General features: G+C 70.1%; 126 protein-coding genes, 4 tRNA genes and 1 pseudogene (2 of these 131 only partly in view). 39 read left to right on the forward strand and 92 right to left on the reverse strand.

Going from position 1 to position 108,147, the window contains the following annotated elements; translation table 11 throughout:
* Positions 1-480 carry the 3' portion of an ester cyclase gene (locus ACF1G2_RS16555; protein WP_391798938.1) on the forward strand. It extends 234 nt beyond the left edge of the window, so only the last 480 of its 714 coding nucleotides appear in the window; the start codon falls outside the window, past its left edge; its stop codon occupies positions 478-480.
* Positions 481-639: 159 nt separating this feature from the next.
* On the opposite strand, the gene groL is transcribed toward ACF1G2_RS16555, so the two are convergent.
* Both groL and groES read right to left on the reverse strand, forming a co-directional pair.
* Positions 640-2,268 carry a chaperonin GroEL gene (gene groL, locus ACF1G2_RS16560; protein ID WP_391798939.1) on the reverse strand — a complete coding sequence of 543 codons (1,629 nt, stop codon included), beginning with the start codon at positions 2,266-2,268 and terminating at the stop codon, positions 640-642.
* A gap of 117 nt (positions 2,269-2,385) precedes the next feature.
* Positions 2,386-2,694 carry a co-chaperone GroES gene (gene groES, locus ACF1G2_RS16565; protein ID WP_057584642.1) on the reverse strand — a complete coding sequence of 103 codons (309 nt, stop codon included), beginning with the start codon at positions 2,692-2,694 and terminating at the stop codon, positions 2,386-2,388.
* 136 nt (positions 2,695-2,830) lie between these two features.
* Here groES and ACF1G2_RS16570 point away from each other — a divergent pair.
* Positions 2,831-3,840, forward strand: a pseudogene (locus ACF1G2_RS16570) (IS5 family transposase).
* A 16-nt stretch (positions 3,841-3,856) separates the two neighbouring features.
* Here ACF1G2_RS16570 and ACF1G2_RS16575 read toward each other — a convergent pair.
* Together ACF1G2_RS16575 and ACF1G2_RS16580 are read right to left on the reverse strand one after the other, a co-directional pair.
* Positions 3,857-4,114: a hypothetical protein gene (locus tag ACF1G2_RS16575; protein ID WP_391798940.1), complete on the reverse strand. Its 258-nt coding sequence runs from the start codon at positions 4,112-4,114 to the stop codon at positions 3,857-3,859.
* Positions 4,111-5,034, reverse strand: coding sequence for a polysaccharide deacetylase family protein (locus ACF1G2_RS16580; RefSeq protein ID WP_391798941.1), 924 nt, complete (start codon positions 5,032-5,034; stop codon positions 4,111-4,113). The genes ACF1G2_RS16575 and ACF1G2_RS16580 overlap by 4 nt, the downstream gene beginning before the upstream one ends.
* A gap of 109 nt (positions 5,035-5,143) precedes the next feature.
* Between ACF1G2_RS16580 and ACF1G2_RS16585 the strand changes: the two genes are divergently transcribed.
* Positions 5,144-6,325, forward strand: a complete 1,182-nt coding sequence (locus tag ACF1G2_RS16585) for an SAM-dependent methyltransferase (protein ID WP_391798942.1) — start codon at positions 5,144-5,146, stop codon at positions 6,323-6,325.
* A gap of 21 nt (positions 6,326-6,346) precedes the next feature.
* Here the strand turns inward: ACF1G2_RS16585 and ACF1G2_RS16590 are convergent, their stop codons facing one another.
* From ACF1G2_RS16590 to tsaB, 8 genes are all read right to left on the reverse strand, one after another.
* Positions 6,347-6,964 (reverse strand): hypothetical protein, encoded by a 618-nt coding sequence (locus tag ACF1G2_RS16590; RefSeq protein ID WP_391798943.1) that lies wholly within the window; start codon positions 6,962-6,964, stop codon positions 6,347-6,349.
* Between the two features lie 10 nt (positions 6,965-6,974).
* Complete coding sequence (locus ACF1G2_RS16595) at positions 6,975-8,240, reverse strand: RNA polymerase sigma factor (RefSeq protein ID WP_391798944.1); 1,266 nt, start codon at positions 8,238-8,240, stop codon at positions 6,975-6,977.
* Between the two features lie 33 nt (positions 8,241-8,273).
* Positions 8,274-8,630 carry a YciI family protein gene (locus tag ACF1G2_RS16600; protein ID WP_391798945.1) on the reverse strand — a complete coding sequence of 119 codons (357 nt, stop codon included), beginning with the start codon at positions 8,628-8,630 and terminating at the stop codon, positions 8,274-8,276.
* Between the two features lie 109 nt (positions 8,631-8,739).
* The gene (locus ACF1G2_RS16605) at positions 8,740-9,597 is read right to left on the reverse strand and encodes a polysaccharide deacetylase family protein (protein WP_391798946.1); all 858 of its coding nucleotides are present in this window, start codon (positions 9,595-9,597) and stop codon (positions 8,740-8,742) included.
* A gap of 36 nt (positions 9,598-9,633) precedes the next feature.
* Positions 9,634-9,888: a hypothetical protein gene (locus ACF1G2_RS16610; protein WP_352188417.1), complete on the reverse strand. Its 255-nt coding sequence runs from the start codon at positions 9,886-9,888 to the stop codon at positions 9,634-9,636.
* Complete coding sequence (gene tsaD, locus ACF1G2_RS16615; RefSeq protein WP_391798947.1) at positions 9,885-11,000, reverse strand: tRNA (adenosine(37)-N6)-threonylcarbamoyltransferase complex transferase subunit TsaD; 1,116 nt, start codon at positions 10,998-11,000, stop codon at positions 9,885-9,887. Before tsaD ends, ACF1G2_RS16610 begins: the two co-directional genes overlap by 4 nt.
* Complete coding sequence (gene rimI, locus ACF1G2_RS16620; protein WP_391799040.1) at positions 10,990-11,469, reverse strand: ribosomal protein S18-alanine N-acetyltransferase; 480 nt, start codon at positions 11,467-11,469, stop codon at positions 10,990-10,992. The genes tsaD and rimI overlap by 11 nt, the downstream gene beginning before the upstream one ends.
* A gap of 140 nt (positions 11,470-11,609) precedes the next feature.
* Positions 11,610-12,263 (reverse strand): tRNA (adenosine(37)-N6)-threonylcarbamoyltransferase complex dimerization subunit type 1 TsaB, encoded by a 654-nt coding sequence (tsaB, locus tag ACF1G2_RS16625; RefSeq protein ID WP_391798948.1) that lies wholly within the window; start codon positions 12,261-12,263, stop codon positions 11,610-11,612.
* A 134-nt stretch (positions 12,264-12,397) separates the two neighbouring features.
* Here tsaB and ACF1G2_RS16630 point away from each other — a divergent pair, with 134 nt between their 5' ends.
* Positions 12,398-12,934 carry a hypothetical protein gene (locus ACF1G2_RS16630; RefSeq protein WP_391799041.1) on the forward strand — a complete coding sequence of 179 codons (537 nt, stop codon included), beginning with the start codon at positions 12,398-12,400 and terminating at the stop codon, positions 12,932-12,934.
* Positions 12,935-13,021: 87 nt separating this feature from the next.
* Here the strand turns inward: ACF1G2_RS16630 and ACF1G2_RS16635 are convergent, their stop codons facing one another.
* From ACF1G2_RS16635 to ACF1G2_RS16675, 9 genes are all read right to left on the reverse strand, one after another.
* Entirely contained in the window at positions 13,022-13,204 is a 183-nt protein-coding gene (locus ACF1G2_RS16635; protein WP_391798949.1) for a hypothetical protein, read from the reverse strand.
* Between the two features lie 110 nt (positions 13,205-13,314).
* Complete coding sequence (gene tsaE, locus ACF1G2_RS16640; protein ID WP_391798950.1) at positions 13,315-13,806, reverse strand: tRNA (adenosine(37)-N6)-threonylcarbamoyltransferase complex ATPase subunit type 1 TsaE; 492 nt, start codon at positions 13,804-13,806, stop codon at positions 13,315-13,317.
* 10 nt (positions 13,807-13,816) lie between these two features.
* Positions 13,817-14,989 carry an alpha/beta fold hydrolase gene (locus ACF1G2_RS16645; protein ID WP_391798951.1) on the reverse strand — a complete coding sequence of 391 codons (1,173 nt, stop codon included), beginning with the start codon at positions 14,987-14,989 and terminating at the stop codon, positions 13,817-13,819.
* A 35-nt stretch (positions 14,990-15,024) separates the two neighbouring features.
* Complete coding sequence (gene alr, locus ACF1G2_RS16650) at positions 15,025-16,173, reverse strand: alanine racemase (RefSeq protein ID WP_391798952.1); 1,149 nt, start codon at positions 16,171-16,173, stop codon at positions 15,025-15,027.
* 206 nt (positions 16,174-16,379) lie between these two features.
* Entirely contained in the window at positions 16,380-17,807 is a 1,428-nt protein-coding gene (locus tag ACF1G2_RS16655) for an NAD(P)H-hydrate dehydratase (protein ID WP_391798953.1), read from the reverse strand.
* A 118-nt stretch (positions 17,808-17,925) separates the two neighbouring features.
* On the reverse strand, positions 17,926-19,350 hold the full coding sequence (locus ACF1G2_RS16660) for an MFS transporter (RefSeq protein ID WP_391798954.1): 1,425 nt from the start codon (positions 19,348-19,350) through the stop codon (positions 17,926-17,928).
* A gap of 147 nt (positions 19,351-19,497) precedes the next feature.
* Complete coding sequence (locus ACF1G2_RS16665; RefSeq protein ID WP_391798955.1) at positions 19,498-19,866, reverse strand: holo-ACP synthase; 369 nt, start codon at positions 19,864-19,866, stop codon at positions 19,498-19,500.
* Between the two features lie 4 nt (positions 19,867-19,870).
* Positions 19,871-21,718, reverse strand: coding sequence for a glutamine--fructose-6-phosphate transaminase (isomerizing) (glmS, locus tag ACF1G2_RS16670; protein ID WP_391798956.1), 1,848 nt, complete (start codon positions 21,716-21,718; stop codon positions 19,871-19,873).
* A 127-nt stretch (positions 21,719-21,845) separates the two neighbouring features.
* Positions 21,846-22,592 (reverse strand): hypothetical protein, encoded by a 747-nt coding sequence (locus tag ACF1G2_RS16675; protein WP_391798957.1) that lies wholly within the window; start codon positions 22,590-22,592, stop codon positions 21,846-21,848.
* A gap of 184 nt (positions 22,593-22,776) precedes the next feature.
* Here ACF1G2_RS16675 and coaA point away from each other — a divergent pair, with 184 nt between their 5' ends.
* Both coaA and ACF1G2_RS16685 read left to right on the forward strand, forming a co-directional pair.
* Positions 22,777-23,772, forward strand: a complete 996-nt coding sequence (gene coaA, locus ACF1G2_RS16680; protein ID WP_391798958.1) for a type I pantothenate kinase — start codon at positions 22,777-22,779, stop codon at positions 23,770-23,772.
* Between the two features lie 2 nt (positions 23,773-23,774).
* Complete coding sequence (locus ACF1G2_RS16685; protein ID WP_391798959.1) at positions 23,775-24,734, forward strand: DUF389 domain-containing protein; 960 nt, start codon at positions 23,775-23,777, stop codon at positions 24,732-24,734.
* 12 nt (positions 24,735-24,746) lie between these two features.
* Here ACF1G2_RS16685 and glmM read toward each other — a convergent pair whose 3' ends face one another.
* From glmM to ACF1G2_RS16705, 4 genes are all read right to left on the reverse strand, one after another.
* Positions 24,747-26,105 carry a phosphoglucosamine mutase gene (gene glmM, locus ACF1G2_RS16690; protein WP_391798960.1) on the reverse strand — a complete coding sequence of 453 codons (1,359 nt, stop codon included), beginning with the start codon at positions 26,103-26,105 and terminating at the stop codon, positions 24,747-24,749.
* 163 nt (positions 26,106-26,268) lie between these two features.
* Positions 26,269-26,787, reverse strand: a complete 519-nt coding sequence (gene rpsI / locus ACF1G2_RS16695; RefSeq protein ID WP_361859316.1) for a 30S ribosomal protein S9 — start codon at positions 26,785-26,787, stop codon at positions 26,269-26,271.
* Between the two features lie 43 nt (positions 26,788-26,830).
* Entirely contained in the window at positions 26,831-27,274 is a 444-nt protein-coding gene (gene rplM / locus ACF1G2_RS16700; protein ID WP_260229383.1) for a 50S ribosomal protein L13, read from the reverse strand.
* A gap of 218 nt (positions 27,275-27,492) precedes the next feature.
* The gene (locus ACF1G2_RS16705) at positions 27,493-29,115 is read right to left on the reverse strand and encodes an ABC-F family ATP-binding cassette domain-containing protein (protein WP_391798961.1); all 1,623 of its coding nucleotides are present in this window, start codon (positions 29,113-29,115) and stop codon (positions 27,493-27,495) included.
* Positions 29,116-29,171: 56 nt separating this feature from the next.
* On the opposite strand from ACF1G2_RS16705, the gene ACF1G2_RS16710 reads away from it, so the two are divergent.
* On the forward strand, positions 29,172-30,131 hold the full coding sequence (locus tag ACF1G2_RS16710) for a hypothetical protein (RefSeq protein ID WP_391798962.1): 960 nt from the start codon (positions 29,172-29,174) through the stop codon (positions 30,129-30,131).
* Between the two features lie 64 nt (positions 30,132-30,195).
* Here the strand turns inward: ACF1G2_RS16710 and truA are convergent, their stop codons facing one another.
* The 31 genes from truA to rpsJ form a co-directional block, all read right to left on the reverse strand.
* Complete coding sequence (gene truA, locus ACF1G2_RS16715) at positions 30,196-31,050, reverse strand: tRNA pseudouridine(38-40) synthase TruA (RefSeq protein ID WP_391798963.1); 855 nt, start codon at positions 31,048-31,050, stop codon at positions 30,196-30,198.
* A gap of 79 nt (positions 31,051-31,129) precedes the next feature.
* Positions 31,130-31,627 carry a 50S ribosomal protein L17 gene (rplQ, locus tag ACF1G2_RS16720; RefSeq protein WP_352188396.1) on the reverse strand — a complete coding sequence of 166 codons (498 nt, stop codon included), beginning with the start codon at positions 31,625-31,627 and terminating at the stop codon, positions 31,130-31,132.
* Positions 31,628-31,770: 143 nt separating this feature from the next.
* On the reverse strand, positions 31,771-32,793 hold the full coding sequence (locus tag ACF1G2_RS16725) for a DNA-directed RNA polymerase subunit alpha (RefSeq protein ID WP_003966937.1): 1,023 nt from the start codon (positions 32,791-32,793) through the stop codon (positions 31,771-31,773).
* Between the two features lie 149 nt (positions 32,794-32,942).
* On the reverse strand, positions 32,943-33,347 hold the full coding sequence (gene rpsK / locus ACF1G2_RS16730) for a 30S ribosomal protein S11 (protein WP_003956432.1): 405 nt from the start codon (positions 33,345-33,347) through the stop codon (positions 32,943-32,945).
* Positions 33,348-33,413: 66 nt separating this feature from the next.
* Positions 33,414-33,794, reverse strand: a complete 381-nt coding sequence (gene rpsM / locus ACF1G2_RS16735) for a 30S ribosomal protein S13 (protein ID WP_005313488.1) — start codon at positions 33,792-33,794, stop codon at positions 33,414-33,416.
* A 185-nt stretch (positions 33,795-33,979) separates the two neighbouring features.
* A complete protein-coding gene (rpmJ, locus tag ACF1G2_RS16740; protein WP_003956441.1) occupies positions 33,980-34,093 on the reverse strand; it encodes a 50S ribosomal protein L36 in 114 nt (37 codons plus the stop codon).
* A gap of 62 nt (positions 34,094-34,155) precedes the next feature.
* Positions 34,156-34,377: a translation initiation factor IF-1 gene (infA, locus tag ACF1G2_RS16745; RefSeq protein ID WP_003956442.1), complete on the reverse strand. Its 222-nt coding sequence runs from the start codon at positions 34,375-34,377 to the stop codon at positions 34,156-34,158.
* A 208-nt stretch (positions 34,378-34,585) separates the two neighbouring features.
* Complete coding sequence (map, locus tag ACF1G2_RS16750; RefSeq protein ID WP_391798964.1) at positions 34,586-35,422, reverse strand: type I methionyl aminopeptidase; 837 nt, start codon at positions 35,420-35,422, stop codon at positions 34,586-34,588.
* Between the two features lie 96 nt (positions 35,423-35,518).
* On the reverse strand, positions 35,519-36,166 hold the full coding sequence (locus tag ACF1G2_RS16755) for an adenylate kinase (RefSeq protein ID WP_391798965.1): 648 nt from the start codon (positions 36,164-36,166) through the stop codon (positions 35,519-35,521).
* A complete protein-coding gene (secY, locus tag ACF1G2_RS16760) occupies positions 36,166-37,485 on the reverse strand; it encodes a preprotein translocase subunit SecY (protein ID WP_352188393.1) in 1,320 nt (439 codons plus the stop codon). Before secY ends, ACF1G2_RS16755 begins: the two co-directional genes overlap by 1 nt.
* 213 nt (positions 37,486-37,698) lie before the next feature.
* Entirely contained in the window at positions 37,699-38,154 is a 456-nt protein-coding gene (rplO, locus tag ACF1G2_RS16765) for a 50S ribosomal protein L15 (protein WP_361445400.1), read from the reverse strand.
* Position 38,155: 1 nt separating this feature from the next.
* On the reverse strand, positions 38,156-38,338 hold the full coding sequence (rpmD, locus tag ACF1G2_RS16770) for a 50S ribosomal protein L30 (RefSeq protein ID WP_005313525.1): 183 nt from the start codon (positions 38,336-38,338) through the stop codon (positions 38,156-38,158).
* On the reverse strand, positions 38,338-38,940 hold the full coding sequence (gene rpsE / locus ACF1G2_RS16775; RefSeq protein WP_015035588.1) for a 30S ribosomal protein S5: 603 nt from the start codon (positions 38,938-38,940) through the stop codon (positions 38,338-38,340). Before rpsE ends, rpmD begins: the two co-directional genes overlap by 1 nt.
* A gap of 46 nt (positions 38,941-38,986) precedes the next feature.
* Entirely contained in the window at positions 38,987-39,370 is a 384-nt protein-coding gene (rplR, locus tag ACF1G2_RS16780) for a 50S ribosomal protein L18 (RefSeq protein ID WP_352188391.1), read from the reverse strand.
* 3 nt (positions 39,371-39,373) lie between these two features.
* Positions 39,374-39,913, reverse strand: a complete 540-nt coding sequence (rplF, locus tag ACF1G2_RS16785; protein WP_361667570.1) for a 50S ribosomal protein L6 — start codon at positions 39,911-39,913, stop codon at positions 39,374-39,376.
* A 21-nt stretch (positions 39,914-39,934) separates the two neighbouring features.
* A complete protein-coding gene (gene rpsH, locus ACF1G2_RS16790; RefSeq protein ID WP_158989430.1) occupies positions 39,935-40,333 on the reverse strand; it encodes a 30S ribosomal protein S8 in 399 nt (132 codons plus the stop codon).
* A 211-nt stretch (positions 40,334-40,544) separates the two neighbouring features.
* Positions 40,545-40,730: a type Z 30S ribosomal protein S14 gene (locus ACF1G2_RS16795; RefSeq protein ID WP_003948630.1), complete on the reverse strand. Its 186-nt coding sequence runs from the start codon at positions 40,728-40,730 to the stop codon at positions 40,545-40,547.
* 5 nt (positions 40,731-40,735) lie between these two features.
* On the reverse strand, positions 40,736-41,293 hold the full coding sequence (rplE, locus tag ACF1G2_RS16800) for a 50S ribosomal protein L5 (RefSeq protein ID WP_260229393.1): 558 nt from the start codon (positions 41,291-41,293) through the stop codon (positions 40,736-40,738).
* Positions 41,293-41,604, reverse strand: coding sequence for a 50S ribosomal protein L24 (gene rplX, locus ACF1G2_RS16805; RefSeq protein ID WP_015035583.1), 312 nt, complete (start codon positions 41,602-41,604; stop codon positions 41,293-41,295). The genes rplE and rplX overlap by 1 nt, the downstream gene beginning before the upstream one ends.
* 2 nt (positions 41,605-41,606) lie before the next feature.
* Positions 41,607-41,975, reverse strand: coding sequence for a 50S ribosomal protein L14 (rplN, locus tag ACF1G2_RS16810; RefSeq protein WP_003956455.1), 369 nt, complete (start codon positions 41,973-41,975; stop codon positions 41,607-41,609).
* A gap of 103 nt (positions 41,976-42,078) precedes the next feature.
* Entirely contained in the window at positions 42,079-42,360 is a 282-nt protein-coding gene (gene rpsQ, locus ACF1G2_RS16815) for a 30S ribosomal protein S17 (RefSeq protein WP_352188389.1), read from the reverse strand.
* Positions 42,360-42,584: a 50S ribosomal protein L29 gene (gene rpmC / locus ACF1G2_RS16820; protein ID WP_361445390.1), complete on the reverse strand. Its 225-nt coding sequence runs from the start codon at positions 42,582-42,584 to the stop codon at positions 42,360-42,362. The genes rpsQ and rpmC overlap by 1 nt, the downstream gene beginning before the upstream one ends.
* The gene (gene rplP, locus ACF1G2_RS16825; protein ID WP_015035580.1) at positions 42,584-43,003 is read right to left on the reverse strand and encodes a 50S ribosomal protein L16; all 420 of its coding nucleotides are present in this window, start codon (positions 43,001-43,003) and stop codon (positions 42,584-42,586) included. Before rplP ends, rpmC begins: the two co-directional genes overlap by 1 nt.
* 5 nt (positions 43,004-43,008) lie before the next feature.
* Positions 43,009-43,845, reverse strand: a complete 837-nt coding sequence (gene rpsC / locus ACF1G2_RS16830; RefSeq protein ID WP_260229395.1) for a 30S ribosomal protein S3 — start codon at positions 43,843-43,845, stop codon at positions 43,009-43,011.
* On the reverse strand, positions 43,845-44,192 hold the full coding sequence (gene rplV, locus ACF1G2_RS16835; RefSeq protein WP_041662774.1) for a 50S ribosomal protein L22: 348 nt from the start codon (positions 44,190-44,192) through the stop codon (positions 43,845-43,847). Before rplV ends, rpsC begins: the two co-directional genes overlap by 1 nt.
* A gap of 42 nt (positions 44,193-44,234) precedes the next feature.
* A complete protein-coding gene (gene rpsS / locus ACF1G2_RS16840; protein WP_019888752.1) occupies positions 44,235-44,516 on the reverse strand; it encodes a 30S ribosomal protein S19 in 282 nt (93 codons plus the stop codon).
* 12 nt (positions 44,517-44,528) lie between these two features.
* The gene (gene rplB, locus ACF1G2_RS16845) at positions 44,529-45,365 is read right to left on the reverse strand and encodes a 50S ribosomal protein L2 (RefSeq protein WP_046908246.1); all 837 of its coding nucleotides are present in this window, start codon (positions 45,363-45,365) and stop codon (positions 44,529-44,531) included.
* 40 nt (positions 45,366-45,405) lie between these two features.
* The gene (rplW, locus tag ACF1G2_RS16850) at positions 45,406-45,729 is read right to left on the reverse strand and encodes a 50S ribosomal protein L23 (protein WP_391798966.1); all 324 of its coding nucleotides are present in this window, start codon (positions 45,727-45,729) and stop codon (positions 45,406-45,408) included.
* Complete coding sequence (gene rplD / locus ACF1G2_RS16855; RefSeq protein WP_352188384.1) at positions 45,729-46,379, reverse strand: 50S ribosomal protein L4; 651 nt, start codon at positions 46,377-46,379, stop codon at positions 45,729-45,731. Before rplD ends, rplW begins: the two co-directional genes overlap by 1 nt.
* Positions 46,380-46,383: 4 nt before the next feature.
* On the reverse strand, positions 46,384-47,028 hold the full coding sequence (gene rplC / locus ACF1G2_RS16860) for a 50S ribosomal protein L3 (protein ID WP_260229398.1): 645 nt from the start codon (positions 47,026-47,028) through the stop codon (positions 46,384-46,386).
* Positions 47,029-47,041: 13 nt separating this feature from the next.
* Complete coding sequence (gene rpsJ, locus ACF1G2_RS16865; protein WP_003948644.1) at positions 47,042-47,350, reverse strand: 30S ribosomal protein S10; 309 nt, start codon at positions 47,348-47,350, stop codon at positions 47,042-47,044.
* Between the two features lie 486 nt (positions 47,351-47,836).
* Here rpsJ and ACF1G2_RS16870 point away from each other — a divergent pair, with 486 nt between their 5' ends.
* Positions 47,837-48,655 carry an RNA repair domain-containing protein gene (locus ACF1G2_RS16870; RefSeq protein ID WP_391798967.1) on the forward strand — a complete coding sequence of 273 codons (819 nt, stop codon included), beginning with the start codon at positions 47,837-47,839 and terminating at the stop codon, positions 48,653-48,655.
* 168 nt (positions 48,656-48,823) lie between these two features.
* Positions 48,824-50,878 (forward strand): PIG-L family deacetylase, encoded by a 2,055-nt coding sequence (locus tag ACF1G2_RS16875; RefSeq protein WP_391798968.1) that lies wholly within the window; start codon positions 48,824-48,826, stop codon positions 50,876-50,878.
* Positions 50,879-51,027: 149 nt separating this feature from the next.
* On the opposite strand, the gene tuf is transcribed toward ACF1G2_RS16875, so the two are convergent.
* The 4 genes from tuf to rpsL all read right to left on the reverse strand — a co-directional run bounded on the left by tuf (position 51,028) and on the right by rpsL (position 55,386).
* The gene (gene tuf, locus ACF1G2_RS16880) at positions 51,028-52,221 is read right to left on the reverse strand and encodes an elongation factor Tu (protein ID WP_147980746.1); all 1,194 of its coding nucleotides are present in this window, start codon (positions 52,219-52,221) and stop codon (positions 51,028-51,030) included.
* A 151-nt stretch (positions 52,222-52,372) separates the two neighbouring features.
* Positions 52,373-54,502, reverse strand: coding sequence for an elongation factor G (fusA, locus tag ACF1G2_RS16885; RefSeq protein WP_391798969.1), 2,130 nt, complete (start codon positions 54,500-54,502; stop codon positions 52,373-52,375).
* A 39-nt stretch (positions 54,503-54,541) separates the two neighbouring features.
* Complete coding sequence (rpsG, locus tag ACF1G2_RS16890) at positions 54,542-55,012, reverse strand: 30S ribosomal protein S7 (protein ID WP_003966970.1); 471 nt, start codon at positions 55,010-55,012, stop codon at positions 54,542-54,544.
* 2 nt (positions 55,013-55,014) lie between these two features.
* Positions 55,015-55,386: a 30S ribosomal protein S12 gene (rpsL, locus tag ACF1G2_RS16895; RefSeq protein WP_003948652.1), complete on the reverse strand. Its 372-nt coding sequence runs from the start codon at positions 55,384-55,386 to the stop codon at positions 55,015-55,017.
* A gap of 391 nt (positions 55,387-55,777) precedes the next feature.
* On the opposite strand from rpsL, the gene ACF1G2_RS16900 reads away from it, so the two are divergent.
* Complete coding sequence (locus ACF1G2_RS16900; protein ID WP_391798970.1) at positions 55,778-55,990, forward strand: hypothetical protein; 213 nt, start codon at positions 55,778-55,780, stop codon at positions 55,988-55,990.
* 98 nt (positions 55,991-56,088) lie between these two features.
* Here the strand turns inward: ACF1G2_RS16900 and ACF1G2_RS16905 are convergent, their stop codons facing one another.
* On the reverse strand, positions 56,089-56,538 hold the full coding sequence (locus tag ACF1G2_RS16905) for a helix-turn-helix domain-containing protein (protein ID WP_391798971.1): 450 nt from the start codon (positions 56,536-56,538) through the stop codon (positions 56,089-56,091).
* A 251-nt stretch (positions 56,539-56,789) separates the two neighbouring features.
* Between ACF1G2_RS16905 and ACF1G2_RS16910 the strand changes: the two genes are divergently transcribed.
* From ACF1G2_RS16910 to ACF1G2_RS16920, 3 genes are read left to right on the forward strand one after another with little or no spacing between them, the layout of a single operon-like run.
* Positions 56,790-57,068 (forward strand): WhiB family transcriptional regulator, encoded by a 279-nt coding sequence (locus tag ACF1G2_RS16910; RefSeq protein ID WP_391798972.1) that lies wholly within the window; start codon positions 56,790-56,792, stop codon positions 57,066-57,068.
* The gene (locus ACF1G2_RS16915; RefSeq protein ID WP_391798973.1) at positions 57,061-57,780 is read left to right on the forward strand and encodes a hypothetical protein; all 720 of its coding nucleotides are present in this window, start codon (positions 57,061-57,063) and stop codon (positions 57,778-57,780) included. Before ACF1G2_RS16910 ends, ACF1G2_RS16915 begins: the two co-directional genes overlap by 8 nt.
* On the forward strand, positions 57,774-57,986 hold the full coding sequence (locus ACF1G2_RS16920) for a hypothetical protein (protein ID WP_391798974.1): 213 nt from the start codon (positions 57,774-57,776) through the stop codon (positions 57,984-57,986). The genes ACF1G2_RS16915 and ACF1G2_RS16920 overlap by 7 nt, the downstream gene beginning before the upstream one ends.
* Positions 57,987-58,077: 91 nt before the next feature.
* Here ACF1G2_RS16920 and ACF1G2_RS16925 read toward each other — a convergent pair whose 3' ends face one another.
* Entirely contained in the window at positions 58,078-58,395 is a 318-nt protein-coding gene (locus ACF1G2_RS16925; RefSeq protein ID WP_391798975.1) for a hypothetical protein, read from the reverse strand.
* A gap of 445 nt (positions 58,396-58,840) precedes the next feature.
* Here ACF1G2_RS16925 and ACF1G2_RS16930 point away from each other — a divergent pair, with 445 nt between their 5' ends.
* The 3 genes from ACF1G2_RS16930 (at position 58,841) to ACF1G2_RS16940 (ending at position 60,480) form a co-directional block, all read left to right on the forward strand.
* Positions 58,841-59,248: a hypothetical protein gene (locus ACF1G2_RS16930; protein ID WP_391798976.1), complete on the forward strand. Its 408-nt coding sequence runs from the start codon at positions 58,841-58,843 to the stop codon at positions 59,246-59,248.
* Between the two features lie 247 nt (positions 59,249-59,495).
* Positions 59,496-60,101: a phage tail protein gene (locus ACF1G2_RS16935; RefSeq protein WP_391798977.1), complete on the forward strand. Its 606-nt coding sequence runs from the start codon at positions 59,496-59,498 to the stop codon at positions 60,099-60,101.
* Between the two features lie 88 nt (positions 60,102-60,189).
* A complete protein-coding gene (locus tag ACF1G2_RS16940; RefSeq protein WP_391798978.1) occupies positions 60,190-60,480 on the forward strand; it encodes a hypothetical protein in 291 nt (96 codons plus the stop codon).
* Here ACF1G2_RS16940 and ACF1G2_RS16945 read toward each other — a convergent pair.
* On the reverse strand, positions 60,441-60,818 hold the full coding sequence (locus tag ACF1G2_RS16945) for a hypothetical protein (RefSeq protein WP_391798979.1): 378 nt from the start codon (positions 60,816-60,818) through the stop codon (positions 60,441-60,443). The two genes, ACF1G2_RS16940 and ACF1G2_RS16945, sit on opposite strands and share 40 nt — an antisense overlap.
* Before the next feature lie 120 nt (positions 60,819-60,938).
* The gene (locus ACF1G2_RS16950; protein ID WP_391798980.1) at positions 60,939-61,832 is read right to left on the reverse strand and encodes a hypothetical protein; all 894 of its coding nucleotides are present in this window, start codon (positions 61,830-61,832) and stop codon (positions 60,939-60,941) included.
* Positions 61,833-62,181: 349 nt separating this feature from the next.
* Here ACF1G2_RS16950 and ACF1G2_RS16955 point away from each other — a divergent pair, with 349 nt between their 5' ends.
* From ACF1G2_RS16955 to ACF1G2_RS17020, 14 genes are all read left to right on the forward strand, one after another.
* Positions 62,182-62,376 carry a hypothetical protein gene (locus ACF1G2_RS16955; protein WP_391798981.1) on the forward strand — a complete coding sequence of 65 codons (195 nt, stop codon included), beginning with the start codon at positions 62,182-62,184 and terminating at the stop codon, positions 62,374-62,376.
* A 121-nt stretch (positions 62,377-62,497) separates the two neighbouring features.
* Positions 62,498-63,172 (forward strand): hypothetical protein, encoded by a 675-nt coding sequence (locus tag ACF1G2_RS16960; RefSeq protein ID WP_391798982.1) that lies wholly within the window; start codon positions 62,498-62,500, stop codon positions 63,170-63,172.
* Between the two features lie 49 nt (positions 63,173-63,221).
* A complete protein-coding gene (locus tag ACF1G2_RS16965) occupies positions 63,222-64,424 on the forward strand; it encodes a phage tail protein (protein WP_391798983.1) in 1,203 nt (400 codons plus the stop codon).
* 98 nt (positions 64,425-64,522) lie between these two features.
* A complete protein-coding gene (locus ACF1G2_RS16970; RefSeq protein ID WP_391798984.1) occupies positions 64,523-65,674 on the forward strand; it encodes a tape-measure protein in 1,152 nt (383 codons plus the stop codon).
* 30 nt (positions 65,675-65,704) lie between these two features.
* On the forward strand, positions 65,705-66,631 hold the full coding sequence (locus ACF1G2_RS16975) for a phage distal tail protein (protein ID WP_391798985.1): 927 nt from the start codon (positions 65,705-65,707) through the stop codon (positions 66,629-66,631).
* 64 nt (positions 66,632-66,695) lie between these two features.
* On the forward strand, positions 66,696-67,895 hold the full coding sequence (locus tag ACF1G2_RS16980; protein WP_391798986.1) for a hypothetical protein: 1,200 nt from the start codon (positions 66,696-66,698) through the stop codon (positions 67,893-67,895).
* 40 nt (positions 67,896-67,935) lie between these two features.
* Positions 67,936-69,120, forward strand: a complete 1,185-nt coding sequence (locus ACF1G2_RS16985; RefSeq protein WP_391798987.1) for a hypothetical protein — start codon at positions 67,936-67,938, stop codon at positions 69,118-69,120.
* Between the two features lie 47 nt (positions 69,121-69,167).
* On the forward strand, positions 69,168-70,307 hold the full coding sequence (locus tag ACF1G2_RS16990) for a hypothetical protein (RefSeq protein ID WP_391798988.1): 1,140 nt from the start codon (positions 69,168-69,170) through the stop codon (positions 70,305-70,307).
* Between the two features lie 10 nt (positions 70,308-70,317).
* Positions 70,318-71,448, forward strand: coding sequence for a hypothetical protein (locus ACF1G2_RS16995; protein WP_391798989.1), 1,131 nt, complete (start codon positions 70,318-70,320; stop codon positions 71,446-71,448).
* On the forward strand, positions 71,448-72,020 hold the full coding sequence (locus ACF1G2_RS17000) for a hypothetical protein (protein WP_391798990.1): 573 nt from the start codon (positions 71,448-71,450) through the stop codon (positions 72,018-72,020). The genes ACF1G2_RS16995 and ACF1G2_RS17000 overlap by 1 nt, the downstream gene beginning before the upstream one ends.
* A gap of 40 nt (positions 72,021-72,060) precedes the next feature.
* Positions 72,061-72,513 carry an ATP-binding protein gene (locus tag ACF1G2_RS17005; RefSeq protein ID WP_391798991.1) on the forward strand — a complete coding sequence of 151 codons (453 nt, stop codon included), beginning with the start codon at positions 72,061-72,063 and terminating at the stop codon, positions 72,511-72,513.
* 116 nt (positions 72,514-72,629) lie between these two features.
* Positions 72,630-73,541 carry a peptidoglycan-binding protein gene (locus ACF1G2_RS17010; RefSeq protein WP_391798992.1) on the forward strand — a complete coding sequence of 304 codons (912 nt, stop codon included), beginning with the start codon at positions 72,630-72,632 and terminating at the stop codon, positions 73,539-73,541.
* Between the two features lie 10 nt (positions 73,542-73,551).
* Positions 73,552-73,785, forward strand: coding sequence for a hypothetical protein (locus ACF1G2_RS17015; protein WP_391798993.1), 234 nt, complete (start codon positions 73,552-73,554; stop codon positions 73,783-73,785).
* On the forward strand, positions 73,772-74,035 hold the full coding sequence (locus ACF1G2_RS17020) for a hypothetical protein (RefSeq protein ID WP_383223063.1): 264 nt from the start codon (positions 73,772-73,774) through the stop codon (positions 74,033-74,035). The genes ACF1G2_RS17015 and ACF1G2_RS17020 overlap by 14 nt, the downstream gene beginning before the upstream one ends.
* Positions 74,036-74,119: 84 nt before the next feature.
* Here ACF1G2_RS17020 and ACF1G2_RS17025 read toward each other — a convergent pair whose 3' ends face one another.
* From ACF1G2_RS17025 to ACF1G2_RS17065, 9 genes are all read right to left on the reverse strand, one after another.
* On the reverse strand, positions 74,120-78,019 hold the full coding sequence (locus ACF1G2_RS17025; protein ID WP_391798994.1) for a DNA-directed RNA polymerase subunit beta': 3,900 nt from the start codon (positions 78,017-78,019) through the stop codon (positions 74,120-74,122).
* Between the two features lie 107 nt (positions 78,020-78,126).
* Positions 78,127-81,609 carry a DNA-directed RNA polymerase subunit beta gene (rpoB, locus tag ACF1G2_RS17030; protein ID WP_391798995.1) on the reverse strand — a complete coding sequence of 1,161 codons (3,483 nt, stop codon included), beginning with the start codon at positions 81,607-81,609 and terminating at the stop codon, positions 78,127-78,129.
* 544 nt (positions 81,610-82,153) lie between these two features.
* A complete protein-coding gene (rplL, locus tag ACF1G2_RS17035; RefSeq protein ID WP_033202007.1) occupies positions 82,154-82,537 on the reverse strand; it encodes a 50S ribosomal protein L7/L12 in 384 nt (127 codons plus the stop codon).
* Positions 82,538-82,650: 113 nt separating this feature from the next.
* Positions 82,651-83,181 (reverse strand): 50S ribosomal protein L10, encoded by a 531-nt coding sequence (gene rplJ, locus ACF1G2_RS17040; protein ID WP_362362192.1) that lies wholly within the window; start codon positions 83,179-83,181, stop codon positions 82,651-82,653.
* Positions 83,182-83,722: 541 nt separating this feature from the next.
* The gene (gene rplA, locus ACF1G2_RS17045) at positions 83,723-84,451 is read right to left on the reverse strand and encodes a 50S ribosomal protein L1 (RefSeq protein WP_331912610.1); all 729 of its coding nucleotides are present in this window, start codon (positions 84,449-84,451) and stop codon (positions 83,723-83,725) included.
* 107 nt (positions 84,452-84,558) lie between these two features.
* Positions 84,559-84,993, reverse strand: coding sequence for a 50S ribosomal protein L11 (rplK, locus tag ACF1G2_RS17050; protein WP_030318720.1), 435 nt, complete (start codon positions 84,991-84,993; stop codon positions 84,559-84,561).
* 159 nt (positions 84,994-85,152) lie between these two features.
* The gene (nusG, locus tag ACF1G2_RS17055) at positions 85,153-86,070 is read right to left on the reverse strand and encodes a transcription termination/antitermination protein NusG (protein ID WP_391798996.1); all 918 of its coding nucleotides are present in this window, start codon (positions 86,068-86,070) and stop codon (positions 85,153-85,155) included.
* A gap of 43 nt (positions 86,071-86,113) precedes the next feature.
* On the reverse strand, positions 86,114-86,401 hold the full coding sequence (gene secE, locus ACF1G2_RS17060) for a preprotein translocase subunit SecE (RefSeq protein WP_137993978.1): 288 nt from the start codon (positions 86,399-86,401) through the stop codon (positions 86,114-86,116).
* 103 nt (positions 86,402-86,504) lie between these two features.
* Positions 86,505-86,577, reverse strand: a tRNA-Trp gene (locus ACF1G2_RS17065).
* Between the two features lie 202 nt (positions 86,578-86,779).
* Between ACF1G2_RS17065 and ACF1G2_RS17070 the strand changes: the two genes are divergently transcribed.
* Both ACF1G2_RS17070 and ACF1G2_RS17075 read left to right on the forward strand, forming a co-directional pair.
* Positions 86,780-88,006, forward strand: coding sequence for a pyridoxal phosphate-dependent aminotransferase (locus tag ACF1G2_RS17070; RefSeq protein WP_391798997.1), 1,227 nt, complete (start codon positions 86,780-86,782; stop codon positions 88,004-88,006).
* Between the two features lie 123 nt (positions 88,007-88,129).
* A complete protein-coding gene (locus ACF1G2_RS17075; protein ID WP_391798998.1) occupies positions 88,130-89,212 on the forward strand; it encodes an adenosine deaminase in 1,083 nt (360 codons plus the stop codon).
* 15 nt (positions 89,213-89,227) lie between these two features.
* Here the strand turns inward: ACF1G2_RS17075 and ACF1G2_RS17080 are convergent, their stop codons facing one another.
* On the reverse strand, positions 89,228-89,827 hold the full coding sequence (locus tag ACF1G2_RS17080; RefSeq protein WP_391798999.1) for a TetR/AcrR family transcriptional regulator: 600 nt from the start codon (positions 89,825-89,827) through the stop codon (positions 89,228-89,230).
* Between the two features lie 92 nt (positions 89,828-89,919).
* Between ACF1G2_RS17080 and ACF1G2_RS17085 the strand changes: the two genes are divergently transcribed.
* Positions 89,920-90,561: an NAD(P)-dependent oxidoreductase gene (locus ACF1G2_RS17085; RefSeq protein WP_391799000.1), complete on the forward strand. Its 642-nt coding sequence runs from the start codon at positions 89,920-89,922 to the stop codon at positions 90,559-90,561.
* Positions 90,562-90,586: 25 nt separating this feature from the next.
* Here the strand turns inward: ACF1G2_RS17085 and ACF1G2_RS17090 are convergent, their stop codons facing one another.
* The 8 genes from ACF1G2_RS17090 to ACF1G2_RS17125 all read right to left on the reverse strand — a co-directional run bounded on the left by ACF1G2_RS17090 (position 90,587) and on the right by ACF1G2_RS17125 (position 94,850).
* Complete coding sequence (locus ACF1G2_RS17090; RefSeq protein ID WP_391799001.1) at positions 90,587-91,510, reverse strand: hypothetical protein; 924 nt, start codon at positions 91,508-91,510, stop codon at positions 90,587-90,589.
* Positions 91,510-92,064 (reverse strand): SigE family RNA polymerase sigma factor, encoded by a 555-nt coding sequence (locus ACF1G2_RS17095; RefSeq protein ID WP_391799002.1) that lies wholly within the window; start codon positions 92,062-92,064, stop codon positions 91,510-91,512. Before ACF1G2_RS17095 ends, ACF1G2_RS17090 begins: the two co-directional genes overlap by 1 nt.
* A gap of 92 nt (positions 92,065-92,156) precedes the next feature.
* Positions 92,157-93,215: a UDP-N-acetylmuramate dehydrogenase gene (locus ACF1G2_RS17100; protein ID WP_391799003.1), complete on the reverse strand. Its 1,059-nt coding sequence runs from the start codon at positions 93,213-93,215 to the stop codon at positions 92,157-92,159.
* Between the two features lie 225 nt (positions 93,216-93,440).
* Complete coding sequence (locus ACF1G2_RS17105; RefSeq protein WP_383168442.1) at positions 93,441-93,869, reverse strand: MaoC family dehydratase; 429 nt, start codon at positions 93,867-93,869, stop codon at positions 93,441-93,443.
* Between the two features lie 3 nt (positions 93,870-93,872).
* Positions 93,873-94,325, reverse strand: a complete 453-nt coding sequence (locus tag ACF1G2_RS17110; RefSeq protein WP_391799004.1) for a MaoC family dehydratase N-terminal domain-containing protein — start codon at positions 94,323-94,325, stop codon at positions 93,873-93,875.
* Positions 94,326-94,407: 82 nt separating this feature from the next.
* Positions 94,408-94,572, reverse strand: a complete 165-nt coding sequence (gene rpmG / locus ACF1G2_RS17115; RefSeq protein ID WP_003956487.1) for a 50S ribosomal protein L33 — start codon at positions 94,570-94,572, stop codon at positions 94,408-94,410.
* Positions 94,573-94,660: 88 nt separating this feature from the next.
* Positions 94,661-94,733 (reverse strand) — tRNA-Met (locus tag ACF1G2_RS17120).
* Between the two features lie 44 nt (positions 94,734-94,777).
* Positions 94,778-94,850 (reverse strand) — tRNA-Thr (locus ACF1G2_RS17125).
* Positions 94,851-95,101: 251 nt separating this feature from the next.
* Between ACF1G2_RS17125 and ACF1G2_RS17130 the strand changes: the two genes are divergently transcribed.
* Together ACF1G2_RS17130 and ACF1G2_RS17135 are read left to right on the forward strand one after the other, a co-directional pair.
* Positions 95,102-96,382: an amidohydrolase family protein gene (locus ACF1G2_RS17130; protein ID WP_391799005.1), complete on the forward strand. Its 1,281-nt coding sequence runs from the start codon at positions 95,102-95,104 to the stop codon at positions 96,380-96,382.
* Between the two features lie 2 nt (positions 96,383-96,384).
* Positions 96,385-97,041: an NAD(P)H-binding protein gene (locus tag ACF1G2_RS17135; RefSeq protein ID WP_391799006.1), complete on the forward strand. Its 657-nt coding sequence runs from the start codon at positions 96,385-96,387 to the stop codon at positions 97,039-97,041.
* A gap of 21 nt (positions 97,042-97,062) precedes the next feature.
* On the opposite strand, the gene ACF1G2_RS17140 is transcribed toward ACF1G2_RS17135, so the two are convergent.
* Together ACF1G2_RS17140 and ACF1G2_RS17145 are read right to left on the reverse strand one after the other, a co-directional pair.
* Entirely contained in the window at positions 97,063-97,626 is a 564-nt protein-coding gene (locus tag ACF1G2_RS17140) for a dihydrofolate reductase family protein (protein ID WP_391799007.1), read from the reverse strand.
* A gap of 126 nt (positions 97,627-97,752) precedes the next feature.
* Positions 97,753-97,834, reverse strand: a tRNA-Tyr gene (locus ACF1G2_RS17145).
* A 181-nt stretch (positions 97,835-98,015) separates the two neighbouring features.
* On the opposite strand from ACF1G2_RS17145, the gene ACF1G2_RS17150 reads away from it, so the two are divergent.
* From ACF1G2_RS17150 to ACF1G2_RS17160, 3 genes are all read left to right on the forward strand, one after another.
* Positions 98,016-98,504: a YajQ family cyclic di-GMP-binding protein gene (locus ACF1G2_RS17150; RefSeq protein WP_147980723.1), complete on the forward strand. Its 489-nt coding sequence runs from the start codon at positions 98,016-98,018 to the stop codon at positions 98,502-98,504.
* Positions 98,505-98,596: 92 nt separating this feature from the next.
* Entirely contained in the window at positions 98,597-99,091 is a 495-nt protein-coding gene (locus ACF1G2_RS17155; RefSeq protein ID WP_391799008.1) for a methylated-DNA--[protein]-cysteine S-methyltransferase, read from the forward strand.
* Positions 99,091-99,717 (forward strand): alpha-ketoglutarate-dependent dioxygenase AlkB family protein, encoded by a 627-nt coding sequence (locus ACF1G2_RS17160; protein ID WP_391799009.1) that lies wholly within the window; start codon positions 99,091-99,093, stop codon positions 99,715-99,717. The genes ACF1G2_RS17155 and ACF1G2_RS17160 overlap by 1 nt, the downstream gene beginning before the upstream one ends.
* 59 nt (positions 99,718-99,776) lie before the next feature.
* Here the strand turns inward: ACF1G2_RS17160 and ACF1G2_RS17165 are convergent, their stop codons facing one another.
* A complete protein-coding gene (locus tag ACF1G2_RS17165) occupies positions 99,777-100,046 on the reverse strand; it encodes a GlsB/YeaQ/YmgE family stress response membrane protein (protein ID WP_391799010.1) in 270 nt (89 codons plus the stop codon).
* 56 nt (positions 100,047-100,102) lie between these two features.
* Here ACF1G2_RS17165 and ACF1G2_RS17170 point away from each other — a divergent pair, with 56 nt between their 5' ends.
* Entirely contained in the window at positions 100,103-101,347 is a 1,245-nt protein-coding gene (locus ACF1G2_RS17170) for an APC family permease (protein ID WP_391799011.1), read from the forward strand.
* A 31-nt stretch (positions 101,348-101,378) separates the two neighbouring features.
* Here the strand turns inward: ACF1G2_RS17170 and ACF1G2_RS17175 are convergent, their stop codons facing one another.
* The 7 genes from ACF1G2_RS17175 to ACF1G2_RS17205 all read right to left on the reverse strand — a co-directional run.
* Positions 101,379-102,215 (reverse strand): DUF3592 domain-containing protein, encoded by an 837-nt coding sequence (locus tag ACF1G2_RS17175; RefSeq protein WP_391799012.1) that lies wholly within the window; start codon positions 102,213-102,215, stop codon positions 101,379-101,381.
* Between the two features lie 69 nt (positions 102,216-102,284).
* A complete protein-coding gene (locus ACF1G2_RS17180) occupies positions 102,285-102,680 on the reverse strand; it encodes a YccF domain-containing protein (RefSeq protein ID WP_391799013.1) in 396 nt (131 codons plus the stop codon).
* Positions 102,677-103,540 carry a zinc metalloprotease HtpX gene (htpX, locus tag ACF1G2_RS17185; RefSeq protein WP_391799014.1) on the reverse strand — a complete coding sequence of 288 codons (864 nt, stop codon included), beginning with the start codon at positions 103,538-103,540 and terminating at the stop codon, positions 102,677-102,679. Before htpX ends, ACF1G2_RS17180 begins: the two co-directional genes overlap by 4 nt.
* A gap of 184 nt (positions 103,541-103,724) precedes the next feature.
* Positions 103,725-104,177, reverse strand: a complete 453-nt coding sequence (locus tag ACF1G2_RS17190) for an MscL family protein (protein ID WP_391799015.1) — start codon at positions 104,175-104,177, stop codon at positions 103,725-103,727.
* Between the two features lie 69 nt (positions 104,178-104,246).
* Positions 104,247-105,794, reverse strand: a complete 1,548-nt coding sequence (locus ACF1G2_RS17195; protein ID WP_391799016.1) for an NADH-quinone oxidoreductase subunit N — start codon at positions 105,792-105,794, stop codon at positions 104,247-104,249.
* The gene (locus ACF1G2_RS17200; RefSeq protein WP_391799042.1) at positions 105,791-107,344 is read right to left on the reverse strand and encodes a NuoM family protein; all 1,554 of its coding nucleotides are present in this window, start codon (positions 107,342-107,344) and stop codon (positions 105,791-105,793) included. The genes ACF1G2_RS17195 and ACF1G2_RS17200 overlap by 4 nt, the downstream gene beginning before the upstream one ends.
* A 27-nt stretch (positions 107,345-107,371) precedes the next feature.
* Positions 107,372-108,147 carry the 3' portion of an NADH-quinone oxidoreductase subunit L gene (locus ACF1G2_RS17205; RefSeq protein WP_391799017.1) on the reverse strand. The gene runs 1,210 nt beyond the window's last position, so only the last 776 of its 1,986 coding nucleotides appear in the window; the start codon falls outside the window, past its right edge; it ends in the stop codon at positions 107,372-107,374.

Raw genomic sequence — 108,147 nt, forward strand, 5'->3', positions numbered from 1 at the left:
GCGCTCTGCGACGAGATGCCGACCTTCACCGACCTGGACATCGTGCGGGACATCCAGCTGTACAAGGGCAACGCCCAGCGGTTCTTCGAGCTCCTCGCCGCCGACGGCGAGCTTCCGCCACTCGACGAGGTCCTCGCGGAGGGCTACCACGACCACGATCCGACCAACGAGCAGGACACCATCGGCATGGACGCGATCCGGCGCCAGGTGGAGATGTGGCGGGGCGCGTTCGACTTCGACTTCACCGTCAACGACCAGATCGCCGAGGGCGACCGGGTGTGCACGCGGTGGACCTGGGTGGGGACGCACAAGGGCGACTTCATGGGGCTCATGCCCACCACGGCCCGCACGAAGGTCTCGATGTCCGGCACGACCATCCACCAGTTCAGGAAGGACGGCAAGATCGCGGAAGGCTGGTGGCAGTACGACCTGCTCGGCCTCATGGAGCAGCTCGGCGCCGTGGAGGCCTCGGAGGCGTAGGCCCGGCGGCGGACCCCCGGGCGGTCGGACCCCCGGACCCGGGCGGCGGACCCCAGGGCGGTCGGGCGGTCGGGAGCCGGACGGCAGGCCCGGAAGGCACCGAGGTCCGGCGCCCCCGCGAGGGGTGGCACCGGACCTCGGTGGTCGCTTACGCGCGCGTCAGTGCGAGTGGCCGTGACCGTGGCCGTGGCCCGCGTCCGCCGGCTCCTCTTCCTTCTTCTCCACCACGAGGGTCTCGGTGGTGAGGAGGAGGGAGGCGATCGAGGCGGCGTTCTCCAGCGCGGAGCGCGTCACCTTCACCGGGTCGATGACGCCGGCCTTGACCAGGTCGCCGTACTCGCCGGTCGCGGCGTTGAAGCCGTTGCCCTTGTCCAGCTCCGCCACCTTCGAGGTGATGACGTAGCCCTCGAGGCCGGCGTTCTCGGCGATCCAGCGCAGCGGCTCGACAGCGGCGCGGCGGACGACCGCGACACCCGTGGCCTCGTCGCCGGTCTTGCCGAGGTTGCCCTCCAGGACCTTGACGGCGTGGACCAGGGCGGAGCCACCACCGGAGACGATGCCCTCCTCGACCGCGGCGCGGGTCGCGGAGATGGCGTCCTCCAGACGGTGCTTCTTCTCCTTCAGCTCCACCTCGGTGGCGGCGCCGACCTTGATCACGCACACGCCGCCGGCCAGCTTCGCGAGGCGCTCCTGGAGCTTCTCGCGGTCCCAGTCGGAGTCGGTGGACTCGATCTCGGCCTTGATCTGGTTGACGCGGCCCGCGACGTCCTCGGAGTTGCCGCCACCGTCGACGATGGTGGTGTCGTCCTTGGTGATGGTCACGCGGCGGGCGGTGCCCAGCACGTCCAGACCGGCCTGGTCGAGCTTGAGGCCGACCTCCTCGGCGATGACGGTGGCACCGGTGAGGGTGGCCATGTCGCCGAGCATCGCCTTGCGGCGGTCGCCGAAGCCGGGAGCCTTGACGGCCACGGCGTTGAAGGTGCCACGGATCTTGTTGACGACCAGGGTCGACAGGGCCTCGCCCTCGACGTCCTCGGCGATGATCAGCAGCGGCTTGGAGGAGCCGGCCTGGATGACCTTCTCGAGGAGCGGCAGGAGGTCCTGGATCGAGGAGATCTTGCCCTGGTGGATCAGGATGTACGGGTCGTCGAGGACGGCCTCCATACGCTCCTGGTCGGTCACCATGTACGGGGACAGGTAACCCTTGTCGAAGGCCATGCCCTCGGTGAAGTCGAGCTCCAGACCGAAGGTGTTGGACTCCTCGACGGTGATGACACCGTCCTTGCCGACCTTGTCCATCGCCTCGGCGATGAGCTCGCCGACCTGCTGGTCCTGCGCGGAGAGCGCGGCCACGGCGGCGATGTCCGACTTGTCCTCGATCGGACGGGCGGTCGCGAGCAGCTCGTCGGAGACGGCCTTGACCGCGGCGTCGATGCCCTTCTTCAGGGCGGCCGGGGAGGCACCGGCGGCGACGTTCTTCAGGCCCTCGCGGACCAGCGCCTGGGCGAGCACGGTGGCGGTGGTGGTGCCGTCACCCGCGATGTCGTTGGTCTTGGTCGCCACCTCCTTCACCAGCTGGGCGCCGAGGTTCTCGTACGGGTCCTCGATCTCGACCTCGCGGGCGATCGTGACACCGTCGTTGGTGATGGTGGGAGCGCCGAACTTCTTGTCGATGACGACATTGCGACCCTTGGGGCCGATCGTCACCTTCACGGTGTCGGCAAGCTTGTTGACGCCGCGCTCAAGGGCGCGACGGGCGTCCTCGTCGAACTTCAGGATCTTCGCCATGGGAGCGATTCAGCCCTCTCGGATGTCGAAAAACTGGTGAAACCGAACTGCGCCCCGGACGCCCGGTGCGGGGTCAGGGGCGCAGCTCAAAGCATGTGCTTCAGGTACTTCGGTGAATTACTTCTCGATGATCGCGAGCACGTCGCGCGCCGAGAGGACGAGGAACTCCTCGCCGTTGTACTTCACCTCGGTGCCGCCGTACTTGCTGTACAGCACGACATCGCCGACCTTGACGTCGAGCGGCAGGCGCTCGCCGTTCTCGAAGCGGCCCGGACCGACGGCGAGGACAGCACCCTCCTGGGGCTTCTCCTTCGCGGTGTCCGGGATGACCAGGCCAGAGGCGGTGGTCTGCTCGGCGTCGAGCGGCTGGACCACAATGCGGTCCTCGAGCGGCTTGATGGCAACCTTGGAGCTGGTGGTCGTCACGATCCGACCTCCCCCTTCGGAGATCTCACGGGGCTAACTGTCTGAGGTGGCGACCAGGTGGATCCGTCGTCGCGGGTGCCGGACCTGCCCGTCGCTGTGTTGGCACTCTCCAGTGGGGAGTGCCAGAGCCGAGACTATGACTGCGATTAGCACTCGGTCAAGCGGAGTGCCAATTCAGTGCGGCGTGGCGATTCGGTCCCGGTACGGGAAACGGCGTGACGGACCGGTTGGTTCCGCACACAAGTACGGTGCGGCGACGCGACACCCCCTAGGCGATGTCTTCAAACGATCTTGCCTGGTGGATCATGGTGGGGTGATTCGTCGCCATGAGCTGTCTGATGCCGAGTGGGAGTTCGTCCGGCCGTTGCTGCCCGAGTCGTTGCGGGGGCGGAAGCGGCTGGACGACCGCAGGGTCCTGAACGGGATCGTGTGGAAGTTCCGGACCGGGACGGCCTGGCGGGATGTGCCCGAGCGATACGGCCCATGGGCCACGCTGCATACCCGTTTGCGCAGGTGGGCGTTGGACGGAACGTTCGACCGGATGCTCCGGGCCGCCCAGGCCAAAGCCGATGCTGCCGGCGACGTCGAATGGCTCGTCGCGGTCGACTCGACCGTCGTGCGCGCTCACCAGCACGCGGCCGGGGCCCGAAAAGGGGGCTTCGCAATCCGGCACTCGGCAGGTCCAGAGGCGGGCTGACCAGCAAGATCCACCTGGCCTGCGACGGCCGGGGTCGCCCTCTCGCCTTCGTCGTCACCGGCGGCAACACCAACGACTGCACCCAATTCACCGCCGTGATGGAAGCCATCCGAGTGCCTCGGATCGGCCCCGGACGGCCCCGCGTCCGGCCTGATCACGTCCTGGGCGACAAGGGCTACAGCTCGAAGGCGATCCGCACCTGGCTCCGCCGCCACGGCATTCCGCACACGATCCCGGAGCGGGCCGACCAGGCCCGCAACCGGGCCCGACGCGGCAGCCACGGAGGCCGCCCGCCGGCCTTCGACCGCGAGGCATACAAACACCGCAACGTCGTGGAACGGTGCTTCAACCGTCTCAAGCAATGGCGAGGGATCGCCACCCGATACAACAAGACCGCCCAGTCCTACGAAGCAGCCGTCACCCTCGCCTCACTCCTGATGTGGGCCTGACATTTGACGACAGAACCTAGGGGCGGAGCACCCCCCGGCCGGCCGGACGGCCTCCGTCGTCGAGCCGGCCTCCGTCGTCGAGCCGGCCCAGCCCGTGGAGGACGCGGGCCGCCGTCTTCGAGAGCGCTCCGCCCCCGGCCCCCGCCTCCCCGACCCGTACGGCCGCCTTCCGGCCCAGGCGCTCGATCGGGTCCACGGACGAGGCGCACCCCGTCATCCCCGTGAGCGCGCCGGCCAGCACCAGACCCGCCGCGAGCCGGCGCGCGCGTCTCACACGTAGTCCTCGAGCTTCGCGACCGCGTACCCCTTGGCCGTGATCGTCTTCATCACGCGGCGGACCATGTCGGCCATCGAGCCCTTCCAGTCCCCCTTGCCCCTGAAGTGCGTGAGGACGATGTCACCGGGGTGCAGGTCCCGGTCCCACTCGCGCCACTCCATCCGGTCCGGGAACGCCTCCGAGGCCCAGAGCGGGACCGCCTTCACCCCGCACGTCTTCGCCGCGCGCAGCGTGTCCTCGTTGTAGTTGCCGTACGGCGGGCGGAAGAGCGGGGGCCGCTTGCCGAACTCCTCCTCGATGACGTCCTGCATCCCGCAGATCTCCCGCTTCTGCGCCGTGTACGAAAGTCCGGGCAGGTAGCGGTGGTTGAGGGTGTGGTTGTGCAGGGAGACACCGGAGTCCCGCATCTTCCTGAAGTACCCGTAGTCGTCCTTGACGACGTAGTCGCTGAGGAAGGCGCTGTAGGGGATCTGCAGCTCGCTCATCATCCGCAGCAGCTCGGGGTCCTTCTCCGCGCCGTCGTCGATCGTCAGAAAGACGACCTTCTGCTTGGTCGGCACGGTGGTGAAGACCGGCGGCAGCCCCTCGCCGTCGGTCTCGAAGCCCTTGCGCGTGGTGATCTTCGGCTTCACCGCGGGCGGGGCGGGGGCCTCCAGAGGTGGGCGTTCGAGGCCCCACTTCTTGGCGGCGAGCACCCGGGCGGCACGCCGCTCGCGGACCTTCTCGACGTACGAGTCGAGCGCGGCGGCCGCGCCCTGGCCCTGCTGCTGGCCGGCGGCGGGAGGCGCGGGGGCCTTGCGTCCGCTCTCGGCTCCCCCCTCCTCGCCGGACGGGCCCGCACAGGCGGATCCGAGCGCGGCGACGACCAGCGCCGCACCCATCGACCGGCGAAGACGCAGCGCCCGCTTCGTTCGCATCTGTTCTTTTTGTCTTACTAGCTGCATGGCGCCGCATCCTGTCAGCGCCGAGACTCCCAGGGGCGCCGACACCGCCGCCCGGCGCCCACCATCCCCCGGCTGGCCCACAATGGGACGGGTGACCGACCTCGCCGCCTTCACCGCCCTGCTCTCCCCGGAGGGCCAGACGCTGCTCGCCGCCCTGCGCGACTACGACCCGGCCCGGGAACTCGCCGTCGCCTCCCGGCTGCGCCGCGAGCACCCCGCAGAGCTGGTCTCGGCGGCGCTCGGACAGGCCCGGCTGCGTCAGCGCGCGGTGGCCAAGTTCGGCGCCGAGGACGCGTACCGGATGTACTTCACCCCCAACGGCGTCGAGCAGTCGACGCGGGCGACGGTCGGGGCGTACCGCGCGGAGCGGCTCCGCGGGCTTGGGGTGCGCGGCGTGGCCGACCTGTGCGGCGGGATCGGCGGGGACGCCCTCGCGTTCGCCCGGGCCGGGATCGCCGTCCTGGCCGTGGACCGCGACCCGCTGACGGCCGAGGTCGCCCGCGCCAACGCCGACGCGCTCGGACTCGCCGACCTGATCGAGGTGCGGTGCGCGGACGTGACCGAGATCGACACGAGCCCGTACGACGCCGTCTTCGTGGACCCCGCGCGGCGCGGCGGACGGGGCAGGATCTTCGACCCCGAGGCGTACTCGCCGCCGCTCTCCTGGGCCGTCGAGGCCGCCCGTACGGCCCCGCACGCGGCGCTGAAGATCGCCCCCGGCATCCCGCACGAGGCGGTGCCGGAGGAGGCCGAGGCCGAGTGGATCTCGGACGGCGGGGACGTGAAGGAGGCCGTGCTGTGGTTCGGCACCTCCCCCGGCACCCGCCGCGCCACGCTCCTCCCCTCCGGCGCGAGCCTGACCGGCCGTGGCCTGCCCGATCCGGCGGTCCGGCCGGTCGGCCGCTACCTCTACGAGCCGGACGGCGCGGTCATCCGCGCGCATCTGGTCGCCGAGGTGGCCGAGGAGCTGGGCGGCGGCCTGATCGACGAGACGATCGCGTACATCACGGCGGACGCCCTCGCCCCCACGCCGTACGCCACGGCGTACGAGATCACCGACGAACTGCCCTTCAACCTCAAGAAGCTGAAGGCGCTGCTGAGGGAGCGGGAGGTCGGCACGCTGACGGTGAAGAAGCGCGGCTCGGCGGTCGAACCCGAGGAGATCCGCCGCCGGGTCAAGCCGAAGGGCCCGAACGCCGCCACCGTCGTCCTGACCCGGGTCGCGGGAGCCCCCACGATGCTGATCGGCCACCCGGCGGCGTAGGGCGTGTTTCGCCCCGGCGCGCTACGCCGCGAGCCGGACCGCCAGCCGGTAGTGCCCGACCGCCTTCACGACACCGGTCAGGCCGCTGACCCAGAGCCCGAGCCCCGCGCCCACGAAGTACACGACCTCGCCGTGGCCTCCGCTGCCCGGGCCGGTCGCCTCCGCCGGCACGGCCAGCGAGATCCACAGGCCGAGGCCGCACAGCGCGACGGAGACAAGCAGCCAGACCACGCTCAGCACGGGCTCCCGCAGCCGTGCGTCGGACGCGCGGTCCCCGTCCAGGGCGGCCCACTGGACCAGCCGTTCCCGCGCCAGGCGGTCGCGGCGGACGCCCCGGGCGAGGAAGAAGACGGCGGGGACCACGGCGCCGAGTCCGAGGGCCACGAAGAAGAAGGCGAACAGGCCCGAGAACGGGTCGAGGGACTCGTCCAGCATGATGAACCCGGCGCCGCAGATCCCCCAGCCGAGCTGGAGGGTCGCCACCCACAGCAGAAAGACCGACAGCCGTGCCCCGCCCAGCAGATGGCGGTTGAGCTCGGCCATCGCCCGCGCCCGGTCGGCCAGTCGGGCCGCACGGTCGGGCCAGCTCCGTATCTCGGCGGGCGGCGGAGGCGGGGGCAGGGGTGCGCGTGGGGACATGCGGCCGAGACTACCGAGCCTCCGGCGCGCCCCGTCCGGCCGCCCGTTCCGCCCGCTCCCGCAGCAGCTCCCGCTCCCGTTCGTTACGGGTCAGCGAGGCCGCCCGCTCGAACTCCGCCCGCGCCTCGTCCGACCGCCCGAGCCGTTCCAGCAGGTCTCCGCGGACGCTCGGCAGCAAGTGGTATCCCGCCAGGGCCCGTTCCTCCGCCAGTTCGTCGACGAGGGCGAGACCGGCCTCCGGGCCCTCGGCCATCGAGACGGCGACCGCGCGGTTCAACTCGACGACCGGCGAGGGCGCGACGACCGCGAGGCGCTCGTACAGCGCGGCGATCGTCCGCCAGTCCGTCTCCTCGTAGGCCGGCGCCTTCGCGTGGCAGGCGGCGATCGTGGCCTGGAGGGCGTAGGGACCGTAGGCGCCGCACTCGCCGGCCCGCCCGAGCGCCTCGAAGCCGCGCAGGATCAGCCGCCGGTCCCAGCGGCCGCGGTTCTGGTCGGCGAGGAGGACCGGTCGCCCGTCCGGTCCGGTCCTGGCCGCGGCCCGCGAGGCCTGGATCTCCAACAGGGCCGCCAGACCGTGGACTTCGCCCTCCTTCGGCATCAGTCCCGCGAGCACCCTGGCCAGCCGCAGCGCGTCCTCGCACAGCGCCGGCCGCAGCAGGTCGTCGCCCGCCGTCGCCGCGTACCCCTCGTTGAAGACGAGGTAGATGACGTCCAGGACGGAGCCGAGCCGGGCCGCCCGCTCCTCCCCGTACGGCACCTCGAACTCCACGCCCGCCGTCGCCAGCGTCCGCTTCGCCCGCACGATCCGCTGCGCGACCGTCGCCTCCGGCACGAGGAAGGCGCGGGCGATCTCGTCCGTGCGCAGCCCGCCGACCAGCCGCAGGGTCAGGGCGGTCCGCGCCTCGGCGGAGAGCACCGGGTGGCAGGCGGTGAAGACCAGCCGCAGCAGGTCGTCGTCGATGTCGCCGGGCCCGGACGGCTCGGGGTCGTGGGACTCCTCGGTCAGCTCCCGCCCGACCTCGGCCAGCTTGCGCGCGTACGTCTCCCGGCGCCGCACGAGGTCGACGGCACGGTTCTTGGCCGCGGCCGTCAGCCAGGCCGCGGGCCGGTCGGGGACGCCCGTCCGCGGCCACTGTTCGAGTGCGGCCACGAAGGCGTCCTGGGCGATCTCCTCGGCGATGCCGACGTCACGGACGATCCGCGCGACGGCGGCGATGATCCGCGGCGACTCCATCCGGAAGACGGTCTCGACGGCGCCGGGGGCGGGTGCGGTCATGGGTCAACCATGGCACCACCCGCCCCGGCCGCGTCACATCTCCTCGATCTCGCGCACCTCGCACGTCACCTTCCACTGCGGCGGGTGGACCTCCAGGAACCGCTTCGACCACTCGACGGCCTCGGCCAGGTCCCGGCACTGGCTGATCGAGTAGCCGCCGACGACCTCCTTGGTCTCGGTGAACGGTCCGTCGGTGTAGGAGATCTTCCCGCCCTCCCACACGACGCGCCTGCCCTCCTTGGTCGGCCTGAGCCCGGCGGTCTCCAGCATCACCCCGGCCTTGGTGATCTCCTCGAAGAGCGCGCCCATGCGCTCGTCGAAGCCCGGGTCGGCGTCCTCCATCTCGAAGGCGCCCTCTTCGATGCGGACCATCGTCAGATAGCGGGGCATGGTCGTTCTCCTTGCGTGGCGGGCGGGGCCGTTCCCCGCCTCTCACTCATACGTCGAACGGGCCCGCCCCGCATCGACACGAGGTGGAGAAAACTTTTGGGACGTACTCCTAGACGTAATCCTCCAGGCGGGCGACCGTGAAGCCCTGCTCCTGGATGTGGCGGAGCATGTTGGCCGTCATACGCGTCATCGACGTGCCCTTGAGCTCGGCCGGGCCGCGGAAGTGGGCCAGGATGATGTCGCCGGGGTGCAGCTTCCCGTCCGCGCGCTGGTACTGCATGTTCTTGATCTGCATCGCCTCGCGCCACAGCACGATCGCGTCGACGCCGCACGAGCCCGCTGCCGCGCGGGTGTCCTCGTTCCAGTTGCCGTACGGCGGACGGAAGAGCCGCGGCTTCGCGCCGTACTCCTTGGCCAGCTTCCTCTGCTGGCCGCATATCTCCCGGCTCTGGGCGTCCCGGCCGAGGGTGCGCAGGTTCGGGTGGGTCAGGGTGTGGTTGGCGACGCCGTGGCCGAGGTCGCCCAGGCGGGCGAAGTACGCGTAGTCGGCGCGTATCGCGGAGTCGGTGAGGAACATCGTCACCGGGACCTTGAGCTCCCGCATCATCGTCACGAACTCCGGGTCCTTCTCGGCCCCGTCGTCGATCGTGATGAAGACGATCCTGTCCTTCGTCGGTATCTCGCTGATGACGGGGACGGGACCGCCCGGGCTCCGCTTGACCGGCTTGACCCGGGGCGGCGCGGGCGGGGCGGCGAAGGGCTTCAGACCCCACTTCCGGTACGCGGCCGCGGTCTCGGCGGCCCGGTCGGGAGCCGGAGCCCCGGTCGGGGCGGAGGCGGTCGTCGGCGCGGACGGTCTCGGGCCGGCGGTCTCCGCCCCCGCCGAGCCGCCGCAGCCCGTCACGAGGAGCGCGGCGGCGGTCAGCGCCGCCCAGGTCACGATCTTCTTGTCCACGCCGTATTTCACGCCGTGGATGATGGCGAACGCGGCCGGGAGGTTGCCTCAGTCGACGGACTCGAAGCGCCAGCGGTGCACCGGCCTGGTGATGAGGTCCGCCGCGGGCTCCGGCAGCTCGGGCAGCTCGGCGTCCGGCGCCGGGGCGTCCCACCAGGTCAGCACGAGGACGCGGTCCTGCGGGGCCCGGAACGTCTCGCGCCGGAGCGGCTCGTACGGAAGCTCCCGCGACCGCGCCCACTCCAGGAGTTCGGCGCCCCGGCCCTGGACGGCCCGGGCCTCCCACATGAGCGTGAGGATCACGGGTACAGGTTCTCCTTGCTCATCTCGTGCACGTGGTCGTGGTCGTGGGTGTGGTCGTGGCCGTCCGCGCCCGGCACGTGCGGGTCCGTCACCGGGAGCGAGGAGTCCGCCGACAGCTCCAGGTCGGAGGCCGGCCGGTTCCGGGCCACCATCTCCGCGCCCAGGGCCGCGACCATCGCGCCGTTGTCCGTGCACAGCCCGGGCCGCGGCACCCGCAGCCTGATCCCGGCCCGCTCGCACCGCTCCTGGGCCAGCGCCCGCAGCCGCGAGTTGGCCGCGACGCCGCCGCCGATCATCAGGTGGTCGACGCCCTCGTCCTTGCAGGCGCGTACGGCCTTCCGGGTGAGCACGTCGACGACGGCCTCCTGGAAGGACGCGGCCACGTCCCGTACCGGCACCTCCTCGCCCGCCGCGCGCTTGGCCTCGATCCAGCGGGCGACCGCCGTCTTGAGGCCGGAGAAGGAGAAGTCGTACGCCGGGTCCTTCGAGCCGCTCAGCCCACGCGGGAAGGCGATCGCGTTCGGGTCGCCCTCGCGCGCGAGCCGGTCGATGACCGGGCCGCCGGGGAAGCCGAGGTCGAGGACGCGCGCGATCTTGTCGAAGGCCTCGCCGGCCGCGTCGTCGATGGTCTGGCCCATCGGCCGGACGTCGGCGGTGATGTCGGGGGCGAGCAGCAGCGAGGAGTGCCCGCCGGAGACGAGGAGCGCCATCGTGGGCTCGGGCAGCGGGCCGTGCTCCAGCTGGTCGACGCAGATGTGCGAGGCCAGGTGGTTCACGCCGTACAGCGGCTTGCCCAGCGCGTACGCGTACGCCTTGGCCGCCGAGACGCCGACGAGCAGCGCTCCCGCGAGACCGGGTCCCGCCGTCACGGCGATGCCGTCGAGGTCGCGGGCGGACACCCCGGCGTCCTTCAGGGCTCGCTCGATGGTCGGGACCATCGCCTCGAGGTGGGCGCGGGAGGCGATCTCGGGCACGACGCCGCCGAAGCGGGCGTGGGTGTCGACGCTGGAGGCGACGGCGTCGGCGAGCAGCGTCGTGCCCCGGACGATGCCGACCCCGGTCTCGTCGCAGGAGGTCTCGATACCGAGTACGAGCGGTTCGTCAGCAGCCATCGGAATCAGTTCCAGTTTCGGTCTCAGTTGCTTGAACGGTCAGTCGCATCACCAGCGCGTCGACGTTGCCCGGCTGGTAGTAGCCGCGCCGGAAGCCGATGGGCTCGAAGCCGAAGCGCTCGTACAGCTTCTGGGCCCGGGTGTTGTCCACCCGCACCTCCAGGAGCACCTCTTCGCACTCGAACGCGGTGGCGTGGTGGAGCAGGTCGGTGAGCAGCCGCGCCCCGAGCCCGGTGCCCCACTGGTCGCGGGCGACGGCGATCGTCTGGACGTCGCCGAGGCCGCCGGCGGCGGCCAGCCCCGCGTAGCCGACGATCCGCCCGCCGGCCTCCGCCACGACATAGCGGCGGGTGGCGCGCGGACCACGGGCGTGGGCCAGCTCGGACCAGAACATCCCCTCGGACCAGGCGTCCTCGGGGAACAGCTCGTGTTCGAGCACGAGCACGGGCTCCAGGTCCCACCAGCGCATCTCGCGCAGCGCCGCGGCTCCGGACGCGGACGGTCCGGCAGGCTGCCCGGCGGGCGCTCCGGACCCCACGGAGTGTCCGGCGGGTTCCCCGGACCCCATGGGCTGTCCCACGGGCTGTCCGGCGGCGGGCTGTCCGGCGGTCACTTGGGCGTGACCACCTTGTAGTTCTTCGGCACCTGGGCGTCGGGGCGGCGCAGGTACATCGGCAGCGGGTCGAGGAAGTCGGCGCCCGCCGCGAGCCGCTCCGCCGCGAGCGCGGCCAGCGCGACCGCCGACTGGTGCTCGGGGTCGCGGGCGTCCGGGAAGACCTCGGGGTAGAGCCGCGCCCCGGCGCCGACGACCGGCAGCCCGGCGACCTGCTCGGCGATCTCGGCGGGCCGGTCGACGGCCGCGTCGGTGACGCGCGTACGGGCGTTCTCGTACCGCGCCCAGTAGACCTCCTTGCGGCGCGCGTCCGTCGCGACGACGAACGGCTCCTCGATCCCTGCGGCGTACGCGAGCCCGTCCAGGGTGCAGAGCCCGTGCACGGGCACGCCGAGGACGGAGGCGAAGGTCGAGGCGGTGACGAGACCGACGCGCAGGCCGGTGTACGGCCCCGGTCCGACGCCGACCACCAGGCCGGTGACCGCGTCGAGCTTCAGCCCGGCCTCGTTCAGGACCCGGTCGACGGCGGGCAGCAGCAGCTCCCCGTGGCGGCGGGCGTCGACCTGCCGCGACTCGGCGACGACGGATTCGCCGTCGTGGAGGGCGACGGTGACGGCGGGCGTGGCGGTATCCATGGCGAGCAAGAGCACGCAAACAGCCTACGGCTCCCGCCGGGCCCGCACGGCGCCCCGTCCCGGTAGCCCGCGACTGCTACCGTCACGACCGATACGTACGTACGAAAGAAAAGGTGGGCGGCAGGGTGGCACGGAGCAGCTCGGGATTCGTGGCCGGGCTCACGGCGGCGGCGATCGCCGCGGTCGCCTTCCTCGCCTACCAGGCGTCGGCGAACGCGCCCGCCGACGTCTCGGCCAAGCCGAGGACCACCGCGGCCCCTTCCTCCGCCCCGACCGGTGGACCGCAGAAGCCCGTCAAGGACCCGCTCGCCGTGCCGGCGAACTCGGGCACCGGGACGCGCGTCGTGTACGCGCTGGGCGAGCGGCGGGTGTGGCTGGTGGACGCGAAGGGCCAGGCCACGCAGACCTTCTCGGTCATGCCGAGCACGGTCCACCCGGCGCCGGGGTCGTACAAGGTGACCTCGCGCTCGGGCGCCGTGACGGGCTCGGACGGCGTGCAGATCGAGCACGTGGTGCGTTTCGCGAGCGTGCAGGACGTGTCGGTCGGCTTCAGCGCGGCGGTCGACGGCTCGCTCCCGACGCCCGACCCGTCGCGGAAGACGGGCGGCATCCGCATGAAGCGCGCGGACGGCAACGCGATGTGGACGTTCGCGTCGATCGGCGCGAAGGTCGTGGTCGTCGCGTAGGAACGCGACGACCCGGAGGTCCGCCGGCAGGTACGGGCCGACGGGACGACCCGTCCCCCGCCGGCCCCGCGCCTTCACTCGTACGGGCTACGCCGCCTCGCGCTCGACGTCCCGCTCGACGGTGTCCGGGCGGACGTGCTCCGGGCGGACGCCCTCCGGACCGTCGGACTCTCTCGGCGGGGTCGACACCACGTTCGCCGCGGCACAGGACGCCAGCAGCTCACTCATCGAGATCCGCGCCTCCGCGCTCTCGCGCTCTGGCGTCGCCATGCATGCCTCCCGTAGGTTAGGTACACCTAACCAGCTCGTGCATCCATGTCACCACGGCTCGTGCGCTCGCCGCAACATCTTCCCGACACCTTGTCGGAACCTACGTACGTTCAGCTCAGCGCGAGGTTCTCGTCCGCCCACCGCGCGCCGATCCCACGCAGCGCGACCGTGCGCCGGTCGTCGTCCGTGTCGCCCACCACGCGGTGGATGAGGACGTGGAGCCGGTCGTCGGTGAGGTCCTCGACCTTGCCGTCGCCCCACTCCACGACGACCACCGACTCGGGCAGCGAGACGTCCAGGTCGAGGTCCTCCATCTCGTCGAGTCCGCCGCCGAGGCGGTACGCGTCGACGTGGACCAGGGCCGGACCGCCGACCAGCGACGGATGGACGCGGGCGATGACGAAGGTCGGGGAGGTGACGGCGCCGCGCACGCCGAGGCCCTCGCCCAGGCCGCGGGTCAGCGTCGTCTTTCCGGCGCCGAGCTCGCCGGTGAGCATCACGAGGTCGCCCGGGCGCAGCAGCTTCGCCAGACGACGGCCGATCTCCTGCATCTCCTCCGGGGAGTCGATGTCGAGGGTGGCAGCGGAGTGCGGTTCTTCCATACGGCCCAACCTAACTGCTGCCGGCGCCCGCTCCGGCCGCGGTCGCGGGCACCGCTCCCACCTTCGCCAACAGGTCCGCGAGCCGGTCCGTCACCGCCTCGGGGTGCTCCAGCATCACCAGGTGCCCGGCATCGGGCACGATGACCAGCTCGGCGTCCGGCAGCAGATCGGCGATCGCCTCGGTGTGCGAGCTGGGGGTGACCAGGTCGCGGTCGCCGGCGAGTGCGAGCACGGGCACGTCGAGGAAGGCCGTGAGCGCCGCCGCCTTGTCGTGCTCGGCGAAGGCCGGGTAGAACTCCGCCACCACATCGATCGGGGTGGACTCGATCATCCGCTCGGCGAACCGGGCGACGGCCGGGTCCACGTCCCGGGACGAGAAGGAGTACTTCTTGATCAGCCCGGCGAACAGGTCGGCGGTGGCCCTTCGGCCCCGTTCGACGAGTTCCGCCTGGGCGCCGAGCGCCTTCAGGACGCCCGGGAGGACCCGCCGCACCGCGTTGACCCCGGCCGTGGGCAGCCCGTAGTTCACCTCGCCCAGCCTCCCCGCCGACGTACCGACGAAGGCGACGCCGACGACCCGCTCGCGGACGAGGTCGGGGTAGCGGTCGGCGAGGGCCATGATCGTCATGCCGCCCATGGAGTGCCCGACCAGGACCAGCGGTCCCTCGGGCGCGGCGGCGTCGATGACGGCCTTGAGGTCCCGGCCGAGCTGGTCGATGGCGACCGGCACGCCGTCCGGCCCGGACTGGGCGACGCCCCGGCCGGAGCGGCCGTGGCTGCGCTGGTCCCAGTAGACGGTACGGACGAGGCCGCGCAGGGCGTCCCGCTGGAAGTGCCAGGAGTCCTGGCCGAGGCAGTAGCCGTGGCTGAAGACCACGGTGACGGGCGCGGGCGCCTTGCGGCCGAAGAGTCTGCGGCGGCGCGGCGCCGGCGCGTCCGACTCGACGACGTCGGTCTCGTAGTACAGCTCGGTGCCGTCGTCGGCGACCGCCTTGCCGGGGGTGCCGCGCAGGGAGCCGTAGGGCGCGGACGTGTCGAGGGCGAGCCTCGCCTTCTGCCGCATGCCGCGTCCGACCGTGAGCCGCTCCACGGCGACCCCGGCCGCCGCCCCGGCGGCGAGGACGCCTATCGCGGCACCGGCGAGACCGGCACGCCGCCAGTTGTCGGTGCTGGACTCGCTCACTGCCGCTCCTGTTCGGTCGGTGACTGCCCGTTCGCTCAGCCGTTCACATAGACGCGCGGGACGCGCGCGCCGATGCGGGTGACGATCTCGTACGCGATGGTGTCGGCGGCCTCGGCCCAGTCCTGGGCCGTCGGCTCGCCGTGGTCGCCGGGGCCGAAGAGCACGGCCTCGGTGCCGGGCTCGACGGTGTCGCCGTCGAGGTCCACCACGAACTGGTCCATGGCGACCCGTCCGGCGACCCGGCGCACCCGGCCGCCGACCAGGACGGGACCACGGCCGGAGGCGTGGCGCGGGATGCCGTCGGCGTACCCGACGGGCACGAGCCCGAGCCGGGTCTCGCGCTCGGTGACGTAGTGGTGTCCGTAGCTGACGCCGTGGCCGGCCGGGACCTGCTTCACGAGCGCGACGCTCGCCTTGAGCGTCATCACCGGCCGCAGCCCGAAGTCGGCGGGGGTGCCGAGTTCGGGGCTGGGCGAGACGCCGTACATGGCGATGCCGGGCCGGACCAGGTCGAAGTGGGTCTCGGGGAGGGTGAGGGTCGCCGGGGAGTTGGCGATGTGCCGGACCTCGGGCCGGACTCCGGCCTTCTCGGCGTAGTCGAGCATGGTGCGGAAGACGTCGAGCTGGGAGGCGATGGAGGGGTGGCCCGGCTCGTCGGCGCACGCGAAGTGCGACCAGAGCCCGGTGACGGTGACGTGTCCGTCCTTCTCCGCCTTGAGCGCCTCGCCGACGAGTTCGGGCCAGTCGGCGGGCTGGCAGCCGTTGCGCCCCAGGCCGGTGTCGGCCTTGAGCTGGATACGGGCCCGCCGCCCGGTCTCCCGCGCCGCCTCGGCGACCTCGCGCAGTGCCCACATGCCGCTGACGGTCATGTCGAGACCGGCTTCGATGCCTTCGGCCCAGGGGTCGCCCGGGGTCCAGAGCCAGCACAGGACCGGGACGTCCGTGATCCCGGCGGCGCGCAGGGCGAGCGCCTCGTGCGGAGTGGCGGTACCGAGCCAGGCGGCACCGGCGTCGAGCGCGGCACGGGCGCAGCGGACGGCGCCGTGTCCGTACGCGTCGGCCTTGACCACGGCCATGACCTGGGCGTGGGGCGCGACACGGGCACGCAGCGTGCGGACGTTCGCACGCAGCGCACCGAGGTCGATCTCGGCGCGGGCTCTGCGGGGCGGCGGTGTCTCAGTCATCGCGCCCAGTCTCTCAGGTGTCGGCCCCCGCACCGCTTTCCCGGGCTGTCGCCCCGGTCACCCTCACGCGTCGGGCCGTACGCGTTCGCCGGCCGACGGGCGGTCGGCGCGTACGGGCTGCGCGGCCACGGCCGGCCCTGGGGCCCCGGCCGACCGTCGCACCGGCCCACCGGCCCACCGGCCCACCGGCCCACCGGCCCACCGGCCTACGCCACCACGTCCCGCCACGCCGTCGGCAGGGCCTCGGCCACGTCGGACGCCGCGATCGGGGCGCCGGCCGACGCGCGACGGGCCGCCAGGCCGTGGAGGTACGCGGCCACCGAGGCCGCGTCCCGGGCGCGCAGGCCCGCCGCGAGCAGCGAACCGGCGAGACCGGACAGCACGTCACCGCTGCCCGCCGTCGCCAGCCACGACGTGCCCGTCGGATTCACACGTACCGGACCGGAGCCCTCCGCCACCAGTGTCGTCGACCCTTTCAGCAGCACCGTCGCGCCGAAGCGGGCCGCCAACTCCCTTACGGCCCCGAGCCGTTCCGCCTCCACCGACTCCCGCGAGGCGCCCAGCAGCGCCGCCGCCTCCCCCGCGTGCGGGGTGAGCAGGGTGGGCGCCGTGCGCGCCCGTACCGCCTCCGCGTCCAGCTCGCGCAGCCCGTCCGCGTCGACCAGGACCGGCACGTCCGAGGCCAGGACGTCCGCGACCCCCTGCCCGTCGCCGAGGCCCGGTCCGACGACCCACGCCTGCACCCGCCCCGCCCTCCGCGGCGGCCCCGTGTGCACCAGCGTCTCCGGATGACGGGCGATCACCGCGTCCGCGGCCGGCCCCACGTACCGCACCGCGCCCGCACCGCCCCGCAGCGCGCCGGTCACGGCGAGCACCGCGGCGCCCGGGTAGCGGGCGGAGCCCGCGACGACGCCCACCACACCCCGCCGGTACTTGTCGCTCTCCGCGCCCGGCACCGGCAACAGCCCGGCCACGTCATCGTGTTGCAGCGCCTCGACGTCCGGCACGGACGGCAGGCTCTCCGCGAGGCCGATGTCCACGAGCCGCAGCGCCCCCGCGTACTCGCGCGCCGGGTCGATCAGCAGCCCCGGCTTGTACGCCCCGAACGTCACCGTCGCGTCCGCCCGCAGCGCCTCCCCCGCGACCTGCCCGGAGTCCGCGTCCACCCCGCTCGGCAGATCGACGGCGACCACGGCCGCGTCCGAGCCGCGCGCCGCCCGGGCGATCGGGACCGCGTCCGGCCGCAGGCCGCCCTGCCCGCCGATCCCGGTGATCCCGTCGAGGACGAGGTCGGCCACGGCGAGCGCCTCGAACGGGTCCTCCGCCACCCGCCCCCCGGCCGCGAGCAGGGCGGCGAGACCGCCCTCGTGGGCCCGCGAGCCGAGCAGTACGGCCGTCACCCCCGCCCCGCGCCGGGCGAGCCGCACCCCCGCGTACAGCGCGTCGCCCCCGTTGTCCCCGCTGCCGACGAGCAGGACGACCCTCGCTCCGTACACATGACCCTGGCCGAGCAGCGAGAAGCAGGCGGCGGCGAGCCCCGCCGCCGCCCGTTGCATCAGCGCCCCCTCGGGCAGCGTCGCCATCAGCTCGGCCTCGGCGGCCCGTACGGTCTCCACGCGGTAAGCGGTACGCATGCCCCGCAGTCTGCCGCACCTGCCAAGCGCCCGCCCGGAGGCAGGGGTTGACGCCGACCGCCGAGCCGGTCTCCACGCCGTCCGTGCGCCGCCCGTCGGCGCCGGCCGTACCGGTGCTTCAGGCGTCCCGCTGCGCAGACGGCCCGGTGGCGCGGACCAGGCGGAGCAGGAGCACTCCCCCGAGCAGGGCGAGGACGGCTGCCGCGCGGAGTACCGACTCGATGGCCGGGCCGTCGGAGGCCGCGCGCGACGCCGAACCGCTGAGGGCCTCGAGGACGCTCGAGGCCACGGCGACGGCCAGCGCACCGAGCAGGACCAGGGACGTGAGGACGAAGCCGGACGCGGCGGCGAGCCGTGTCTCCGGTACGTACGACTGGGTGGCGACGTTCGTCAGGGCCCAGCCGAGGCCGAGACCGGCGCCGACCACCGCGAAGACCACCAGGTACAGGCCGAGCGGCGTCGACCAGGTCAGGGCGAGAAGCGAGGTGCCGCTGAGGAACATGGCGACGGTCATCAGCGCCTCGGGCCGCCATCGGCGGGCCAGGTGGCCGGAGAAGTAGCTGGCCGTACCCGCACCGACCGAGAGCGCGAGGAAGATCAGCCCGGCGGTGAAGGGGGAGAGGCCCCGTGCCTGCTGGAGGTAGAGCGCCGAGAAGACGGCCACCAGGCAGTAGACGACGTTGGACAGCGATCCGGCCAGGGTGAGGGTGACGAACGGGCCGTTCCGCAGCAGGCCGAGGTCGAGCAGCGGTTCCGCGCTGCGCCGCTCGATCCGGATGAAGAGGGCCAGCAGCGCGGCTCCGGAGAGGAGACAGCCCCAGGTGGCAGGGGCCGCCCAGCCCCACAGGGCTCCCTGGTCCACACCGAGCATGAACAGCGTCAGTCCTGCCGCGACCGTGACCGCGCCACGCAGGTCGAGGCGCCCTGAGGCGTGGCTGTCGCGGGTCTCCGGGACGTGGCGGAGTATCAGGAACACGGCGGCGGCGCAGATCGGAACGTTCAGGTAGAACACGGCACGCCAGCTGACGTGTTCGGCGAGCGTGCCGCCGACGAACGGTCCCAGGGCGGTGCCCACGGCGCTGAAGGCGAGCACGGTCCCGACCGCCCGGCCCTGCCGGTCGTCCCTGAAGTAGGCCGTCACGACGGCGACGGCGACCGGGAAGATGAAGGCGGCGGTCACCCCCTGCACCACGCGGCCGGCGACGAGCCATCCGGAGGTCGGCGCGAGGGCGCAGAGGACGGAGACGAGGCCGAAGCCGGCGAGTCCGCAGACGAGTGTCCTCCGGCGACCGTGGACGTCGGCCACCCGACCTCCGGTGATCATGAAGGCGCCCAGGGTGAGCATGTATCCGCTGACCAGCCACTGCAGGTCGGTGGTCGGCTCGTCGAAGTCCCGGGCGATCACGGGAAGGGTGAGGTTGAGGGCGAACCAGTCCATCTGGACGAGCAGCATGGACAGGGCGGCTGCCGCGATGACGGACCGGTCCCGGCCGGAGAAGAGGCCGTGACGGGCCGTCGCGCGATTCCGGGAAGGAGCCTTCATCCAGCACCTCGATCCGCGCTCACCTTCCCCATCGTGGCATCGCACCACGGGGACGGCGACACGGCCGGGCCGGGCCCCCGGACACCGCGGGCCCCTGCCATCGGCCGGGGCACACGGGCTCGTACACGAACCGCCCGATCGCCCGCTCTACCCCTCGGCGATCACCACCGCCGAGGCCACCCCCGCGTCATGGCTCAGCGAGACGTGCCAGTGGCGGACGCCCAGTTCCGCCGCCCGGGCCGCCACCGTGCCGCGGACGCGCAGCCGGGGCTGGCCGCTGGGCTCCAGATAGACCTCCGCGTCCGTCCAGTGCAGCCCCGCGGGCGCGCCCAGGGCCTTGGCCAACGCCTCCTTGGCGGCGAAGCGGACGGCCAGGGACGCGGGGCCCCGGCGCTCGCCGCTGGGGAGCAGCAGCTCGCCGTCGACGAAGAGGCGCTGCAACAGCCCCGGCGTCCGTTCGATCGACACGGCGAAGCGGTCGATCTCCGCCACGTCGATCCCCACCCCGATGATCATTCACTCACTCCACGGTCACAGATTTCGCCAGGTTCCGCGGCTGGTCCACCTCGTTGCCCCGTGCTGTCGCCAGCTCACAGGCGAAGACCTGCAGGGGCACGGTGGAGACCAGCGGCTGTAGCAGCGTAGGCGTTGCGGGGATGCTGATCAGATGATCGGCGTACGGTACGACGGTCTCGTCGCCCTCCTCCGCGATCACGATCGTCCGCGCCCCGCGCGCCCGGATCTCCTGGATGTTGGAGACGATCTTGTCGTGCAGGACGGAGCGCCCGCGGGGCGACGGCACGACCACCACCACCGGCAGGTCCTCCTCGATGAGCGCGATCGGGCCGTGCTTCAGCTCTCCGGCGGCGAAGCCCTCGGCGTGCATGTACGCCAGTTCCTTCAGCTTCAGCGCGCCCTCCAGGGCGACCGGGTAGCCCACGTGCCGGCCGAGGAAGAGGACGGTGTCCTTGTCGGCGAGGGAGCGGGCCAGGGCCCGTACCGGCTCCATCGTCTCCAGGACGCGCTCCACCTCGTCGGCGATCCGGGCGAGCTCACGCACGACGGCGTGGATCTCGTCGCCCCACTTCGTCCCGCGCACCTGCCCGAGGTACAGCGCGAGCAGATAGCAGGCCACCAGCTGGGTCAGAAAGGCCTTGGTGGACGCGACGGCGACTTCGGGACCGGCGTGCGTGTAGAGGACGGCGTCGGACTCGCGCGGGATGGTCGAACCGTTGGTGTTGCAGACGGCGAGCACCTTGGCGCCCTGCTCACGCGCGTGGCGCAGCGCCATGAGCGTGTCCATCGTCTCGCCCGACTGCGAGATGGCGATGACGAGCGTCCGCTGGCCGAGGATCGGATCGCGGTAGCGGAACTCGCTGGCGAGCTCCACCTCGCAGGGGATCCTGGTCCAGTGCTCGATGGCGTACTTCGCGATCATGCCGGCGTGGAAGGCGGTGCCGCACGCGATGATCACGACCTTGTCGGCCTCGCGCAGGACCGCGTCGGGGATGCGCACCTCGTCGAGCCGGAGCCGGCCGTCGCCGTCGATCCGGCCGAGCAGGGTGTCGGCGACGGCCTTCGGCTGCTCGGCGATCTCCTTGAGCATGAAGTAGTCGTAGCCGCCCTTCTCGGCGGCCGAGGCGTCCCAGTCCACGTGGTACGACCGGACGTCGGCTGCGGTGCCGGCGAAGTCGGTGACCTCGACGCCCTCGCGGGACAGCTTCACGACCTGGTCCTGGCCGAGTTCGATCGCGGCGCGGGTGTGCGCGATGAAGGCCGCGACGTCGGAGGCGAGGAAGTACTCCCCCTCGCCGACGCCCACCACGAGGGGCGAATTGCGGCGCGCGCCCACCACCACATCGGGCTCGTCCGCGTGTACGGCGACCAGGGTGAACGCCCCGTCGAGCCGCCGGCACACGAGCCGCATCGCCTCCGCCAGGTCGCCGCAGGAGGAGAACTCCTCGGCGAGGAGGTGGGCCACGACCTCGGTGTCCGTCTCGGAGGCGAGGTCGTGGCCGCGCTCCTCCAGCTCCGCGCGCAGGGCGGCGAAGTTCTCGATGATCCCGTTGTGGACGACGGCCACGCGCCCCGCGTTGTCCAGATGCGGGTGCGCGTTGGCATCGGTCGGCCCGCCGTGGGTGGCCCAGCGGGTGTGTCCGATGCCGGTGGAACCGCTCGGCAGCGGCCGGTCCACCAGCTCCTTGTCCAGGTTGACGAGCTTGCCCGCCTTCTTCGCCGCGGCCAGTCCCCCGTCGGAGAGCACCGCGACACCGGCCGAGTCGTAGCCCCGGTACTCGAGCCGCTTGAGGCCCGCGATCACCACATCAAGCGCCGACTGCCCGCCGACGTAACCCACGATTCCGCACATGTCGGCAGCCTACGACCGAACCCGCCCGGAGGCCCGGAGTCGGCCGAGCTTGGCCGCCTGCGCGTCGACGACGGCTTCAAGCGCCTCCAGGGCGTGCGCCGCGGAGGGCACCCGCCCAGGGCGGGTGTCAGCCGAGCTTGGCCGCCTGCGCGTCGATGACCGTCTTCGGCTGCTCCTTGACCTTGCCGCCGAGGCTGATGACCGAGAACGACGCCAGCGTGTTGCCCTTACGGAAGGCCACCAGCTTGCTCGTCCACTCCTCCCCCTCCACGTCCGTGGTGACGGTGAAGGCGAGCGCCTCCTCGCCGGCGGTCACGGTCTCGGGGGCGACCTTGGTGATCTTCGTCTTCTCGCCGCCGCCGATGAGCGTGAAGCCGCCCGCGCACTCCGTGCCCGCCGTCTTCAGCGAGGCCAGCGCCTCCTGGGCGCCGCCGCCACCGTACGAGCCGAGCGTCACGGACGTCACCGGCGCGCTGAGGACGCCCAGGGCATCCTCCGGCGAAGCCGTCGCCCCTTCCGTCTTCGGCATCTCGATGGCCTTGCGCTGCACGCTGGCGCCCGGCTTGCCGGTCGCGATGAAGGACATCGCCTCGGCGAGCGGCGTGCACGCGGGCTTGTCCGCGCTGACGTCACCCGGCTTCACGACGTCCCCGGCCTCGGCCTTCTGGACCTGGTAGCCCTTGAGGTCGGCCTGCTCGACGATCAGCTTCTCCAGCTCGGCCGCCGACAGCGCCTTCGCGTCGGGCGCGGCGGAAGCGGACGCGGACCCCTTGGACGCGCCCTTGCCCTTGTCCCCGCCCTCCCCACCCCCACTACAGGCGGCGAGCACCAGCGCCAGCGAGGCGGCGGAAGCGACAGCGGCAGCGGTTCTCACGGACGTACGCATCTGGATGTGACCCTCAGTTCCCTCGTGCCGCCCCATGGAGCGGCTCCCCCCGCGCAAGTCCACCCCACGCGGCAATCAGCATGATCAAGGTAGAGCAAGGGTCGGACAACAGGTTTTCCGCGTGACCGAGCCCACGGCCCACATCCGCCCCGCAGCCACGACAATGGGACCCGTGATCACTTCGCCGCCACGAAGCACCGGCTCCAAGGGCAACGGCCAGCGCCGGCCCGAGGCCACGCCCTACGTCGACCTGACCAGGGACGAGTGGAGCGCGCTGCGCGACAAGACGCCGCTGCCGCTCTCCGCCGACGAGGTCGAGCGGCTGCGGGGGCTCGGCGACGTCATCGACCTCGACGAGGTCCGGGACATCTATCTGCCGCTCTCCCGGCTGCTCAATCTGTACGTCCAGGCCACCAGCGGGCTGCGCGGCGCGCTCAACACGTTCCTCGGCGAGCGCGCCGAGCAGCGCGGCACCCCCTTCGTCATAGGGGTCGCCGGCTCCGTCGCCGTCGGCAAGTCCACCGTCGCCCGGCTCCTCCAGGCGCTGCTCGCCCGCTGGCCCGAGCACCCCCGCGTGGAGCTGGTCACCACCGACGGCTTCCTCTACCCAATGGAGGAGCTGAAGGAGCGCGGGCTCCTGTCCCGCAAGGGCTTCCCCGAGTCGTACGACCGCCGTGCCCTGACCCGGTTCGTCGCCGACATCAAGGCGGGGAAGGAGGAGGTCACCGCCCCGGTCTACTCCCACCTCATCTACGACATCGTGCCGGGCGAGCGGCTCGTGGTGCGCCGCCCCGACATCCTGATCGTCGAGGGGCTCAACGTCCTCCAGCCGGCGCTGCCCGGCAAGGACGGCCGGACGCGGGTCGGTCTCGCCGACTACTTCGACTTCTCGGTCTACGTGGACGCCCGCCCCGAGGACATCGAGCGCTGGTACCTCAACCGCTTCCGCAAGCTCCGCGAGACGGCGTTCCAGAACCCGTTCTCGTACTTCCAGCGCTACACCCAGGTCTCCGAGGAGGAGGCGCTGGAGTACGCCCGCACGATGTGGCGGACCATCAACAAGGTGAACCTGCTGGAGAACGTGGCGCCGACGCGCGGCCGGGCCACTCTCGTCGTACGCAAGGGGCCCGACCATATGGTGCAGCGACTGAGCCTCCGTAAGCTCTGACCATGCTGCATCTGCGGATCATCACCCCGCCCGCCCGCACGGACGCGGTCCTCGACCTGATCGACACGACGGTGGGCACCACCCACGTCGCGGTGCTCAAGGACGTGGCACGCGATCCCTCGGGCGACATCGTGCTGTGCGACGTGGCCCGCGAGGCGGGTGATGAACTCCTGCACGGCCTGCGCGAGTTGGGTATCGACAAGGTGGGGTCGATCGCCGTCGGGAACATCGACCTGTCGCTCTCCGACCGCGCCGACAAGGCGGAGGAGGAGGCACCCGGCGAGGCGGCGGACGCGGTGATCTGGGAGCAGCTGACGGACACCTCCCAGGAGGAGTCCACGCTCACCATCACCTACGCGGCCCTGATGATCGTGGCGACGATGATCGCGGCCTGCGGTGTGGTCCTGGACAACGCGATCCTGATCGTGGGAGCCATGGCGGTCGGTCCGGAGTTCGGCCCGCTCGCCGGTATCAGTACGGGCCTGGTGCGGCGCAGGCCGAGGGCCGTCTGGCGCTCGTCGGTCGCCCTGGTGGTCGGCTTCGCCGCCGCGATCGCCGCGACGACGGTGTTCAGCCTGGTGATGGACGGCTTCGGCCAGTTCAACGAGGGCATGCTCGACGCGGCCCGCCCGAACACCGGATTCATCTTCCAGCCCGACCCGTTCTCGTTCGTCGTGGCGCTGCTGGCGGGAGTGGCCGGAGTGGTCTCGCTGACCTCGTCGAAGGCGGGGGTGCTGGTCGGCGTGGCGATCTCGGTGACGACCGTGCCGGCCGCCGCGAACGCCGCCGTCGCCCTCAGCTACGGCGACCTGGGCCAGATGTGGGGCTCCGCCGAGCAGTTGCTGCTGAACCTCACCGGCATCATCGTCGCCGGGGTGCTCACGCTCGTCGGCTGGAAACTGCTGTGGCGCACCCAGCGGGGCCGGATGACCCGGCCGCCGGGTGCGCCAGGAGGCAAGTGACCGTCAGGCGGCCTAGCCCAGCGCCGACTTCACGGCGTCGGCCAGCCGGCCGGCCACGGACCGCGCCTGCTCGATGTCGGCGGCCTCGACCATCACGCGTACGAGCGGCTCGGTGCCCGAGGGGCGGAGCAGCACGCGACCCGTGGAGCCCAGCTCCCGCTCGGCGTCGCCGACCGCGGCGGCCAGTTCGCCGGAGGTCTTCACCCGGGACTTGTCGACGTCGGGCACGTTGATGAGGACCTGCGGCAGCCGCTCCATGACGGCGGCCAGCTCCGCGAGGGACTTGCCGGTGGCCGCTACCCGCGCCGCCAGCATCAGACCGGTGAGGGTGCCGTCGCCGGTGGTGGCGTGGTCGAGCACGATGACGTGCCCGGACTGCTCGCCGCCCAGCGCGTAGCCGTGCTCCTTCATCGACTCCAGGACGTAACGGTCGCCGACCGCCGTCTGCACCAGCTGGAGGCCTTCGCGCTCCATGGCCAGCTTGAAGCCGAGGTTGGACATCACGGTCGCGACGACGGTGTCGCCGCGCAGCGTCCCGGCCTCGCGCATGGCGAGCGCGAGCACGGCGAGGATCTGGTCGCCGTCGATCTCGTTGCCCGCCGCGTCGACGGCCAGGCAGCGGTCCGCGTCACCGTCGTGGGCGATGCCGAAGTGGGCGCCGTGCTCGACGACGGCTTCCTTGAGCAGGCCGAGGTGGGTGGAGCCGCAGCCGTCGTTGATGTTGAGGCCGTCGGGCTCCGCGCCGATGGTGACGACCTCGGCACCGGCCCGGGCGAACGCCTCGGGCGACACGCGCGCGGCCGCGCCGTGCGCCTCGTCGAGGACGACCTTGAGCCCGTCGAGGCGGTTCGGCAGTACGGCGATGAGGTGGGCGACGTACTTGTCGAAGCCCTCGTCGTAGTCACTGACCCGGCCGACGCCGGCGCCGGTCGGTCGCTCCCACGGGGCGCCGGTGCGGTGCTCCTCGTAGACGGACTCGATCCGGTCCTCCAGCTCGTCGGCGAGCTTGTGGCCGCCGCGGGCGAAGAACTTGATGCCGTTGTCGGGCATCGCGTTGTGGCTGGCGGAGAGCATCACGCCGAGGTCGGCGCCGAGCGCTCCCGTGAGGTATGCCACGGCGGGGGTGGGCAGGACGCCGACGCGCAGGACGTCGACGCCCGCGCTCGCGAGGCCCGCCACGACGGCCGCCTCCAGGAACTCTCCCGACGCACGGGGGTCACGCCCGACCACCGCGGTCGGCCGATGGCCCTCGAAGGTCCCCGCCTCGGCGAGCACGTGCGCCGCCGCGACCGACAGGCCGAGCGCGAGCTCCGCCGTCAGATCCGCGTTCGCCACACCGCGCACACCGTCCGTGCCGAAGAGTCGTCCCACAGCTGTCCTCCGAAACTGCTCCGAAAAGTGCGATCCCCTGAACGCGTGATGCCCGTTTTCGCGTCAAGCTGCCCGAAAGGGCCCAGGGGGAGGAAAAGACGTACGCCCCGGCAGCACGGGCAGTGCCGCCGGGGCGTACGTGCAAAGCAGACCGAGCAGGCGATTAACGCTTGCTGTACTGCGGGGCCTTACGGGCCTTCTTGAGACCGGCCTTCTTGCGCTCGACCGCACGGTCGTCGCGGGAGAGGAAGCCGGCCTTCTTCAGCGCCGGGCGGTTGTTCTCGACATCCGCCTCGTTCAGCGCACGGGCCACACCGAGGCGCAGGGCGCCGGCCTGGCCGGAAACGCCGCCACCCGAGATGCGGGCGATGACGTCGTAGCGGTTGTCGAGCTCGAGCACCTTGAAGGGCTCGTTGACTTCCTGCTGGTGGACCTTGTTCGGGAAGTAGTCCTCGAGCGTACGCCCGTTGATCTTCCACTTGCCGGTGCCCGGGACGATCCGGACGCGGGCGATGGCGTTCTTGCGACGACCCAGGCCGGCGGCCGGCTGCGGGTCGCCGAAGCGCGACGCCAGGGACTCCGAGGTGTACTCACCCTCGACGGGGACCTCGGACTCGAAGGTGGTGACCTCGGCGTAGGTCTCCTCGCCCTCGATGGGGTTCTCAACAGTGGTCTCGGCCACGATTCTCCTCAGATTTCTTTCGTTCTTAGGGGTGTGGCCGGAACTACTGCGCGACCTGGGTGATCTCGAACGGGACCGGCTGCTGGGCAGCGTGCGGGTGGTTCTCGCCCGCGTAGACCTTCAGCTTCGAGAGCATCTGACGGCCCAGGGTGTTCTTGGGGATCATGCCCTTGATGGCCTTCTCGACGGCCTTCTCGGGGTTCTTCTCCAGCAGCTCGTCGTAACGGACGGAGCGCAGACCACCCGGGAAGCCGGAGTGGCGGTACGCCAGCTTCTGGGTCTTCTTGTTGCCGGACAGGTGGACCTTGTCAGCGTTGATGATGATGACGAAGTCGCCCATGTCCATGTGGGGGGCGTACACCGGCTTGTGCTTGCCTCGGAGGAGGTTCGCAGCCGTGGTCGCCAGACGGCCCAGGACAACGTCCTGCGCGTCGATGATGTGCCACTGGCGAGTCACATCGCCGGGCTTGGGGCTGTACGTACGCACTTCGTAGCCTTCGCTTCTTCAGTGGATGGAGTCCAGACACACCTGAAGCGATCATGCAGCTGGGGCCTGCACTGCCGGGACACCGCCCGTATGCGAGCCACTGGTAACTGCTCCAGGGAACCTGCGTAACGGCCCTTCGTACGAGAACGACGAAGCCAATACGCATAACAAACCGCAACAGTACCCGCGCCACCCCGGAGGGGTCAAAACGCGCGACCCTACCGCGCCCGCTCCACCCGCCGCTCGTCCCAGACCGGCTCCGGCGTCTCCCGGACGACGCCGTCCGAGCCGAAGACCAGATACCGGTCGAAGGTCTTCGCGAACCAGCGGTCGTGCGTGACGGCCAGCACCGTCCCGTCGTACGACTCCAGACCGTCCTGGAGCGCCTCGGCGGACTCCAAGTCCAGGTTGTCCGTCGGCTCGTCCAGGAGCAGCGCCGTCGTGCCGGACAGCTCCAGGAGCAGGATCTGGAAGCGGGCCTGCTGGCCGCCCGAGAGCTTCTCGAAGGGCTGGTCGCCCTGTCCCTCCAGCTCGTACCGCCGCAGGACCGACATCGCCGCGCCCCGGTCCTTCGCGTGCTCCGACCAGAGGATGTCCACGAGCGAGCGGCCCAGGAGCTCCGGGTGGGCGTGGGTCTGGGCGAAGTGGCCGGGAACCACCCGCGCGCCCGTCTTCCACAGACCCGTGTGCGCCACGGACGTGTCCCCGGCCAGCAGACGCAGGAAGTGTGACTTGCCCGACCCGTTCGAGCCGAGGACGGCGACCCGCTCCCCGTAGAAGATCTCCAGCGAGAACGGCTTCATCAGACCGGTCAGCTCGAGGTTTTCGCAGGTCACGGCCCGCACGCCGGTCCGGCCGCCGCGCAGCCGCATCCGGATGTCCTGTTCGCGCGGCGGCTCCGGCGGCGGGCCGGCCTCCTCGAACTTCCTCAGCCGGGTCTGCGCCGCCGCGTACCGCGAGGCCATGTCGTGGCTGACCGACGCCGCCTGCCTCAGGTTGACCACCAGCTTCTTCAGCTGGGCGTGCTTCTCCTCCCAGCGCCGCTTCAGCTCCTCGAAGCGCGCGAAGCGGTCCCGCCGGGCGTCGTGGAAGGTCTCGAAGCCGCCACCGTGCACCCAGACGTCCGACCCGGCCGGGCCCGGCTCGACCGCGATGATCTTCTGCGCGGCCCGGGCGAGCAGCTCCCGGTCGTGGGAGATGAAGAGCACGGTCTTACGGGTCTCCCGCAGCCGCTCCTCCAGCCACCGCTTGCCGGGGACGTCCAGGTAGTTGTCCGGCTCGTCGAGGAGCAGCACCTCGTCGGTGCCGCGCAGCAGCGACTCCAGGACCAGCCGCTTCTGCTCGCCGCCACTGAGCGTGCGGACCTCGCGGAACTGCGCCTTCTCGTACGGGACGCCCAGCGCCGCCATGGTGCACATGTCCCAGACGGTCTCGGCCTCGTACCCCTGGACCTCCGCCCAGTCGCTGAGGGCCTGCGCGTACTTCATCTGCGCGGCCTCGTCGTCGACCGTCATGATCAGGTGCTCCGCCGCGTCGACCGCCCTCGCCGCCTCGCGGATCCGCGGCTGGGCGACGGAGACCAGCAGGTCACGGACCGTACGCTCGTCCCGGACCGAGCCCACGAACTGCGGCATCACACCGAGCCCGCCGCTCACGGTGACCGAGCCGCCGTGCGGCTGGAGCTCCCCGGCGATCATGCGGAGCAGTGTGGTCTTCCCGGCGCCGTTGGCCCCGACCAGGGCGACGACCGCGCCCTCCCCGACCCTGAAGGAGGCGTCCGCGAGCAGGACCCTCCCGTCGGGAAGGAAGTACTCCAGATGCGCGGCCTCGACATGTCCCATGAGGGGCATTGTCGCCGCTCGCACCGCCTGCGCCCAACCGGTTTAGGATGCGCGGCATGAGCTTTGGGGGACCCCAGTGGCCGCAGGAGCCGCAGCAGCCGTACGGGCAGCAGCCGCAGCAGCCGGGACAGCAGCAGTACGGACAGCAGTACGGGAACCAGTACGGGCCGCAGGGCCCGGGGGGACAGCCGAGCCCCTTCCCGGGCGCCTCGGAGGACGGGACGCCCGACTGGGGCGCCCTCGCCGACGCCTCCGCGGCCGGCCGGCGCCGTAAGCGCCTGCTCGTGGTCGGCGGTGGCGTGCTCGCGGCCCTCCTGGTCGGCGCGGTCGTCGCCACGGCGGTCGTGAACAGCGACAAGGGCGACGACACGGCCAAGAACGGCACCGTGACCCCGACCGGCTCGGCAGCCCCCAGCGGCTCGCCCACGCCCGACCCGACGTTCTCCTCCGTCGCACCGCCGCCCCCGCCGAACCCCAAGGACTACATCTCGGACGAGAAGAAGGACAAGGCGCCGCTGAGCGCCGAGGGCCTCTTCCCGGGCAAGAAGCTGACGGTGAGCGGCCGCGTCCACAAGAAGGGCGCGACCTCCTCGACGACCGACTGCGCGAGCGTCACGCAGGGCGGTCTGGGCGCGGTCCTGAAGAAGAACGGCTGCGACCGGGTGATCCGCGCCACGTACGTGAAGGACGGGGTGGCCATCACCGTCGGCGTCGCCGTGTTCCCCACCGAGGCGGCCGCCCTGAAGGCGAAGAACCAGGCGAGCGGCGGCATCGCGCCACTGGCCGGGGCGGGCGTCAAGGACTTCTGCCGTGCCACGGTCTGTCTGCGCCGGGCCAACTCGATCGGCCGGTACGCCTACTTCACCCAGGCCGGCTTCACCGACGGCAAGAAGGTCACCACGTCCGACAAGGGCGTCTTCCAGGCCAGCGACGACCTGGGCACCTTCGCCTTCAACCAGATCTACGCCCGCGGCAAGTCCCAGGCCTCCGCGGCGGCGGGCGCGCCCCAGGAGTGACGGCGAGGGGCGGGCACCGGACGGGCGCCCGCCCCGGGTGAAGCGGTGAGGACGTACGGCCGGATCAGCAGCAGCCGGCGCCCGGCAGGGTGCGCTTGTTCCTGGCCTCGCGGTTGCGGGCGGCCAGCAGTTCGTCGGCCGGGTAGCCGACCTCTTCGAGGGTGAGGCCGTGCGGCCTGACCACGTGCACGGCCGAATCCCGTACACCCGCCGCCAGGACCTTCGCTGGCCACTCCACCGGGCGGTGTCCGTCGCCGACGAAGAGCAGCGCGCCGACGAGCGAGCGGACCATGTTGTGGCAGAAGGCGTCCGCCTTCACGGTCGCTTCGAGGACGCCTCCGGGCCGCCTCTCCCACCGCAGCTCCTGGAGCGTACGAATGGTCGTCGCGCCCTCGCGCCTCTTGCAGTACGCGGCGAAGTCGTGCTCGCCGACGAGCCGCTCGGCGGCGGCGTTCATGGCGTCCATGTCGAGGGTCCAGTCGTGCCACAGGACATGGCCGCGCAGCAGCGGGTCGACACCGCCGGGGTCGTCCGTGACGCGGTAGGCGTAGCGGCGCCAGATGGCGGAGAAGCGCGCGTTGAACCCTGCGGGGGCCTCGGTGAGCCGCCAGACCCGCACGTCGTGGGAGAGCCGTCCGGCGAGCCGCCTGAGCAGCTTGTCCCGGTGCTCGGCCCACAGGTCGACGGGCAGATCGACGTGGGCGACCTGGCCGCGCGCGTGCACACCGGCGTCGGTGCGGCCGGCGACGGTCAGCTCGTACGTCTCCTTGGAGCGGGTGACGGTCTTCAGGGCGTCCTCGATGTCGCCCTGGACGGTCCGCCGCCCCTGGGCCTGCCTGGCCCAGCCGGAGAAGTCCCTGCCGTCGTACGACAGGTCGAGCCGTACCCGTACGAAGCCGTCCTGCACGTCGTCGCTCACGCGATCAATCCTCTCAACATCACGGGAACGGGCCCGTACCCCTAGGGGTACGGGCCCGCACACAGGATCGTCGGAACGCTTACGCGTCCTTCGACTCCTCGGCCGGGGCCTCAGCGGCGTCCTCGGCCTTGGTGTCCTCGACCTTGGCGGCCTCGTCGGCCTCCTTGACGGCGCGCTTGGCGGCGGCCTCGGCCTCGGCGACGGTCGCCTTCTTGGCGATCTCGCCCTCGACCAGCTCGATCACAGCCATCGGGGCGTTGTCGCCACGACGGTTGCCGATCTTGGTGATACGGGTGTAGCCACCCGGGCGCTCGGAGTAGCGCGGGGCGATCTCGGTGAAGAGCGTGTGGACGACGCCCTTGTCCGTGATCGTCTGCAGCACCAGGCGACGGTTGTGGATGTCGCCCTTCTTCGCCTTGGTGATCAGGCGCTCGGCGACCGGACGCAGGCGGCGGGCCTTGGCCTCGGTCGTGGTGATGCGGCCGTGCTCGAAGAGGGACTTCGCCAGGTTGGCGAGCAGCAGACGCTCGTGAGCGGCGCTGCCACCGAGGCGGGCACCCTTGGCGGGACGCGGCATGGTGTTTCTCCTTGTGATCTGCACCGGCCGTGTGAGGTACCGGTGTCAGTGTCCGAGCAGGCGGGTTACCTGTCGGAGACCCCGCGCCCCGTAAGGGGCGCGGGGAACTGCGCGGCCGGCCGAGACCGGCCCGCAGGGGTCAATCAGTACTGCTCGGTCTCGACGAACCCGGCGTCCGCGTCGTCGTCGGCGCCGAAGGCGTCGGCGGCGGCGGTCGGGTCGAATCCGGGCGGGCTGTCCTTGAGGGCCAGGCCCATGCCGGCCAGCTTCGCCTTGACCTCGTCGATCGACTTCGCACCGAAGTTGCGGATGTCGAGCAGGTCGGCCTCGGAGCGCGCCACGAGCTCACCCACGGAGTGGATGCCCTCACGCTTGAGGCAGTTGTACGAACGAACGGTGAGCTCGAGCTCCTCGATCGGCAGCGCCAGGTCGGCGGCGAGGGCGGCGTCCGTCGGGGACGGGCCCATGTCGATGCCCTCGGCGTCGATGTTGAGCTCGCGCGCCAGACCGAACAGCTCGACCAGCGTCTTGCCGGCGGACGCCATGGCGTCACGCGGCCGCATGGCCTGCTTGGTCTCGACGTCGACGATCAGCTTGTCGAAGTCGGTGCGCTGCTCGACACGGGTCGCCTCGACCTTGTACGTGACCTTGAGCACCGGCGAGTAGATGGAGTCGACCGGGATACGGCCGATCTCCTGGCCCACCTGCTTGTTCTGCACGGCGGAGACGTAGCCGCGACCGCGCTCGACGGTCAGCTCCATCTCCAGCTTGCCCTTGCCGTTGAGCGTGGCGAGCACCAGGTCGGGGTTGTGCACCTCGACACCGGCCGGCGGGGCGATGTCAGCAGCGGTGACCAGGCCGGGACCCTGCTTGCGCAGGTACATCACGACCGGCTCGTCGTGCTCCGAGGAGACGACCAGCTGCTTGATGTTCAGGATGAGGTCGGTGACGTCCTCCTTGACGCCCGGCACGGTGGTGAACTCGTGCAGGACACCGTCGATGCGGATGGACGTGACCGCCGCACCCGGGATCGAGGAGAGGAGCGTACGGCGGAGGCTGTTGCCGAGCGTGTAGCCGAAGCCCGGCTCCAGGGGCTCGATAACGAACCGCGAGCGGAACTCGTCGACGACCTCTTCGGTCAGCGAGGGACGCTGAGCGATCAGCATGGTGTGTGTTCCTTCATTCGTGGACGCCCACTATTTGACGCCCGACGGGTACTGCTCGTACTGCAAGGGTACGGGCGGCACGCCTCCGAAGAGGCGTACCGCCCAACCCTCAAACCAACCGTCGCCGGTCGTACATCGGACGCGGAGCGTCAGACGCGACGACGCTTCGGCGGACGGCAGCCGTTGTGCGGCGTGGGGGTGACGTCCTGGATCGAGCCGACCTCGAGGCCCGTGGCCTGGAGGGAGCGGATCGCGGTCTCACGGCCGGAGCCGGGACCCTTGACGAAGACGTCGACCTTGCGCATGCCGTGCTCCTGCGCGCGGCGAGCGGCCGACTCGGCGGCCATCTGCGCGGCGAACGGGGTGGACTTGCGCGAGCCCTTGAAGCCGACGTGGCCGGCGGAGGCCCAGGAGATCACGTTGCCCGAGGGGTCCGTGATCGAGACGATCGTGTTGTTGAACGTGCTCTTGATGTGCGCGTGGCCGTGAGCGACGTTCTTCTTTTCCTTGCGGCGCACCTTCTTGGCAGCGCCCTGACGACCCTTGGGGGGCATCTATAACTCCTACGGGAGGTGGTCGGTCCTACAGCGAAGACCGCTTGGTCAAGCGTCCGCTGAGGACTACTTCTTGCCCGGCTTCTTCTTACCGGCGATGGCGCGACGCGGGCCCTTACGGGTACGGGCGTTCGTGCTGGTGCGCTGACCGTGCACGGGCAGGCCACGACGGTGGCGGATGCCCTGGTAGCACTGGATCTCGATCTTGCGGCGGATGTCGCCCTGGATCTCGCGGCGGAGGTCACCCTCGGTCTGGAGGTTGGCGTCCACGTACTCGCGGATCTTGACCAGGTCCTCTTCGGCCAGGTCACGAACGCGGGTGTTCGGGTTCACGCCGGTGGAGGCGAGGATCTCCTTGGACCGGGTACGCCCGATACCGAAGACGTAGGTGAGTGCGATCTCCACACGCTTTTCGCGCGGGATGTCAACACCGGAAACGCGTGCCATTCAATGGCTCCTGTGTGTTCGGGGGTCTTCCGCAAAGCCGCTCCCGACCGCCGTATGAGGTACGAATCGGGTCCCCGGCCCCCGCCGGAGGTGCCGCCGACCCTTGCGGGCTGGGCGGGCTCTGCGTATGTACGTATTGCTTGCGTCGCGCGAAGAACTGCGGGGTGCAGGTCGGTCGGCGTGCGTCAGCCCTGGCGCTGCTTGTGGCGCAGGTTGTCGCAGATGACCATGACCCGGCCGTGACGGCGGATCACCTTGCACTTGTCGCAGATCTTCTTGACGCTCGGCTTGACCTTCATGGGATGTGAGGTTCTCCGGGTCAGTGCCACCACCCGCGGCGGAGCCGGGGTGCGGGCAAGATCTACTTGTACCGGTAGACGATCCGGCCACGCGTCAGGTCGTACGGAGAGAGCTCCACGACGACCCGGTCGTCCGGAAGGATTCGGATGTAGTGCATCCGCATCTTGCCGGAGATGTGCGCGAGGACCTTGTGACCGTTCTGGAGCTCCACCTTGAACATGGCGTTCGGGAGGGACTCGATCACGGTGCCCTCGATTTCGATGGCACCTTGCTTCTTGGCCACGCTTCGCCTTTCGAATCGGCTACCTTGATCGACTCTCGATCCGTGTGCGGGCACACGGGTACACGAGAGCCGACGCATCAGTCTACGTCAGGGCCCTGGAAAAGACGAATCCGGGAAGTCTGCCCACACGCGAAGATCCTTACGCAAGCAACCACGCCGTCCCCACGACCCCAGCGCCCAGGCGAAGGCCGGCCCCCGCCACCAGGCGCTACGCCAGCGGGTCGGGCGCTGCCACCACACCCAGCTCCGCCAGCTTCGCCTTGCCGCCGTCCGGGGACGTGAGGACCAGGGGGCCCTCCTCGGTGAGGGCGACCGAGTGCTCCCAGTGGGAGGACCAGGTGCCGTCCGTGGAGACGACCGTCCAGTCGTCCTTCAGGACCTCCGTGTGCGGCGTGCCGAGCGAGACCATCGGCTCGATCGCCAGGCAGAACCCGGGCACCAGCTTGGGGCCCTTCCCGCGCTTGCGGGAGACGTAGTTCAGCAGGTGCGGGTCCATGTGCATCTCGGTGCCGATGCCGTGGCCGCCGTAGTCCTCGACGATGCCGTACTTGCCGCCGCCCGGCTTGGGCTGGCGGCGGATGTACGTCTCGATCGCCCGGGACACGTCCACCAGCCGGTTGCCATTCTTCATCGCGGCGATGCCGGCCCACATCGACTCCTCGGTCACCCGCGAGAGCTCGATCAGCTCCGGAGCGTGGCCCGAGCCCACGAACGCCGTGTACGCCGCGTCGCCGTGCCAGCCGTCGACGATCGCGCCGGCGTCGATCGAGATGATGTCGCCGTCCTTGAGGACGGTCTTCTCGTCCGGGATGCCGTGGACCACGACCTCGTTCACCGAGGTGCAGATCGTCGCGGGGAAGCCGCCGTACCCGAGGAAGTTCGACTTCGCCCCGTGGTCCGCGATCACCTTCCGCGCGACCTCGTCCAGGTCCTTCGTCGTGGCGCCCGGCACGGCCGCCTCCCGCGTGGCCGCGTGGATGGCGGCGACGACCAGCCCCGCCTCGCGCATCTTCGCGATCTGCTCGGGGGTCTTGATCTGCACCATCGTGACGGGGGCCTTTCCTACGAGAACACGGGACAGAACAACGATACGGCCGCGGCGCCCCCGAGGGGCACCGCGGCCGTGTCGAACGAACCAGGGTTACTTCTTGAGCGCGGCCATCGCCTTCGCCGTGACCTCGTCCACCTTGCCGAGCGCCGAGATCGTCTTGACCAGGTTCTGCGCCCGGTAGTAGTCGATGATCGGCTCGGTCTGCGTGTGGTAGACCTCCAGGCGCTTGCGGACCGTCTCCTCGGAGTCGTCCGCACGCTGGTACAGCTCGCCACCGCACTCGTCGCAGACGCCCTCGGTCTTCGGCGCGTTGTACTCCACGTGGAAGACGTGCGCGCTGTCGTTGCGGCAGATGCGGCGACCCGCGATCCGCTTCACGACCTCGTCCTCGGGGACCTCCAGGTCCAGCACCGCGTCGAGCTGCATGTCCTCGGCCTTCAGGACCACGTCCAGGGCCTCGGCCTGAGCCACGTTGCGGGGGAACCCGTCCAGCAGGAAGCCGTTGGCGGCGTCCGGCTGCTCCATCCGGTCCTTGGCCATCCCGATGGTCACCTCGTCGGGCACCAGGTCGCCGGCGTCCATGAACGCCTTGGCCTTGAGACCCAGCTCCGTGCCCTGCGAGATGTTGGCTCGGAACAGGTCGCCCGTGGAGATGTGCGGAATGTCCAGGTTCTTGGCAAGGAACGCAGCCTGCGTACCCTTGCCGGCCCCGGGCGGTCCGACGAGGACGATTCGCATCAGCGGAGGAACCCTTCGTAATTGCGCTGCTGGAGCTGGCTCTCGATCTGCTTCACGGTCTCCAGCCCCACACCCACGATGATGAGGATGCTCGTCCCACCGAAGGGGAAGTTGGCATTGGCACCGCCGAAGCCTGCCAACGCCATCGTCGGCACAAGAGCGATCAGACCCAGATACAGCGAGCCCGGCCAAGTGATCCGGTTGAGCACGTAGCTCAGATACTCGGCAGTAGGTCGACCAGCCCGGATACCCGGGATGAAGCCACCATACTTCTTCATGTTGTCCGCGACTTCCTCGGGGTTGAACGAGATCGCCACGTAGAAGAAGGCGAAGAACACGATCAGGAGGAAGTACGTAGCGATGTAGTAGGGGTGGTCACCCTTGACGAAGTGGGCTTCGATCCACGTCTTCCACCCTGCGGTGGAGTTCGAGAACTGCGCGATCAAGGCCGGGATGTAGAGCAGCGACGAGGCGAAGATGACAGGAATCACACCTGCCTGGTTCACCTTGAGAGGGATATAAGTGGACGTTCCGCCGTAGGACCTGCGGCCGATCATCCGCTTCGCGTACTGCACCGGGATGCGGCGCTGGGCCTGCTCGACGAAGACGACCAGGGCCACCATCACGAAGCCGATCAGGATGACGGTGCCGAACTCGATCCAGCCCTTGGCGAGCTTGCCGCTCTCCTTGATGGCCCACAGGGCGCCCGGGAAGCCGGCGGCGATCGAGATGAACATCAGGATCGACATGCCGTTGCCGATGCCGCGGTCGGTGATGAGCTCACCGAGCCACATGACGACTGCGGTACCGGCGGTCATCGTGATGACCATGGTGGCCGTGACGAAGATCGACTGGTCGGGGACGACCTGGTTGGCCACCGTGCAGCCGCTGAAGAGCGCGCCGGTGCGTGCCGTGGCCACGAGACCGGTGCCCTGGAGGATGGCGAGCGCGATCGTCAGATAACGCGTGTACTGCGTGATCTTGGCCGTGCCCGACTGACCCTCCTTCTTGAGGGCCTCGAGGCGCGGGATCACGACGGTCAGCAGCTGCAGGATGATGCTCGCCGTGATGTACGGCATGATGCCGAGCGCGAAGATGGTGATCTGCAGCAGCGCCCCGCCGCTGAACATGTTCACCAGGCCGAACAGGGAGTTGTTGCCCTGGCTCGCCTGGTCCACACACTGCTGTACGGCCTGGTAGCTGACACCGGGGACGGGGATGTGTGCCCCGAGCCGGTACAGCACGATGATGCCGAGTGTGAAGAGCAGCTTCTTGCGCAGGTCGGGCGTCTTGAACGCCCGGGCGAACGCGGTGAGCACGGTGCCTCCTGCGACCCCCGCGCCATGCGCATGAGGTGACGGTCTTGAGGTTCGACGAATAGGTAACGGTCGTGAAATCCGTGTGGGCATACCGCACGGAGCCTAGACAGTGCACGCCACCTTACCGGCGACCATGCCCCCCTAGGAACGACCAACCGGGGATGCCCCTTTTGGGAGGCATCCCCGGTTGGATGTTCAAGCCATCGAGTCGTCTCAGACGAGCTCGGTGACGGTGCCGCCGGCGGCGGCGATCTTCTCCTTGGCGGAGCCGGAGACGGCGTCGACCGTCACCTGCAGCGCCACGGAGACCTCGCCGGCGCCGAGCACCTTGACGAGCTGGTTCTTACGAACCGCACCCTTGGCGACCAGATCGGCCACCGTGACCTCGCCACCCTGCGGGTAGAGCGCGGCCAGCTTGTCCAGGTTGACAACCTGGTACTCGGTGCGGAACGGGTTCTTGAAGCCCTTGAGCTTCGGGAGACGCATGTGGAGGGGCATCTGCCCACCCTCGAAGCGCTCCGGAACCTGGTAACGGGCCTTGGTGCCCTTCGTACCACGACCGGCCGTCTTACCCTTCGACGCCTCACCACGACCCACACGGGTCTTGGCGGTCTTGGCGCCCGGGGCGGGACGGAGGTTGTGGACCTTCAGCGGGTTGTTCTCCGCCATGTCAGTCGACCTCCTCGACCGTCACGAGGTGGCGGACGGTGTGCACCATTCCGCGGAACTCGGGGCGGTCCTCCTTGACGACCACGTCGTTCAGGCGCTTGAGCCCGAGCGAACGCAGGGTGTCGCGGTGGTTCTGCTTGCTGCCGATGTACGACTTCGTCTGCGTGATCTTGAGGCGAGCCATTACGCACCCGCTCCCGCACGCGCACGAAGCAGAGCCGCGGGGGCGACGTCCTCGAGGGGCAGACCACGGCGAGCCGCGATCTCCTCGGGGCGCTGCAGACCCTTCAGGGCCTCCACGGTCGCGTGCACGATGTTGATCGCGTTGTCGGAGCCGAGCGACTTCGACAGGATGTCGTGAACGCCGGCGCACTCGAGCACGGCACGCACCGGGCCACCGGCGATGACGCCGGTACCGGGGGAAGCCGGCTTGAGCAGGACGACGCCCGCGGCCTTCTCGCCCTGGATCGGGTGAGGGATGGTGCCCTGGATGCGCGGAACCTTGAAGAAGTTCTTCTTGGCTTCCTCGACACCCTTGGCGATGGCCGCGGGAACTTCCTTGGCCTTGCCGTAACCGACACCTACGGTGCCGTCACCGTCACCCACCACGACCAGCGCGGTGAAGGAGAAACGACGACCACCCTTGACAACCTTGGCGACGCGGTTGATCGCGACAACGCGCTCAACGTACGCGGTCTTCTCGGCGGCAGCGCCACCGTCGCGGCCCTTCCGGTCCCGCCGCTCGCCGCCACCGGCACCGCTTCCGCGGCGCTGGGGTCCAGCCATTGGATTTACCTCTCTCTGTTACGTCCGTTAGTCCCGGAACCGGGGCTTAGAACTTCAGCCCGGCTTCGCGGGCGGCGTCAGCCAGAGCGGCAATGCGCCCGGCGTACCTGTTGCCACCACGGTCGAACACGACAGCCTCGACGCCGGCGGCCTTGGCGCGCTCGGCGACGAGAGCGCCGACCTGCTTGGCCTGCGACGACTTGTCACCCTCGCCACCACGGATCGACGCGTCCAGGTTCGACGCGGACGCAAGGGTGTGGCCCTTGAGGTCGTCGATGACCTGAGCGGTGATACCGCGGTTCGAACGCGTCACGACGAGGCGCGGACGCTCCGCCGTACCCGACACGTTCTTGCGGATGCGGATGTGACGGCGGGCCTTGGCCGCACGCTTGTAAGCGTCGCCCTTGGCGATCTTCACACCGTATGCCATGGCTTACTTACCAGCCTTTCCGACCTTGCGGCGGATGACCTCGCCGGCGTACTTGACGCCCTTGGCCTTGTACGGGTCGGGCTTCCGCAGCTTGCGGATGTTCGCCGCGACCTCGCCGACCTTCTGCTTGTCGATGCCCTCGACCGAGAACTTGGTCGGCGACTCGACCTTGAAGGAGATGCCCTCGGGCGCCTCCACCAGGATCGGGTGGCTGTAGCCGAGCTGGAACTCCAGGTTGGAGCCCTTCGCGGCAACGCGGTAACCGACACCGCTGATCTCGAGCGCCTTCACGTAACCCTGGGTCACACCGGTGATCATGTTGGCCACCAGCGTGCGGGACAGGCCGTGGAGGGCCTTGTTCTGACGCTCGTCGTTCGGACGGGTGACGTTGAGAACGCCGTCCTCGCCCTTAACGATCTCGATCGGCGCGGCAACGGTGTGGGTCAGGGTGCCCTTGGAACCCTTGACCGTGACCGAGCGGCCCTCGATGGTGACGTCCACGCCGGCGGGAACCTGGATAGGCAGCTTGCCAATACGCGACATTAGCTATTCCTCCGTTCCCGACTACCAGACGTAGGCGAGGACTTCCCCACCTACGCCCTTCTTGCCTGCCTGCTGGCCGGTCAGGAGGCCGTGGGACGTGGAGATGATCGCCACGCCCAGGCCGCCGAGAACCTTCGGCAGGTTGGTGGACTTCGCGTAAACCCGGAGGCCCGGCTTCGAGATCCGCTTGATGCCCGCGATGGAGCGCTCACGGTTCGGACCGAACTTGAGCTCGAGGACGAGGTTCTTGCCGACCTCGGCGTCCTCGACCTTCCAGCCCGTGATGAAGCCCTCCTGCTGGAGGATTTCCGCGATGTGAGACTTGATCTTGCTGTGCGGCATCGACACGGAGTCGTGGTACGCCGAGTTCGCGTTACGCAGACGCGTGAGCATGTCTGCGATGGGATCAGTCATGGTCATGAATTGGCCTTCGGCCTCTCTCGCCGGGGTTTCCTGTATGCGCCATCCCTCTCCCCACACAGGGGCGGGACGGGTGCGGCGCGGGGACCTACGGCGTAGTAAGTCGTACGGGCGGCGGACGCCCAACCCTCCTAGCCTAAGCCATGGAGGGGTGGGCCTCCGCCAACCCTCTGCTTACCGAGAGACTCCGGTTATCCCGTGATTACGGGGATTACCAGGAGCTCTTGGTCACGCCCGGCAGCTCGCCACGGTGAGCCATCTCACGAAGGCACACGCGGCACAGGCCGAACTTGCGGTACACGGAGTGGGGACGACCACAGCGCTGGCAGCGCGTGTAGCCACGCACGCCGAACTTGGGCTTGCGGGCAGCCTTCGCGATGAGAGCCTTCTTCGCCATCTCGCTTACGCCTCCTTGAACGGGAAGCCGAGGTGACGGAGAAGGGCACGGCCCTCAGCGTCGTTGGTCGCCGTGGTCACCACGGTGATGTCCATACCCCGGACACGGTCGATCTTGTCCTGGTCGATCTCGTGGAACATGACCTGCTCCGTGAGACCGAAGGTGTAGTTGCCACGCCCGTCGAACTGCTTGGGGGACAGACCACGGAAGTCGCGGATGCGCGGAAGCGCGAGCGACAGGGTGCGGTCCAGGAACTCCCACATGCGGTCGCCACGGAGGGTGACGTGCGCACCGATCGGCTGACCCTCGCGCAGCTTGAACTGCGCGATGGACTTGCGGGCCTTGGTGACGGCCGGCTTCTGACCGGTGATCGTGGTGAGGTCGCGGATGGCGCCCTCGATCAGCTTGGAGTCGCGGGCGGCGTCGCCCACACCCATGTTGACCACGACCTTGACGAGGCCGGGGATCTGCATGACGTTCTCGTACGAGAACTCCTCACGCAGCTTGCCCGCGATCTCCTCGCGGTACTTCGTCTTGAGACGCGGAGTGGTGGTGGTAGCCATCAGATGTCCTCACCCGTCCGCTTGGCAACGCGGATCTTGTTGCCCTCGTCGTCGAAGCGGTAACCGACGCGCGTGACGACCTTCTTGCCGTCCTTCTCAACGACCAGCTGGACGTTGGAGACGTGGACAGGCGCCTCGGTCGTGACGATGCCACCGGCCTGCGAGGGGCCGGCCTTGGTGTGCTTCTTGACCCGGTTGACACCCTCGACCAGGACGCGGTTCTCGCGGGGGAAGGCCGTGATGACCTTGCCCTGCTTGCCCTTGTCCTTACCGGTGATGACCTGGACCAGGTCGCCCTTCTTGATCTTCATGCTTACAGCACCTCCGGCGCGAGCGAGATGATCTTCATGAACTTCTTCTCGCGCAGCTCACGGCCCACCGGGCCGAAGATACGGGTGCCGCGAGGGTCGCCGTCGTTCTTGAGAATGACAGCGGCGTTCTCGTCGAAGCGGATGTACGAGCCGTCCTGGCGGCGGCGCTCCTTGACGGTGCGAACGATGACCGCCTTGACGACGTCACCCTTCTTCACGTTGCCACCGGGGATCGCGTCCTTGACGGTGGCGACGATGACGTCACCGATGCCCGCGTAGCGGCGACCGGAACCACCGAGAACACGGATGCAAAGGATCTCCTTGGCACCAGTGTTGTCGGCGACACGCAGTCGCGACTCCTGCTGGATCACGTCTATCTCCTGATTGTCTGCCGGTTCCCGGCAGGGGCTTCCCTCGCGGGAGGCCCCTGCCGAGCCTGGCGGAACGAACTCGAAGGGTTACCCCTTCAAGTACTTACTTGGCCTTCTCGAGGATCTCGACGACGCGCCAGTGCTTCGTCGACGACAGCTTCCGGGTCTCCATCAGGAGGACGCGGTCGCCGACGCCGGCAGCGTTCTGCTCGTCGTGAGCCTTGAGCTTGTTCGTACGGCGGATGACCTTGCCGTACAGCGCGTGCTTGACGCGGTCCTCGACGGCGACGACGACGGTCTTGTCCATCTTGTCGCTGACGACCAGGCCCTCGCGGACCTTGCGAGCGTTGCGCTCGGTCTTCTCAGTCACATTGCTCTCGCTCATCAGGCGTTCTCCACCGTCTCGATGCCCAGCTCGCGCTCTCGCATCAGGGTGTAGATCCGGGCGATGTCCTTACGGACGGACTTGAGCCGACCGTGGTTCTCGAGCTGGCCCGTCGCCGCCTGGAAGCGGAGGTTGAACAGCTCTTCCTTGGCCTCGCGGAGCTTGGCGACAAGCTCCTCGTTGCCCAGCTCGCGCAGCTCGGACGCCTTGGTACCGGCGGTCATCACAGCTCACCTGCTTCGCGCTTAACGATCTTGCACTTCATCGGCAGCTTGTGGGCCGCACGGGTCAGGGCCTCGCGCGCGATCTTCTCGTTCGGGTAGGACAGCTCGAACATCACCCGACCGGGCTTGACGTTCGCGATCCACCACTCCGGCGAACCCTTACCGGAACCCATGCGGGTCTCGGCAGGCTTCTTCGTCAGCGGGCGGTCCGGGTAGATGTTGATCCAGACCTTGCCGCCACGCTTGATGTGGCGGGTCATCGCGATACGAGCCGCCTCGATCTGGCGGTTGGTCACGTACGCCGGAGTGAGGGCCTGAATGCCGTACTCGCCGAACGCAACCTGCGTACCACCCTTGGACATACCGCTGCGCTTCGGGTGGTGCTGCTTGCGGTGCTTGACCCTACGGGGGATCAGCATTTCGGTCAGGCCTCCGTTCCGGTGCTCTCAGCAGCCGGAGCGGCGGCGGGAGCGTCGGCCTTGGGGGCCTCGGCAGCCTGAGCCTGCTGCGGCTTGCGACCGCGACCGCCACGCTCGCCACCGCGACCACCGCGGCCACCGGCCGGACGGTCACCGGCGCCACGGGCCGGGCGGTTACCCGCACGGGCCGCTGCGTTCTCGGCGCGAACCTCGGCGATGTTCTTGACATCGCCCTTGTAGATCCAGACCTTCACGCCGATACGGCCGAAGGTCGTCTTGGCCTCGAAGAAGCCGTAGTCCACGTTCGCGCGGAGGGTGTGCAGGGGCACACGGCCCTCGCGGTAGAACTCCGAGCGGGACATCTCGGCGCCGCCGAGGCGACCGCCGCACTGGATCTTGATGCCCTTGGCGCCGGCCTTCATCGTGCCCTGCATGCTCTTACGCATGGCGCGACGGAAGGAGACGCGGGAGGAGAGCTGCTCGGCAACGGCCTGGGCGACCAGCTGAGCGTCCATCTCGGGGTTCTTGACCTCGAGGATGTTCAGCTGGACCTGCTTGCCCGTGAGCTTCTCGAGGTCGCCGCGGATGCGGTCGGCCTCGGCGCCACGGCGGCCGATGACGATGCCCGGACGCGCGGTGTGGATGTCCACCCGCACGCGGTCACGGGTGCGCTCGATCTCAACCTTCGAGATGCCGGCGCGCTCCATGCCGGACGTCATCATCCGACGGATGGCGACGTCTTCCTTGACGTAGTCCTTGTACAGCTTGTCGGCGTACCAACGGGACTTGAAGTCCGTGGTGATGCCGAGCCGGAACCCATGCGGGTTAACCTTCTGGCCCATTACCGGGTTCCTTCCTTGCTGCTGACGACCACGGTGATGTGGCTGGTCCGCTTACGGATCCGGTAGGCACGGCCCTGAGCACGCGGACGGAACCGCTTCAGGGTCGGGCCCTCATCCACGAACGCCTCGCTGATGTACAGCGAAGAGGCGTCACTGTGGTCGTAGTTGTGCGCGGCGTTGGCGATGGCGCTGTCCAGCACCTTGCCGACCGGCACGCTCGCGGCCTGCGGGGCGAAACGCAGGACCGCCTGAGCCTCCGTGGCATCCATGCCACGGATAAGGTCCACCACACGGCGGGCCTTCATGGGCGTAACGCGGATGTACCGCGCCTGGGCCCTGGCTTCCATGGTTGTCCTTCCAGTGTCTGTCATGGTCATTCCACCCCGCTACTAGCGGCGCTTCGACTTCCGGTCGTCCTTCACGTGACCCCGGAAGGTGCGCGTCGGCGAGAACTCGCCGAGCTTGTGGCCGACCATCGACTCGGTGACAAACACCGGAATGTGGGTCTTGCCGTTGTGCACCGCGATCGTGTGGCCGAGCATGGCCGGGATGATCATCGAGCGACGGGACCAGGTCTTGATGACGTTCTTGGTGCCGGCTTCGTTCTGGGCGTCCACCTTCTTTACGAGGTGGTCGTCGACGAAGGGCCCCTTCTTGAGACTGCGCGGCATCTAAACCCGCTCCTAGCGCTTCTTGTTCGTCTTGCGGCGGCGGACGATGTACTTGTTCGAAGCCTTCTTCGGCGAACGAGTACGACCCTCCTTCTGACCCCACGGGGAGACCGGGTGGCGACCACCGGAGGTCTTGCCCTCACCACCACCGTGCGGGTGGTCGACCGGGTTCATCGCCACACCGCGAACGGTCGGGCGAACGCCCAGCCAGCGCTTGCGGCCGGCCTTACCCCAGTTGATGTTCGACTGCTCGGCGTTGCCGACCTCACCAATGGTGGCGCGGCAGCGGGCGTCGACGAGACGGATCTCGCCGGACGGCATACGAAGGTGGGCCATCGTGCCCTCCTTCGCCAGCAGCTGCACGGAGGCACCCGCGGAACGGGCGAACTTGGCGCCACCGCCGGGACGGAGCTCGATCGCGTGGATCGTGGTACCGACCGGGATGTTGCGGAGGGCCAGGTTGTTGCCGGGCTTGATGTCGGCCGTGGGGCCGTTCTCAACCCGGTCGCCCTGCGAGAGACCGCGCGGGGCGATGATGTAGCGCTTCTCGCCGTCCGCGTAGTGGAGCAGCGCGATGCGAGCGGTGCGGTTCGGGTCGTACTCGATGTGAGCGACCTTGGCCGGCACGCCGTCCTTGTCGTGACGACGGAAGTCGATCACGCGGTAGGCGCGCTTGTGGCCACCGCCCTGGTGACGGACGGTCACACGACCGGTGTTGTTACGGCCACCCTTGCTGTGCAGAGGGCGGACCAGCGACTTCTCCGGCGTGGACCGCGTGATCTCGACGAAGTCGGCTACGGAGGAGCCACGACGGCCCGGCGTAGTCGGCTTGTACTTGCGGATTCCCATTTCTCAGTCCTCGTCCGATTCCGGACGATCCAGACCGCCCTTAGGCGGTCGGACCGCCGAAGATGTCGATACGGTTGCCCTCGGCAAGGGTCACGATGGCGCGCTTGGTGTCCTTGCGCTTGCCGAAACCGGTGCGGGTGCGCTTGCGCTTGCCCTGACGGTTGATCGTGTTGACCCCGGTGACCTTGACCGAGAAGACCGCCTCGACGGCCTGCTTGATCTGGGTCTTGTTGGCGCCGGGCGCAACGATGAACGTGTACTTGTTCTCGTCGAGCAGCGCGTAGCTCTTCTCGGAAACAACCGGCTTGACGAGGATGTCACGCGGGTCCGTGAAGGTCTTGCTGGTGATCGTGGCCTCGGACATCAGGCCTCGCTCCCTTCGTTGTCAGCGGCCTTGGGGCCAGACACGAAGGACTCGAGGGCGGCCTGGGTGAAGACCACGTCGTCGGATCGCATCACGTCGTACGTGTTCAGCTGGCCCGGCTCCAGGATGTGGACCTGGGGCAGGTTGCGGGCGGACAGCCACGCGGCCTCGTCAGAGCGCTCGACGACCAGGAGCAGGTTCTTGCGCTCCGAGATCTTGCCGAACAGCGTCTTGGCGGCCTTGGTGGAGATGCCACCCTCGACCACGCCGGAGACGACGTGGATGCGGGAGTGGGTCGCCCGGTCGGAGAGGGCACCGCGGAGGGCGGCGGCCTTCATCTTCTTGGGGGTCCGCTGCGAGTAGTCACGCGGCACGGGACCGTGCACGACGCCACCACCGGCGAACTGCGGGGCGCGGGTCGAACCCTGACGGGCGCGGCCGGTGCCCTTCTGGCGGTACGGCTTCTTGCCACCACCGCGGACCTCGCCACGCGTCTTGACCTTGTGCGTGCCCTGACGGGCGGCGGCCAGCTGCGCGACGACGACCTGGTGGATCAGCGGGATGCTGACCTTGGCCTCGAAGATCTCGGCCGGGAGCTCGACGGTCCCGGTCTTGTCGCCGGAGGGCGACAGAATGTCAATGGTGCTCATATCCTCAGGCCCCCTTGGCCGCGGTGCGGACCAGGACGAGGCCGCCGTTCGGACCAGGAACCGCACCCTTGATCAGGAGCAGGCCCTTCTCCGCGTCAACGGCGTGAACGGTCAGGTTCTGGGTGGTCACGCGCTCGTTGCCCATGCGGCCGGCCATGCGCATGCCCTTGAAGACACGGCCCGGAGTGGCGCAGCCACCGATCGAACCGGGCTTGCGGTGCACACGGTGGGCACCGTGGGAGGCCTTGCCACCACGGAAGTTGTGGCGCTTCATGACACCGGCGAAGCCCTTGCCCTTGCTCTTACCGGTGACGTCGACCTTCACGCCGGCCTCGAAGAGCTCGGCGGTGATCTCCTGGCCGAGCGTGTACTCGGAGGCGTCAGCGGTGCGGAGCTCCACAAGGTGACGGCGCGGGGTGACGTCGGCCTTGGCGAAGTGGCCCTTGAGGGGCTTGTTCACCTTGCGCGGGTCGATCTCGCCGAAGGCGATCTGGACCGACTCGTAGCCGTCGATGTCGTTCGTACGCACCTGGGTCACGACATTGGGGCCGGCCTTGACGACGGTCACCGGGACGACCCGGTTGTTCTCGTCCCAGACCTGCGTCATGCCGAGCTTCTCGCCCAGGATGCCCTTGATGTTCTTAGCCATCTCGCGCGTCACCTCAGAGCTTGATCTCGATGTCGACGCCCGCCGGCAGGTCGAGACGCATCAGCGAGTCAACCGTCTTCGGCGTGGGGTCGAGGATGTCGATGAGGCGCTTGTGCGTGCGCATCTCGAAGTGCTCGCGCGAGTCCTTGTACTTGTGCGGCGACTTGATGACGCAGTACACGTTCTTCTCAGTGGGCAGCGGCACCGGGCCCGCGACCGACGCACCAGTGCGCGTCACCGTCTCGACGATCTTCTTCGCCGAGGAGTCGATGACCTCGTGGTCGTAGGCCTTGAGCCGGATGCGGATCTTCTGTCCCGCCATGGCTACTCAGTAGTCCTGTCTCGTAGTAACGCTCTGGACTCGGGGGCTCTCATGACTCCGCCTCCGACCCACGCGGTCGGGCGTGTCGCACTCCCTCTACGCAGAAGTCCCGAAGGATTTCCCAACCAAGGGGGTGCGGTCACCATGACCGCGAGTCGGGGGCAGAACACCCACCGAGTGCCTGGTCGGTACCCCGCTGACACTTCCCGGAAGATTCCCGTACGTCCGCTCCTGAGAAGGGGCGACGAGTACTGTGGGACTCGCTTCCGGTCCTCCCGACGGGAGGCGTGCAGCATCGGCACTCAACCGAGCAACCCCGACAGTCTGCCATACGGGACACGGACCTGGCCAATCGAGCCGGAGAGAATACCCCGGACGTGACCCAAGTCAAACGCCGACCCTCCGGGCCCCGCGCAGCGCGGCTCGGACGTCCGCCGCTGCGGCCGCCTGACGACTGAGACGCCGCTGCCGGGGCAGTCGCCGGGCGTGCACACCAGTGACGAGATCTACCACCGGGTGCTGTGGGATCCCCGGTTCGATCCCGAGCGGTTCGTGATGGGCATCGCGGAGCGCGGGGCCGGTCCCGCGCGGATCGACCTGCCCGACTTCGTACCGGGAGGGGAGATCCCCTGGCACCGTGTGATCTTCTTCGAGGCGGACGGAGAGCTGGTCTGGGACCGCGCGACGGGCGTGGACCGGCTCGACGAGACCGTGGCGGCCGGGGAGCCCCCCGCCCCGCCCCGGGAGGTCCTCGCCGTGCCCTCGACGAACCGGACCGCCGTGGCCTGGGTCCCTCCCCGCCGGCTCTGGCCTGCGATCCAGCACATCCGCCGCGCCCACGACCGCCAGGTCCACCGCTGGCCGCCGCACGTCAACGTCCTCTTCGGCTTCGTCCCGGAGGCCGACTTCGAGCGGGCGGTGCCGCTGGTGGCGGAGGCGCTGAGCGGGACGCCGCCCTTCCGGGCGCGCCTGGAGGGCGTCCACTGGTTCGGCCACCGCGAGGACGCCACCGTCTGGCTCGACCCCTGCGCGGCAGGTGAAGCGCCGTGGGCCCGTCTGCGGGATGCCCTGGAGGCCCGGTTCCCCCTGTGCGGCGGGCAGGCCAGGGGCTTCACCCCACACCTCTCCCTGGGCCGCAGCCACGACCCCCACACCCTCGCCACCACGTCCGAGGCCCTCCTCGGCTCCACGACGGCCCGGGTCGCCGAACTGGTCCTGCTCTCGCGCCGCGAGGACGGCCCGATGCGGGTGCGAACGACGGTGGCACTGGGAACGGGCGAGACGAGCACGCAACGGGACGCGTGACGAAGCGGGTCCCGCGCGTACCCCCGTACGAAGTCCGCACGTCCGCGCAACCCCCGTGGGCCGAACTCCGTCTAGCCAGTCGCGGATTCGGCTCCGACCAGGCCCTCCGCCGTCACAGGGATGGTCAGGCGCCGGCGTGGACCGGTGCGGGGTGCGGGGGACGTTGCAGTGGACGACATATCCAGGGCCGGCCTCTTCGGCGTGCCGGGGCGGCGGACCGTGCTCGCGGGCGCCGCCGCCGTCGGCGCGACCGCGATCGCCGGGTGTTCCGTGCCCGCCCCGCGCCGTGGCGAGGCCGCCGCCGACCCCGCGCCCGGGGTCCCGATCGCCAGTACGCGGCGCGCACAGCTCATGCAGTTCGCCGCGCACCCGGACGACGACCTGTTCTTCATGAACCCCGACACCCAGCGGCTGCTCGACGCCGGTGTCCCGCTGGTCTCCGTCTACGTCACCGCCGGCGAGCACAAGGGCGTCAACCGGATCGACGGCATGCCCGAGGCCCGGCCGGACCGGTCCGCGTACTCCTCCTCGCGCCACCAGGGTCTGCGCCAGGCGTACGCGACGCTCCTCGGGCTCGACAGGTTCGTACCGTGGCAGAAGGGCGTCGCCACCCTCCGCGGCGGGCGCCACGCCGAGATCAACACGCTCGTGCACGGCGGACGCCGCGTCGAGCTGATCTTCATCAACCTGCCCGAGCACGCCCCACGGCGCTTCACCGCCCTGCCCGCCCTCTGGCACGACCGCGCGCTCGAACTCCGTACACACCTCTCCACCGGCTCGCCCGTCGACCGGTCCGACCCCTACGACCACGACCAGCTGGTCGACGTCCTCGTCGGGCTCCTCGACCGCTACCGGCCGACCGTCGTGCACACCCTCGACCCGGACCCCGACATCCAGGTCAGCAACGAGGCGACCCGCCGGCGCGACAGCGAGCAGCCCGGCTACTCCGACCACGGCGACCACACCGCCGCCGCCTGCTTCACCTGGGCCGCGCTGATCCGCTGGGTCGCCGAGGCGCAGAAGGGGCCGGGGGCGATACCCGCGTTCGTCGTGACCTCGTTCCGCGGCTACTACAACCGCCACTGGCCCAAGAACCTCCCCCCGCAGATCCTCGAGGAGAAGGCCGGCCACCTCTTCCAGTACGGCGGCGATCCGGGCTGGGAGTGCGGCAACCCGTCCGGCTGCGGCGACTACGGCGTGGGCGGCGGCCGGCCCCTCACCAACCACAAGGGCTGGGTCAGGTCCACGCACCACCGCTGGCAGGACGCCGGTCCCGCGATCGCCGCGCGGCCCGACGGGCGGCTGGACGCGTTCGGGGTGCTCGGACTGCGGGCCGTCCGCTGGCGGGAGACGGAGAAGGACTCGGGCCTGTGGGGCGAGCCGGAGGACCTCGGCGGCGGGCCGCTCGCGCCGGCGCTCGGCTCGGCCGCCCTGCCTGACGGGAGGACTCTGCTCTTCGGCGTGCGGTTCGCCGCGTTCGGCGGCCGCGGCGGTCCCAACAAGCGGGAGGTCGTCCTGCTGGAGCAGCGCTCCCCCGGCGGTCCGTTCCTCGCCTGGCGGGGCCTCGGCAATCCGGAGCGGAGCGACGACCGCGGCCGTCGGATCGGTGTGCCGGTGGCCGTGACCGCCCCCGACGGCCGGGTCCATCTCTTCGTACGGAACGCGGACAAGGGTGTGTCGACGCGCGTCCGCGGCGCGGACGGGTCCTGGTCCCCGTGGCGGAGGCTCCCCGGTACCGAGGAGATCCAGGACGGTCTGGACGCCGTCGTCGACTCCGAGGGAAGCGTCCACGTCCTCGCCGCCGGGCGGAAGTCCGTCCTGCACTGGGTCGACTCCGTCCCGGCCACCCCGCTCCCCCTCTCGGGCGACCCTGTCGCCGCCGTACCGTCCCGGGGCCGCGCCGGTGTCGACGTGTACTACCGAAGGCCCGCCGCCAGGCAGCTGCTCTCGCCGGGGCGGGGGAACGTGTCCTTCGACGGGTACGGCTCCGTGGCCGCGGCGGCCGACGCGCAGGGGCCGGTCCTGCTCGGCCGGGACCTGCGCGGCCGGATCCAGCTGCGTCGGGGTGACCGGCTCTTCACCCGTACGAGCGGAACGGCGGCCGTCCAGGCGGCGGCCCTGCGGCTGACCCCGGGCGGACCGGTCGCCGTCGGCCTGGGCGCGGACGCCCACCCGTGGGTGTGGCGGCCGACGGTGCGGTCCGCACTCGCGGAGAGCGAGTAGCACGGGTCACCACCGCGACGCGGAGCTCGCCACGACGGGTGGAGCCCGGCCCGGCACGACGAAAAGGGCCCCCGCCCCGCCGCGAACGGCGGGCCGGGGGCCCTTTCATGACGCTCCGTCAGGAGCGGCACAGGTCAGACGATCGACAATTACTTGTTGATCTTGACGACCTGGCCGGCGCCCACGGTCCGGCCACCCTCACGGATGGCGAACTTCAGGCCCTCCTCCATGGCGACGGGCTGGATCAGCTCGACGGTCATGGAGGTGTTGTCGCCCGGCATGACCATCTCGGTGCCCTCGGGGAGGGTCACGACGCCGGTCACGTCCGTGGTACGGAAGTAGAACTGCGGGCGGTAGTTGTTGAAGAACGGGGTGTGACGGCCACCCTCGTCCTTCGACAGGATGTAGGCCTGGGCCTCGAAGCTCGTGTGCGGCGTGACCGAACCCGGCTTGATGATGACCTGGCCGCGCTCGACATCCTCGCGCTTGATGCCACGGAGGAGCAGACCGACGTTCTCACCGGCCTGGCCCTCGTCGAGCAGCTTGCGGAACATCTCGATGCCGGTGACCGTGGTGGTGACCTTCTCGGTCTTGATACCGACGATGTCGACGGTCTCGTTGACCTTGAGGACACCACGCTCGATACGACCGGTGACGACGGTGCCACGACCGGTGATCGTGAAGACGTCCTCGATCGGCATCAGGAACGGCTTGTCGACGTCACGCTCGGGCTGCGGGATCGCCTCGTCGACGGCGGCCATCAGGTTCAGGACCGACTGGCCCCACTCCTTGTCGCCCTCGAGCGCCTTGAGCGCCGAGACCTTGACGACCGGCAGGTCGTCGCCCGGGAACTCGTACTCGGAGAGGAGCTCACGAACCTCGAGCTCGACGAGCTCCAGGATCTCCTCGTCGTCCACCATGTCGGCCTTGTTCAGGGCGACGACGATGTACGGAACGCCGACCTGGCGGGCCAGGAGCACGTGCTCCTTGGTCTGCGGCATCGGGCCGTCGGTGGCGGCGACCACGAGGATGGCGCCGTCCATCTGCGCCGCACCCGTGATCATGTTCTTGATGTAGTCCGCGTGACCGGGGCAGTCGACGTGGGCGTAGTGACGCGACTCGGTCTGGTACTCGACGTGCGCGATGGAGATGGTGATACCGCGCTGGCGCTCCTCAGGAGCCTTGTCGATCTGGTCGAAGGCCGAGGCCTCGTTCAGGTCCGGGTACGCGTCGTGCAGCACCTTGGTAATGGCGGCCGTGAGGGTCGTCTTACCGTGGTCAATGTGACCGATGGTGCCGATGTTGACGTGCGGCTTAGTCCGCTCGAACTTCGCCTTCGCCACTGGGGTCCTCCTGGAGTGGTTCTGAACGCCTTGCTTCATCGGCGCCAGGTGATCTTTGCTGGGATGCCATCCGCCGGGGCCCGATCCCTCGGGTTTCGTGGGGCGAAGCCCCGGCGACTGGTGTCAAGCCTAAAGCGTGCACTCGGGTGAGTTACTCGCCCTTGGCCTTCGCGATGATCTCCTCGGCGACGTTCCGGGGAACCTCGGCGTAGGAGTCGAACTGCATCGAGTAGCTTGCGCGACCCGAGGTCTTGCTGCGGAGGTCTCCGACGTAGCCGAACATCTCCGAGAGGGGCACGAGGCCCTTCACGACGCGAGCGCCGCTGCGCTCCTCCATGGCCTGAATCTGACCACGGCGGGAGTTGATGTCGCCGATGACCTCACCCATGTAGTCCTCGGGCGTGGTGACCTCGACGGACATCATCGGCTCGAGGATGACCGGCGAAGCCTTGCGCGCGGCCTCCTTGAAGGCCTGCGAACCGGCGATCTTGAACGCGAGTTCGGAGGAGTCGACCTCGTGGTAGCCACCGTCGAGAAGGATGACGCGGACGCCAGTCATCTCGTAGCCGGCCAGGATGCCGAACTGCATGGCCTCCTGCGCACCGGCGTCCACCGAAGGGATGTACTCCTTCGGGATGCGGCCACCGGTGACCTTGTTCACGAACTCGTACGAGGCGTCGCCGCCCTCGATGGGCTCGATCGCGATCTGCACCTTGGCGAACTGACCGGTACCACCGGTCTGCTTCTTGTGGGTGAAGTCCACGCGCTCGACGGCCTTGCGGATCGTCTCGCGGTACGCGACCTGCGGCTTGCCGACGTTCGCCTCGACCTTGAACTCGCGACGCATACGGTCGACGAGGATGTCGAGGTGAAGCTCGCCCATACCACCGATGATGGTCTGGCCGGTCTCCTCGTCCGAGTGCACCTGGAAGGAGGGGTCCTCCTCCGCGAGACGCTGGATGGCGACACCCAGCTTCTCCTGGTCACCCTTGGACTTGGGCTCGATCGCGACCTGAATGACCGGCGCCGGGAAGTCCATGGACTCCAGGATGACCGGGTTCTTCTCGTCGCACAGCGTCTCACCGGTGGTGGTCTGCTTCAGGCCCATGACGGCGACGATGTCGCCGGCGCCCACCGACTCGATCTCCTCACGCTTGTTCGCGTGCATACGGTAGATCTTGCCGATGCGCTCACGCTTGCCCTTGACGGAGTTCAGCACCGAGGTGCCGGCCTCCAGGCGACCGGAGTAGATCCGGACGAAGGTGAGCTTGCCGAGGTGCGGGTCGCTCGCGATCTTGAAGGCGAGCGCGGAGAGCGGCTCGGACTCGGAAGGCTTGCGCTTCACGACGACCTCGGCGTCCTTGACGTCGTGGCCCTCGATGGCCTCGACGTCCAGGGGCGAGGGGAGGTAGCGGACGACCGCGTCGAGCAGGGGCTGGACGCCCTTGTTCTTGAACGCGGTGCCACAGAAGACGGGGGTGATCGTCTTCTCGCCGCCACCCTTGCCGGAGGCGATGGTGATACGACGGATCGCGGCGTACAGCTGCTCCTCGGTGGGCTCCTGGCCCTCGAGGAAGAGCTCCATGATCTCTTCGTCGTTCTCCGCGACGGTCTCGACCAGCTTGCCGCGCCACTCTTCAGCGGCCTCGGTGTGCGTGGCCGGGATGTCGACGACGTCGTACATCTCGCCCTTGGTCGCTTCCGCGGACCAGACCAGAGCCTTCATGCGGACGAGGTCCACAACACCCTGGAAGTCCATCTCGGAACCGATGGGGAGCTGCATGACGATCGGGACGGCGCCGAGGCGCTCCACGATCATGTCGACACAGCGGTGGAACTCGGCACCCGTACGGTCGAGCTTGTTGACGAAGCAGATACGCGGAACGCCGTAGCGGTCCGCCTGACGCCAGACGGTCTCGGACTGGGGCTCGACACCGGCGACGCCGTCGAACACCGTCACGGCACCGTCGAGCACGCGGAGCGAACGCTCCACCTCGACGGTGAAGTCGACGTGGCCCGGGGTGTCGATGATGTTGATGGTGTGGTCGACGTCCTCGAGCGGCCAGTGGCAGGTCGTCGCGGCGGACGTGATCGTGATGCCGCGCTCCTGCTCCTGCTCCATCCAGTCCATCGTGGCAGCGCCGTCGTGGACTTCACCGATCTTGTACGAGACGCCGGTGTAGAACAGGATCCGCTCGGTGGTGGTCGTCTTGCCCGCGTCGATGTGAGCCATGATGCCGATGTTGCGCACCTTGGCAAGGTCAAGCGAAGTGGTAGCCATATCGGCTCAGTCTTCTCTCGGTCTCGATGTGGGTTGCGACTACCAGCGGTAGTGCGCGAAGGCCTTGTTGGACTCGGCCATCTTGTGCGTGTCCTCGCGCTTCTTGACCGAAGCACCGAGGCCGTTGGAGGCGTCGAGGAGCTCGTTCATGAGGCGCTCGGTCATGGTCTTCTCGCGACGGGCGCGGGAGTAACCCACGAGCCAGCGCAGAGCCAGGGTGGAGGCGCGACCGGGCTTGACCTCGATCGGCACCTGGTAGGTGGCGCCACCGACACGGCGGGACTTGACCTCGAGGGACGGCTTCACGTTCTCGAGGGCGCGCTTCAGCGTGATGACCGGGTCGTTGCCGGTCTTCTCGCGGAGGCCTTCCATGGCACCGTAGACGATGCGCTCGGCGGTGGAACGCTTGCCGTCCAGCAGGATCTTGTTGATCAGCGAGGTGACAAGAGGAGAGCTGTAGACCGGGTCGATGATGACCGGGCGCTTCGGGGCGGGGCCCTTACGAGGCATTCTTACTTCTCCTTCTTGGCGCCGTAGCGGCTGCGAGCCTGCTTACGGTTCTTGACGCCCTGCGTGTCGAGGGAACCACGGATGATCTTGTAGCGAACACCCGGCAGGTCCTTCACACGGCCACCACGCACGAGCACGATGGAGTGCTCCTGCAGGTTGTGACCCTCACCCGGGATGTAGGCCGTGACCTCGATGCCCGAGGTCAGACGCACACGCGCGACCTTACGGAGGGCCGAGTTCGGCTTCTTCGGGGTGGTCGTGAACACACGCGTGCAGACGCCGCGACGCTGAGGGGAACCCTCGAGTGCGGGCGTCTTGTTCTTCTCGACCTTGTCCTGCCGGCCCTTCCGGACCAGCTGCTGGATCGTAGGCACTACTTCTCCGGTTTCTGTGTGCCGTCGTAAAACTAACCTGGAACACCGCACCGACCCACGCGGTCGGGTGTGTCGAATACTGCGGACCTCCGCCGAGGGCGGAAAAGGCGCAGATTGCGGTGGCCGTTGATGAACTCGCCATGCGGTTGAGGACACGCACACGAGCCCAGGCACACCCCAGGCACAAGGTCTGAGCGTACCTATCGCATGGACTCCGGTCAAAACAAATGCCCACGCGTACGGGGCCGGGCCGACGTGGGAGAACGAACACCGGAACGGTCGGTACCCCGCCCGTGACGCAGAGCGCGCCACCCACGTCGAACCAGGCCCCGCCGGACGGCGCGAAGCGGCCGCGACGCCCGACCCGACGGACGGCGCGGAGGTGGTCGCGATGCCCGGCACCACGGACGGCACGGAGGGGCCGCGACGCCCGGCCGGGACCTTCGCCCAGGAGCCCGCGATCTCGACCCGACGGACGCCTCGGGCCGAGGCCACGGGCCGCCTCGTGCAAGCCACGGACCGCCTCGTGCAGCCCCGGGCTTCCGCGCGGCGCCGCTCCGGCGAGCGGCGCGCGGAGACCGGGGCGGGCCCCGCTTCGGAGTGACCCGGGCCCGGTTGGGGTGGCGGGAAGGCGCCGCGAGCCCGGACCCGGCCGGCCGGGACGGTGGGGCCCGGCGCGGCCCGAGTCGGTCGGGGCCCGGGTCAGTCCCGGGCGGCGCGGCGGGGTTCGCCCGGAGTCCGTGGCTCCGCCTCGCCCTCGCCGGGCTCCAGGAACTGGTTGACGACCTTGACGAACACACCCATCCGCTCGTCGGGGACGCCGAGCCAGCGGGCGAAGTCCTCCAGGGTGGGCTGCCAGTCTCCGGGTGGCAGCAGGTCAGCCGCCAGGGGCAGCTCGTCGGGAGTGACCCGGCCCGAGCGGATCAGCATGTCGCGGACGGAGACCCCGAGAAGCGGGGCGATCCTGCGCATGGTCTCCAGGTCGGGCATGCTCTGTCGCTGCAGCAGCCGCGTCACGGCGGCCCGGTGCACGCCGGCCTCGTCCGCGATCCGCGACTTTCCTCCGCCGCGCGGGCTGTCGATGTCGTAGCCGCGCGCTCTCATCAGGCCTTCCACCCAGCCTGCGAACTCGTCGAGCCCTTGAGTGCTCATGTGTTCCGCTCCCTCGCTCCCCACCCTCCGGGCGCCCCACTCTAGCGTGCTTGCGCGCACAGAATTACGTGCTTTTGAGCGCGCAATCGTGTCGAATCGGTGAAGGCTCACCCCGACCCGCTCCACAAATTTGTTGCGCGCTCGCACGCAACATGTAACGCTGGCTCGCCGCCGACCTCATCGGCCTCCCGAGCCCCAGGGACCTCACCGGCCCCACGGGTCGCCCGTTGGCCCGGAGACTGGAGAACACCTTGCTCCTCCCTGATTCCTCTTCCTGGCAGGCCGCCGCCGCGTGTGCCGACCTCTCCCCGGCCGTCGTCTTCGCCCGCCGCGTCCAGCAGGCGGCCCCGGCGCTCCGCGCCTGCGGGCACTGCCCCGTACGCCGCGAGTGCGAGGAGACGGTCGCCCCGGCGGAGAGCTACTTCGACGGCGTCTGCGCCGGCCGCCTGTGGCGCAACGGCCGTGCCGTACCCGAGTCGCGTACGGCGAAGGTCATGGGACCGGTCGTCGCCGGAGGCGTCCGTGGCTGAGCTCGCCGTCGAACGGATCCTCACCGACATCGCCCTGTGGACCGCCACGCTCGCCCGCCAGTTCCCCGAGCTCGCCGAAGAGCTCGCGCCCGGCCGCCGCTCCCCCACCGGTGCCCCGCCGGCCGCGCCGCCCCCTGGCCGAGACGAGCTCATCCGCGAGGAGCGCCGCGAGGCGCTGCTGCTTCAGCAGCGGCACGGCCTGGCCGTACCCGGCCACGGCGCCGCGCCGATCCGGCTGCACGTCTCCGACGCGATCCGCGACATCACCGACGGCGTGGTGGAGCTGGAGGAGGCGGTACGCGCCCGGCTCGGCCTCCCCCGCCCCGGCCGCGCGGCCGTCGTGGAGCGACTGCGGCGGACGACCGCGCTGCTCGACGAGATCGCCGCCCACCCCGACCTCGCCCGGCATGTGCGCGACGAGCTGCGCCGGATGGCACGGCGGTGCGCGCGGACGCTGGGCGACACGGAGACGGTGGTCCGGGTGTCGGGCCGCTGCCCGTGGTGCGACTCGGTGTCGCTCCGGGCGTTCCCCGACCGCCGCGCGGTGCTGTGCGTGAACCCCGCCTGCACCTGCACGGTGGAGGACTGTGGCTGCCAGGACGATCCCGCGTACCGGCACCTGTGGCCGGAGGCGGAGTGGCACGAGCTGGCCGACGCGGCCGGCTGCCGTACCGAGGAACTCGAAGCCGCGATGGAGGAGACCCCTTGCTGACGTCCCTGACCCTGCCGACACTGCCCGCCCTGATCCCCGGACCCCTCGCGGCCGAGGAGGCGGGGGTCGCGCCGGCGACCATCCGCAAGTGGGTCCAGCTGGGCCACCTGAGGGCCGCCGGCAAGGCCGGCCGGGCCCAGCTCTTCCGCCTGGAGGACGTCTTCGCGGCGGAACGAGCGGCCCGGCGCCGTCCTCGTACCGTGTGAGGGTCGTGTCTCCACCGGACGCGTGTCACGAACAGGCGTCCACGGCGGCCGACAACGGGCACACGACCTCACCCCGGAACCGGGCCGCGTCTCAGCCGACGGCGCGAAAGGCCAGCATGCTCAGGGCGACGCCGACCGCCGCCCCCAGCACCATGGCGGCGATGGTCGCCGCCCGGCCGACCCCCTCCTCGTACGGGACGCTCGGCACGACCTTGTGCAGGACTGGCGCCACCAGCAGCATGAGGCCGAAGCCGACACCGAGGCGCGCGTACGTCCCGCCTGAGCACGACGGGCGGAAGCGCCCCCCGCAGCCACTCTCTTCCACGGTGAAGCCTGTCACCAGGAGGAACAGCGCGCCGGCGTACACCGCACCGAACAGCACGGTCACGCCGAAGTCGACACGCTTCATTCGCCCGGCACTTCGCCCTGCACCTGCCATGCCGTAGCCCCCCACCGCTCGCTGGAACAGGAGGGGGAGTCTAGCGAGACACCCTGGCGCCCCGTGTCCCCCAAGGGACACGGGGCGCCTTGTCATATCGCCCCGCCCTCCCGGCGAACCCCGCCGGCCGGCTCGTCGTGCACGGAGCGGGGGCGGTGTTCCACGCGGCATCTCCTCAGCGCGTCAAAGCCGTAAGAGTTTTAGTTGCGTGCGCGCACGCTCTCTGTCACAGTTGGTGCAGCGGCGGAGCTGTGCCCGACAACGGGCCACAGGCTCCGCCGTTCGCCGTCCGGGAGCGCTCCGCGCCCTCGCCCCCTTCCCCGCGTCAAGCGCCCCGGACGGCACCCGACCCACGTAGCGCCCCCCTGTGACGCGGCCGTGCCGCGCCCCTCCCCTTCCACCGAGGAGAACCGTCATGACCACTCCCCCGAGTGCGTTCCCGGACGTCGAGAAGCTGGTCGTCGACGTCCTCAAGGCAGACCCGGCCCTGGCCGGCGCCACGATCGCCGTCCAGGCGCCCGCCGGCTTCGACGGCACGCAGAGCACCGTCCTGGTCAACCGCCGCGGCGGCGCCTGGATCGGCGACCTGCACATCGACAAGCCGCTCATCGAGTTCGAGGTGTACGGCCCGACCAAGAACGCGGCCCACGTCCTCGCCAACGCGGCCCGGCGCGCACTGCTCGCCAAGATGGGCAAGCGGATCGGCGTCAACCTCGTCCAGGACGTGGAGGAGATGGACGGGCCGCGCTGGCTGCCCGACTACGTCTACCGGGGCGCCAACCGCTACCTCTGCGTCATCCAGCTCTCCCTGAGCGTCTTCTAGACGCCACCGCAGCGGCCCCGGGAACCCGGCCTCGCCCGCCCAGCGCGGCTCGCAACCCCGCCTCGGAACCCGGCCTCGCCGGAGCCTCCGACGGGCCGCGCCGCCGGAGCCCTCCCTTTCCGGCCCTCCCCACCGAGCGCCCCCGGGCGCTCCCCACAGACCAGGCCTCGCCGTCCGGCGGGGCCTTTGCCGTACCCGGGCACGTCGCCCGGTCCGGCACCCCTCTCAACACAAGGAGAACCTCACCATGGCTGGAAACAACTCCGCCGAGATCCGCGTCGCAGGCGTCGGCAAGCTCTACGTCGCCAAGGTCGACACGGCCGTCCCGACCTTCGGCGCCGGCGAGCCCGCCGCCGACTGGACGGGCTGGACGGACCTCGGCTTCACCACCGGCGACGGCGTCACCTTCTCGAAGAAGGACAAGCTGGAGGCCATCGACTCGTGGCAGTCGGTCTCCCCGGTGCACTACATCTACTCGGCCCGTGACCTCTCGCTGAAGTTCTCCATGCTCCAGTTCAACGAGGACACGCTGCCGTTCTTCATGGGCGGCGGGAAGGTCGAGCCGGAGCCGGCGGCGCAGAACGAGACCTACAAGTACGACATCGCCGAGCGTCCGTACGCGGACGTGCGCGCCCTCGGCCTGGAGTTCACCGACGTCAAGGCCGGTGGCACCACCGCGGTGACGTACCGCTTCATCATCCCGCGCGGCCAGGTCACCGCGTCCGACGACATCAAGCTGGCCCGCAAGGCCGCGTCCCAGCTGGGCGTGACCTTCACGGCGATGTCGAACGGCAACGGCAAGCCGCTGGCCTCCTTCCTCATGAAGGACAGCCAGTACGGCACGGCGGTCTGACCCTTCCCCACCCGGGGCGGGACGGCCGACCGCCGTCCCGCCCCGCCCCTCTCCTCTTCACTCACTCGAACAAGGAGTACGCATCACCATGGCCCGTTTCGACGTCAACGCCGCCCGCGCCCAGCGCCTGGAGGCCCACGGACGCACCTGGTCCTTCGAACTGGACGGCGAGTCCTACACGCTGCCCACCGAGCTGTCCCGCGCGACCGCGAAGGCGCTGCGCAAGCTCGACGACAACGACGTGGACGGCCTGCTCGCGCTCCTGATGGGTGAGGAGCAGTTCACCCGCTTCGAGGAGCACGACCTCACCATGCAGGACGTCGCCGCCATCCTGGAGGCCTACGGCAAGGAGACCGGGCTCGGCCTGGGGGAAGACTGAGCCTCGTCGAGTTCGTCGACGAACACGCCGAGGCCCTTGAGGCGGATCTCCTCCGCTACTACGCCACCGATCTCCTCGACTGGTACCGCGGCGAGCTCTCCAGTCGTCGCCTTTTCACACTGATCAAGCACCTGCCCGCGGACGGCGCCGTCCAGCGCCAGATCCACGGCGAGGCTGCGGAGTGGTCGGTCACCGACCATCTGCTCGCGGCGGCAGTGGATCATCTGGCCGTCGCCAACTGGATGTTCCAGTGCGTCAACACCGGCGAGGATGGTGAGGAGCCCGAGTTCCCGAAGCCTGTTCCGCGGCCGGACGTCACGCGCGGGGACAGCGAGCATCAGGTCGAAGGATCCGCAGAGGCGGGCGCCGAGGAGGGGATCTCCCCCGGAGCTCTCGCCCGGTTCTTCGGCTGATCCCGTGCCGTCCGGCGCCCCCGCGGCCCCCGGAGCCCGTTCCCGTCAGGGAGTGGACTCCGGGGGCGCTTCCTGTGCTCGCTCGGCGAGTTCGCCCTCCAGGGCCCTGGCCCGTTCCGAGAGCCGTCGGCCCTTGCGCGGACGGGTGTCCGCCTCGGCGGACTCGGGGCCGCGACGGTCGGTGCCCGATCCGGAGTGGCCGGGCCCACCCGTGAGCGGCGGCACTATCGGGCGCCCGCCTTTGCCTCGTACGACCTTCCGTACCCGCTGCGCCTGCGCCGTCCGGCGGGCTCTCGCCTCCCACGGGCCCGACTCTTGGGGGCTCGTCCCCTGCGGGCTCGCGTCCTGGGGATGCGTCTCCCGGGGATGCGTCTCCTGAGGACTCGCCTCCTGGGGACTCGCCTCCCCAGCGCTCGCCTCCTGGCCGCTCGGCGGGGGATGTCTGTCGGTGGCCGGCTCCTCGGTGTGCGGGCGCGGCTCCTCGTCGCTCTGCGGCGCGGTCGCGTGTTCGGCCTCGGATTTCCGTTCCGGCCCTGTGCGCCCGTCGAAACGTTCCCTCTCCCGGTCCCGGCGTACGCGCTCCTCGGCCTCCACCACCACGGCCGGGGGTTCGAGCAGGCGGGCGAACGGGAGCGCGATGACGCGTGCCCCGTCCGCCCCGTCGTCCATGCGCCGCTGGGGCCGGCGGACGCCGCGTGCGTCCTGCTGCCCGTGGGCGTAGGCGTCGGCGACGCGCTTCTCGTACTCCCTGCGTATCCGGGGAAGTTCCTCCGAGACGGCCTCGATCCAGCCCGAGGTGAACGCGGCGGTCTCACGCCGGTCGACCTCGGCCCGGGGGATCACCACGAGGTCCTCGGGGGCGTAGCCGTGCAGGTGGACCAGCTCGGAGAGGCGTGCGAACAGGTGGGGAAGGTCGGGACTGGTATCGAGCCAGTCCACACCCTGTTCCCTGCGACCGGTGCTCGGCTCCCTGTCCATCAGTTTCCGTACTGCCTTCCAGCCCCCTGGGGTCCCCTGCGCGCCCCTCGCGCCCCCGGCGCGCCCCGAAGTGGTCCGGATCCGAGAACGCGCCAGTCCAGGTTACCCGGCCGCTCGCGGCGGCCTGATCCGGCGCCAACACCACCTGGATCACGCCAAGGAGACACGCCGTCAGGGCTTTCCACTCGACAAACATCGAACAGATGTTCCACACTCTGTTCGCACAGTAGTTCGAACATGTGGTGCCCCCGCTCCTCACTCCGCGGCGCCGCCACGCACGCACGGGCAAGCAAACGGAAGGCAGGCGTCCATGACTCAGCAGGCCGGGGCATCGCGACCGCACATCCCGCTCCAGGACCGCCTCCGCCAGCTCCTCGACGGGCCCGTCGCCCTCGACAAGAGAGCGTTGCTCGGCACGCTGTACGCCGAGGTCTCCCGCTGCGAGACCCTCGCCTATGCGGCGGGCTGGAACGACGCTCTCGCTTCGGCACCCCGCGATTCGTAACCCCTCCCCGCCCGAGAACACCCCACCCCACGACGACCAGGCCTCTGCCGACCGCGGCAGAGGCCTGTCTCATGCGCGGATGCCCGGCGGAACGCGAAGCCTCTCCGAGAAGGGAGAAACCGTGAGCGACCAGACTCCCGAACAGATGATCGCCACCCTCCGCACCGACATGACCACGGCGGACGGCCGGCTCCTCGAGCAGATCAAGGCGAAGCTGGACCAAGCCTCCCTCGACTTCGTCCTCCAGGAGAAGGACGAACAAGGAAAGATCAAAAACACCTTCAAGACCTACGACGAAGGCCTCAAGGCCTACGTCAAGAAGGAGATCGAGACCGCCGGGGAGATGGCCTGGACGCCCCAGCGGGAGTGGTACAAGACGCCTGAGTTCATGGGATTCGTCTCCGGCCTCACCGCCTCGATGTTCGGCATGATGCTGCTCAAGGTCGATGTCGCCATCTTCGACTTCAGCGAACAGGTCGCCAACTACGTGCGGCGGCCGGTCTACAAGCACCTGGTGAGCCGGATCGCCAAGCGCGAGATCAAGACTCCGATGGACCAGGCCAAGCACGAGGCCGATCTCCTCGATCAGCGGGTCAAGCGCATCGAGACACACCTCAGGCGACTCACCCCGCTCGTCCGGAACGCGCGCAACCGAATCCGCGCGCTCGAGGCACGGGACCGGAACGTCCGCCAGGCGGTCCAGAACATCCCGGACGACTCCTCCGTCACCAGCTCCACCAACCGGATCACCAGACTCCGCGCTGAGGTGGACCTCCTGCGAGCCGCCCTGGCCTGACAGCCGCTCACCCGCCCTACCCGAATCCAGTTAGCAGAGGTGGACGTGCATGTCCCTCGTACGTTCTCTGAACAACTCCTCCGGAGCCCTCAGACAGTTCAAATCCGCGTCGGACTCCGCCGATCGCGCCGCGCAGACCCTCGGTCAGCGCGCCTCGTCGGCCGGCAAGAGCATCAGCGGCATGAAGGGCGCCGCCCAAGGGTCCGCCAAGGAACTCAAGAATCTCAAGACCGCCTCCGACCAGGCCGAGCGTTCCATGGCCAAGGCCGGCCAGACCGCCCAGTCCGCCGGTACCAAGATGGGCAGGTACGAGTCGGGTGCCGGCAAGGCCGCCAAGGGTCAGGACAAGCTCAACAAGTCCATGAAGGGCAACTTCCTGGCCCGCCTGATCGAGCTGTTCATGCCGCTCATCGAGAAGATCGTCGAGATGGCGACGCGCTCGAAGACCATGCAGACGATCATGAAGAAGGCCTTCAGCGCCATCAAGACCGTGATCAGCTCGGTCATGAAGGCCATCGGCCCGATCATGAAGAAGGCGGGCGACCTGATCAAGACGGTGTGGAACGGCATCAAGAAGGCCGTCTCCACCGTCGTCAAGGCCGTCGCCACCGTCATCAAGACCTACGTGAAGATCTGGAAGACGGTCATCACCACGGTCATGAACGCGATCAGGACGGTCATCCGCACCGTCTGGAACGGCATCAAGGCCGTGATCACCCCGGTGGTCAACTGGATCAAGTCGGCGATCCCGAGCGCCTTCCGGGCCGTGAAGGACAAGATGTCGTCCATCTGGAACGGCCTCAAGGACATCGCGTCCCGGGCGTTCAACGGCATCAAGAGCGGCGTCTCCGGCCCGATCAACGCGGTCATCGGCATGATCAACCGGATGATCGGCAGCCTGAACCGGGTCAAGGTCAGCGTCCCCGGCTGGGTGCCGGTCGTCGGTGGCAAGACCTTCGGCGTCAACATCCCGACCATCCCCATGCTCGCCACCGGCGGTGTCGTCATGCCCCGCACCGGCGGTGTCCCGGCGATCATCGCCGAGGCCGGCGAGGCCGAGGCCGTCCTCCCGCTCTCCAAGCTGGACCGGCTGCTCGCCCTCACCGCCCGGCGCGCCCGGATGTCCGCACAGGCGCAGGCGGGCGGCGGCGTGGGCGGCGGGCTGCACATCGAGCACTACCACGCCTCCCGTGGCAGTGATCCGCAGTCGACGGCCGACGCGCTGATGTACCTGGCGAAGGCGCGCGGATGAGTGCCGCCGCCATGCCTTTGCATCCGCTGGCGGGCAGCTCGGCGGCGTTCTCCGCCTTCGCGCGAAGTGCCGGTCAGGCATCGGACACCCTGCGGCGGATGAGGCAGCAGGTGCGGAGCGCCGCCTCGGGGGCCGGCCGCCTCCGCGACGGAGCTCGGACGGCTGCGGGCTCGGTGCGCAGTTTCGGGCAGAACGCCGGCTCCGCCGGTTCCGCTGCCGCGAAGCTCGGCAACCCGCGCGCGGCCACCGGCGTCAGGTCCTTCGGCGACAAGGTCCGCAAGGCGAAGCCGGGGCTCACCAAGCTCGCCACCGGTGTCGCAGGCGTCCTCGCCCTCCTCGTACCGCTGATCCCCGTCACCGACGTCATCACCAAGCTGATGGACCGCTTCGGCACCGTCATGACCATCGCCTCGATCGCGATGACCGCCGCCAACGTCGCGATGCGGGCCAACCCGATCGGCTTCCTCGTCGGCATCCTCGTACCCGTCGCCGCGTACCTCATCGAGCTCGCGGTGAACTCCGAGACCGGCCAGAAGATCATGAGGCAGGTCTTCCAGCAGGCCCTCGAGGGCTTCCAGGCGGTCTGGAAGTTCCTGCAGCCGATCATGAAGCTGCTCGGACAGGCCGTCGGAACCTACTTCAAGGGGTACCTGACCCTCTTCACCACCGCCCTGAAGGCCGTCGGTTCCGGCATCGACGGACTCTCCAAGGTCCGCACCGCCGTCACCTCCGCCTCCAACGCCCTGCGCGGTATCGCCTCCAGCACCGTCGGCGGCATCAAGAACGCCGTCAAACCGGTCCTGTCCTTCGTCACGGACAAGATCCCCGGCTTCTTCCGTACCGCCAAGGACGCCGTCGCCGGCGCAATGCGCGGCATCGGCGACCTCGTCAAAGGAGCCCTGAGCGCCGTCATCGGCGTCGTCAAGGGGCCGATCAACGGCCTCATCGCCTTCGCCAACTGGCTCATCGACGGGCTCAACAAGCTCAGCTTCGAGATCCCCCTCACCGGCAAGAAGTTCGGCGTCGAGATCGACAAGATCCCGATGCTCGCCGACGGCGGCATCGTCATGCCCGGCACGGCCGACGACTACCGCATCGACTCGCTCTCCCAGCTGGAGAACCGCCGCGTCCCGGCCGTCGACGAGCCGCTCCGACCGCCGCACCGCGTACGGGACTTCTACGAACAGCCCGGCGCCGGGCCTCGGTCGACCGCCGAGGACCTGCTGTTCCTCGCGACCGCCCGTCAGTGACACCCCATCAGAAGTGAGGTGACGGCCCCCATGGCCGAGACCACAACCGCATACGCCTCCGGAAACGGACTCACCGCCGACGTCGCGCCCGGCTCGCTGATCACCCAGGACGGGCAGATCCAGTGGGCCGGGCTTCTCATCGGCCCCGGCACGCCGTTCGCCGTCGACCGCTCCGGGCTCAGCGGCTGGGAGGACCTGCCCGAGTACGACTCCTCCGACGCCGAACGCCCCACCTCGCACGGCGCCTGGCCGGGCTCCCGGTACGCCAAGCCCCGCAAGGTCGGCGGAACGGTCGTACTGATGCCGGAGTACGACACGGCACCCGGCGCCATCCGCGCCCTGCGGCAGGCGCTCGCCCTGCTCGACGAGGAGCGCTGGCTGACCGTCCGGCTCCACGGGGAGATGCTCGCCGTCCGCGCGCGGATCGCCCAGCGGGTCGTCCCGGCCGACCAGGGCTTCGCCACCCAGGGCAGCTCCAGGATGTCGATCCAGTGGCTGGCCTCCGACCCCCGGCGCTACACCGTCGAGGAGGAGGTCGCCACCACCACCGCCCCACAGCCCGAGTCCGGACTCACCTGGCCGCTGACCTGGCCGCTCGACTGGGGCCAGGCCACCAGCACCGGCGACGCCGTCGCCGAGAACACCGGCTCCGCCGCCACCCACCCGGTGATCACCTTCCGCGGCCCGTGCTCCATGCCGACCGTCACCGAGCGGGTCAGCAAGCGCCGGCTCCGGTACGCGATCGACCTGGCCGCCGGCGACGAGCTCGTCGTCGACACCGCCAACGGCACGGTGATGCTCAACAACACCGCGTCCCGCCGCCACACCGCCATGGCGGACTCCAGCCCGGAGGAGCTGTTCCTGCTCGAACCGGGGCGCACGGAGCTGTCGTTCCGGCCCGACGAGGCGACCCCCGAAGCGCTCATGACGGTCCGCTGGCGCAGCGCCGAGTGGTGACCGCAGCCCCCTCCCGCTCCTGACGGATCCGACGGATCCGCTCCTCCCACGAAGAGGTGCACCCATGACCGTAAAGGCCGCCTGGCTCCAATCCGCCGGCCAGACCCGCGAGGACACCCGTCTCACCCTCGCCGCCCTGCTCACCCCCAGTGGCCAGAGCCCTGAGGAGACCCCGCTCCGCTCCCGGCCGGGCGTCGTGCCGGGCGGCCTGTACCTGACCGGCACGGCGCCCATGCAGTGCACGATCGGCACCGGCAGGGCAGTCGTCCAGGGCAACGACACCGCCCAGGGTTCCTACCTGGTGGCCGTCACCAGCCCGGAGATCCTCACCATCACCGACGGCGACCCGCAGTACGACCGGATCGACCTGGTCGAACTCGCCGTCGTCGACGACGCCTACGACCGTACGGGCACCACCGAGGCCGTCGTACGCCTCGTCAGGGGCACCGCGCAGGCCACCCCGGTGGCACCGGCGAGCGGGCCGGGCAGCACCATCCCTCTGTACACGGTCCGCGTCCCGAAGGGCACCTCCGCCGGCACCGGCGGCATCGCCTGGACCACCGGCGGAGTCACCCAGCAGCACTGGCCTGTGGTGGCGCTCGGCGGCATCCTGCCGACCAGCGGCTTCAAGGGCGCGTACGCCGGCCAGTACCGGGACGCCTCCGGGATGCTCCAGCGCTGGGACGGCACGACCTGGCTGTCGTACCCCAGGGCGATCGGCGGGATCGCCCCCGGCTCCCTGGTCTCGACCGGGGGCTACACCGGCCAGTACCGGGACAACGGCGGGATCCTGCAGCGCTGGGACGGCGCGGCCTGGCAGTACGTGCAGGGCAGGTCGTCCCTCCTGTTCAGCGCCTCCCAGACCCTGACGTCCCATCAGCAGAGCGTCCCGTCCAACACCTGGACCGTGCTCACCCTGCCGACCGTCGACGCCGACGACGCCGCCGCCTGGAACGGGACCGACACCTTCGTCGTGCCGCGCACCGGCTGGTGGCGGATCGCCGCGCACGCCGTCTGGCAGAACGACGCCCAGACCGGCGCCAGGGGCGCCCGCGTCCTGGTCAACGGGGCCAGCGTGCAGCGCATGACATGGCTGATCCCGGCAGGCAACAGCGCCATCACGGTCGGCGGCCAGGGCCTGGTCAGGCTCACCGCCGGCAACACGCTCCAGCTGGCCGGCTACCAGAGCCACACCGCGGCGGTGAAGACGCTCGGCGGCTCCGGATACGCCTGCACCCTGACCGCCGAGTGGATCAAGTCCTGACCTCCCGTCCGCCCATCGACACTCTCCGAAGGAGAACCCCATGAACCTGCGCAGCAGCTGGGTCGCCGAGACCGGCCAGACCCGCGAGGACACCCGGCTCACCCAGATCGGCGCCACCAACGCGCTCAACCCCGTCCAGGTCCGCTCCGGCATCCTGCCCGGCTCCTACGACGGCAAGTACCGGCTGTCCGGCTTCTGGATGACGAACGCCTCCGCCATGTCCGCGACGGTCTCCGAGGGCCGGGCGGTCATCCAGGGAGACATCTCCCAGGGCGCCTACCCGGTGACGCTTCCGGCCTCCGAGAACATCACCTTCGCCCCGGGCGACGCCCTGTACAACCGGGTCGACCTGGTCGTCCTGCGGGTCCACGACAAGCTGTACGAGGGCGACCGCAACGAGGCCGTCATCGAGATCATCCAGGGCTTCGCGGAGCAGACCCCGAAGGCCAGGCCGGTGCCGGCGCGAAGCCTTCCGCTGTACGAGGTGACCGTCCCGGCCGGCGCCAGCGCGGGCAACGGCGGCATCCCGTGGGCCACGGGCCTCAAGGACCTGCGCACCACCGTCTCCTCCGTCGGCGGCATCCTCCCGGTCGAGGGCCCGGTCCAGCCGGGCGCCTACCCGGGGCAGTACCAGGACACGCCCGACGCCCAGTTCCAGCGCTGGGACGGCGGCAAGTGGGTGGCGTACCCGCAGGCCGTCGGCGGCGTCGTCCCGAACTCGGTCAGCGCCTCCGCCCCGGGCACCTACACCGGCCAGTACCGGGACGGTGCGGGCGGGCGGCTCGAACGCTGGACCGGCTCGGCGTGGGCCCCGGCCGTCCCGGGTCCGTACTTCAACGACACGCTGACGGCCAGCTACACCACCTCGACCTCGTGGGTGAGCGCGCTCGTCGACCGGCCCGCGCTCTCCCTCACCTTCGTCGCCCCGGCGTCGCGGCAGGCGATGCTCACGTTCGGCTCGCGGATCCAGCTGGTCGGCTCGGGGTCCGGCGTCGGCTTCATGAGCGTGAAGGTCATGCAGGGCACGGCCGTCCACCGCGACAACAGTGACTCGTACGCGGTGGTCTGCCAGTCCCCCGGCAACATCTCCGTCTCCACGACCCAGCGGCTGCACACCCTGACGGCCGGGGCGACGTACACGGTCACCGCCCACTACCGGACGACCAACGCCGCCCTGCAGGCGTGGTTCAACAACACGTTCCTCCAGGTCGTCCCGCAGCACTGACCGGCCGCCCGTCACAGGCTGCCCGACCTTCCCTCCCAGGAGACCCCATGCCCGTACGCTCCGGCTGGCTGCTGCCCACTGGGCAGACCCGCCAGAACACCCGTATCACCAACATCGGCGCCACCACCCCTACGAACCCGCTCGGCGTGCGGTCGGGCATCCTGCCCGGAACGTACGACGGCAAGTTCCGGGTCGGCGGCCTGTGGATCAGCAGCGCCGGCCCGATGACGGCCACCGTGTACCACGGCAGGGCCGTCGTCCAGGGCGGCAACTCCGACGGCGCCTACCCCGTCGCCCTCGACCAGGACATGACCATCACCTTCGGCGACGGCGACGCCCTCAACCCGCGCATCGACCTCGTCGTCCTGCGCGTCTACGACAACGACGCCGACCTCCAGGGCAAGTACGACGCCGTCGTCGAGATCGTGAAGGGCGAGCCGAAGGCCGCTCCGGTGGCGCCCGCCGCTCCGGCCCGCTCGCTGCCGCTGTGCAGTGTCAGGGTGAAGGCCGGGGCCTCGGCCGGCACCGGCGGCATCGACTGGACGGCGTCCGGCACCGTCACCGACCTGCGCACCACGACGGTCGCGGTCGGCGGCATCCTGCCCACCTACAACAACGCCACGGTGATCGGCTCCTACCCGGGCCAGTACCAGGACAACGACGACTCCCACTTCCTCCAGCGCTGGAACGGCACCGGCTGGGTCGCGTACCCGAAGGAGATCGGCGGGATCGCCCCCGCCGGCTCGCTGTCGACCGGCAGCTACCCGGGCCAGTTCCGGGAGAACAGCGGGGTGATCCAGCGCTGGAACGGCACCGCGTGGGTGAACTACCAGCCTCCGGTCGAGGTGGAGACCCTCACCGGCGGCGTCACCATGCTGCCCGGCTGGAGCCTGGTCTCCTTCACCGCGCGCCGCACCCGCGGCATCGTCTCGCTGCTCCTCTCCGTCACCCGCAGCGGCGCCACCATCACCGCCAACAGTGCCGGAAACATCGACGACGAGCAGCTGTGCACCCTGCCCGCGGGCTGGCGGCCGGCCTTCGACATGGAGGTCTCCGCCTGCGACGGCTTCGCCAACGGCGGCGCCAACATCTGGGCCAACGGGCAGGTCAACCTGCGCACCTGGTCCCCCACCGGCGTGCTCATGACCGGCCGCAACGTCCGCGTCTCCGCCACCTACGTCCTCTGAAGGGAGCCCGATGAGCCTCGACACGCCCTACCGGGCGATCTTCTGTGACCTGCTCACCGACCAGACCCTGGACATCCTGCCCCTGCGGGACGTCTCCTTCGACGACTACATCGGCAAGGCCGGATCCCTCTCCGGCACCATTCCCATCCCGAACAAGGCCATCGCCGAGCGGGTCAAGCAGGTCCGGGAAGGCCGCACGTCGGTCTATCTGGAGCGCGGCGGGGACCTGTGGTGGGGCGGCATCGTCTGGACCACCACCCTGCAGTCCAGCGGCCGCGGGGTGCTGACCCTCGGCATCCAGGCCGCCACCTTCGACTCGTACGCCGGCCGCCGGCGCATCCGTACGGACATCACGTACGACACCCCGACCTACCAGCTGGAGATCGCGCGCCGGCTGTGGAGCGAGCTCGACGTCCAGAGCTACCCGGGCGCCCCCGCGAACCAGGAACCCAAGCGGCTCGGGATCACGTTCGGCGACGAGCCGCCCAAGGTCATGCGCACCGTCTCGTGGCGCAAGGGCGACGAGACGGTCTACCTGGACGCGCTCAACCAGATCGCCACCATGCAGGACGGCTTCGAGCACCAGATCCTCGTCTACCGCGACCCGATCAGCGGGCAGCGGGTGCGCCAACTGCGGCTCGGCGAACCGAAGATCGTCAACGGCGCCACGGACCTGCTGTTCGACCGGCCCGGCGTCATCCTGTCGTACTCCTTCCCCTACGACGCGACCCGGGGCGGCACCACCGCCGTGGCCCGCGGCGCGTCCGTGAACTCCAACGCGGCCGCCGAGTCGCGACCGCTGTACGGCAAGGAGCAGTACGACACCTCGCTCCTCGTCGACGGCTGGCCGCTGATCGACCTGTCGACGGACCACAACGAGATCTCCGACACGCTCACCCTGGAGTCGCTGGCCGCGGCGGAACTCGCCCAGGCCCGCGGCGCCGTGGTGATCCCGGCGATCACCATCCACCTGGGCGGGATGGTCCCGCCGGCCCTCATCGGGCGCATCGCCCGCGTCCGGATCCACGACGAGTGGTTCGCGCAGGGCCTGGACGCCCGCTACCGCATCATCGGCGTCAAGGTCACTCCCCCGGAGCGCGGCCGTCCCGACACCGCCGAGCTCTACCTTGAGGAGGCCTGATGCCCCAGCTGCCCGAGGACATCATCGACCGGCTCAACCAGATGGAACGACGGCTCAAGGCGCTGTCCACCGCCGTCAACACGCGTCCCCCGGTCAACGAGTTCCGCCCCGCCACGCAGACCGGCAGCGTCACCATCACCCGTCCGCTGTTCCGGATCTTCGACGGCTACAACCACGAGATCTTCGCGGACGACATCCTGACCGGCGGTCTCGCCCGGCCCTGGCTGCAGCTCATGCCGCCGCTGCCCACCGATCCGGTCAAGTGGCCCTCCACCACGGCCGCGGCGTTCACGACCGTCGCCCGCTCCTCCAACCCCGTCTGGCAGCCGAAGATGCGGCTCGTCGTCAACACGGCGGCGTCCTCGGGCGCCACCGGGCAGGTGCGGGTGCTCGTCGACAGCGTGCAGTTCGGTCCCACGGTGACCGCGGGCACCACCTACGACCATCTCGGCCTGCTGCCCGGCGACATGAAGACCAGGTTCGGCCAGACGATGAACATCGAGATCCAGGCGATGGCCAGCGGCGGCACCGTCTACGCCCAGGCGGTCCTCATCCACGGCGCCCAGACCTGATCCGCCCTCCCCGCAGGACGACGAGTTCGAGGAGTACCCCATGAACATCGACCCCACCCAGCCCTGGGGCGCGGCCATCGACTACGCCGGCCGTGCCGTCGTCACCGAGACCGGCCACACCCTCCATGTCCGCGTCTACGACAACAGCCTCGGCCACACCCTGGAGACCGACCCGGTCACCGGGCAGTTCCCGGCGGTGTACGTCACAGCCGAGCTCAACGAGAAGGGCACGGGCGACGCGGCCCTGCGCGGTTCCGGCCTGGTCATCGTCCCCGCCACGGACGGCGTCCCCGTGGTCCCCGACCCGACCGCCGTCGAGCGGGCCGTCGCCGCTGCCCTCGCCGACTTCGAGTCCCGCCGGGCCGCCTACGCCGCGCTCTGCACGGCCTGGGCGCCGGCGCCTCAGCCGGAGCCTGTGCCCACCCCGACCCCGACCCCGGAGCCGACCCCTCCGACCCCGGCCCCGGAACCCGCGCCCGTCACGGCCCCGTAGCACCGTACGCAGCCCCCGCGCGCCATAGCCCCCAGCCCCGCAGCCCCGAAGTCCGCCCCACCCGTACGCCCGCCCCCGCGCGGGCTTTTTTCATGCCCGCAAGCCCGGAGGTCACCATGGCCACTCCCCTCTCCGCGGACCGGCTCGTCGCCGCGCTCCGCGCCGAAGGCGTCAAGGTCGTCGAGCACGACGGCTGGCGCACCCACCACCGCAACCAGGCCGGCGCCTGGGGGCCGGTCGTCGGCGTGATGATCCACCACACCGTCTCCAGCGGCACCGCCTCGTCCGTCGAGCTCTGCTACAACGGCTACACCGGGCTGCCGGGCCCGCTCTGCCACGGCGTGATCGCCAAGGACGGCACGGTCCACCTGGTCTCCGGCGGCCGCGCCAACCACGCGGGCGGCGGCGATCCCTCGGTCCTCCAGGCCGTGATCACCGAGACCTACGGAACCCGGCCGCCCACCCCCCGGCACCACCAGGGCAGCCCCGGCGCCGTCGACGGCAACTCCCGCTTCTACGGCTTCGAGTGCATCAACCTCGGCAACGGCAGCGACCCCTGGCCGGCCGCGCAGCTCGACGCCGTCGAGCGGACGTCCGCCGCGCTCTGCCGCGCCCACGGCTGGGGCGCCAAGTCCGTGATCGGCCACCTGGAGTGGTCGGACTGGAAGAGCGACCCGCGCGGCTTCGCGATGCCGGGTATGCGCGACCGGGTCCAGAAGCGGCTCGCCGCCTCCCCGGTCAAGCAGCCCCCGGCCCCGCAGAAGCCTGCCGCCCCCCGCTACCAGCCCTTCCCCGGCACCTCGTTCTTCAAGACGAACCCCAGCTCCCCGATCGTCACCGCGATGGGCCGCCGACTGGTCGCCGAGGGCTGCTCCGCGTACGCCGTCGGCCCCTCCCCCCGCTGGGGCGAGGCCGACCGGCGCAGCTACGCCAAGTGGCAGCGCAAGCTCGGATTCAGCGGCTCCGACGCCGACGGCTGGCCGGGCGTCATGTCCTGGAACGCGCTCAAGGTCCCCTACAGCAGATAAGGAGAACCCCATGTCCGATGCCGCCAAGCGCACCGCGCGTACCGTCCTGCAGACCGCCGTCGGCATCGCCGTCGTGCTCCCCGCGATCGTCGACGCCTCCGCCCTCCCGGCGACCCTCCCCTGGGTCGCCGGGGCGCTGGCCGTGGCCGGCGCCCTGACCCGGGTGATGGCGCTGCCCGCCGTACAGAACCTGCTGCCGTCCTGGCTGCGCACCACCCCGGGGGCGGCCGATGACCGAGCCTGATCCGAACGACCCGGTGGCGGTGGCACTGGAGCTGGAACGGCTGCGCGGCACGCTGGAGGCCGGCTTCGCCCGCGTCGACGGCTCGCTGGCCCTGCTCGTCCAGCGCAGCGACCAGACCGACAAACAGCTCGCGGACCACGAGGCCAGGCTGGACGCCCTGGAACGCTCCCGCTGGCCGCTGACCAGCATCGCCGCGCTGACCGCGAGCGCCGGCCTGATGCTCGCGGTCTGGGAGCTGGCGGGCCGGTAGCCCTCCGGCGCCTCCGGGAACGCCGCAGGGCGGCCACCCCGTACGAAACGGAGTGACCGCCCTGCGGTACTTCAAGCGACTCGCTTACTGGTTGTACGGACCGTAGTCGTAGTCCTCCAGCGGAACGGCCTGGCCGGAGCCCGTGCCGAACGGCGAGTAGTCGATGTCGTCGTAGCCGACGGCCGAGTACATCGCGGCCTTGGCCTCCTCGGTCGGCTCGACCCGGATGTTGCGGTAGCGGGACAGACCCGTACCGGCCGGGATGAGCTTACCGATGATGACGTTCTCCTTGAGGCCGATGAGGCTGTCGGACTTGGCGTTGATCGCCGCATCCGTCAGGACTCGGGTCGTCTCCTGGAAGGAGGCGGCCGACAGCCAGGACTCCGTCGCCAGCGAGGCCTTGGTGATACCCATCAGCTGCGGACGGCCGGAGGCGGGGTGACCGCCCTCGGTGACCACACGACGGTTCTCGGTCTCGAACTTCGAGCGCTCGACGAGCTCGCCCGGCAGCAGCTCCGCGTCGCCGGACTCGATGATCGTCACGCGGCGCAGCATCTGCCGGATGATGATCTCGATGTGCTTGTCGTGGATCGACACGCCCTGCGAGTTGTAGACCTTCTGGACTTCGCCGACCAGGTGGACCTGGACCGCGCGCTGACCGAGGATCCGCAGCACGTCGTGCGGGTTGGTGGCACCCACGGTGAGCTTCTGGCCCACCTCGACGTGGTCGCCCTCGCCCACCAGCAGACGGGCACGCTTCGAGATCGGGAACGCCGTCTCGTCGCTGCCGTCGTCCGGGGTGACGACGATCTTCTTGGTCTTCTCGGTCTCCTCGATACGGACGCGGCCGGCCGCCTCCGAGATCGGGGCGACACCCTTGGGCTGACGAGCCTCGAAGAGCTCGACGACACGGGGCAGACCCTGGGTGATGTCGTCACCGGCCACACCACCGGTGTGGAAGGTACGCATCGTCAGCTGGGTACCGGGCTCACCGATGGACTGGGCCGCGATGATGCCGACGGCCTCACCGATGTCGACCAGCTTGCCGGTGGCCAGCGAACGGCCGTAGCAGAAGGCACAGGTGCCGACCGCGGACTCACAGGTCAGGACCGAGCGGGTCTTGACCTCCTCCACACCGGCGCCCACGAGGGCGTCGATGAGCACGTCACCCAGGTCGACGTTGGCCGGCGCGATGACCTTGCCGTCCACGACGACGTCCTCGGCGAGCATCCGCGCGTACACGGAGGTCTCGACGTCGTCCGTCTTCCGCAGGACACCGTCGGCGCCCCGCTCGGCGATCCGCAGCTTCAGACCGCGCTCGGTGCCACAGTCCTCCTCGCGGATGATCACGTCCTGCGAGACGTCCACCAGACGACGGGTCAGGTAACCCGAGTCGGCGGTACGCAGGGCGGTGTCGGCGAGACCCTTACGGGCACCGTGCGTCGAGATGAAGTACTCGAGGACGGTGAGGCCCTCACGGAAGGACGCCTTGATGGGACGCGGGATGGTCTCGTTCTTGGCGTTCGACACCAGACCACGCATACCGGCGATCTGCCGCATCTGCATCATGTTTCCTCGGGCACCCGAGTCAACCATCATGAAGATGGGGTTCGTCTTGGGGAAGTTCTCGTTCATGGCCTCGGCAACCTCGTTGGTCGCCTTGGTCCAGATCGCGATGAGCTCCTGAGTGCGCTCTTCCTTGGTGATGAGACCGCGCTCGTACTGCTTCTGGACCTTCTCGTCCTGCGCCTCGTAGCCCGCGACGATGGCCTTCTTGGCCTCGGGCACGACGACGTCGGAGATGGCCACGGTGACACCGGAACGGGTCGCCCAGTAGAAGCCCGCCGACTTCAGGTTGTCGAGCGTCGCCGCCACGATGACCTTGGGGTAGCGCTCGGCGAGGTCGTTGACGATCTCGGAGAGCTGCTTCTTGCCCACGGAGTAGTCGACGAACGGGTAGTCCTCGGGCAGCAGCTCGTTGAAGAGCGCGCGGCCCAGCGACGTACGCAGGCGGAACGAGTCACCCTGCTGCCACTCCGGCTCACCCTCCTCGGCGACCGGGGGAACCCAGCCGCGCGGCGGAACGGTGCCGATCGGGAAGCGGATGTCGATCTGCGACTGCAGCGCGAGCTCGCCGGCGTCGAACGCCATGACCGCCTCGGCCGTGGAGCCGAACGCGCGGCCCTCGCCCTTGGTGTCACGGAGCTCACCGTCGGTGGTCAGGAAGAACAGACCGAGGACCATGTCCTGGGTCGGCATCGTGACCGGACGGCCGTCGGCCGGCTTGAGGATGTTGTTCGAGGACAGCATCAGGATGCGGGCCTCGGCCTGCGCCTCCGCGGAGAGCGGCAGGTGGACGGCCATCTGGTCACCGTCGAAGTCCGCGTTGAACGCGGTGCAGACGAGCGGGTGGATCTGGATGGCCTTGCCCTCGACCAGCTGCGGCTCGAAGGCCTGGATGCCGAGGCGGTGCAGCGTGGGCGCACGGTTCAGCAGAACCGGGTGCTCGGCGATGACCTCTTCGAGGACGTCGTACACGACCGTGCGGCCGCGCTCGACCATCCGCTTGGCGCTCTTGATGTTCTGCGCGTGGTTCAGGTCGACCAGGCGCTTCATCACGAACGGCTTGAAGAGCTCCAGCGCCATGGCCTTCGGCAGACCACACTGGTGCAGCTTCAGCTGCGGACCGACGACGATGACGGAACGCGCGGAGTAGTCCACACGCTTGCCGAGCAGGTTCTGACGGAATCGACCCTGCTTACCCTTCAGCATGTCGCTGAGGGACTTCAGCGGACGGTTGCCGGGGCCCGTGACCGGGCGACCACGACGGCCGTTGTCGAAGAGGGCGTCGACCGCCTCCTGGAGCATCCGCTTCTCGTTGTTCACGATGATCTCGGGGGCACCGAGGTCGAGCAGACGCTTCAGACGGTTGTTGCGGTTGATCACACGGCGGTACAGGTCGTTCAGGTCGGAGGTCGCGAAGCGGCCACCGTCCAGCTGCACCATCGGACGCAGGTCCGGCGGGATCACCGGCACGCAGTCGAGAACCATGCCCTTGGGGCTGTTCGCGGTCTGCAGGAACGCGGAGACGACCTTGAGGCGCTTGAGCGCACGGGTCTTCTTCTGGCCCTTGCCGGTACGGATGATCTCGCGGAGGCGCTCGGCCTCCTCGTCCAGGTCGAAGGACTCCAGGCGCTTCTGCAGCGCCGCGGCACCCATCGAACCGTCGAAGTACGTGCCGAAGCGGTCACGCAGCTCGCGGTAGAGGAGCTCGTCGCCCTCCAGGTCCTGGACCTTGAGGTTCTTGAAGCGGTTCCAGACCTCGTCGAGACGGTCGATCTCGCGCTGCGCGCGGTCGCGCAGCTGCTTCATCTCACGCTCGGCACCCTCGCGCACCTTGCGGCGCACGTCGGCCTTGGCACCCTCGGCCTCGAGCTCGGCCAGGTCGGTCTCGAGCTTCTTGGCGCGGGCCTCGAGGTCGGCGTCGCGACGGTTCTCGATCTGCTGACGCTCGACGGAGACGTGAGCCTCCAGCGAGGGCAGGTCGCGCGTCCGGCGCTCCTCGTCCACGAACGTGATCATGTACGCGGCGAAGTAGATGACCTTCTCGAGGTCCTTCGGCGCGAGGTCCAGCAGGTATCCGAGGCGCGACGGGACGCCCTTGAAGTACCAGATGTGGGTGACGGGGGCGGCGAGCTCGATGTGGCCCATCCGCTCACGGCGCACCTTGGCGCGGGTGACCTCGACGCCACACCGCTCACAGATGATGCCCTTGAAGCGGACACGCTTGTACTTGCCGCAGTAGCACTCCCAGTCCCGGGTCGGACCGAAGATCTTCTCGCAGAAGAGTCCGTCCTTCTCGGGCTTGAGCGTGCGGTAGTTGATGGTCTCAGGCTTCTTGACCTCGCCGTGGCTCCACTGACGGATGTCGTCAGCGGTGGCCAGACCGATCCGGAGCTCATCGAAGAAGTTGACGTCGAGCACTATGCGTCAATCCCTCTCAGGGTTGTAAGTCTTGGGGTCTGAAACGGGGGTCCTGGGGCCGGCCGGGGACTCAGTGGGTTGCACCGAGTCCCCGTACCGGACTCCCGTCAGACCTCTTCGACGCTGCTCGGCTCGCGCCGGGACAGGTCGATACCGAGCTCCTCCGCTGCGCGGAAGACGTCCTCGTCGGTGTCGCGCATCTCGATGGACATGCCGTCCGAGGACAGCACCTCCACGTTGAGGCACAGGGACTGCATCTCCTTGATGAGCACCTTGAAGGACTCGGGGATGCCGGGCTCAGGGATGTTCTCGCCCTTGACGATGGCCTCGTAGACCTTCACGCGGCCGGTCACGTCGTCGGACTTGATCGTCAGCAGCTCCTGGAGGGCGTACGCGGCGCCGTAAGCCTCCAGCGCCCACACCTCCATCTCACCGAAGCGCTGGCCACCGAACTGGGCCTTACCACCCAGCGGCTGCTGGGTGATCATCGAGTACGGGCCGGTCGACCGGGCGTGCAGCTTGTCGTCGACCAGGTGGTGGAGCTTGAGGATGTACATGTACCCGACCGAGATCGGGTCCGGGAACGGCTCGCCGGAGCGGCCGTCGAACAGACGCGCCTTGCCGGAGGGGAGCACCATGCGCTCGCCGTCGCGGTTCGGGATCGTGTGCTGCAGCAGACCCGCGAGCTCGTCCTCACGCGCACCGTCGAAGACGGGGGTGGCGACGTTGGTGCCCGGGGCGACCTGGTCGGCGCCGATGGCCTGCAGGCGCTGCGCCCATTCGTCCGCGAGGCCGGAGACGTCCCAGCCGCGGCTGGCGAGCCAGCCGAGGTGGATCTCCAGGACCTGTCCCGGGTTCATTCGGGACGGGACACCCAGCGGGTTGAGGATGATGTCGACCGGCGTTCCGTCCTCGAGGAACGGCATGTCCTCGATCGGAAGGATCTTGGAGATGACACCCTTGTTGCCGTGACGGCCGGCGAGCTTGTCACCGTCGGTGATCTTGCGCTTCTGGGCGACGTAGACGCGGACCAGCTGGTTCACGCCCGGGGGAAGCTCGTCGCCCTCCTCGCGGTCGAAGACGCGGACGCCGATGACCTTGCCGGTCTCGCCGTGCGGCACCTTCAGCGAGGTGTCACGGACCTCACGCGCCTTCTCACCGAAGATCGCGCGGAGCAGACGCTCCTCCGGGGTCAGCTCGGTCTCACCCTTGGGCGTGACCTTGCCGACGAGGATGTCGCCGGCGACGACCTCGGCACCGATACGGATGATGCCGCGCTCGTCGAGGTCGGCGAGGACCTCCTCGGAGACGTTCGGGATGTCCCGGGTGATCTCCTCCGGGCCGAGCTTGGTGTCACGGGCGTCGACCTCGTGCTCCTCGATGTGGATCGAGGAGAGGACGTCGTCCTGCACGAGGCGCTGCGACAGGATGATCGCGTCCTCGTAGTTGTGACCCTCCCACGGCATGAACGCCACGAGCAGGTTCTTGCCGAGCGCCATCTCACCGTTCTCGGTGGCCGGACCGTCGGCGAGGACCTGGCCCTCGATGACCCGGTCGCCCTCGGAGACGACGACCTTCTGGTTGACCGAGGTGCCCTGGTTCGAGCGGGAGAACTTGGCGATGCGGTACGTGGTGTACGTGCCGTCGTCGTTGGTGACGGTGATGTAGTCGGCCGAGACCTCCTGGATCACACCGTCCTTCTCCGCCTTGATGACGTCGCCGGCGTCGGTGGCACAGCGGTACTCCATGCCGGTACCGACGAGCGGGGCCTCGGACTTAATCAGCGGCACCGCCTGACGCATCATGTTCGCGCCCATGAGGGCACGGTTGGCGTCGTCGTGCTCGAGGAAGGGGATCATGGCCGTCGCGACCGACACCATCTGGCGCGGCGAGACGTCCATGTAGTCGACCTCGGTCGGCGGGACGTAGTCGACCTCGCCGCCACGGCGGCGGACCAGGACGCGCGGCTCGGTGAAGCGGAGCTCGTCGTTCAGGGTCGCGTTCGCCTGGGCGATGACGTAGCGGTCCTCTTCGTCGGCCGTGATGTAGTCGACCTCGTCGGTGACCTGGCCGTCGACGACCTTGCGGTACGGCGTCTCGATGAAGCCGAACGCGTTGACGCGGCCGTACGAGGCGAGCGAACCGATCAGACCGATGTTCGGGCCTTCGGGGGTCTCGATCGGGCACATGCGTCCGTAGTGGGACGGGTGCACGTCTCGGACCTCGAAGCCGGCCCGCTCACGGGACAGACCACCGGGACCCAGCGCCGAGAGACGACGCTTGTGCGTCAGACCCGACAGCGGGTTGTTCTGGTCCATGAACTGCGACAGCTGGCTGGTGCCGAAGAACTCCTTGATGGAGGCGACGACCGGCCGGATGTTGATCAGGGTCTGCGGCGTGATCGCCTCGACGTCCTGGGTGGTCATGCGCTCACGCACGACGCGCTCCATACGAGCCAGACCCGTACGGACCTGGTTCTGGATGAGCTCGCCGACGTTACGCAGACGACGGTTGCCGAAGTGGTCGATGTCGTCGGTCTCGACGACGATCTCCCGGCCCGACTCGCCGATCGTCTCGGTCTCGCCCGCGTGCAGCTTGACCAGGTACTTGATCGTGGCGATGACGTCGTCGGTGGTCAGGACACCGGCGTCCAGCGGCTCGTCCGCGCCGAGCTTCTTGTTCACCTTGTAGCGGCCGACCTTCGCGAGGTCGTAACGCTTCGGGTTGAAGTAGAGGTTCTCGAGCAGCGTCTGAGCGGCCTCGCGGGTCGGCGGCTCGCCCGGACGGAGCTTGCGGTAGATGTCGAGCAGCGCGTCGTCCTGGCCCTGGGTGTGGTCCTTCTCCAGGGTGGCGCGCATGGACTCGTACTCGCCGAACTCCTGCAGGATCTGCTCGGTGGTCCAGCCGAGCGCCTTCAGGAGGACGGTGACGGACTGCTTGCGCTTGCGGTCGATGCGGACACCGACCATGTCGCGCTTGTCGATCTCCATCTCCAGCCAGGCACCCCGGGACGGGATGATCTTGGCGGAGAAGATGTCCTTGTCGGACGTCTTGTCGATGGAGGAGTCGAAGTAGACGCCCGGCGAACGGACCAGCTGCGAGACCACGACACGCTCAGTGCCGTTGATGACGAAGGTGCCCTTGTTCGTCATGAGCGGGAAGTCGCCCATGAAGACGGTCTGGGACTTGATCTCGCCGGTCTCGTTGTTGGTGAACTCGGCCGTGACGAAGAGCGGGGCGCCGTACGTGAAGTCACGGTCCTTGCACTCGTCGATGGAGTTCTTCGGGGGCTCGAAACGGTGGTCGCGGAAGGTCAGCGACATCGACCCGGAGAAGTCCTCGATCGGAGAGATCTCCTCGAAGATCTCTTCCAGACCCGACTTCCTGGGGACGTCCTGTCCCGACTCGAGAGCGGCCTCGACGCGAGCCTTCCAGGCGGCGTTTCCGAGCAGCCAGTCAAAGCTCTCGGTCTGCAGCGCGAGGAGGTTCGGAACCTCGAGGGGCTCCTTGATCTTTGCAAAGGAGATGCGCAGCGGGGCGGTGCTGGCGCCGTTGTTCGTATTGGTCGAGGCGTTGCGCGAGGCGGCCAAGAGGGGGTCCTTCCGAGGGCTCGGACTCACTACGCGCGTACCGGTCCCCAGCGACGCACAGGGACAGACATTTCCCGATATGGCCAAAAGCCCAGGTCAGGTCAGGTCTGCCGACAATGCTCTCGCGAGGGTATGCCCCGGGTGACGGGCAGGGGGCAGCTAACAGGCAGCGCAAAGGGTCAGTGTAGCCACTTGGCCCACTGATGTCCAGGGCGAGTTTTTCGCGACCCTCGTTGTTCTCAACTCCGCGGTACCTCGCGCCGTGCGGCGCACCTCGATACTGCCCGTTCCGCCGTCGATCCATGCCTCGGATACGGATCGTTGTGACGACGCGTCCTGAGAATTGCGCGCTGCGTGCGGTTCGTCAAGGCCCCCCGGTCAGCGGGGGCGCACGGCGAAGATCACCATACTCCGCCGACGACGGCTCTCACACCCGTCGCCACGCCCGTCGCCGGGTACGCCGAAGGGCGACCACCCGGATGGGTGATCGCCCTTGGCGAGGCGCCTGAGAGGCGCCTGAGCGGGTCAGGAGACCCGCAAGGACTTACTTGACCGTGACGGAGGCGCCGGCGGCCTTGAGGGACTCGGCAGCCTTCTCCGCGGCCTCCTTGGCGACCTTCTCGAGAACCGGCTTCGGGGTGCCGTCGACGAGGTCCTTGGCCTCCTTCAGACCCAGGGAGGTGAGCTCACGCACGACCTTGATGACCTGGATCTTCTTGTCGCCCGCACCCTCGAGGATGACGTCGAACTCGTCCTGCTCCTCGGCGGCCTCGGGGGCAGCGCCACCGACGGCGGGGCCGGCAACGGCGACGGCCGCGGCGGCGGTGACGTCGAACTTCTCCTCGAAGGCCTTCACGAACTCGGAGAGCTCGATGAGGGTCATCTCCTCGAACTGGGCGAGGAGGTCGTCCTGAGAGAGCTTCGCCATGATGGGCGATCCTTCCACTAATTCGGCAGGTGCCGGATGTATGTAGAGGCGGGCGTACTTTCGGCCCGCTGCGACCGTCGCCCTAGCGGGCGGCGATCAGTGCGCGAGCCGAATTACTCGGCACCGCCCTGCTCGGCGAGCTTGACGCGAAGCGCCTCCGCGGTGCGGACGAACTTCGACGGCAGCGCCTGGAGGAGCGAAGCAGTCTGGGACTGCTTGCCCTTGAAGGCACCGGCCAGCTTGCTGAGCAGAACCTCGCGGGACTCGAGGTCCGCAAGCTTCTTGAACTCGTCGGCGGTCAGCGCCTTGCCATCAAGGACACCGCCCTTGATGACGAGGTTCGGGTTGTCCTTGGCGAAGTCACGCAGAGCCTTCGCCGACTCCACCGGGTCACCGGTGACGAAGGCGGCCGCGGTCGAACCAGCGAGCTGGTCGTCGAGCGACGCGATCCCGGCCTGGTTGGCCGCAATCTTGGTCAGCGTGTTCTTCACCACGGCGTACTGGGCGTTCTCACCGAGCGAACGACGCAGCGTCTTGAGCTGCGCCACGGTGAGCCCCGTGTACGAGGTCAGCACGACGGCGTTCGAGCTGCGGAACTTGTCCTCAAGCTCGGCTACCGCGGCAGCCTTGTCGGGCCTTGCCATAGAGCGTCGGCCTCCTTCCGGGTGATGAGGACCGCTCAGAAGGGGCTGATCAAACAAAACGGCCCCGGCGCAGGCGCACGGGGCTCAGCTCGACCGAATCACATCCGGGAACTCTTCCACGATCACCTGCGCGGGTCGTTCGCATCTCAGCGAATCCTTCGGCCACCGGACCCCTCACAGGAGCACGGCAACGACCAGCGGTCTTTGGCTTCTCCGGAAGAGTACGTGACGCCTGCGGCGCGGAGCAAATCCGCCCGTACGGCTCAGCCCTCGCCGTGCCCCGCGAGGGCCTCGCCGACTGCCTGGCGGGGGCTCCGGGGCGCTACCGAGCCCCCTGGGGCCGCCTGACAGCCTGCGGGACGGCTCGGCACGGCTCCGTACGACCCCGTGCGACCCAGTACAACCCCGTACGACCCCGTTCGGTCCGTGCGACCCGTACAACCCCGTACGACCCCGTTCGGCTCCGTACGAAGAAAGCCGGCCCCCGGCCCCTCCGAAGAGGGGCCGGGGGCCGGCTGACCACTCAGTGAGCCGTGTGGGCTCAGACCGCGGCCGGGTCCTCCTCGACGAGGAGGTTGCGGGTGCGGTTGGAGTCCAGCGGGATGCCGGGGCCCATCGTCGTCGTCAGGGTCGCCTTCTTGATGTAGCGGCCCTTGGCGGCGGACGGCTTCAGACGGAGGATCTCCTCCAGAGCCGCGGCGTAGTTCTCGACCAGCTTCGTCTCGTCGAAGGAGACCTTGCCGATGATGAAGTGCAGGTTCGAGTGCTTGTCGACGCGGAACTCGATCTTGCCGCCCTTGATGTCGTTGACAGCCTTCGCGACATCGGGGGTGACGGTGCCGGTCTTCGGGTTCGGCATGAGACCACGCGGGCCGAGGACGCGGCCGAGGCGGCCGACCTTGCCCATGAGGTCCGGGGTGGCCACAACGGCGTCGAACTCGTTGAGGCGGTTGCCCTTGGAGATCTCGTCGATGAGCTCGTCGGAGCCGACGATGTCGGCGCCCGCGGCGATCGCGGCCTCGGCACGGTCACCGGTCGCGAAGACCAGGACCCGGGCGGTCTTACCGGTGCCGTGCGGGAGGTTCACGGTGCCACGGACCATCTGGTCGGCCTTGCGCGGGTCGACGCCCAGGCGGAAGGCGACCTCGACGGTGCCGTCGAACTTGGTGGCGGCGGTGTCCTTGGCCAGACGGACGGCCTCGAGGGGGGCGTAGTTGCGCTCCCGGTCGATCTTGGCGTCCGCGGCGCGGAGTGCCTTGCTGCGCTTCACTGCTTCTCCTGTGCAGTAACACCATGCGGCATCCGCCGCGTGGCAGGTGTGTGGAGTCGTGGTGCGGGCCGGCGCTGGCCCTACCACTGAGGTCACAAGGGGGCTGATCAGCCCTCGACCGTGATGCCCATGGAACGGGCGGTGCCGGCGATGATCTTCGACGCGGCGTCGAGGTCGTTGGCGTTGAGGTCGGGGAGCTTGACCGTGGCGATCTCGCGGACCTGAGCGGCCGTGAGCTTCGCGACCTTGGTCTTGTGCGGCTCGCCGGAGCCCTTGTCCACACCCGCGGCCTTGAGGATCAGCTTGGCGGCCGGCGGAGTCTTGGTGATGAAGGTGAAGCTGCGGTCTTCGTAGACCGTGATCTCCACCGGCACGACCATGCCACGCTGCGACTCGGTCGCGGCGTTGTAGGCCTTGCAGAACTCCATGATGTTGACGCCGTGCTGGCCCAGCGCGGGACCGACCGGCGGGGCCGGGTTGGCCGCACCAGCGTTGATCTGGAGCTTGATAAGCCCCGTGACCTTCTTCTTCTTGGGAGGCATTGCTCTCTCCGGGTCCTAGTGAGAGTGTTCAGCCGCCGATCCGGTCATCCGGATGGAGGCATACCGCACCACGATAACGGGTATAGACGTGCGGCTAAAAACCGAGCAGGTCAGAGCGGCTGCGAGAGCCACTCTGACCTGGTCGGAAACCTGTGAGCGTCAGTTCTTCTGGATCTGGTCGAAGCTGAGCTCGACCGGGGTCTCGCGACCGAAGATCTCGACGAGGCCCTTGACCTTCTTCGAGTCGGCGTTGATCTCGTTGATCGTGGCCTGGAGGGTGGCGAAGGGGCCGTCGGTGACGGTGACCGAGTCGCCCACCTCGAAGTCCAGGACCTCGACGGTGACCTTGCGGGCCGGAGCCGGCTTGCCCTCGGCCTCGGCGGCCTCGCGGGCGGCCTTCTCCTCGGCCTCCGGGGCGAGCATCTTGACGATCTCGTCCAGGGTCAGCGGGTACGGGTCGTAGGCGTTGCCCACGAAGCCGGTGACGCCGGGGGTGTTGCGGACGACGCCCCAGGACTCGTTCGTCAGATCCATGCGGACGAGCACGTAGCCGGGCAGCTTGTTCTGCCGGACGTTCTTGCGCTCGCCGTTCTTGATCTGGACGATCTCTTCCTCGGGCACCTCGGCCTGGTAGATGAACTCCTCGACGTTCAGCGAGACGGCACGCTGCTCGAGGTTGGCCTTCACGCGCTTCTCGTAGCCCGCGTAGGTGTGGATCACGTACCACTCGCCGGGCAGGCCGCGGAGCTCGTCGCGGAGGGCCTGGATCGGGTCGACGGGAGCGGCGGGCTCCTCCTCGGCCTCCTCGGCCTCTTCCAGCTCGGCCTCGGCCTCGACGTCCTCGTCGGACTCGCCCTCGGCGTCGGTGTCGTCCTCGGCGTCGGTGTCGTCCTCGACGTCGGACTCGTCCTCGACCTCGGTGTCCGACTCCTCGGAGTCGTCCTCGACGGAGAGGGCGGCCTCTTCGGCAGCCTCGCCCGCAGCGGCGTCAGCAGCCTCGGCCTGGTCCTCGTCGGCCGCCTCGAGGATGTCGAGCTCGTCCTCGGAAACAGACTCGTTCAGGTTCGGGTCAGACACGGTGGCTGCTTCTTCCTGGCTACAGATGGGGTGGAACAAGAAGTCAGCCGAAGACGTACTTGACTGCTTCCTGGAAGCCATAGTCAATCACGGTCACGAGGCCGATCATGATGACAACGAAGACAATCACTACCGTGGTGTACGTCGTCAGCTGGCTGCGAGTGGGCCAGACGACCTTGCGAAGCTCCGCGACGATCTGGCGGTAGAAGAGCGCGAGACGGCCCAGGGGGCCCTTCTTCCCGCGCTTGCCGCCCTTACGGGCCTTCTTCTTCGAGTCCGGAGCCTCGTCCTCGGCATCAGGCATGTCGATGGAGCCCACGGCGTCCGTCACGCTTCTCACCTGATCCCGGGTCATGGCAGTGCCGTGCCGGGTGGATCCGCACGGCGGTGCATCGAAGTACGTACATGCGCACACATCCTGGCGGTGTGTGTAGCAGGGCCGGAGGGACTTGAACCCCCAACCGCCGGTTTTGGAGACCGGTGCTCTACCAATTGAGCTACGACCCTTTGTGGCTTCCCCAACCTACCGCATCGTGAGATGTGGTCGGTGAGGGCCAACGAGCAGTGAGTGTACGTGTTCATGAGCGCCGCGTCGAACAGAAAGCACGTCGGAGCGCTCACGGGCCGTCGGACGACCGGGAATGACCGGTCCTGTCCGCACCCTGAAACCTGTGTGCCGGACGGAAAGGCGGTCTGGGAGCATGGCCGTATGAGCGCTGCTACCCCTCCGACCGAGCGCCGGGTCTCCGCCCGCGTCGGTGCGATCTCCGAGTCCGCGACCCTCGCCGTCGACGCCAAGGCAAAGGCCCTCAAGGCCGCCGGGCGCCCGGTGATCGGGTTCGGCGCGGGTGAGCCCGACTTCCCGACGCCTGACTACATCGTCGAAGCCGCCGTCGAGGCGTGCAAGAACCCGAAGTACCACCGCTACACGCCGGCCGGCGGTCTGCCCGAGCTGAAGGCCGCGATCGCCGCGAAGACCCTGCGCGACTCCGGCTACGAGGTCGACGCCTCCCAGGTCCTGGTGACCAACGGCGGCAAGCAGGCGATCTACGAGGCGTTCGCCGCGATCCTCGACCCGGGTGACGAGGTCATCGTCCCGGCCCCGTACTGGACGACGTACCCGGAGTCGATCCGGCTCGCGGGCGGTGTCCCGGTCGAGGTCGTCGCCGACGAGACCACCGGCTACCGCGTCTCGGTGGAGCAGCTGGAGGCGGCGCGCACGGAGAAGACCAAGGTCGTCCTCTTCGTCTCCCCGTCGAACCCGACCGGCGCCGTCTACAGCGAGGCCGAGACCGAGGCCATCGGCCGCTGGGCCGTCGAGCACGGCCTGTGGGTGCTGACGGACGAGATCTACGAGCACCTGGTCTACGGCGGGGCCTCCGCCGTCTCCCTGCCGTCGGTCATGCCCGAGCTGCGCGACAAGTGCATCGTCGTCAACGGCGTCGCCAAGACGTACGCGATGACCGGCTGGCGCGTGGGGTGGATCATCGGCCCGAAGGACGTCGTGAAGGCCGCGACGAACCTGCAGTCGCACGCCACGTCCAACGTGAGCAACGTGGCGCAGGTGGCCGCCCTCGCCGCCGTCTCGGGCAACCTGGACGCCGTCGCGGAGATGGGCCGCGCCTTCGACCGGCGCCGCCAGACCATCGTGCGGATGCTCAACGAGATCGAGGGCGTCCTCTGCCCGACCCCCGAGGGCGCGTTCTACGTGTACCCGTCGGTGAAGGGGCTGCTCGGCAAGGAGATCCGCGGCAAGCGCCCGCAGGACTCGGTCGAGCTGGCCGCGCTGATCCTGGACGAGGCCGAGGTCGCGGTCGTCCCGGGCGAGGCCTTCGGCACCCCCGGCTACCTGCGGCTCTCGTACGCGCTTGGCGACGAGGACCTGGTGGAGGGCGTGTCCCGGATCCAGAAGCTGCTGGCGGAGGCGCGCGCCTAGTCCCGCGCTCCCCCCCACGGGCCCCTGGTTCTCCGGAACCGGGGGCCCGTTTTTACGTTCTAGCAAGGTCCCGATCGGGGAAAGGGGCTGTGTTCGGCCATTCGGGTGCGGCAAGATCCTTCAATGGAGCACGTTTCCGAGCACGTTTCCCCGTACGTTTCCGAGCGCCCTTCCGGTCAGGCCGTCCGCGACATCAGCCTGCTGCCGAAGGCGCATCTGCATCTGCACTTCACCGGCTCGATGCGGTCCACCACGCTCATCGAGCTGGCGGACAAGTACGGCGTCCATCTCCCGGAGGCGCTGAGCAGCGGCACACCGCCGAAGCTGCGGGCCACCGACGAGCGCGGCTGGTTCCGCTTCCAGCGGCTCTACGACATCGCCCGCTCCTGCCTGCGGGAGCCCGAGGACATCCACCGTCTGGTGCGCGAGGCGGCCCAGGAGGACGTGCGGGACGGCTCGGGGTGGCTGGAGATCCAGGTCGACCCGACCTCGTACGCCCCGCTGCTCGGCGGACTGATCCCGGCGATGGAGATCATCCTCGACGCGGTCGACGCGGCCGTGCACGAGACGGGGCTCGGGATGCGGGTCCTGGTGGCGGCGAACCGGATGAAGCACCCGCTGGAGGCCCGTACGCTCGCCCGGCTCGCGGTGCGGTACGCGGAGCGGGGCGTGGTCGGCTTCGGGCTCTCCAACGACGAGCGCCGCGGCATGGCCCGCGACTTCGACCGCGCCTTCGCCATCGCCCGCGAGGGCGGTCTGCTCGCGGCCCCGCACGGCGGTGAGCTGACGGGTCCGGCGTCGGTACGGGACTGCCTGGACGACCTCCGTGCGGCCCGGATCGGCCACGGGGTACGGGCGGCGGAGGACCCCCGGGTGCTGCGCAAGCTCGCCGAGAAGGGCGTGACCTGCGAGGTCTGCCCGGCGTCGAACGTGGCGCTGGGGGTCTACGAGAAGCACGAGGACGTCCCGCTGCGCGCGCTCTTCGAGGCCGGCGTCCCGATGGCTCTGGGCGCGGACGACCCGCTGCTCTTCGGGTCGCGGCTCGCGGCGCAGTACGAGATCGCCCGCCGGCACCACGCCTTCACGGACGTGGAGCTGGCCGAGCTGGCCCGCCAGTCGATCCGCGGCTCGGCGGCGCCCGAGGACGTCCGCGAGAAGCTCCTCTCGGGCGTCGACGACTGGCTGGCGGTTCCGGCGGCCGCCTAGGGGGTCTCTCGCCCCCTAGGGGGCGATGCCCGCCATGAGGGTGCGGGCGACGGAGGCCGCGAAGGTGTCGACGTCCTGCGGGGGCCGGCCGTCGGCGGTCATCTCCCAGGCGAACGCGCGCTGGGCACAGGCGCCCAGGAGCAGTGAGGCGGCGGCGAGCGGGTCCGCGGCGGGGCCGATGCGGCCGTGCTGCTGCTCGGAGTGAAGGTAGGCGGCGACCCCCTCGATCGGCCGGTGCGGGCCGACGCCGAGTTCGCGCAGGATGTCGTCGTGGCGCCGCTTGAGACTCGGCTCGGCGTACAGCGAGGCGACGATCGGGAAGGTCTGCTCGTAGAAGAGCGCGGCCTGGCGGGCGATCTCGGTGAGGTTCTCCTCGACGCCGCGGCCGCCGGGGTCGGTGACGAGGGTGCCGAGGAGCCCGCCGAGCTGGGGCAGCCGTTCGTTGAGGACGGTGACGAACAGGTCCTCCTTGCTCGGGAAGTACTTGTAGAGCGCCGCCTCCGAGCAGCCCGCCTCCTTGGCGATCTCCTTCGTCGTGGTGCGGGCCAGGCCCGCGGTGCGCATGAGGCGGTGGGCCGCGTCGATGATCCGGACCCGGGTCGGCTTCTGTTCCACGCATGCTCCAAACACACTTGACGAGTGAGTGAGTACCCACCCACCCTAGGGGTGAGTAAACACTTACCCACCCCTCCTCAGGAAGGCGTGACATGAAGCTCACCGTCTTTGGAGCGACCGGCGGAGTCGGCCGGGAGATCGTCCGCCAGGCCCTCGCCGAAGGTCACGACGTGACGGCCGCCGTACGGGACCCGGCGCGGTTCGCCGTCACGGGAGTCGCGGGCGAGCGCCTGGAGGTCCACCGCGCGGATCTGGCGGACCCCGAGGCGCTGCGCGCGGCGGTGGCCGGCAAGGACGCGGTCCTCTCCGGTCTCGGCGCCCGCACCCGCGCGGACGCCGGCGTCGCCGCGAAGCTCACCCGCTCGGTCCTCGCCGCCATGGACGCCGAGGGCGTCCGGCGCCTCGTCGTGGTCAGCGCCGCCCCGCTCGGCCCCGTCCCGGACGGCCAGTCGATCATCGAGAAGGCCGTGCTCCCGATCATCAACACCCTGTACAAGGACATCTACGCGGACCTGCGCGTGATGGAGGGCGAGCTCGCGGCGAGCGCCACGGAGTGGACGTCCGTACGCCCGCCCAAGCTCACGAACAAGCCCGTCACCGGCCGCTACCGCACGGTCGTCGGCGGCACCCCGCCCCGAGGCCGCACCCTGGCCCGCGCGGACGTCGCCCACGCCATGCTGGCGACGCTCGCCGACCCGGCCACGGTCAAGCAGGCCGTGGGGGTGGCCTACTGAAGGGCGAGGGCCACGCGGCGGGGACCTATCCGCAGTCGCCGCTGCGGGCCTCCACCGGGCTGTACGTGGTCGTCCTCGGGGTCTCCTCGGCCCCGGCCGGCCACTCCAGCACCGCCGTCCGCTCGGAGGTCAGGGTCATGAAGGCGGCCAGCGGAAGCTCGTTCGCCCAGTCGACGTGCGTCTCCGTCCGCCCCTCGCTCTGGGCGCGCCACAGACGGCCCGCGAAGACCGCGTAGCGCGTCCCGCACTCCTTGGTCATGTCGTACGGGTACCGGACGTTCCGCTCCGGGCGCTCGGGGCCGAGGGTGGCGGCGGGGGCGTCTCCGTACCGCCGCTCCGGTTCCGCGCCGAGGCACTCGGGCGCGGGTCCGGCCAGCGGCCGGAAGCGGAGTGCGGGCAGCGCGGTGGGCGTCTCCGTCTCGAAGACGGCCGTGTCCGGCTCCGAGCGGGAGCGCACGCCGTCCGTCCAGCTCATGAAGCCCCGCATGCGGTCGTCCGCCCACCGCACCGCGACCGACGATCCGCCGTCGGCCAGCTCCCAGACCCGGCCGCCGAAGACGGCGTACCGGAGGTCGCAGACGGCGGAGAGGTCGTAGCGGTAGCGGACGCCCTCGGCCGGCCGCCTCGGCCCGGTGTCCAGGGGGTCGTGGGCTCCGGACGGGGGCTGGGGCGCGTACTTCCCGTCGTACGGACGGGTGGGGGTGACCGGCCCCGCGGTCGGGCCCGAGGGCGGAGCCGGAGCGTCCTCCCCTCGGACGACGAGGACGGAGCCGCCGGCGACCAGGAGCGTGGCCGCTCCCGCCGCGAGCGAGCGCCGTAGGTGCCGGATGCGCCGTCCCCGTGCCACGACGGTGGCGACGGGCGCGGGCCCGGCGCCGGCCCCCCGGTCGCCGCCGGCGAGATCACGCAGCCCACGCCTCAGCCTCAGGAGTGCGTCGGAGTCGTCCATCACACGCCCCTTCCCGCGTAACCGGCGAGCGCGCCCGCGGCGCGCAGCCGTGCCAGGGCCCTGTTGGTCCGGCTCTTGACCGTCCCGGGCGAGCAGCCGAGCAGCTCGGCCGTCTGTTCCACGGACAGGTCCTCGTAGAAGCGGAGCACCACCACCGCGCGCTGTGCGCGGGGCAGGGCGGCGAGTGCACGGGCCAGTTCGAGGCGCGCGTCGGCGCCGCCGGCCATGTCGTCGCTTCCCGGCGCGGGCACTCCGTCGTGCGCGGGGCGTACGACTTCGGTGTGCCAGCGGCGGCGGCGCCAGGTCGCGTAGAGGTTGACGACGACCTTCCGGGCGTACGCCTGGGGCGATTCCCAGCCCGCCGAGCCGCCCCAGCGCAGATAGACCCTGACCAGCGCCGCCTGGACGAGGTCCTCGGCGGCGTGCGGGTCGCCGGTCAGGAGCCGGGCGGTGCGCAGGAGCGAGGCGTACGCCGACTCGGCGAACTCCCCGAAGCCGGCGGACTCGGTGCGCTCGGTGCGCTCGATGAGCTCCGGTGGGCCCGTCCCCTCCACGACTCCCCCTCGGCGAGCGGTGCGGCCCCGCTTCCCGGGAGCCTGTCACCCACTCGACAACCTGGGGAACCCGGAGGGTTCCACGGACCCGCTCAGATGCTGACGCCCACGGTGACCGGCTCGTTGACGAGCGTGATCCCGAACGCGTCCCGTACGCCCGCGACGACCTCGCGGGCGAGCGCCAGGAGGTCCTCCGTGGTGGCCTCGCCTCGGTTGGTGAGGGCGAGGGTGTGCTTGGTGGAGATACGGGCGGGGCCGGAGCCGTAGCCCTTGGTGAAGCCGGCCTTGTCGATGAGCCAGGCGGCCGACGTCTTGACGTCGCCGTCCGCGCCCGCGGGGAAGGCCGGCGGGGTCACGTCGTCGCCGAGCCGCTCGGCGACGCGGGCGAGGAAGGTCTCGTACTCGGCCGCCGTGAGGATCGGGTTGGTGAAGAAGGAGCCGGCCGACCAGGTGTCGTGGTCGTGGGGGTCCAGGACCATGCCCTTCCCGGCGCGCAGCCTCAGGACGGTCTCCCGGGCCTGCGCGAGCGGGACGCGGTCACCGGCCTCGACGCCGAGGGCGCGGGCGGTCTCCGCGTACTTGACCGGCGCGGAGAGCCCCGCCGCGTCCTCCAGCTCGAAGCGGACGCGCAGCACGACGTAGCGCTCCGGGTCGGCCTTGAAGCGGCTGTGACGGTAGGAGAACGCGCAGTCGGCGTTGGCGAGGGTGACGGTCTCGTCGGCCCGGCGGTCGTAGGCGACGACCTCGGTGATGGTGGCGGAGACCTCCTGGCCGTACGCGCCGACGTTCTGGATCGGCGTCGCTCCGGCCGAGCCGGGGATCCCGGCGAGGCACTCGATCCCGGCGAGCCCCGCCTCGACGGTCCGCGCGACGGCGTCGGTCCAGACCTCGCCGGCGGCGAGCTCCAGCGTGGTCCCGTCGAGCGCGAAGCCCTTGGTCGCGATGCGCAGCGCGGTTCCGTCGAACCCCTTGTCGCCGATGACCAGATTGGACCCGCCGCCGACGACGAGCAGCGGCGTCCCGGCGGCGTCCGCCTCACGGACGACGGCGATCACCTCGTCATCGGTGGTGGCCGTGACAAGCCGGACCGCGGGCCCGCCGAGCCGGAAGGTGGTCAGGGGGGCGAGGGGAGCGTCGTGGAGTTCCTGCACGCGCTCAAGAGTACGGGGCGCATTGCGTAGGCAATGCGATACGGCCGGGGGCGGTCCGCCCCCCCCCGGCGCCGCTCCGAGCCGGTACGGGCTGGGAGCCCGGCCCCGCGGCCCCACCGGGGCGGGCCCTCTGCCCGAGGCGGGCACCCGCGAGCCGGAGACCCGACCGGCCCCCGGCCTCCCGGCCCGGGGCGAGGGCCCGGAGGCCCTCACTCCCGGGATCGGCTACGCGAGCCTGACCACGGCCCGGGACACGCCCAGGACCTTCTGCCCGGCCGACTTCGCGAGCAGGTCCACCCGGACCAGCCCGTCGTCCAGCTTCGCCGCGACCTTGGCGCCGACCTCGATCACCGCGCCCTCGTCGTCGTTCGGCACGACCACCGGCTTGGTGAACCGCACGCCGTACTCGACGACGGCCGCCGGGTCGCCGACCCAGTCGGTCACGACCCGGATCGCCTCGGCCATGGTGAACATGCCGTGCGCGATGACGTCCGGCAGGCCGACCTCGCGGGCGAACTTCTCGTTCCAGTGGATCGGGTTGAAGTCCCCGGAGGCGCCCGCGTACTGCACCAGCGTGGCGCGCGTCACGGGGAAGGACTGCGCCGGCAGCTCGGTGCCGACCTCGACCTCGTCGTAAGCGATCTTCGCTGCCATGACTCAGGCCTCCTCGGGCGCGCGCGAGACGAGCTTGGTCCAGGCGGTCACGACGTGCTCGCCGGTCTCGTCGTGGACCTCGCCGCGGATGTCCAGGATGTCGTTGCCGGCCATCGTCTTGATCGCCTCGATGGTCGAGACGACCGAGAGCCGGTCCCCCGCCCGCACCGGCCGGGTGTACACGAACTTCTGGTCGCCGTGCACGACACGGTCGTAGTCCAGGCCCAGCTGCGGGTCCTCGACGACCTGCCCGGCCGCCTTGAACGTGATCGCGAACACAAACGTCGGCGGAGCGATCACATCGGGGTGACCGAGCGTCTTCGCCGCTTCCTGATCGACATAGGCGGGATTCGCGTCGCCGATCGCCTCGGCGAACTCGCGGATCTTCTCGCGTCCGACCTCGTAGGGCGCGGTGGGCGGATAGGTCCGGCCCACGAAGGACTGGTCGAGCGCCATGGACTCGATACCTCCTGGATTTGTTGCCGACAAACGACACGAGGCCGCCCCCTGGCGGGGACGGCCTCGTGTACGAGCCTGATTAACGCGTCTCGCGGTGTGCAGTGTGCGAGTTGCAGCGAGGGCAGTGCTTCTTCATCTCAAGACGGTCCGGGTTGTTACGCCGGTTCTTCTTGGTGATGTAGTTCCGCTCCTTGCACTCCACGCAGGCCAGCGTGATCTTCGGGCGGACGTCGGTGGCAGCCACGTGAGTGCTCCTTGACGGACGGATGGACGGATGAACGCATAGAAGAGTAGCCGATCGCAGGACCGACCCCACAATCGGCTACTGTCTGTAGCGGTGACCGGACTTGAACCGGTGACACAGCGATTATGAGCCGCTTGCTCTACCGACTGAGCTACACCGCTTTGATGGTCGGGTTCCCGCCCGGAGGCGGGTTCCTTCTCACCAGAGCCCCAATACGGAATCGAACCGTAGACCTTCTCCTTACCATGGAGACGCTCTACCGACTGAGCTATTGGGGCGAGCGATGAAGACATTACACGCTCCTCCGCCGATCGCCCAAATCCGTTTCGAGGCCCCACAGAGGGGCACGCGCGCGGACCTGTCACCCCCGCCCCGTGGGCCACTCGCGCGCCACAGGTACGCCACTCGTGGCCTCATCAGTACGACTATTGCGCTCCTCCTCGAAGGGCGGCCGGACCGCCCCTAGGCTCGGCCCCACGCTGCGTGATCTTGATCTTGAGCTTGAACTTGAGGAGCCTTGAGGAGCCCGATGTCAGCCGACAGCAAGCAGCCCCAGCCGCCGCCCGAGGACCGGTCCGCTGCCACCGCCGACTCCACCTCGCTCCTGCTCTCCAACGCCCGCCTCACCGACGGCCGGACGGTGGACGTCCGGCTCGGCGGCGGCCGGATCGAGGCCGTCGGAACCGCGGGCAGCCTGACGGCCGTCGGCGCCCGCGTCGACCTGGCCGGCTATCTGCTGCTCCCCGCGCCCGCCGAGCCGCACGCCCACGCCGACACCGCCCTCAGCGCCGACACCCCGGGCCCCGTCTCGTACGCCCCCGAGGAGGTCCAGCGGCGGGCCACGGAGGCCGCGCTGCTCCAGCTCGGCCACGGCGCCACCGCACAGCGCGCCCACGTCCGGATCGGGGACGTCCACGGGCTCGGCCCGCTCGAGGCGGTGCTCCAGGCCCGGCGCTCGCTGCGCGGCCTGGTGGACCTGACCGCGGTCGCGGTGCCCCGGCTGCTGACGGGCGCGGCGGGCGCGGACGGCCTCGCGATGCTGCGGGACGCGGTGAAGATGGGCGCGAGCGTGGTGGGCGGCTGCCCGGACCTCGACCCCGACCCGGCCGGGTACGTGGAGGCGGTCCTGGAGGTGGCGGCCGAGCAGGGCTGCCCGGTGGACCTGCACACGGACGCGGACGACCCGGCGCGGCTCGCCCGGTTCGCGGCCATGGCGGGCGGACTGCGGCCCGGGGTGACGATCGGCCCGTGCGCGGGGCTCTCCCGGCTCCCGTCGGACGCGGCGCGGCGGGCCGCGGACCAGCTGGCGGCGGCCGGCGTGACCGTCGTCTGCCTGCCTCAGGGCGGCTGCGGAGCGACGGAGCGGCGCGGGACGGCACCGGTCCGGCTGCTGCGGGCCGCGGGCGTGCGGCTCGCGGCCGGCGGAGGAGCGCTGCGGGACGTCTCCAACCCGGTGGGGCGCGGGGACCCGCTGGAGGCCGCTTATCTGCTGGCCTCGCTCGGCGGGCTCCCGGCGGAGGACGCGTACGGGGCGGTGAGCGCGGCGGCGCGTACCGCGATGGGGCTGACCGAGGTACGGGTGGAGGCCGGGTTCCCCGCGGAACTGCTCGCCGTGCGCGGCGAACGCCTCTCGGGCGTGCTGTCCCTCGCGTACAGCCGGATCGTCGTGCACCGGGGGCGGGTGGTGGCCCGGACGAGCGCGGTCCGCGAGTACTGCGACTCGGCGGCGGCGCTCGATCTGCCGCGCCAGGCCCGGCCGGAACGCCCGGAGCCGGGAAGCCCTCCGGCCGGTCCCGTCGTACGGTCGTGAGTATGCGCATTGTCATCGCTGGAGGACACGGTCAGATCGCCCTGCGCCTGGAGCGCCTGCTCTCGGCGGCGGGACACGAGCCGGCGGGGCTCATCCGCAGACCCGAACAGGCCGACGACCTGCGGGCGGCGGGTGCTGAGCCGATCGTCCTGGACCTGGAGTCGGCGACGGTCGAGACGGTCGCTGCGGCACTGCAGGGCGCCGATGCGGCGGTCTTCGCGGCCGGCGCGGGCCCGGGCAGCGGCCTGGACCGCAAGGACTCGGTGGACCGCGCGGCCGCGGTGCTCTTCGCGGACGCGGCTGAACGGGCGGGCGTACGCCGGTTCATCGTCGTCTCGTCGATGGGCGCGGACTCCGCCCACGAGGGCGACGAGGTCTTCGACGCCTACCTGCGCGCCAAGGGCGCGGCGGACGACTCCGTACGCGCCCGCAGAGGCCTGGACTGGACGATCCTCCGCCCCGGCATGCTCACGAACGACGCGGGCACGGGCCTGGTCCACCTCCAGGCTTCGACGGGCCGCGGCCCGATCCCCCGCGACGACGTGGCGGCGGTCCTGTCCGAGCTCCTCGACACCCCGGGCACGGCGGGCCTGACGCTGGAGCTGATCAGCGGCTCAACTCCGGTGACGGTGGCGGTGAAGGCGGTGGCGGGCGAGTAGCCCTTCACCCGGCTCCCTCCGCTACCGCACCACGCGGTGGCGGAGGTAGACGACTCTCGGCCCGAAGGTGCGGGACTCGACGAGTTCGAGGTCCACCCGGCGCTCGTCCCGGGGGAAGAACGGGATTCCGCCGCCGACCAACACCGGGTAGACCATGGCCCGGTACTCGTCGATCAGCCCGGCGGCGGCCGCCTGGGCGGCGAGGGTCGCGCCGCCGATCGCGATCTCGCCCTCCCCCGGCTCGGCCCGCAGCCGCTCGATCTCCTCGGCGACACTCCCGGAAGCCAGGCGGGCGTTGCCCTGCACCTCGGAGAGCGTGGTGGAGAACACCACCTTGGGAAGCGGATTCCAGAGCGAGATCCACTCGCGCTCGGCGTCGTCGAGCTCGGCATCCTGGTCGGCGGTCTCCCAGTACAGCATCGTCTCGTACAGCCGCCGGCCCATCAGATGGACGCCGACCTCCCGGATGTCGTCGATCCAGAAGCGGAAGACCTCCGCGTCGGGGCCGCCCCAGTCGAAGCCCCCGTCGGGCCCGACGATGTAGCCGTCGAGCGAGACGTTCATCCCGTAGGTCACGCTGCGCATCAGAAGCCCTCCTCGGCATCGGTCTCGCCATGTATGACCCCCGACGCCCCCGGAACTCATCGCTCCACGCACAGCAGAACGGCCCCTGATCAGCGTTTCCGCTGATCAGGGGCCGTTCTTATCGCGTGGCGGCGCCAGGATTCGAACCTGGGTAGGCTAAGCCGACGGATTTACAGTCCGCTCCCATTGGCCACTCGGGCACACCGCCATGGGATGTCGCTGCCGGGAGCCGCTTTTCGGCGGTGCTCCGTGGCAACGACGTAAACGATACCTGATCCTCCGGGGTGCTTCGCCACCGGATTGATCAGCGGTTCGGACGCGATCCGATGACTAGGCTTGGCGCCGTACGCCACGCAACCGCATCGCATCCGAACAAGGAGCCACACGTCATGGCCGACTCCAGTTTCGACATCGTCTCCAAGGTCGAGCGGCAGGAGGTCGACAACGCCCTCAACCAGGCCGCGAAGGAGATCTCGCAGCGCTACGACTTCAAGGGCACCGACGCCTCGATCTCCTGGTCGGGCGAGAAGATCCTCATGCAGGCGAACGGCGAGGAGCGCGTGAAGGCGATCCTCGACATCTTCGAGACCAAGCTGATCAAGCGCGGGATCTCGCTCAAGTCCCTGGACGCGGGTGAGCCGCAGCTCTCCGGCAAGGAGTACAAGATCTTCGCCACGATCGAGGAGGGCATCTCCCAGGAGAACGCCAAGAAGGTCGCGAAGGCCATCCGCGACGAGGGCCCCAAGGGCGTCAAGGCGCAGGTCCAGGGCGACGAGCTGCGGGTCAGCTCGAAGAGCCGGGACGACCTGCAGGCCGTGCAGGCGCTGCTCAAGGGCAAGGACTTCGACTTCGCGATCCAGTTCGTGAACTACCGGTAGTCCTCACCAGCTGCGTGTCCGAATACCGCCAGCCCTCGGGCGGGCGAGCCTCGCACACTGGGCGAGTGGTGAGCGCGAGGAGAGGAACCGCCATGACCGTGTACGCGTACGTCGACGGGCCCCTGGGCCGGATGCTGCTCGTCGGGCGGGGCGGCGAGGACGGCGGGCGGACCGCGCTGGTCTCGCTGTCGCTGCCCGGGCAGAAGGGCGGTGCCGCCGTCGAGGACGGCTGGCGGCACGCGCCCGAGGCCTTCGAGGAGATCGCCGGGCAGCTCGACGAGTACTTCGCGGGCCGGCGGGAGCGGTTCGACGTCCCGTTCGCGGAGAGCGGTACGGAGTTCCAGCGGCGCGTCTGGAGTGCTCTGGAGGAGATCCCGTACGGCGCCACCGTCTCGTACGGGGACATCGCCCGGACGGTCGGGTCCTCCGGGGCCGGGGTGCGGGCCGTCGGAACCGCGATCGGGCGCAACCCGCTGCTCGTCGTGAGGCCCTGTCACCGCGTCATCGGCGCGGACGGCAGTCTGCGCGGGTACGCGGCCGGCCTGGAGCGCAAGGAGCGGCTGCTCGGCCTGGAGCGGGCCGTGTGATGGACGCGCTCTTTCCGCGTGAGCGGGCGGAGATCGCCCCCGGCGCCGTGCACGTCCCCGGATGGCTTCCCCCGGAACGGCAGCGGGAGTTGGTGGCCGCCTGCCGGGAGTGGGGGCGCGGGCCCGTCCCGTACCGGCACACCGTGCTGCCGGGCGGCGGGGTGATGTCGGTGCGCTCGCTCTGCCTGGGGCGGCGCTGGGTCCCGTACCGCTACCTGGAAACGGTCGATCTCGAACTGCCCGACTGGCTGGGGTCGTTGGGACGTCGGGCGGTCGCCGAGGCCTACGGGGACGACGGCGGCTTCGCGCCCGACACGGCTCTCGTGAACTTCTACGACGCGGGCGCGGGCGCGAAGATGGGGCTGCACCAGGACAAGGAGGAGCGGTCCGGTGCGCCGGTGGTGTCGCTGAGCCTCGGCGACCGTTGCGTGTTCCGGTTCGGGAACACCGAAACCCGCGGGAAGCCCTACACGGACGTGGAGTTGTCGTCCGGGGATCTCTTCGTCTTCGGCGGGCCCTCGCGCCTCGCGTACCACGGCGTGCCCAAGGTCCTTCCCGGCACGGCCGATCCGGACCTCGGGCTGACCGGGCGGCTCAACATCACCCTGCGGGAGACGGGGCTCTAGGGCGCCCCGGGGCCACGCCCCGTCGCCAGGTCGCCCCCGGGCCACGCCCGCCCGCGGGCTCAGCGCGAGCGCGAGTGACCGAAGAGGATCCGGTACGCGATCAGCAGCACCAGCGCGCCGCCGACGGCCGAGAGCCAGGTGGCCGTGTCGTAGAAGCCGGTGGTGATCGGGCGGTCGAGGAACGTGGAAGAGAGCCAGCCGCCGACGAACGCGCCGGCGATGCCGATGACGGTCGTACCGATGAGCCCGCCCGGGTCGCGGCCCGGGAGCAGGACCTTGGCTATGACTCCCGCGAGGAGGCCCAGGACGATCCAGCTGATGACGTTCATGCCGGAGAGGACGCCGGGGCGCCGGCCGCGGTTGCGGGGCCCGTAGTGTGCGGTGCATGACACAGGGACTGCGCCGCACCCTCGGGGTGTTCGACGCCGTCGTCATCGGGCTGGGCTCGATGGTCGGCGCCGGGATCTTCGTCGCGCTCGGCCCGGCGGCCGAGGCGGCCGGAGCCGGGCTGCTCCCGGCCCTCGGGGTCGCCGCGGTCGTCGCGTACTGCAACGCCATGGCCTCGGCCCGGCTCGCCGCCCTGTACCCCGCCTCCGGCGGCACCTATGTGTACGGTCGCGAACGTCTCGGGGCGTTCTGGGGGTACCTGGCGGGCTGGGCGTTCGTCGTCGGCAAGACGGCCTCGTGCGCGGCGATGGCGCTGACCGCCGGGGCGTACCTGTGGCCCGAGCAGGCGCACGCTGTGGCGGTCGCCGCCGTGGTGGCGCTGACGGCCGTGAACTACGGCGGTGTGCAGAAGTCCGCCCTGCTGACCCGGGCGATCGTGGCGCTGGTCCTGGCCGTCCTGGCGGCCGTGGTCGTCGCCTCGCTGAGCTCGGGAGCGGTCGACCTCGGGCGGCTCGCTCTCGACGGCGAGGTGACGGCGAGCGGGATGCTCCAGGCGGCGGGGCTGCTCTTCTTCGCCTTCGCGGGGTACGCGCGGATCGCCACGCTCGGCGAGGAGGTGCGCGACCCGGCCCGGACCATCCCGCGCGCCGTGCCCCTCGCCCTCGGCATCGCGCTGGCCGTCTACGCGGCGGTGGCGGTGAGCGTCCTCGCCGTCCTCGGGCCGCAGGCCCTCGCCGCCTCTCCCGCCCCGCTGGCCGACGCGGCCCGGGCGTCGGGCGCCGGGTGGCTGGTCCCCGTGGTCACGGTCGGCGCGGCCGTCGCGGCCCTGGGCTCGCTGCTCTCGCTGATCCTCGGCGTCTCCCGTACGACCCTGGCGATGGCCAGGGACCGGCACCTGCCGTCGGGGCTGGCCGCCGTGCATCCCCGTTCCCAGGTCCCGCACCGGGCGGAGCTCGCGGTGGGCGCGGTGGTGGCCGTGGTGGCGGCCACGGTGGACGTGCGGGGCGCGATCGGCTTCTCGTCCTTCGGCGTCCTGGTCTACTACGGCATCGCCAACGCCTCCGCCTGGACGCTGGGGCGCTCCCGGGGGCGCTCGAACCAGGTGCTCGCCGCGACCGGCCTCGCGGGCTGCGGGGCGCTGGCGTTCGCGCTGCCGCCCGCCTCCGTCCTGGCGGGCGTCGGCGTCCTCGCGGTCGGTACGGTCGCGTACGCGGTCAGCCGGGGGCGGCACACCGGTACGTGAGGGGCTCGGGGCTCCGACCGGCCGTCTCCCCTCAGGGCCGGCCGGGGCCGAACGCGAGCCACGCCCCGAGCCAGAGCAGGAGGCCCCCACCGGCCAGCAGCAGCGTCACCTTGCGGATCACCGCGGCGAGCGGGGCTTCGTGGGCGGCCCGGTCGGGCCGGCGCGGGTCGTAGACGACGGTGAGGGTGGGCGCCGTACCGGAACCGGAGCCGGAACCTGAGCCTGTGTACGGGCGCGGGATGCCGGCGGCGTCGTTGAAGTAGTACCGGGGACGCGCGTCGTCGGCCCCGACCCGCTCGGCGTCCGTGGTGACGCCGTGCCGGGCGAGACGAGTCCGGCGGAGCACCTCCTCGACGGCGAGGAGGCAGACGGACAGGCCGACGAAGAGCGGGAAGAGTCCGGTGATCACGCCCGTATCGCGCTCGCCGGGGGTGTCGTCGGCCCAGGCGGCGTAGCCGGCGTAGGCGAGGGCGATGGCCGCGACGACCGCGATCCGGTACCAGCGCCCGCGGCGGACGGCGGGGCGGATGACCAGGGCGCTGCCGGCCGGGTCGCGCCGCTCGGGCAGGGCGTCGGCGAGCGCGGCGGCGAAGGAGGCGGACGCGGCCTCGGGGACGCCTTCGACGCGATGGACCTCACCGTCGGTGAGCACGATCTCCAGGGCGGACCCCGGAGCCTCGGCGACACGGGCCTCCGCGACGGCGGCGAGCGGGATGACGGTGATCCCGTCGGTACGCGAACCGGACCGCGTACTGATGCGCGAACCGGTACGCACACCGCTCCCGCCGTCGGCTCCCGCGAGGGTGAGTGCGCCGGTGCCGAGCGTCACCGACACCCGGCGGCCTTCGAGTCTCTGTATCGAACCCATGCGCATGATCATGACGGGGCGGGCCGCAGCGGCCTCGGCCGCCCCGCCCCGGTCACCGCAGGGCGGGCACTAGACGGTGTATCCGTACGCCTGCTCGGAAGGGACGATCTCCTTGCCCAGCGGCAGCAGCGAGACCGGGATCAGCTTGAAGTTCGCGATGCCCAGCGGGATGCCGATGATCGTGATGCAGAGGACGATGCCGGTGGTGATGTGGCCGAGCGCGAGCCACCAGCCCGCGAGGATCAGCCACAGCACGTTGCCCACGCAGGACGGGGCGCCCGCGTCGTGGCGGTCCACGACGGTGTAGCCGAAGGGCCAGAGGGCGTAGACCCCGATCCGGAACGCGGCGAGTCCGAAGGGGATGCCGATGATCGTGATGCACAGCAGGACGCCGGCCAGCATGTAGCCGAGGAACATCCAGAGGCCGCACAGGATCAGCCAGATGACGTTCAGGATTGTCTTCACGGGCGGTGACCTGCCATCTGTTCGAGTCGGGCGATGCGCTCCGCCATCGGCGGGTGCGTCGAGAACATCTTCGAAACGCCTTTCCCCCCTCCGAAGGGGTTGGCAATCATCATGTGGCTCGCGGTCTCGATCCGCGGCTCGGGCGGCAGCGGGAGCTGCTTCGTGCCGGCGTCGAGCTTGCGCAGCGCGCTGGCCAGGGCCAGCGGGTCGCCCGTGAGCTGGGCGCCCGACGCGTCCGCCTGGAACTCACGGGACCGGCTGATGGAGAGCTGGATGACGGAGGCGGCGACCGGACCGAGGATCATGATCAGGAGCATGCCGAGCAGCCCCGGCCCGTCGTCGTCGCTGGACCGGCCGACCGGGATCAGCCAGGCGAAGTTCACCAGGAACATGACCACGGAGGCCAGCGCGCCGGCTACCGATGAGATCAGGATGTCGCGGTTGTAGACATGGCTCAACTCGTGGCCGATGACCCCGCGCAGCTCGCGCTCGTCGAGGATCGCGAGGATGCCTTCCGTGCAGCAGACGGCCGCGTTCCGCGGGTTCCGTCCGGTGGCGAAGGCGTTGGGCGCCTGGGTGGGCGAGATGTAGAGCCGGGGCATCGGCTGGCGTGCCTGGGTGGAGAGCTCACGCACCATCCGGTAGAGCGCGGGGGCCTCGAACTCGCTCACCGGGCGGGCGCGCATGGCCCGCAGGGCCAGCTTGTCGCTGTTCCAGTAGGCGTACGCGTTGGTGCCGACCGCCACGACGAGCGCGACGATCAGCCCTGTCCGTCCGAAGAAGCTGCCGATGACGATGATGAGGGCCGAGAGCCCTCCGAGGAGTACGGCGGTCCTCAGCCCGTTGTGCCGGCGGTGCACGGTACGCCCTCCAAGTGGTGCGGCAGGGGAACCCTTTGCTCGGTGGCGGTCCTCCCCCGGACTCCGGTCCGGGGGTACCCCATGTCCAGTGGACCCTCCCGTACTGGTCAACGCCAGGCGGAAGGCGCGGGTTCCCCTGCCCTCGCAGGGAGCGGTGTGAGCCGTGCGGGTGATCCGGCGGCGGTCAGCGTGCGGCCGGGAGGCCGGCCTGCACCAGCGCGCCCGCCGCGGGCTCGATCTCGCTGGTGCAGTGCGCGCAGCGGGTGGCGATGGCCGGGATCTCGGAGAAGCAGCGGGGGCAGTCGCGCTTCTCGGCCTTCGCGTCGGCCACTTCCTTGATGAACCTCGCCTGGACCTTCGCCATGGGGAGGACGATGAGGAAGTAGAGCACGGCGGCGGTGATCACGAACGCTATGGTCGCGGCGATCGCCAGACCGTAGGGGAAGATCGTCTTGCCGACGGTGAACTCCGCCTCGCTGAAGTCACCGACCGAGCCGGTGGCGAGACCGATGAGCGGGGTGATGAACGCCTTGCTGAAGCCGGTCACAACGGCTGTGAACGCCGATCCGACGGCCAGACCGATCGCCATCGAGATGATGTTGCCGCGGAGTATGAAGTCCTTGAAACCGTTCAGCACGGGTGAAGCTCCTTGGTGCGTTTCTCTGTGTGGGGGCGTGGGGAAGGTGGCGGGCGGACCGCGCGGGGGTCAGAAGAGCGTGGTGGCCGCGAAGCGCAGCGCGAACTGCGGGTAGCCCGACAGCACCACTCCGACGACGGCCGCCAGGACGATCGCCAGGGTGATCGCGGCGGGCACGCGCGCGTGGGCCCGCTCGCCCGCGTGCTGACCCGCCCGCTCGCCCGCCGGCTCGTCCACGGATTCTCCCAGGGGCTCCCGGAAGAGCAGCCCGGTCCACCGCAGGTAGTAGTAGAGGCCGATGACGACGTTCACGCCCATGACCACGGCGAGCCAGCCGAGGCCCGCGTCGACCGCCGCCGAGAAGACGGTGACCTTGGCGAAGAGGCCGATGACGCCCGGGGGAAGCCCGGCCAGGTTGAGCAGGAAGAAGCCCATGGTGAGCGCGAGCAGCGGACTGGCCGCGTACAGACCGCGGTAGTCGGCGATCCGGTTCTTCGGGTGCGTGCGCGCGACCAGGGCGGCCACCGCGAAGGCACCGAGGTTCACGACGGCGTACATCAGGGCGTACGCGACGGTGGCGCCGATCTGGTCGTCGCTGGAGTACGCGGCGGCGGCGATCGGGACCAGGAGGTAGCCGGCCTGGGCCACCGAGGACCAGGCGAGCAGCCGGACCGCGCTCCACGCGCGCGTGGAGACCTGCCGCAGGGCGCCCACGTTGCCGACCGTCATGGTCAGCGCGGCGAGCACCGCCAGCGCCGGACCCCAGATGTCCGCGTACGAGGGGAAGGCGACGACCGTGACCAGGATGAGGCCGGTGAAGCCGACGGCCTTGCCGACGACCGAGAGGTAGCCGGCGACAGGCAGCGGGGCACCGATGTAGGTCTCGGGGACCCAGAAGTGGAAGGGGACGGCGGCCGTCTTGAAGGCGAAGCCGACGAGCGTGAGGGCCACGCCCGCCTGGGCGAGGGTCTGCAGCTGGCCGGGGACGTCGTCGAGGCGCTGGGCGACCTCGGTGAGGTGGAGGGTGCCGGTAGCCCCGTACACGAAGCTGACGCCGAGCAGGGTGACGGCGGTCGCGGTGACCGAGGAGAGGAAGAACTTCAGCGCCGCCTCGCTGGACCGCCGGTCGCCACGGCGCAGACCCACGAGCGCGAACGCGGGCAGCGAGGCCACTTCGAGGGCGACGACGAGGGTCGCCAGGTCGCGGGAGGCGGGCAGCAGGGCCGCGCCCGCCGCCGAGGAGAGCAGCAGGAACCAGTACTCCCCCGGCGGGAGCTTGTCGCGCGTGTCGGCGAGGGAGAGCAGGGCGGTGAGGAGCGCGCCGCCGAGCACCAGGAACTGGATGACCAGCGTGAAACGGTCGGCGGTGTAACTGCACGCGGCGGTCGCGGCCGGCTCGGTGGTGAGGCAGAAGGTCGAGCGGTCGCCGCCGCGCAGCGGGATGAGCAGCGCCATCGCGGCGGCGAGTCCGCCGATCGCGGTCCAGCCGAGGAGCTGCTTGTGCCGCTCGGGTACGAAGAGGTCCGCGACCAGCACGGCCAGGGCGACCAGGGCGGTGAGGGTGGGCGGCGCGATCGCGAGCCAGTCGACGGACTGGACGAGGGTCGTGGGGGTCACGAGTTTCCTCCCGCGAGGAGCTGCTGCACGGCCGGGTCGGTGAGGCCGAGGAGAACCGCGGGCCACAGTCCGGCGAGGACGGTGAGGGCGACGAGCGGGGTCCACGCGGCGAACTCGTACCCCTGGACGTCGGCGATCGTGCCCTCCCCGCTCGGGCGGGGGCCGCCCATGCAGACCCGGCGGACGACGACGAGGAGGTACGCGGCCGTGAGGAGGGTGCCGAAGGCGCCGATCGCCATGAAGGTGAGGAACGCGGGGCGGCTGAGGCCCGCGGCCGGTTCGAAGGCGGCGAACAGGGCCAGCATCTCGCCCCAGAAGCCGGCCAGGCCGGGCAGTCCGAGGGAGGCTACGGCGGCGAAGGCGAGCAGCCCGCCCAGGCGCGGGGCGCGGCCGTAGAGGGCCGCGCCGGTGGCGCCGGCGAGGGTGTCGAGGTCGGCGGTGCCGTACCGGTCCTTCAACGCGCCGACGAGGAAGAACAGCAGCCCGGTGATGAGTCCGTGGGCGATGTTGGCGAAGAGCGCGCCGTTGACGCCGGTGGGGGTCATCGTCGCGATGCCGAGGAGCACGAAGCCCATGTGGCCGACGGAGGAGTACGCGATCAGGCGCTTGAGGTCGCCGTTGGTGCCGGGGCGCGTGAGGGCGAGGCAGGCGAGGGATCCGTAGACGATGCCGACGACGGCGAAGGCGGCGAGGTAGGGGGCGAAGGTCCGCATGCCGTCGGGGGTGATCGGCAGGAGGATCCGTACGAACCCGTACGTGCCCATCTTCAGCAGGACGCCGGCGAGGAGGACCGAGCCGACCGTGGGGGCGGCGGTGTGGGCGTCCGGGAGCCAGCTGTGCAGCGGCCACATCGGGGTCTTCACCGCGAGCCCGATGCCGATCGCGAGAACGGCGATGACCTGCACGGACGTGGTGAGTCCACGGCCGTTGTCGGTGGCGAGTGCCACCATGTCGAACGTGCCCGCCTTCAGTCCCACGAGGAGCAGGCCGAGCAGCATGACGACGGATCCGAGCAGCGTGTAGAGGATGAACTTCCAGGCGGCGGCCTGCCTTCCGGCACCGCCCCAGCGGGCGATGAGGAAGTACATCGGGATGAGGACCATCTCGAAGGCCAGGAAGAACAGGATCAGGTCGAGGACGGCGAAGGTCGCGAGGGTGCCGGACTCGAGGACGAGGAGGAGCGCCACGAAGCCCTTGGGGGAAGGGCCGCTCGGCATCTTGAAGTAGCTGTAGAGCGCGCAGAGAAAGGTCAGCAGCGCGGTCATGACCAGGAGGGGGAGGGAGATGCCGTCGACACCGAGGTGGAGGCGCACGTCGAGTGCGGGGATCCACGTGACGTCCGTGCTCGCCTGGATCCTCGACGGGTTGTCGTGGTCGAAGCCCAGCGTGAGGACGATCGCGGCGGCGAGGACGGCACCGGTGACGATCACGCCGTGGCGCAGCACGGCCTGGTCAGGTGACGTCCCCTTCAGCCCGGGCGGGGGCGGCAGGAGAGCGGCGACGGCGCCGACGAGCGGGCCGGCGACGATCAACGCGAGAAGGAACTGCATCACGGATTCGCTGATATCGATCACGTCTCACGCTCCCGCGACGGCGACGAGTACGGCGGCGATCGCCAGGACGACGGAGCCGGCGAGCAGGGCGCTCAGGTAGGTCTGCACGTTGCCGGTCTGGGCTCGGCGGACGAGCCAGCCGAGCCATCGGGTGCCGGTGCCCGCGCCGCGCACGTACGTGTCGACGACCTCGCGGTCCAGGAAGCGGACCAGCGAGGCGGCGGCGAGGACGGGGCGGACGAACACGGCGCTGTAGAGGGCGTCGACGTGGAAGCCCGCGGCCGCGGGGCGGTGCAGCGGGCCGAGCAGGGCGCGGCCGGGGTCGGCCGGGTCCTCGGCGGGGTGCGGCAGGTGCAGGGCCTCCGCCTCGACCTTGCCGGCCTCCGCGTCGGGGTGGGCGACGTGCGCGGCGGCGGGTGCCCTGACGGGGGAGGCGGCGGCCTTCGCGGCGAGCGTGCGCCAGACGGCGTAGGTGACGGCCGCTCCGATCACGGCGATGCCGGTGCCGAGGACGGCGGTGGTGACGGTCGGGGTGAGCGCGTGCCCGTCGAACCAGTCGTCGAGGTACGTGACGCTCAGACCGAAACCGAGGGAGGGGATGGCCAGCACCCAGAGGACGGAGGTCATGGCGATCGGCTGGCGACCGTGGTCCGGCACCTCGGCTCCGCGGCCCCGGAAGGCGAGCAGCCAGAGCCGGGTCGCGTAGGCGGCCGTGAGGAGGGCGGTGAGCAGGCCCGCGACGAGGACGGTCCAGCCGGCCCCGGCGGGTGCGACGGTCCGGTCGCCGAGGGCGGTGTGCT

The organism is Streptomyces sp. NPDC013457 (genome assembly GCF_043089925.1).
GTDB lineage: Bacteria > Actinomycetota > Actinomycetes > Streptomycetales > Streptomycetaceae > Streptomyces.

What these genes read in the sequence shown, in the direction of transcription:
- groL (WP_391798939.1), bottom strand. Translation starts at nt 2,268, where the DNA reads ATGGCGAAGATCCTGAAGTTCGACGAGGACGCCCGTCGCGCCCTTGAG.
- ACF1G2_RS17160 (WP_391799009.1), top strand. Translation starts at nt 99,091, where the DNA reads ATGGACGCGCTCTTTCCGCGTGAGCGGGCGGAGATCGCCCCCGGCGCC.
- rplO (WP_361445400.1), bottom strand. Translation starts at nt 38,154, where the DNA reads ATGGCGGAGAACAACCCGCTGAAGGTCCACAACCTCCGTCCCGCCCCG.
- ACF1G2_RS16900 (WP_391798970.1), top strand. Translation starts at nt 55,778, where the DNA reads ATGCCCGGCACCACGGACGGCACGGAGGGGCCGCGACGCCCGGCCGGG.
- ACF1G2_RS16685 (WP_391798959.1), top strand. Translation starts at nt 23,775, where the DNA reads ATGCTGCATCTGCGGATCATCACCCCGCCCGCCCGCACGGACGCGGTC.
- ACF1G2_RS16930 (WP_391798976.1), top strand. Translation starts at nt 58,841, where the DNA reads ATGACCACTCCCCCGAGTGCGTTCCCGGACGTCGAGAAGCTGGTCGTC.
- ACF1G2_RS17010 (WP_391798992.1), top strand. Translation starts at nt 72,630, where the DNA reads ATGGCCACTCCCCTCTCCGCGGACCGGCTCGTCGCCGCGCTCCGCGCC.
- ACF1G2_RS16725 (WP_003966937.1), bottom strand. Translation starts at nt 32,793, where the DNA reads ATGCTGATCGCTCAGCGTCCCTCGCTGACCGAAGAGGTCGTCGACGAG.
- rplR (WP_352188391.1), bottom strand. Translation starts at nt 39,370, where the DNA reads ATGGCATACGGTGTGAAGATCGCCAAGGGCGACGCTTACAAGCGTGCG.
- tsaE (WP_391798950.1), bottom strand. Translation starts at nt 13,806, where the DNA reads ATGGAAGAACCGCACTCCGCTGCCACCCTCGACATCGACTCCCCGGAG.
- ACF1G2_RS16585 (WP_391798942.1), top strand. Translation starts at nt 5,144, where the DNA reads ATGGGACGGGTGACCGACCTCGCCGCCTTCACCGCCCTGCTCTCCCCG.
- ACF1G2_RS16975 (WP_391798985.1), top strand. Translation starts at nt 65,705, where the DNA reads ATGGCCGAGACCACAACCGCATACGCCTCCGGAAACGGACTCACCGCC.
- map (WP_391798964.1), bottom strand. Translation starts at nt 35,422, where the DNA reads ATGGTGCAGATCAAGACCCCCGAGCAGATCGCGAAGATGCGCGAGGCG.
- rpsM (WP_005313488.1), bottom strand. Translation starts at nt 33,794, where the DNA reads ATGGCACGCGTTTCCGGTGTTGACATCCCGCGCGAAAAGCGTGTGGAG.
- ACF1G2_RS16705 (WP_391798961.1), bottom strand. Translation starts at nt 29,115, where the DNA reads ATGGGACATGTCGAGGCCGCGCATCTGGAGTACTTCCTTCCCGACGGG.
- rpsQ (WP_352188389.1), bottom strand. Translation starts at nt 42,360, where the DNA reads ATGAGCGAGAGCAATGTGACTGAGAAGACCGAGCGCAACGCTCGCAAG.
- ACF1G2_RS17170 (WP_391799011.1), top strand. Translation starts at nt 100,103, where the DNA reads ATGACACAGGGACTGCGCCGCACCCTCGGGGTGTTCGACGCCGTCGTC.
- ACF1G2_RS16795 (WP_003948630.1), bottom strand. Translation starts at nt 40,730, where the DNA reads ATGGCGAAGAAGGCTCTCATCGCGAAGGCTGCCCGCAAGCCCAAGTTC.
- rpsG (WP_003966970.1), bottom strand. Translation starts at nt 55,012, where the DNA reads ATGCCTCGTAAGGGCCCCGCCCCGAAGCGCCCGGTCATCATCGACCCG.
- ACF1G2_RS16940 (WP_391798978.1), top strand. Translation starts at nt 60,190, where the DNA reads ATGGCCCGTTTCGACGTCAACGCCGCCCGCGCCCAGCGCCTGGAGGCC.
- ACF1G2_RS16755 (WP_391798965.1), bottom strand. Translation starts at nt 36,166, where the DNA reads ATGCGAATCGTCCTCGTCGGACCGCCCGGGGCCGGCAAGGGTACGCAG.
- ACF1G2_RS17105 (WP_383168442.1), bottom strand. Translation starts at nt 93,869, where the DNA reads ATGGCAGCGAAGATCGCTTACGACGAGGTCGAGGTCGGCACCGAGCTG.
- ACF1G2_RS16600 (WP_391798945.1), bottom strand. Translation starts at nt 8,630, where the DNA reads ATGCCCCGCTATCTGACGATGGTCCGCATCGAAGAGGGCGCCTTCGAG.
- rplJ (WP_362362192.1), bottom strand. Translation starts at nt 83,181, where the DNA reads ATGGCAAGGCCCGACAAGGCTGCCGCGGTAGCCGAGCTTGAGGACAAG.
- ACF1G2_RS16965 (WP_391798983.1), top strand. Translation starts at nt 63,222, where the DNA reads ATGTCCCTCGTACGTTCTCTGAACAACTCCTCCGGAGCCCTCAGACAG.
- ACF1G2_RS17155 (WP_391799008.1), top strand. Translation starts at nt 98,597, where the DNA reads ATGACCGTGTACGCGTACGTCGACGGGCCCCTGGGCCGGATGCTGCTC.
- ACF1G2_RS16710 (WP_391798962.1), top strand. Translation starts at nt 29,172, where the DNA reads ATGAGCTTTGGGGGACCCCAGTGGCCGCAGGAGCCGCAGCAGCCGTAC.
- rplP (WP_015035580.1), bottom strand. Translation starts at nt 43,003, where the DNA reads ATGCTGATCCCCCGTAGGGTCAAGCACCGCAAGCAGCACCACCCGAAG.
- rimI (WP_391799040.1), bottom strand. Translation starts at nt 11,469, where the DNA reads ATGCGCTGGTGGGACCTGGAGCCCGTGCTCGTGCTCGAACACGAGCTG.
- ACF1G2_RS17140 (WP_391799007.1), bottom strand. Translation starts at nt 97,626, where the DNA reads ATGCGCAGCGTGACCTACGGGATGAACGTCTCGCTCGACGGCTACATC.
- ACF1G2_RS17110 (WP_391799004.1), bottom strand. Translation starts at nt 94,325, where the DNA reads ATGGCGCTCGACCAGTCCTTCGTGGGCCGGACCTATCCGCCCACCGCG.
- ACF1G2_RS17175 (WP_391799012.1), bottom strand. Translation starts at nt 102,215, where the DNA reads ATGGGTTCGATACAGAGACTCGAAGGCCGCCGGGTGTCGGTGACGCTC.
- rplF (WP_361667570.1), bottom strand. Translation starts at nt 39,913, where the DNA reads ATGTCGCGTATTGGCAAGCTGCCTATCCAGGTTCCCGCCGGCGTGGAC.
- glmS (WP_391798956.1), bottom strand. Translation starts at nt 21,718, where the DNA reads ATGTGCGGAATCGTGGGTTACGTCGGCGGGCAGTCGGCGCTTGATGTG.
- ACF1G2_RS17085 (WP_391799000.1), top strand. Translation starts at nt 89,920, where the DNA reads ATGAAGCTCACCGTCTTTGGAGCGACCGGCGGAGTCGGCCGGGAGATC.
- tsaD (WP_391798947.1), bottom strand. Translation starts at nt 11,000, where the DNA reads ATGGCTGCTGACGAACCGCTCGTACTCGGTATCGAGACCTCCTGCGAC.
- ACF1G2_RS16925 (WP_391798975.1), bottom strand. Translation starts at nt 58,395, where the DNA reads ATGAAGCGTGTCGACTTCGGCGTGACCGTGCTGTTCGGTGCGGTGTAC.
- rpsH (WP_158989430.1), bottom strand. Translation starts at nt 40,333, where the DNA reads ATGACCATGACTGATCCCATCGCAGACATGCTCACGCGTCTGCGTAAC.
- ACF1G2_RS16970 (WP_391798984.1), top strand. Translation starts at nt 64,523, where the DNA reads ATGAGGCAGCAGGTGCGGAGCGCCGCCTCGGGGGCCGGCCGCCTCCGC.
- ACF1G2_RS16945 (WP_391798979.1), bottom strand. Translation starts at nt 60,818, where the DNA reads ATGCTCGCTGTCCCCGCGCGTGACGTCCGGCCGCGGAACAGGCTTCGG.
- ACF1G2_RS17130 (WP_391799005.1), top strand. Translation starts at nt 95,102, where the DNA reads ATGTCAGCCGACAGCAAGCAGCCCCAGCCGCCGCCCGAGGACCGGTCC.
- ACF1G2_RS17165 (WP_391799010.1), bottom strand. Translation starts at nt 100,046, where the DNA reads ATGAACGTCATCAGCTGGATCGTCCTGGGCCTCCTCGCGGGAGTCATA.
- rpmJ (WP_003956441.1), bottom strand. Translation starts at nt 34,093, where the DNA reads ATGAAGGTCAAGCCGAGCGTCAAGAAGATCTGCGACAAGTGCAAGGTG.
- ACF1G2_RS17005 (WP_391798991.1), top strand. Translation starts at nt 72,061, where the DNA reads ATGAACATCGACCCCACCCAGCCCTGGGGCGCGGCCATCGACTACGCC.
- alr (WP_391798952.1), bottom strand. Translation starts at nt 16,173, where the DNA reads ATGACTGAGACACCGCCGCCCCGCAGAGCCCGCGCCGAGATCGACCTC.
- rpsC (WP_260229395.1), bottom strand. Translation starts at nt 43,845, where the DNA reads ATGGGCCAGAAGGTTAACCCGCATGGGTTCCGGCTCGGCATCACCACG.
- ACF1G2_RS16590 (WP_391798943.1), bottom strand. Translation starts at nt 6,964, where the DNA reads ATGTCCCCACGCGCACCCCTGCCCCCGCCTCCGCCGCCCGCCGAGATA.
- rplC (WP_260229398.1), bottom strand. Translation starts at nt 47,028, where the DNA reads ATGGCTAAGAACATCAAGGGCATCCTGGGCGAGAAGCTCGGCATGACG.
- ACF1G2_RS16660 (WP_391798954.1), bottom strand. Translation starts at nt 19,350, where the DNA reads ATGAAGGCTCCTTCCCGGAATCGCGCGACGGCCCGTCACGGCCTCTTC.
- rpsJ (WP_003948644.1), bottom strand. Translation starts at nt 47,350, where the DNA reads ATGGCGGGACAGAAGATCCGCATCCGGCTCAAGGCCTACGACCACGAG.
- ACF1G2_RS17000 (WP_391798990.1), top strand. Translation starts at nt 71,448, where the DNA reads ATGCCCCAGCTGCCCGAGGACATCATCGACCGGCTCAACCAGATGGAA.
- rplE (WP_260229393.1), bottom strand. Translation starts at nt 41,293, where the DNA reads ATGGCTACCACCACCACTCCGCGTCTCAAGACGAAGTACCGCGAGGAG.
- ACF1G2_RS17070 (WP_391798997.1), top strand. Translation starts at nt 86,780, where the DNA reads ATGAGCGCTGCTACCCCTCCGACCGAGCGCCGGGTCTCCGCCCGCGTC.
- ACF1G2_RS16635 (WP_391798949.1), bottom strand. Translation starts at nt 13,204, where the DNA reads ATGGCGACGCCAGAGCGCGAGAGCGCGGAGGCGCGGATCTCGATGAGT.
- rplV (WP_041662774.1), bottom strand. Translation starts at nt 44,192, where the DNA reads ATGGAAGCCAGGGCCCAGGCGCGGTACATCCGCGTTACGCCCATGAAG.
- rplL (WP_033202007.1), bottom strand. Translation starts at nt 82,537, where the DNA reads ATGGCGAAGCTCTCTCAGGACGACCTCCTCGCCCAGTTCGAGGAGATG.
- ACF1G2_RS16595 (WP_391798944.1), bottom strand. Translation starts at nt 8,240, where the DNA reads ATGACCGCACCCGCCCCCGGCGCCGTCGAGACCGTCTTCCGGATGGAG.
- rplQ (WP_352188396.1), bottom strand. Translation starts at nt 31,627, where the DNA reads ATGCCGCGTCCCGCCAAGGGTGCCCGCCTCGGTGGCAGCGCCGCTCAC.
- rplX (WP_015035583.1), bottom strand. Translation starts at nt 41,604, where the DNA reads ATGAAGATCAAGAAGGGCGACCTGGTCCAGGTCATCACCGGTAAGGAC.
- ACF1G2_RS16580 (WP_391798941.1), bottom strand. Translation starts at nt 5,034, where the DNA reads ATGCGAACGAAGCGGGCGCTGCGTCTTCGCCGGTCGATGGGTGCGGCG.
- ACF1G2_RS16980 (WP_391798986.1), top strand. Translation starts at nt 66,696, where the DNA reads ATGACCGTAAAGGCCGCCTGGCTCCAATCCGCCGGCCAGACCCGCGAG.
- fusA (WP_391798969.1), bottom strand. Translation starts at nt 54,502, where the DNA reads ATGGCTACCACTTCGCTTGACCTTGCCAAGGTGCGCAACATCGGCATC.
- rpmC (WP_361445390.1), bottom strand. Translation starts at nt 42,584, where the DNA reads ATGACCGCCGGTACCAAGGCGTCCGAGCTGCGCGAGCTGGGCAACGAG.
- ACF1G2_RS17200 (WP_391799042.1), bottom strand. Translation starts at nt 107,344, where the DNA reads ATGCAGTTCCTTCTCGCGTTGATCGTCGCCGGCCCGCTCGTCGGCGCC.
- ACF1G2_RS17020 (WP_383223063.1), top strand. Translation starts at nt 73,772, where the DNA reads ATGACCGAGCCTGATCCGAACGACCCGGTGGCGGTGGCACTGGAGCTG.
- rplD (WP_352188384.1), bottom strand. Translation starts at nt 46,379, where the DNA reads ATGAGCACCATTGACATTCTGTCGCCCTCCGGCGACAAGACCGGGACC.
- ACF1G2_RS16665 (WP_391798955.1), bottom strand. Translation starts at nt 19,866, where the DNA reads ATGATCATCGGGGTGGGGATCGACGTGGCGGAGATCGACCGCTTCGCC.
- rpsS (WP_019888752.1), bottom strand. Translation starts at nt 44,516, where the DNA reads ATGCCGCGCAGTCTCAAGAAGGGGCCCTTCGTCGACGACCACCTCGTA.
- rpsK (WP_003956432.1), bottom strand. Translation starts at nt 33,347, where the DNA reads ATGCCCCCCAAGGGTCGTCAGGGCGCTGCCAAGAAGGTGCGCCGCAAG.
- ACF1G2_RS16985 (WP_391798987.1), top strand. Translation starts at nt 67,936, where the DNA reads ATGAACCTGCGCAGCAGCTGGGTCGCCGAGACCGGCCAGACCCGCGAG.
- ACF1G2_RS16655 (WP_391798953.1), bottom strand. Translation starts at nt 17,807, where the DNA reads ATGCGTACCGCTTACCGCGTGGAGACCGTACGGGCCGCCGAGGCCGAG.
- ACF1G2_RS16955 (WP_391798981.1), top strand. Translation starts at nt 62,182, where the DNA reads ATGACTCAGCAGGCCGGGGCATCGCGACCGCACATCCCGCTCCAGGAC.
- rpsE (WP_015035588.1), bottom strand. Translation starts at nt 38,940, where the DNA reads ATGGCTGGACCCCAGCGCCGCGGAAGCGGTGCCGGTGGCGGCGAGCGG.
- ACF1G2_RS17135 (WP_391799006.1), top strand. Translation starts at nt 96,385, where the DNA reads ATGCGCATTGTCATCGCTGGAGGACACGGTCAGATCGCCCTGCGCCTG.
- ACF1G2_RS16990 (WP_391798988.1), top strand. Translation starts at nt 69,168, where the DNA reads ATGCCCGTACGCTCCGGCTGGCTGCTGCCCACTGGGCAGACCCGCCAG.
- rplB (WP_046908246.1), bottom strand. Translation starts at nt 45,365, where the DNA reads ATGGGAATCCGCAAGTACAAGCCGACTACGCCGGGCCGTCGTGGCTCC.
- rplW (WP_391798966.1), bottom strand. Translation starts at nt 45,729, where the DNA reads ATGTCCGAGGCCACGATCACCAGCAAGACCTTCACGGACCCGCGTGAC.
- ACF1G2_RS16905 (WP_391798971.1), bottom strand. Translation starts at nt 56,538, where the DNA reads ATGAGCACTCAAGGGCTCGACGAGTTCGCAGGCTGGGTGGAAGGCCTG.
- ACF1G2_RS16935 (WP_391798977.1), top strand. Translation starts at nt 59,496, where the DNA reads ATGGCTGGAAACAACTCCGCCGAGATCCGCGTCGCAGGCGTCGGCAAG.
- ACF1G2_RS17015 (WP_391798993.1), top strand. Translation starts at nt 73,552, where the DNA reads ATGTCCGATGCCGCCAAGCGCACCGCGCGTACCGTCCTGCAGACCGCC.
- ACF1G2_RS16995 (WP_391798989.1), top strand. Translation starts at nt 70,318, where the DNA reads ATGAGCCTCGACACGCCCTACCGGGCGATCTTCTGTGACCTGCTCACC.
- ACF1G2_RS17090 (WP_391799001.1), bottom strand. Translation starts at nt 91,510, where the DNA reads ATGGACGACTCCGACGCACTCCTGAGGCTGAGGCGTGGGCTGCGTGAT.
- rpmD (WP_005313525.1), bottom strand. Translation starts at nt 38,338, where the DNA reads ATGGCTCGCCTCAAGATCACGCAGACGAAGTCGTACATCGGCAGCAAG.
- ACF1G2_RS17075 (WP_391798998.1), top strand. Translation starts at nt 88,130, where the DNA reads ATGGAGCACGTTTCCGAGCACGTTTCCCCGTACGTTTCCGAGCGCCCT.
- rplK (WP_030318720.1), bottom strand. Translation starts at nt 84,993, where the DNA reads ATGCCTCCCAAGAAGAAGAAGGTCACGGGGCTTATCAAGCTCCAGATC.
- ACF1G2_RS17150 (WP_147980723.1), top strand. Translation starts at nt 98,016, where the DNA reads ATGGCCGACTCCAGTTTCGACATCGTCTCCAAGGTCGAGCGGCAGGAG.